Annotated in this window: 109 protein-coding genes, 3 tRNA genes and 1 pseudogene (1 of these 113 running past the window's edge); 39 read left to right on the top strand and 74 right to left on the bottom strand. The window is 67.7% G+C overall.

The genetic code is table 11. The annotated features are described in order from the left end of the window. Positions 1-583, bottom strand: a pseudogene (locus tag AC0IYU_RS12050) (DUF2339 domain-containing protein); the annotation flags it as partial. A gap of 108 nt (positions 584-691) precedes the next feature. After that, positions 692-3,121, bottom strand: coding sequence for a UvrD-helicase domain-containing protein (locus AC0IYU_RS12045; RefSeq protein ID WP_435493532.1), 2,430 nt, complete (start codon positions 3,119-3,121; stop codon positions 692-694). A gap of 206 nt (positions 3,122-3,327) precedes the next feature. On the opposite strand from AC0IYU_RS12045, the gene AC0IYU_RS12040 reads away from it, so the two are divergent. Beyond that, positions 3,328-4,305: a GMP reductase gene (locus AC0IYU_RS12040; RefSeq protein ID WP_472116849.1), complete on the top strand. Its 978-nt coding sequence runs from the start codon at positions 3,328-3,330 to the stop codon at positions 4,303-4,305. 25 nt (positions 4,306-4,330) lie between these two features. Here the strand turns inward: AC0IYU_RS12040 and AC0IYU_RS12035 are convergent, their stop codons facing one another. Continuing rightward, positions 4,331-5,197 (bottom strand): alpha/beta hydrolase, encoded by an 867-nt coding sequence (locus tag AC0IYU_RS12035; protein ID WP_472116846.1) that lies wholly within the window; start codon positions 5,195-5,197, stop codon positions 4,331-4,333. Positions 5,198-5,288: 91 nt separating this feature from the next. Between AC0IYU_RS12035 and AC0IYU_RS12030 the strand changes: the two genes are divergently transcribed. Then, positions 5,289-5,364: transfer RNA gene (locus tag AC0IYU_RS12030), tRNA-Ala, on the top strand. A 51-nt stretch (positions 5,365-5,415) separates the two neighbouring features. Here AC0IYU_RS12030 and AC0IYU_RS12025 read toward each other — a convergent pair. After that, on the bottom strand, positions 5,416-6,123 hold the full coding sequence (locus tag AC0IYU_RS12025) for an SDR family NAD(P)-dependent oxidoreductase (protein ID WP_472116843.1): 708 nt from the start codon (positions 6,121-6,123) through the stop codon (positions 5,416-5,418). Positions 6,124-6,271: 148 nt separating this feature from the next. Here AC0IYU_RS12025 and AC0IYU_RS12020 point away from each other — a divergent pair. Then, positions 6,272-6,347: transfer RNA gene (locus AC0IYU_RS12020), tRNA-Lys, on the top strand. Positions 6,348-6,402: 55 nt separating this feature from the next. Here AC0IYU_RS12020 and AC0IYU_RS12015 read toward each other — a convergent pair. Then, entirely contained in the window at positions 6,403-6,819 is a 417-nt protein-coding gene (locus AC0IYU_RS12015; protein ID WP_472116839.1) for a hypothetical protein, read from the bottom strand. Between the two features lie 119 nt (positions 6,820-6,938). On the opposite strand from AC0IYU_RS12015, the gene AC0IYU_RS12010 reads away from it, so the two are divergent. After that, the gene (locus AC0IYU_RS12010; RefSeq protein WP_435483164.1) at positions 6,939-7,115 is read left to right on the top strand and encodes a hypothetical protein; all 177 of its coding nucleotides are present in this window, start codon (positions 6,939-6,941) and stop codon (positions 7,113-7,115) included. A gap of 97 nt (positions 7,116-7,212) precedes the next feature. Here the strand turns inward: AC0IYU_RS12010 and AC0IYU_RS12005 are convergent, their stop codons facing one another. From AC0IYU_RS12005 to AC0IYU_RS11995, 3 genes are all read right to left on the bottom strand, one after another. Continuing rightward, complete coding sequence (locus tag AC0IYU_RS12005; protein ID WP_472116836.1) at positions 7,213-7,776, bottom strand: HNH endonuclease; 564 nt, start codon at positions 7,774-7,776, stop codon at positions 7,213-7,215. A gap of 71 nt (positions 7,777-7,847) precedes the next feature. After that, positions 7,848-8,036, bottom strand: a complete 189-nt coding sequence (locus AC0IYU_RS12000) for a short-chain dehydrogenase (RefSeq protein ID WP_472116833.1) — start codon at positions 8,034-8,036, stop codon at positions 7,848-7,850. Positions 8,037-8,076: 40 nt separating this feature from the next. Beyond that, positions 8,077-8,153 (bottom strand) — tRNA-Arg (locus AC0IYU_RS11995). A gap of 639 nt (positions 8,154-8,792) precedes the next feature. Between AC0IYU_RS11995 and AC0IYU_RS11990 the strand changes: the two genes are divergently transcribed. Then, positions 8,793-9,143, top strand: coding sequence for a helix-turn-helix domain-containing protein (locus tag AC0IYU_RS11990; RefSeq protein ID WP_472116830.1), 351 nt, complete (start codon positions 8,793-8,795; stop codon positions 9,141-9,143). An 8-nt stretch (positions 9,144-9,151) separates the two neighbouring features. Here the strand turns inward: AC0IYU_RS11990 and AC0IYU_RS11985 are convergent, their stop codons facing one another. From AC0IYU_RS11985 to AC0IYU_RS11880, 22 genes are all read right to left on the bottom strand, one after another. Beyond that, positions 9,152-9,613, bottom strand: coding sequence for an acyl-CoA thioesterase (locus tag AC0IYU_RS11985; protein ID WP_472116827.1), 462 nt, complete (start codon positions 9,611-9,613; stop codon positions 9,152-9,154). Positions 9,614-9,615: 2 nt separating this feature from the next. After that, positions 9,616-10,146 (bottom strand): MarR family winged helix-turn-helix transcriptional regulator, encoded by a 531-nt coding sequence (locus tag AC0IYU_RS11980; protein ID WP_435435374.1) that lies wholly within the window; start codon positions 10,144-10,146, stop codon positions 9,616-9,618. Next, a complete protein-coding gene (locus tag AC0IYU_RS11975; protein WP_472116824.1) occupies positions 10,143-10,919 on the bottom strand; it encodes an SDR family NAD(P)-dependent oxidoreductase in 777 nt (258 codons plus the stop codon). Before AC0IYU_RS11975 ends, AC0IYU_RS11980 begins: the two co-directional genes overlap by 4 nt. 73 nt (positions 10,920-10,992) lie before the next feature. Further along, positions 10,993-12,591 carry an ATP-dependent acyl-CoA ligase gene (locus AC0IYU_RS11970; RefSeq protein WP_472116821.1) on the bottom strand — a complete coding sequence of 533 codons (1,599 nt, stop codon included), beginning with the start codon at positions 12,589-12,591 and terminating at the stop codon, positions 10,993-10,995. Further along, positions 12,581-13,312: an ABC transporter ATP-binding protein gene (locus AC0IYU_RS11965; RefSeq protein WP_435483157.1), complete on the bottom strand. Its 732-nt coding sequence runs from the start codon at positions 13,310-13,312 to the stop codon at positions 12,581-12,583. The genes AC0IYU_RS11970 and AC0IYU_RS11965 overlap by 11 nt, the downstream gene beginning before the upstream one ends. Before the next feature lie 82 nt (positions 13,313-13,394). Continuing rightward, complete coding sequence (locus tag AC0IYU_RS11960; protein ID WP_472116818.1) at positions 13,395-15,182, bottom strand: branched-chain amino acid ABC transporter ATP-binding protein/permease; 1,788 nt, start codon at positions 15,180-15,182, stop codon at positions 13,395-13,397. After that, complete coding sequence (locus AC0IYU_RS11955) at positions 15,179-16,234, bottom strand: branched-chain amino acid ABC transporter permease (protein WP_435435370.1); 1,056 nt, start codon at positions 16,232-16,234, stop codon at positions 15,179-15,181. The genes AC0IYU_RS11960 and AC0IYU_RS11955 overlap by 4 nt, the downstream gene beginning before the upstream one ends. Positions 16,235-16,268: 34 nt before the next feature. Next, the gene (locus tag AC0IYU_RS11950) at positions 16,269-17,432 is read right to left on the bottom strand and encodes an ABC transporter substrate-binding protein (protein ID WP_472116815.1); all 1,164 of its coding nucleotides are present in this window, start codon (positions 17,430-17,432) and stop codon (positions 16,269-16,271) included. 40 nt (positions 17,433-17,472) lie between these two features. Continuing rightward, positions 17,473-17,937, bottom strand: coding sequence for an aromatic-ring-hydroxylating dioxygenase subunit beta (locus AC0IYU_RS11945; RefSeq protein ID WP_472116812.1), 465 nt, complete (start codon positions 17,935-17,937; stop codon positions 17,473-17,475). Beyond that, complete coding sequence (locus AC0IYU_RS11940) at positions 17,934-19,259, bottom strand: aromatic ring-hydroxylating dioxygenase subunit alpha (RefSeq protein WP_472116810.1); 1,326 nt, start codon at positions 19,257-19,259, stop codon at positions 17,934-17,936. Before AC0IYU_RS11940 ends, AC0IYU_RS11945 begins: the two co-directional genes overlap by 4 nt. Positions 19,260-19,287: 28 nt before the next feature. Next, positions 19,288-20,433: an ABC transporter substrate-binding protein gene (locus AC0IYU_RS11935; protein ID WP_472116807.1), complete on the bottom strand. Its 1,146-nt coding sequence runs from the start codon at positions 20,431-20,433 to the stop codon at positions 19,288-19,290. A gap of 38 nt (positions 20,434-20,471) precedes the next feature. Then, positions 20,472-21,638 (bottom strand): ABC transporter substrate-binding protein, encoded by a 1,167-nt coding sequence (locus tag AC0IYU_RS11930; RefSeq protein WP_472116803.1) that lies wholly within the window; start codon positions 21,636-21,638, stop codon positions 20,472-20,474. 52 nt (positions 21,639-21,690) lie between these two features. Continuing rightward, entirely contained in the window at positions 21,691-22,419 is a 729-nt protein-coding gene (locus tag AC0IYU_RS11925) for an SDR family oxidoreductase (protein WP_472116800.1), read from the bottom strand. Continuing rightward, complete coding sequence (locus tag AC0IYU_RS11920; protein WP_472116797.1) at positions 22,416-23,228, bottom strand: cyclase family protein; 813 nt, start codon at positions 23,226-23,228, stop codon at positions 22,416-22,418. The genes AC0IYU_RS11925 and AC0IYU_RS11920 overlap by 4 nt, the downstream gene beginning before the upstream one ends. Before the next feature lie 14 nt (positions 23,229-23,242). Continuing rightward, on the bottom strand, positions 23,243-24,526 hold the full coding sequence (locus tag AC0IYU_RS11915) for an SDR family NAD(P)-dependent oxidoreductase (RefSeq protein WP_472116794.1): 1,284 nt from the start codon (positions 24,524-24,526) through the stop codon (positions 23,243-23,245). Continuing rightward, positions 24,523-25,695 (bottom strand): thiolase family protein, encoded by a 1,173-nt coding sequence (locus AC0IYU_RS11910; RefSeq protein WP_435483148.1) that lies wholly within the window; start codon positions 25,693-25,695, stop codon positions 24,523-24,525. The genes AC0IYU_RS11915 and AC0IYU_RS11910 overlap by 4 nt, the downstream gene beginning before the upstream one ends. Then, the gene (locus AC0IYU_RS11905) at positions 25,692-27,326 is read right to left on the bottom strand and encodes an AMP-binding protein (protein WP_435483147.1); all 1,635 of its coding nucleotides are present in this window, start codon (positions 27,324-27,326) and stop codon (positions 25,692-25,694) included. Before AC0IYU_RS11905 ends, AC0IYU_RS11910 begins: the two co-directional genes overlap by 4 nt. A gap of 8 nt (positions 27,327-27,334) precedes the next feature. After that, positions 27,335-27,823, bottom strand: a complete 489-nt coding sequence (locus AC0IYU_RS11900) for an aromatic-ring-hydroxylating dioxygenase subunit beta (protein ID WP_435483146.1) — start codon at positions 27,821-27,823, stop codon at positions 27,335-27,337. Then, the gene (locus AC0IYU_RS11895; protein WP_472116791.1) at positions 27,823-29,136 is read right to left on the bottom strand and encodes an aromatic ring-hydroxylating dioxygenase subunit alpha; all 1,314 of its coding nucleotides are present in this window, start codon (positions 29,134-29,136) and stop codon (positions 27,823-27,825) included. Before AC0IYU_RS11895 ends, AC0IYU_RS11900 begins: the two co-directional genes overlap by 1 nt. A gap of 20 nt (positions 29,137-29,156) precedes the next feature. Further along, on the bottom strand, positions 29,157-30,149 hold the full coding sequence (locus AC0IYU_RS11890) for a PDR/VanB family oxidoreductase (protein ID WP_472116788.1): 993 nt from the start codon (positions 30,147-30,149) through the stop codon (positions 29,157-29,159). A 14-nt stretch (positions 30,150-30,163) separates the two neighbouring features. Next, on the bottom strand, positions 30,164-31,672 hold the full coding sequence (locus AC0IYU_RS11885) for an indolepyruvate oxidoreductase subunit beta family protein (protein ID WP_472116785.1): 1,509 nt from the start codon (positions 31,670-31,672) through the stop codon (positions 30,164-30,166). A gap of 4 nt (positions 31,673-31,676) precedes the next feature. Continuing rightward, entirely contained in the window at positions 31,677-33,869 is a 2,193-nt protein-coding gene (locus AC0IYU_RS11880) for a thiamine pyrophosphate-dependent enzyme (protein ID WP_472116781.1), read from the bottom strand. Between the two features lie 144 nt (positions 33,870-34,013). On the opposite strand from AC0IYU_RS11880, the gene AC0IYU_RS11875 reads away from it, so the two are divergent. Then, entirely contained in the window at positions 34,014-34,487 is a 474-nt protein-coding gene (locus tag AC0IYU_RS11875) for a MarR family winged helix-turn-helix transcriptional regulator (RefSeq protein ID WP_435483141.1), read from the top strand. A 25-nt stretch (positions 34,488-34,512) separates the two neighbouring features. Here AC0IYU_RS11875 and AC0IYU_RS11870 read toward each other — a convergent pair whose 3' ends face one another. The 6 genes from AC0IYU_RS11870 to orn all read right to left on the bottom strand — a co-directional run bounded on the left by AC0IYU_RS11870 (position 34,513) and on the right by orn (position 41,266). Further along, a complete protein-coding gene (locus tag AC0IYU_RS11870; protein WP_472116778.1) occupies positions 34,513-35,397 on the bottom strand; it encodes a quinone oxidoreductase family protein in 885 nt (294 codons plus the stop codon). Further along, a complete protein-coding gene (locus AC0IYU_RS11865) occupies positions 35,394-36,191 on the bottom strand; it encodes an alpha/beta fold hydrolase (RefSeq protein WP_472116776.1) in 798 nt (265 codons plus the stop codon). Before AC0IYU_RS11865 ends, AC0IYU_RS11870 begins: the two co-directional genes overlap by 4 nt. Beyond that, entirely contained in the window at positions 36,188-37,192 is a 1,005-nt protein-coding gene (locus AC0IYU_RS11860) for a 3-hydroxybutyryl-CoA dehydrogenase (protein WP_472116773.1), read from the bottom strand. The genes AC0IYU_RS11865 and AC0IYU_RS11860 overlap by 4 nt, the downstream gene beginning before the upstream one ends. Next, on the bottom strand, positions 37,182-38,255 hold the full coding sequence (locus AC0IYU_RS11855) for an NAD/NADP octopine/nopaline dehydrogenase family protein (RefSeq protein ID WP_472116770.1): 1,074 nt from the start codon (positions 38,253-38,255) through the stop codon (positions 37,182-37,184). Before AC0IYU_RS11855 ends, AC0IYU_RS11860 begins: the two co-directional genes overlap by 11 nt. A gap of 210 nt (positions 38,256-38,465) precedes the next feature. Next, positions 38,466-40,403 carry a DEAD/DEAH box helicase gene (locus AC0IYU_RS11850; protein ID WP_472116767.1) on the bottom strand — a complete coding sequence of 646 codons (1,938 nt, stop codon included), beginning with the start codon at positions 40,401-40,403 and terminating at the stop codon, positions 38,466-38,468. 266 nt (positions 40,404-40,669) lie between these two features. Next, positions 40,670-41,266: an oligoribonuclease gene (orn, locus tag AC0IYU_RS11845; RefSeq protein WP_472116764.1), complete on the bottom strand. Its 597-nt coding sequence runs from the start codon at positions 41,264-41,266 to the stop codon at positions 40,670-40,672. 59 nt (positions 41,267-41,325) lie between these two features. Between orn and AC0IYU_RS11840 the strand changes: the two genes are divergently transcribed. From AC0IYU_RS11840 to rsgA, 3 genes are read left to right on the top strand one after another with little or no spacing between them, the layout of a single operon-like run. Next, the gene (locus AC0IYU_RS11840; protein WP_472116761.1) at positions 41,326-42,588 is read left to right on the top strand and encodes a M48 family metallopeptidase; all 1,263 of its coding nucleotides are present in this window, start codon (positions 41,326-41,328) and stop codon (positions 42,586-42,588) included. Between the two features lie 34 nt (positions 42,589-42,622). After that, positions 42,623-42,979, top strand: coding sequence for a 4a-hydroxytetrahydrobiopterin dehydratase (locus AC0IYU_RS11835; protein WP_472116759.1), 357 nt, complete (start codon positions 42,623-42,625; stop codon positions 42,977-42,979). 12 nt (positions 42,980-42,991) lie between these two features. Then, the gene (rsgA, locus tag AC0IYU_RS11830) at positions 42,992-43,948 is read left to right on the top strand and encodes a ribosome small subunit-dependent GTPase A (RefSeq protein WP_472116755.1); all 957 of its coding nucleotides are present in this window, start codon (positions 42,992-42,994) and stop codon (positions 43,946-43,948) included. A gap of 10 nt (positions 43,949-43,958) precedes the next feature. On the opposite strand, the gene AC0IYU_RS11825 is transcribed toward rsgA, so the two are convergent. The 8 genes from AC0IYU_RS11825 to rpsP all read right to left on the bottom strand — a co-directional run bounded on the left by AC0IYU_RS11825 (position 43,959) and on the right by rpsP (position 50,097). Next, on the bottom strand, positions 43,959-44,984 hold the full coding sequence (locus tag AC0IYU_RS11825; RefSeq protein WP_472116752.1) for a hypothetical protein: 1,026 nt from the start codon (positions 44,982-44,984) through the stop codon (positions 43,959-43,961). A gap of 14 nt (positions 44,985-44,998) precedes the next feature. Further along, positions 44,999-46,090 (bottom strand): histidinol-phosphate transaminase, encoded by a 1,092-nt coding sequence (hisC, locus tag AC0IYU_RS11820; RefSeq protein ID WP_472116749.1) that lies wholly within the window; start codon positions 46,088-46,090, stop codon positions 44,999-45,001. Between the two features lie 16 nt (positions 46,091-46,106). Further along, a complete protein-coding gene (locus AC0IYU_RS11815; RefSeq protein WP_435435342.1) occupies positions 46,107-47,108 on the bottom strand; it encodes a CobD/CbiB family protein in 1,002 nt (333 codons plus the stop codon). 52 nt (positions 47,109-47,160) lie between these two features. After that, positions 47,161-47,880: a CoA pyrophosphatase gene (locus AC0IYU_RS11810; RefSeq protein ID WP_435483129.1), complete on the bottom strand. Its 720-nt coding sequence runs from the start codon at positions 47,878-47,880 to the stop codon at positions 47,161-47,163. 132 nt (positions 47,881-48,012) lie between these two features. Further along, positions 48,013-48,390 carry a 50S ribosomal protein L19 gene (rplS, locus tag AC0IYU_RS11805; RefSeq protein WP_116908189.1) on the bottom strand — a complete coding sequence of 126 codons (378 nt, stop codon included), beginning with the start codon at positions 48,388-48,390 and terminating at the stop codon, positions 48,013-48,015. 110 nt (positions 48,391-48,500) lie between these two features. Beyond that, a complete protein-coding gene (gene trmD, locus AC0IYU_RS11800) occupies positions 48,501-49,247 on the bottom strand; it encodes a tRNA (guanosine(37)-N1)-methyltransferase TrmD (protein ID WP_472116746.1) in 747 nt (248 codons plus the stop codon). 15 nt (positions 49,248-49,262) lie between these two features. After that, positions 49,263-49,817: a ribosome maturation factor RimM gene (rimM, locus tag AC0IYU_RS11795; protein ID WP_472116742.1), complete on the bottom strand. Its 555-nt coding sequence runs from the start codon at positions 49,815-49,817 to the stop codon at positions 49,263-49,265. A 16-nt stretch (positions 49,818-49,833) separates the two neighbouring features. Then, positions 49,834-50,097 carry a 30S ribosomal protein S16 gene (gene rpsP / locus AC0IYU_RS11790; protein ID WP_093124286.1) on the bottom strand — a complete coding sequence of 88 codons (264 nt, stop codon included), beginning with the start codon at positions 50,095-50,097 and terminating at the stop codon, positions 49,834-49,836. 180 nt (positions 50,098-50,277) lie between these two features. Here rpsP and AC0IYU_RS11785 point away from each other — a divergent pair, with 180 nt between their 5' ends. After that, the gene (locus AC0IYU_RS11785; RefSeq protein WP_472116739.1) at positions 50,278-50,802 is read left to right on the top strand and encodes a GNAT family N-acetyltransferase; all 525 of its coding nucleotides are present in this window, start codon (positions 50,278-50,280) and stop codon (positions 50,800-50,802) included. A gap of 17 nt (positions 50,803-50,819) precedes the next feature. Then, positions 50,820-51,266: a TM2 domain-containing protein gene (locus AC0IYU_RS11780; RefSeq protein WP_472116736.1), complete on the top strand. Its 447-nt coding sequence runs from the start codon at positions 50,820-50,822 to the stop codon at positions 51,264-51,266. Positions 51,267-51,269: 3 nt separating this feature from the next. Here the strand turns inward: AC0IYU_RS11780 and AC0IYU_RS11775 are convergent, their stop codons facing one another. The 5 genes from AC0IYU_RS11775 to hda form a co-directional block, all read right to left on the bottom strand. After that, positions 51,270-52,280 (bottom strand): inorganic phosphate transporter, encoded by a 1,011-nt coding sequence (locus AC0IYU_RS11775; protein WP_472116733.1) that lies wholly within the window; start codon positions 52,278-52,280, stop codon positions 51,270-51,272. A gap of 14 nt (positions 52,281-52,294) precedes the next feature. Continuing rightward, the gene (locus AC0IYU_RS11770) at positions 52,295-52,939 is read right to left on the bottom strand and encodes a DUF47 domain-containing protein (protein ID WP_435435335.1); all 645 of its coding nucleotides are present in this window, start codon (positions 52,937-52,939) and stop codon (positions 52,295-52,297) included. Positions 52,940-53,257: 318 nt separating this feature from the next. Continuing rightward, the gene (folK, locus tag AC0IYU_RS11765; RefSeq protein ID WP_435483124.1) at positions 53,258-53,932 is read right to left on the bottom strand and encodes a 2-amino-4-hydroxy-6-hydroxymethyldihydropteridine diphosphokinase; all 675 of its coding nucleotides are present in this window, start codon (positions 53,930-53,932) and stop codon (positions 53,258-53,260) included. After that, the gene (gene pcnB / locus AC0IYU_RS11760; protein ID WP_472116730.1) at positions 53,929-55,554 is read right to left on the bottom strand and encodes a polynucleotide adenylyltransferase PcnB; all 1,626 of its coding nucleotides are present in this window, start codon (positions 55,552-55,554) and stop codon (positions 53,929-53,931) included. Before pcnB ends, folK begins: the two co-directional genes overlap by 4 nt. A gap of 17 nt (positions 55,555-55,571) precedes the next feature. Then, positions 55,572-56,258: a DnaA regulatory inactivator Hda gene (gene hda / locus AC0IYU_RS11755; protein ID WP_435435332.1), complete on the bottom strand. Its 687-nt coding sequence runs from the start codon at positions 56,256-56,258 to the stop codon at positions 55,572-55,574. A gap of 160 nt (positions 56,259-56,418) precedes the next feature. Between hda and purM the strand changes: the two genes are divergently transcribed. From purM to AC0IYU_RS11730, 5 genes are all read left to right on the top strand, one after another. After that, complete coding sequence (gene purM, locus AC0IYU_RS11750) at positions 56,419-57,459, top strand: phosphoribosylformylglycinamidine cyclo-ligase (protein ID WP_472116728.1); 1,041 nt, start codon at positions 56,419-56,421, stop codon at positions 57,457-57,459. Positions 57,460-57,508: 49 nt separating this feature from the next. After that, positions 57,509-58,609: an AI-2E family transporter gene (locus AC0IYU_RS11745; protein WP_435483121.1), complete on the top strand. Its 1,101-nt coding sequence runs from the start codon at positions 57,509-57,511 to the stop codon at positions 58,607-58,609. 119 nt (positions 58,610-58,728) lie between these two features. Further along, on the top strand, positions 58,729-59,289 hold the full coding sequence (locus tag AC0IYU_RS11740; RefSeq protein ID WP_472116725.1) for an isochorismatase family protein: 561 nt from the start codon (positions 58,729-58,731) through the stop codon (positions 59,287-59,289). Beyond that, positions 59,286-59,918, top strand: coding sequence for a DJ-1/PfpI family protein (locus tag AC0IYU_RS11735; protein ID WP_472116722.1), 633 nt, complete (start codon positions 59,286-59,288; stop codon positions 59,916-59,918). The genes AC0IYU_RS11740 and AC0IYU_RS11735 overlap by 4 nt, the downstream gene beginning before the upstream one ends. Next, entirely contained in the window at positions 59,882-60,883 is a 1,002-nt protein-coding gene (locus AC0IYU_RS11730; RefSeq protein WP_472116719.1) for a GlxA family transcriptional regulator, read from the top strand. The genes AC0IYU_RS11735 and AC0IYU_RS11730 overlap by 37 nt, the downstream gene beginning before the upstream one ends. A gap of 48 nt (positions 60,884-60,931) precedes the next feature. On the opposite strand, the gene AC0IYU_RS11725 is transcribed toward AC0IYU_RS11730, so the two are convergent. From AC0IYU_RS11725 to murJ, 5 genes are all read right to left on the bottom strand, one after another. Next, on the bottom strand, positions 60,932-62,224 hold the full coding sequence (locus AC0IYU_RS11725; protein ID WP_472116717.1) for an RNA polymerase sigma factor: 1,293 nt from the start codon (positions 62,222-62,224) through the stop codon (positions 60,932-60,934). A gap of 28 nt (positions 62,225-62,252) precedes the next feature. Further along, positions 62,253-62,684: a YciI family protein gene (locus tag AC0IYU_RS11720; protein ID WP_422087763.1), complete on the bottom strand. Its 432-nt coding sequence runs from the start codon at positions 62,682-62,684 to the stop codon at positions 62,253-62,255. Positions 62,685-62,826: 142 nt separating this feature from the next. Beyond that, on the bottom strand, positions 62,827-63,255 hold the full coding sequence (locus AC0IYU_RS11715; RefSeq protein ID WP_472116714.1) for a bleomycin resistance protein: 429 nt from the start codon (positions 63,253-63,255) through the stop codon (positions 62,827-62,829). Further along, positions 63,255-64,106, bottom strand: coding sequence for a SirB1 family protein (locus tag AC0IYU_RS11710; protein ID WP_472116711.1), 852 nt, complete (start codon positions 64,104-64,106; stop codon positions 63,255-63,257). Before AC0IYU_RS11710 ends, AC0IYU_RS11715 begins: the two co-directional genes overlap by 1 nt. 74 nt (positions 64,107-64,180) lie before the next feature. Further along, on the bottom strand, positions 64,181-65,734 hold the full coding sequence (gene murJ, locus AC0IYU_RS11705; protein WP_472116708.1) for a murein biosynthesis integral membrane protein MurJ: 1,554 nt from the start codon (positions 65,732-65,734) through the stop codon (positions 64,181-64,183). 128 nt (positions 65,735-65,862) lie between these two features. Here murJ and rpsT point away from each other — a divergent pair, with 128 nt between their 5' ends. After that, positions 65,863-66,180, top strand: a complete 318-nt coding sequence (rpsT, locus tag AC0IYU_RS11700) for a 30S ribosomal protein S20 (RefSeq protein ID WP_409166639.1) — start codon at positions 65,863-65,865, stop codon at positions 66,178-66,180. A 96-nt stretch (positions 66,181-66,276) separates the two neighbouring features. Here the strand turns inward: rpsT and AC0IYU_RS11695 are convergent, their stop codons facing one another. Continuing rightward, positions 66,277-66,687, bottom strand: a complete 411-nt coding sequence (locus AC0IYU_RS11695) for a DUF3579 domain-containing protein (RefSeq protein ID WP_472116705.1) — start codon at positions 66,685-66,687, stop codon at positions 66,277-66,279. 161 nt (positions 66,688-66,848) lie between these two features. Between AC0IYU_RS11695 and AC0IYU_RS11690 the strand changes: the two genes are divergently transcribed. The 8 genes from AC0IYU_RS11690 (at position 66,849) to AC0IYU_RS11655 (ending at position 74,104) form a co-directional block, all read left to right on the top strand. Beyond that, the gene (locus AC0IYU_RS11690) at positions 66,849-68,057 is read left to right on the top strand and encodes an acetylornithine/succinylornithine family transaminase (protein WP_472116702.1); all 1,209 of its coding nucleotides are present in this window, start codon (positions 66,849-66,851) and stop codon (positions 68,055-68,057) included. After that, complete coding sequence (gene argF, locus AC0IYU_RS11685) at positions 68,054-68,998, top strand: ornithine carbamoyltransferase (protein WP_472116699.1); 945 nt, start codon at positions 68,054-68,056, stop codon at positions 68,996-68,998. The genes AC0IYU_RS11690 and argF overlap by 4 nt, the downstream gene beginning before the upstream one ends. 20 nt (positions 68,999-69,018) lie before the next feature. Then, the gene (locus tag AC0IYU_RS11680; RefSeq protein ID WP_472116696.1) at positions 69,019-69,333 is read left to right on the top strand and encodes a YkgJ family cysteine cluster protein; all 315 of its coding nucleotides are present in this window, start codon (positions 69,019-69,021) and stop codon (positions 69,331-69,333) included. A 74-nt stretch (positions 69,334-69,407) separates the two neighbouring features. Further along, positions 69,408-70,058: an arylformamidase gene (gene kynB, locus AC0IYU_RS11675; protein WP_472116694.1), complete on the top strand. Its 651-nt coding sequence runs from the start codon at positions 69,408-69,410 to the stop codon at positions 70,056-70,058. 10 nt (positions 70,059-70,068) lie between these two features. Further along, positions 70,069-71,379 (top strand): kynureninase, encoded by a 1,311-nt coding sequence (kynU, locus tag AC0IYU_RS11670; RefSeq protein ID WP_472116692.1) that lies wholly within the window; start codon positions 70,069-70,071, stop codon positions 71,377-71,379. 16 nt (positions 71,380-71,395) lie between these two features. Beyond that, positions 71,396-71,890: a hypothetical protein gene (locus AC0IYU_RS11665; protein WP_472116690.1), complete on the top strand. Its 495-nt coding sequence runs from the start codon at positions 71,396-71,398 to the stop codon at positions 71,888-71,890. A gap of 20 nt (positions 71,891-71,910) precedes the next feature. Continuing rightward, on the top strand, positions 71,911-72,759 hold the full coding sequence (gene kynA / locus AC0IYU_RS11660; RefSeq protein ID WP_472116689.1) for a tryptophan 2,3-dioxygenase: 849 nt from the start codon (positions 71,911-71,913) through the stop codon (positions 72,757-72,759). Positions 72,760-72,853: 94 nt separating this feature from the next. Next, positions 72,854-74,104: an SMI1/KNR4 family protein gene (locus AC0IYU_RS11655; protein ID WP_472116687.1), complete on the top strand. Its 1,251-nt coding sequence runs from the start codon at positions 72,854-72,856 to the stop codon at positions 74,102-74,104. A gap of 56 nt (positions 74,105-74,160) precedes the next feature. Here the strand turns inward: AC0IYU_RS11655 and AC0IYU_RS11650 are convergent, their stop codons facing one another. The 10 genes from AC0IYU_RS11650 to AC0IYU_RS11605 form a co-directional block, all read right to left on the bottom strand. Then, positions 74,161-75,345, bottom strand: coding sequence for an FAD-dependent monooxygenase (locus AC0IYU_RS11650; RefSeq protein ID WP_472116684.1), 1,185 nt, complete (start codon positions 75,343-75,345; stop codon positions 74,161-74,163). A gap of 5 nt (positions 75,346-75,350) precedes the next feature. Further along, the gene (locus AC0IYU_RS11645; RefSeq protein WP_472116681.1) at positions 75,351-75,653 is read right to left on the bottom strand and encodes a DUF6587 family protein; all 303 of its coding nucleotides are present in this window, start codon (positions 75,651-75,653) and stop codon (positions 75,351-75,353) included. A 28-nt stretch (positions 75,654-75,681) separates the two neighbouring features. Further along, on the bottom strand, positions 75,682-77,577 hold the full coding sequence (gene feoB, locus AC0IYU_RS11640) for a ferrous iron transporter B (RefSeq protein ID WP_472116678.1): 1,896 nt from the start codon (positions 77,575-77,577) through the stop codon (positions 75,682-75,684). After that, positions 77,570-77,869 (bottom strand): FeoA family protein, encoded by a 300-nt coding sequence (locus tag AC0IYU_RS11635; protein ID WP_472116675.1) that lies wholly within the window; start codon positions 77,867-77,869, stop codon positions 77,570-77,572. Before AC0IYU_RS11635 ends, feoB begins: the two co-directional genes overlap by 8 nt. A gap of 206 nt (positions 77,870-78,075) precedes the next feature. Continuing rightward, positions 78,076-78,912, bottom strand: coding sequence for an iron uptake system protein EfeO (gene efeO, locus AC0IYU_RS11630; RefSeq protein WP_472116672.1), 837 nt, complete (start codon positions 78,910-78,912; stop codon positions 78,076-78,078). A gap of 58 nt (positions 78,913-78,970) precedes the next feature. Further along, entirely contained in the window at positions 78,971-80,290 is a 1,320-nt protein-coding gene (gene efeB / locus AC0IYU_RS11625) for an iron uptake transporter deferrochelatase/peroxidase subunit (protein WP_472116670.1), read from the bottom strand. Positions 80,291-80,322: 32 nt separating this feature from the next. Further along, the gene (gene efeO / locus AC0IYU_RS11620) at positions 80,323-81,507 is read right to left on the bottom strand and encodes an iron uptake system protein EfeO (protein WP_472116667.1); all 1,185 of its coding nucleotides are present in this window, start codon (positions 81,505-81,507) and stop codon (positions 80,323-80,325) included. A gap of 9 nt (positions 81,508-81,516) precedes the next feature. Beyond that, the gene (gene efeU / locus AC0IYU_RS11615; RefSeq protein ID WP_472116664.1) at positions 81,517-82,353 is read right to left on the bottom strand and encodes an iron uptake transporter permease EfeU; all 837 of its coding nucleotides are present in this window, start codon (positions 82,351-82,353) and stop codon (positions 81,517-81,519) included. 172 nt (positions 82,354-82,525) lie between these two features. After that, a complete protein-coding gene (locus AC0IYU_RS11610; RefSeq protein WP_435435305.1) occupies positions 82,526-82,987 on the bottom strand; it encodes a metallophosphoesterase family protein in 462 nt (153 codons plus the stop codon). A 12-nt stretch (positions 82,988-82,999) separates the two neighbouring features. Beyond that, entirely contained in the window at positions 83,000-85,867 is a 2,868-nt protein-coding gene (locus tag AC0IYU_RS11605) for an aconitate hydratase (protein ID WP_472116662.1), read from the bottom strand. 200 nt (positions 85,868-86,067) lie between these two features. On the opposite strand from AC0IYU_RS11605, the gene AC0IYU_RS11600 reads away from it, so the two are divergent. Beyond that, entirely contained in the window at positions 86,068-86,913 is an 846-nt protein-coding gene (locus AC0IYU_RS11600; RefSeq protein WP_472116659.1) for a helix-turn-helix domain-containing protein, read from the top strand. Here AC0IYU_RS11600 and AC0IYU_RS11595 read toward each other — a convergent pair. The 4 genes from AC0IYU_RS11595 to AC0IYU_RS11580 form a co-directional block, all read right to left on the bottom strand. Next, positions 86,819-89,068, bottom strand: a complete 2,250-nt coding sequence (locus tag AC0IYU_RS11595; protein ID WP_472116656.1) for an acyl-CoA dehydrogenase — start codon at positions 89,066-89,068, stop codon at positions 86,819-86,821. The two genes, AC0IYU_RS11600 and AC0IYU_RS11595, sit on opposite strands and share 95 nt — an antisense overlap. A gap of 107 nt (positions 89,069-89,175) precedes the next feature. Further along, on the bottom strand, positions 89,176-89,802 hold the full coding sequence (locus AC0IYU_RS11590) for a hypothetical protein (RefSeq protein ID WP_472116653.1): 627 nt from the start codon (positions 89,800-89,802) through the stop codon (positions 89,176-89,178). Then, positions 89,799-90,956, bottom strand: a complete 1,158-nt coding sequence (locus tag AC0IYU_RS11585) for a DUF2827 domain-containing protein (RefSeq protein ID WP_472116650.1) — start codon at positions 90,954-90,956, stop codon at positions 89,799-89,801. Before AC0IYU_RS11585 ends, AC0IYU_RS11590 begins: the two co-directional genes overlap by 4 nt. Further along, entirely contained in the window at positions 90,953-92,101 is a 1,149-nt protein-coding gene (locus tag AC0IYU_RS11580) for a DUF2827 domain-containing protein (RefSeq protein ID WP_472116648.1), read from the bottom strand. The genes AC0IYU_RS11585 and AC0IYU_RS11580 overlap by 4 nt, the downstream gene beginning before the upstream one ends. Between AC0IYU_RS11580 and AC0IYU_RS11575 the strand changes: the two genes are divergently transcribed. The 3 genes from AC0IYU_RS11575 to AC0IYU_RS11565 are packed head-to-tail and all read left to right on the top strand — an operon-like array spanning position 92,088 to position 94,394. Further along, positions 92,088-92,366: a hypothetical protein gene (locus tag AC0IYU_RS11575; protein ID WP_472116646.1), complete on the top strand. Its 279-nt coding sequence runs from the start codon at positions 92,088-92,090 to the stop codon at positions 92,364-92,366. The two genes, AC0IYU_RS11580 and AC0IYU_RS11575, sit on opposite strands and share 14 nt — an antisense overlap. Positions 92,367-92,384: 18 nt before the next feature. Continuing rightward, the gene (locus tag AC0IYU_RS11570; protein WP_472116643.1) at positions 92,385-93,521 is read left to right on the top strand and encodes a DUF2827 domain-containing protein; all 1,137 of its coding nucleotides are present in this window, start codon (positions 92,385-92,387) and stop codon (positions 93,519-93,521) included. Positions 93,522-93,533: 12 nt separating this feature from the next. Continuing rightward, positions 93,534-94,394 carry a hypothetical protein gene (locus tag AC0IYU_RS11565; RefSeq protein WP_472116640.1) on the top strand — a complete coding sequence of 287 codons (861 nt, stop codon included), beginning with the start codon at positions 93,534-93,536 and terminating at the stop codon, positions 94,392-94,394. 75 nt (positions 94,395-94,469) lie between these two features. On the opposite strand, the gene AC0IYU_RS11560 is transcribed toward AC0IYU_RS11565, so the two are convergent. From AC0IYU_RS11560 to AC0IYU_RS11540, 5 genes are all read right to left on the bottom strand, one after another. Beyond that, positions 94,470-97,055, bottom strand: coding sequence for a bifunctional aconitate hydratase 2/2-methylisocitrate dehydratase (locus AC0IYU_RS11560; protein WP_472116638.1), 2,586 nt, complete (start codon positions 97,053-97,055; stop codon positions 94,470-94,472). A gap of 92 nt (positions 97,056-97,147) precedes the next feature. Then, a complete protein-coding gene (locus AC0IYU_RS11555) occupies positions 97,148-97,711 on the bottom strand; it encodes a hypothetical protein (RefSeq protein ID WP_472116635.1) in 564 nt (187 codons plus the stop codon). A gap of 34 nt (positions 97,712-97,745) precedes the next feature. Then, entirely contained in the window at positions 97,746-98,744 is a 999-nt protein-coding gene (locus AC0IYU_RS11550; protein ID WP_472116632.1) for an HpcH/HpaI aldolase/citrate lyase family protein, read from the bottom strand. Then, positions 98,741-99,532 (bottom strand): trans-aconitate 2-methyltransferase, encoded by a 792-nt coding sequence (tam, locus tag AC0IYU_RS11545; RefSeq protein WP_472116629.1) that lies wholly within the window; start codon positions 99,530-99,532, stop codon positions 98,741-98,743. Before tam ends, AC0IYU_RS11550 begins: the two co-directional genes overlap by 4 nt. A gap of 14 nt (positions 99,533-99,546) precedes the next feature. After that, positions 99,547-100,533 carry a malate dehydrogenase gene (locus AC0IYU_RS11540; RefSeq protein ID WP_296780172.1) on the bottom strand — a complete coding sequence of 329 codons (987 nt, stop codon included), beginning with the start codon at positions 100,531-100,533 and terminating at the stop codon, positions 99,547-99,549. Positions 100,534-100,718: 185 nt separating this feature from the next. Between AC0IYU_RS11540 and AC0IYU_RS11535 the strand changes: the two genes are divergently transcribed. The 10 genes from AC0IYU_RS11535 to leuD all read left to right on the top strand — a co-directional run. Continuing rightward, positions 100,719-101,477: a GntR family transcriptional regulator gene (locus AC0IYU_RS11535; protein WP_472116627.1), complete on the top strand. Its 759-nt coding sequence runs from the start codon at positions 100,719-100,721 to the stop codon at positions 101,475-101,477. 235 nt (positions 101,478-101,712) lie between these two features. After that, a complete protein-coding gene (sdhC, locus tag AC0IYU_RS11530) occupies positions 101,713-102,159 on the top strand; it encodes a succinate dehydrogenase, cytochrome b556 subunit (RefSeq protein ID WP_435483081.1) in 447 nt (148 codons plus the stop codon). A 14-nt stretch (positions 102,160-102,173) separates the two neighbouring features. After that, a complete protein-coding gene (gene sdhD / locus AC0IYU_RS11525) occupies positions 102,174-102,539 on the top strand; it encodes a succinate dehydrogenase, hydrophobic membrane anchor protein (RefSeq protein ID WP_206177819.1) in 366 nt (121 codons plus the stop codon). Between the two features lie 15 nt (positions 102,540-102,554). Further along, positions 102,555-104,363, top strand: coding sequence for a succinate dehydrogenase flavoprotein subunit (gene sdhA, locus AC0IYU_RS11520; RefSeq protein ID WP_472116623.1), 1,809 nt, complete (start codon positions 102,555-102,557; stop codon positions 104,361-104,363). Between the two features lie 47 nt (positions 104,364-104,410). Then, positions 104,411-105,112 carry a succinate dehydrogenase iron-sulfur subunit gene (locus AC0IYU_RS11515; protein WP_435435287.1) on the top strand — a complete coding sequence of 234 codons (702 nt, stop codon included), beginning with the start codon at positions 104,411-104,413 and terminating at the stop codon, positions 105,110-105,112. Between the two features lie 29 nt (positions 105,113-105,141). Further along, entirely contained in the window at positions 105,142-105,456 is a 315-nt protein-coding gene (locus AC0IYU_RS11510) for an FAD assembly factor SdhE (RefSeq protein WP_435435286.1), read from the top strand. Positions 105,457-105,480: 24 nt separating this feature from the next. Further along, positions 105,481-106,791 (top strand): citrate synthase, encoded by a 1,311-nt coding sequence (gene gltA, locus AC0IYU_RS11505; RefSeq protein ID WP_435443190.1) that lies wholly within the window; start codon positions 105,481-105,483, stop codon positions 106,789-106,791. Between the two features lie 188 nt (positions 106,792-106,979). Then, positions 106,980-107,924, top strand: coding sequence for a LysR substrate-binding domain-containing protein (locus AC0IYU_RS11500; protein ID WP_435483078.1), 945 nt, complete (start codon positions 106,980-106,982; stop codon positions 107,922-107,924). 62 nt (positions 107,925-107,986) lie between these two features. Further along, positions 107,987-109,408: a 3-isopropylmalate dehydratase large subunit gene (leuC, locus tag AC0IYU_RS11495; protein WP_472116620.1), complete on the top strand. Its 1,422-nt coding sequence runs from the start codon at positions 107,987-107,989 to the stop codon at positions 109,406-109,408. 17 nt (positions 109,409-109,425) lie between these two features. After that, positions 109,426-109,600, top strand: the start of a protein-coding gene (gene leuD, locus AC0IYU_RS11490; protein WP_472116617.1) for a 3-isopropylmalate dehydratase small subunit. It continues 482 nt past the right edge of the window; only the first 175 of its 657 coding nucleotides appear in the window; the start codon lies at positions 109,426-109,428; its stop codon lies beyond the right edge, outside the window.

The following is a 109,600-nucleotide window of genomic DNA, read 5'->3' as shown; positions in this document are numbered from 1 at the left end:
GCGGGGGTGGGCGGCGAACCGGTGCCGGTGCCGGTGCGGCAACCGGTGGCTGGGCTGCCGGGACAGCAGGCGCGGGCGGCGTTGGCGCGGCGGCGGGCGCGGCGGGCGCCGCCTCCTCCTTGGCCACGACCACCGTGGCCTGCATCCGGGACAGGCGGGCTTGCGCGATCTCCGCGGCCCGGCCTTCGAGCGTGGCCACCGGGAGCGATGGCGCCTCGGCGAGCGGCGTGCGTGCCATCGACGTGGCGAGGTCACCGGAAGCGAGTTCGGGAATGACGGAGCCTTCAGGCTCGGCCTGCGCGCCCAGCGCCAGCCGGCGCTCGAGCGAAGCGACCCGCTGCTCCAGCTCCGACACGCGCTGCTGCAGCTTCAGCATGCCGCCCGCCGGGGCCGGCGTGGCGGCGACCGGCGCCGCCGTCGCGCCCGTGCGCTCAGCCTCGGTGCGATGCGGTTCCGCCTTGTTCTTCCTGCCGAACATCTGCGGCAGCACGAACGCGCCGACCACCGCGAGCACCAGCGCCACAGGCACCGACTGGAACAGCGCACCGATGAACAGGCCGGCAATGATGCCTATGAACCACATCCCTGACTCCCCTTGTTTGGCGAGTGCGGAGTGTACGGTGGTTCAGGGCAAAAAGTGCCGGTTACGCACGTCCTGTCTGCGTTGTTCGCTATAGCTTTAGTAGCAACCTCAGATCGGGGTGAGCTTGGCCACCGACAGCGCCAGCCACTTCACGCCATGCCGCGCGAACTTGACCTGCGCGCGCGCATCGTCGCCGGAGCCTTCCAGCGCGGTGACCGTGCCTTCGCCGAACTTGTTGTGGAACACCTGCATGCCCGAGCGCAGGCCGTGCGAGGGCGCGGTTTTCTGCGGCGGCACGGGCGGGCTGGCGAAGGTGTCCTTGTCGCGGCTGCTGCTCCCGCCGCCGTAGGCGTTGCCGCCGCCATAGGCCCCGGCCCCGCCGCGCGTGCTGCCGTAGCCGCCGCCGTAGCCGAAGGCCGAGGGCGCAAAGCCCTGGTTCTTGGGCGTGAGCCACTTCAGCGCGCCCTCGGGCAGTTCGTCGAAGAAGCGGCTCTTGACGTTGTAGCGCGTCTGGCCGTGCAGCATGCGCGTCTGCGAATGGCTCAGGTACAGGCGCTTGCGGGCGCGTGTGATCGCCACGTACATCAGGCGGCGCTCTTCCTCGAGGCTCTCGAAGTCGCTCATCGAGTTCTCGTGGGGAAACAGGCCCTCTTCCATGCCGGTGATGAACACGCAGTCGAACTCCAGGCCCTTGGCGGCGTGCACCGTCATGAGCTGCACCGCGTCCTGCCCGGCCTGCGCCTGGTTGTCGCCCGATTCGAGCGCGGCGTGGGTGAGGAAGGCGGCCAGCGGGCTCATCGTTTCGCCGGTCTCGGCGTCGGGGGCGAGCAGCTCGTCGACCACCGGGCGGGTCAGGTCGATGCCCTGGCTCACCGGCGACTGGCGCAGCTCGTCGCCCGGCAAGGCCACGGCGTCGCGCCCGAAGCCTTCCTGCGTCACGAAGCTTTCGGCCGCGTTCACCAGTTCGCCCAGATTCTCCAGGCGGTCGGCGCCTTCGCGGTCGGCCTTGTAGTGCTCGACCAGGCCGCTGTGGTCGAGCACCAGCTCGATGATCTCGCGCAGGCTCAAGCCCTGGGTCTGCTCGCGCAGCACGTCGATCTTGGCGACGAAGCCCGTGAGGTTCGAGCCCGCCTTGCCGCCGACCGCGCTGACCGCGTCGTGCAGCGAACGCCCGGCCGCGCGCGACGCGTCCTGCAGCGATTCGAGCGTGCGCGCACCGATGCCGCGCGGCGGGAAGTTGACGACGCGCAGGAAGCTGGTGTCGTCGTCCTTGTTCTCCATCAGGCGCAGGTAGGCCAGCGCATGCTTGATTTCGGCGCGCTCGAAGAAGCGCAGGCCGCCGTACACGCGGTACGGCACCGAGGCATTGAAGAGCGCCGTTTCGATCACCCGGCTCTGCGCGTTGCTGCGGTAGAGCACGGCCATTTCCTTGCGGTCGAAGCCGTCGCGCACGAGCTGGCGCATTTCCTCGACCATCCACTGCGCCTCGGCCAGGTCGGTGGGCGACTCGTACACGCGCACGGGCTCGCCGGGGCCCTGGTCGGTGCGCAGGTTCTTGCCCAGGCGCTTCTTGTTGTGGCTGATGAGTTCGTTGGCCGAGTCGAGGATGTTGCTGTAGCTGCGGTAGTTCTGCTCCAGCTTGATCTGGTGGCGCACGTCGAACTCGCGCACGAAGTCGGTCATGTTGCCCACGCGCGCGCCGCGAAAGGCGTAGATGCTCTGGTCGTCGTCGCCCACGGCGATCACGCTGTTCTGGCCCGGCGTGAACTGCCCGGCCACCGTGTTGCCCGCGAGCATCTTGATCCAGGCGTACTGCAGCCGATTGGTGTCCTGGAACTCGTCGATCAGGATGTGGCGAAAGCGCCGCTGGTAGTGCTCTCGCACCGGGTCGTTGTCGCGCAGCAGTTCGTAGCTGCGCAGCATGAGCTCGCCGAAGTCGACCACGCCTTCGCGCTGGCACTGCTCCTCGTACAAGCGATAGAGCTCGACCTTCTTGCGGTCGTCGTCGCTGCGCGCTTCGATCGCGTCGGGGCGCAGGCCGTCTTCCTTGGCGCCGGCGATGAACCATTGCGTCTGCTTGGCCGGAAAGCGCTCGTCGTCCACGTTGAACTGCTTCATCAGGCGCTTGATGGCCGAGAGCTGGTCCTGCGTGTCGAGGATCTGGAACGTGGACGGCAGGTTGGCCAGCTTCCAGTGCGCGCGCAGCAGGCGGTTGCACAGGCCGTGGAAGGTGCCGATCCACATGCCGCGCACATTGACGGGCAGGATCGCCGTCAGCCGCGTCATCATTTCCTTGGCCGCCTTGTTGGTGAAGGTCACGGCGAGGATGCCGCCGGCGGAGACCTGGCCGGTCTGCAGCAGCCACGCGATGCGAGTGGTGAGCACGCGCGTCTTGCCGGAGCCCGCGCCCGCCAGGATGAGCGCGTTGCCTTCGGGCAGCGTGACCGCGGCGAGTTGCTCCGCATTCAGGTTCTGGAGCAGCGGCATGTCCGAATGATTCGGGGAGTGGGCGTCAGCCGCGGGATCGTTAAACAACATGGTCCGATTGTAGAAACCACGGCGTATGCGGGTTATACGAAGAATCGGAAGACCCGCCTTCGGCAGACCGCGTAAACTCAATCACCGGGCCCAAGATTCTTGCGCCCGGTTTTTTGTGGGCGTCTTCCTGGCAAGGCGCACCGCGAAAACCGGCCGGACCAAGCGCTCTTTCGTTCCTTTCAACGATTCCTTTCAGGAGCCTGGTCATGCAGATTTTCGATTACGACAACATCCTTCTGCTCCCGCGCAAGTGCCGCGTGGAGAGCCGTTCCGAGTGCGACACCAGCGTGACGCTGGGCGAGCGCAGCTTCCGCCTGCCCGTGGTGCCGGCCAACATGAAGACGGTGGTCGACGAGTCGATCTGCCTGTGGCTGGCGCAGAACGGCTACTTCTATGTAATGCACCGCTTCGACCTCGACAACATGCAGTTCGTGAAAGACATGCAGGGCAAGGGTGTGTTCGCCTCCATCTCGCTGGGCGTGAAGAAGCCCGACTACGACACCGTCGACACGCTGGTGGCCGAGGGCCTGGTGCCCGAGTACGTCACCATCGACATCGCGCACGGCCATGCCGACAGCGTGAAGAACATGATCGGCTACCTGAAAGAAAAGCTGCCCAGGACCTTCGTCATTGCCGGCAACGTCGGCACGCCCGAAGCGGTGATCGACCTGGAGAACTGGGGCGCGGACGCGACCAAGGTCGGCATCGGCCCGGGCAAGGTCTGCATCACCAAGCTCAAGACCGGCTTCGGCACGGGCGGCTGGCAGCTGTCGGCGCTCAAGTGGTGCGCGCGCGTGGCGACCAAGCCGATCATTGCGGACGGCGGCATCCGCGACCACGGCGACATTGCCAAGAGCGTGCGCTTCGGCGCGTCGATGGTCATGATCGGCTCGCTGTTTGCCGGACATGAAGAATCGCCGGGCAAGACGGTCGAGGTCGACGGCGCGCTGTTCAAGGAGTACTACGGCTCGGCCAGCGACTTCAACAAGGGCGAGTACAAGCACGTCGAGGGCAAGCGCATCCTCGAACCCGTCAAGGGCAAGCTGGCCGACACGCTGGTCGAGATGGAGCAGGACGTGCAGAGCTCCATCAGCTATGCGGGCGGGCGCGCGCTGATGGACATCCGCAAGGTCAACTACGTCACGCTGGGTGGCGACAACGCGGGCGAACACCTGCTGATGTAAGCCCTGGGCCGCCCCGCGCCCGGGGTCAGGCTTCCAGCAGTTGCACCGCGTGTCGGTGCAGCGTGTGGGCCGGATCGGCCAGCGCGTCGACCACGCCGAAGTGGTCGAGCCCCGCAAGCACCTCGCACACCGGCACGGTGTTGCGGCCCCACGCGTCGCGGATCATCGCGTTGTGGCGAATGAACTCTTCGCTTTCCTTGCCGCCGACGGCGGCATAGAGCTGGCCGCGCTTCGGTGCCGGCCACAGCGCCGGGCTCGCGCGCAGGGCATCGGCGTCGGTGAGGTTCAGCGTGTGCTCCAGGAACGGCGTGCGCTGCAGCGGACGCAGGTCGTACAGGCCCGAGATCGACAGCGCATTGCGCACCAACTGCGCGGGCAGGTCGGGCGCGACGGCTTGCCAGTCGCACGCCAGCAGCGCCGCCGCCATGTGCCCGCCGGCGGAGTGGCCCGCGACCGTGATGCGCGAAGGGTCGCCGCCGTACGCCGCAATGTGGCGCCAGGTCCATTCGAGCGCGCGCACCATCTGCAGCAGGATGCTTGGCACCGTCACGGGCTGCCCGGGCGCACCCGGGCACAGCGCGTAGTTGGGTTGGACCACGCAGATGCCGCGGTCGTTGAACGCGGGCGCGATGAACGAGTGATCCTTCTTGTCCATGGCGCGCCAGTAGCCGCCGTGGATGAATACCAGCACCGGCGCGTCGGGCACCGGCGCGGGGAACACGTCGAGCGTCTCGTTGACGCCGTTGCCGTACGGCAGATCGATGCGCGCCGGGAGGCTGTCGCGCGCGGCGGCCGAATCGCGGGCCCAGCGCGCGAAGTACGCGGGGTGGTCCTTCACCCGTGCGAGGTTGTTGTACATGCCTTCCAGCCAGGCGGGGTCGAACGAGGCCATGCAGCGTTGTGCTCCGTGTTTCTAGAGGCGCGCATCTTGGCACGACGGTGCGTGCCAAGACTGCGGTTCTGCGTTAAATTCGCGTGGTGTCGGGGGGGTAGCTCAGCTGGGAGAGCGCCGCGTTCGCAATGCGGAGGTCGTGAGTTCGATCCTCATCCTCTCCACCAACCGATATGTAAAAGGCCCTGGCATCCGCCAGGGCCTTTTCCTTTTCAGGCTCAAGCGTCCAGCGCCAGGTGCTGCCCATGCAGCGCGGCCGCTGCGGGCGATGCCAGAAAACCGATGGTCTGCGCCGCGACCGAGGTCGAGACCCACTCCGCGGGGTTCGCATCGGGCATTGCCTGCCGGTTGGCCGGCGTGTCGAGCACGCTCGGCGCCACGCTGTTCACGTTGACGCCGTGCGGCGCCGCCTCGGCCGCCATGGCTTCCACCAGGCGCTGCAGTGCGCTCTTCGACGCGATGTACGCGGCCATGGCCGGCAGGCCGCGCGCCGCCACCTTCGCCGTCACCGCAATGACGCTGCCCGCGCGGCGCTCGATCATCGAGGGCAGCACCGCCTGCGTCACGGCCACGAACGACCATGCGTTGAGATTCATCATGCGGTCCCAGCTTGCGCGGGTGAGCGCATGCGTCGCTTCGCCCATCTCGAAGCCGCCCGCGATGTGAACGAGCGCATCGATGCGGCCGAAAGACGTGAGCACCTGCTGCGCGAGCCCGGCCATCTCTGGCGCCGAGGTCACGTCGCCCGCCAGCAGCAGGTGCTGCGAGTTGTCGAGGCCCGGAAAAACTTCGGCGAGCCGGCCTGCATGGTGATCGACCAACGCAAGGCGCGCGCCCTGCTCCAGGAAGTGCTGGGCCACGGCGCGGCCCAATGCGCCCGCGGCGCCGGTGATCAAGACATGGGGGGTGGTGCTTGCGTCGCTCATCGAAATTCTCCTGGTTGAACCTGCTCGAGGGCGGTGCCCCGCCGGTGATGACGAATCCTAACGGCGAGAGTGCAAATTTTTTGGACGCGCTCAAAAACTGGGATATACTCGTGGTCTTGCCAGATAGCAGCAAACGCTTTCTAAGCAAGGGCTCTTAGCTCAGTTGGTAGAGCAGCGGACTCTTAATCCGTAGGTCGAGTGTTCGAGTCACTCAGGGCCCACCAACCAACATCGCGGAAACGCTGAAAAGCCCGCTACCTCACCGGTAGCGGGCTTTTTTCATTGCGCCGCGCCCGGACGTGCGAGCCAGTCGTCGACACAGCGCGCAAGCAGATCACGGCGCTCGCTCACCTCCGCCATCAGGTACTGCCGCGCGTGCGTCTGCGCCAGATCGTTCGACAGGAACCACTGCTCCCGCTCGCGGCTGCCTTGCGCGGGCGGCGTGCCCCAGGCCGCGTTGCGGGCCCCGAGAAAAGCCTCGGTCACCGGCAAGCGTCCATCCGTCTTGCCGAGGGCCGACAGCACATCGCGCGGCCCGTCCAGCGCGACGCGAACTTTCACGATCTCGTCGTTCGCTTCGATGGCCGCGCCGAGGCCGCCCGACCGATGCACTTGCCAAAGCTGCGCGGCGGACGCATTGCGAACCCAGCTTTCGAGGGCACGCGTCAAGCTCTCGAGAATCGTTTGTTTGTTCATGCGTGAATCTTTCACAGTTTTCTGCCTGGCCGAAAAGCCAGAACCGGCGTTGACGTTCGAAGGCCACGGAATGAACGGGCCCGGCGTTATGAATCCAGGCGTGAGCTATATTTCCTCCCATGGAAAACGCGTCCGACATAGGCAAACCCACTGTACCCATCGACCTGATCGGGCCGGATCACTGGCCGCGCTCGAAGCGCGGCGGCGGCAAGGCAACCAAGTTGCTGCTCGCCGTGGTGGGCGGGATTGCAGCAGCAGGCGTGATCGCCTACCGCTTCTTCGGCGTGGGACGCTGACAACTTCCGCCTCTCTCTACCGCCAACGCAAGGAGCCCGCTGTCCAAAAGACAGCGGGCTCTTTTCATGTGCGCGAAGCGTCGTCACGACCACGCCCTCACTGCAGCCGCGAGCCCTTGGGAAGGCGCCTCGCAAGCCACTCGTGCACATCCGCGCGGATGTTCCGGCCTTCGAGCAGAAAGTTCTCGAAGCGGCTCGGCACATACGGCAGGTAGACCAGCGGCATGCCCGCCTCCTCCGGCGTGCGCGCAGCCTTGCGGTTGTTGCAGACCGCGCATGCGCTCACGAGGTTGGTCCAGGTCCAGGGGCCGCCGCGCGACTCCGGCCACACGTGTTCGCACTGCAGGTCGCGTTCGTGGAACACATCCGCGCAGTACGCGCAGGTGTGGCGGTCGCGTCGCAGCCGCTTGCTCTTGGTGACACTCGGAACCACGTCGAACAGGTTGATCTTCGAGGCACCGCGCAACGCGATGATGGGCGCCACCTCGATGCGCGACTGCGCACCGCGTGCCACATTGAAGCCGCCGCGCAGCGTGGCCAGCGGCAGGCCGCCGTCTTCCCACGCGACGGAGTCGGTGGCGTAGTGCAACACCGCCTGCTCCAGCGAGATCCAGGCCTGCGGCGTGCCCTGAATGTCGAGTTGCAGGACGTGAGATTGCATGGGTCGCCTCCTTCAAGGGCGATGGTTGTGAAGTTGAAAAATGAATGAAAGACAACGAGGGACGAGGCGCGCTACCACTCGCCCGATGCACGCACGCGTTGATCGAGGTCGAGCCCGTCGCGCTGCAATTCACCGCCCTGCGCCTCGCGCTGCGCACCCGTCACGATGCCGAAGCGCCGGACCAGGGCGAGCACCACGCGCCTGCGCGGCTGTGCCGGGCGCACGGTGATCATCCGGATCGGGGTGTTTCGCTTGCGCATGATGGTTCTCCTTGGGTGCGTGACAGCAAACAGTAAAAAGTGGCCCCACGTGCACGACTCGAACGTGCAACCCCTTGCTTCGTAGGCAAGTGCTCTGATCCATTGAGCTAACGCGGGTCTGAAAAACACTGCGGTGCTTTCCATTTCGGTTGTGTCCTCACGCGACGGACAGCGCGCTGGGCGCTGCCCCGTACGACGTCGCTGCACAGGAGTGATCAATTCCTGCACATCCCGCCAGACCGTCTACGCGGTGGGCCCTGGCGGTGTGGTGAAGGCACACCCGAAATGGCCAACAAAAAGGCCCGGAACCTTTCGGTGTCCGGGCCTCTGCATGAGAGAGCTTGGAAGGTATGCGCCTATGCGCAACCTCCACCCGGTAGCACCTGATCCTCGTTTTTTTCGACGCGCAGGCTGGCTGCGGCTGTCGCGGAATAAACGTGGCTCTGGTGCTGATTCGGTCGGACCAACGGCATGCCGTCGAAACCACCGCACGCCCAGACGCGCACGAGCGATCGGCCCGAGGCGGGTCGAATGCTGGTGAGGTGCAATGCGGTGTTCACGATGGGTCCTGGGTCAAAAAATCGCCGCTGGCGGCTGTCAAGGGTGGGAAAGATGGTACGGCTTGTGCCGCGAGTGAAGGCAACTGTAAATAGTGTTTACGGGGGCGTCAACAACCCGGACAATCTTTTCTTGTCTTGTTGTTGTTTTTGAACAGTGCCCAATATCACCGTCGCGCGCCGTTGCAATGCCCTCGCGTTGCATCGCCGCTTTCTCGAAGAGGCCGTGGCCGCCGGCCTGCCGGCCAAGGGCCTGGACCAGGCGTTCGCCAGGAAGATCGAAATCTCTCCCAGCATGTGGAGCCAGATCAAGAGTGCCCGCCCCATCGGCGACAACCTCGCACGGCAGATCGAAAGGCACTGCAACGTGGAGATCGGCTGGCTCGACAAGGAAGACCGTCCCTCCGAGGTGCCCGACGCGGCAGAAGAGCGCTTCATTGCGTCTGCGCGCGAGGCCTGGCGCACGGCCAATGCCAAGGGCAAGAAGGAGTTGAGCGGCTGGCTGAAGAAGCGCGCGCTGGACGCTGCCGGCAACCCGCCGGCGCCCTGACCGGCCGCTCAGCCCGGCGCAGGCGCGTTGCGCAGGATGGCCGTGCGCATGTCGTCCGGAATGGCGACCGAGCGGTGCGTCTCGAGCGACGTGGTCACGATCACCTGCGTCATCTGCATGCGCACCTCGCCGGTCTGCGCGCCGAAGCAGCGCACCGCCAGCGTCATCGAGCGCGAGCCCAGCCGCTGCACGCAAAGGCCGAGCACCACCTGGTCGCCCATGCGGCTCACGGCGCGGAAATCGACGTCGAGCTTCACGGTCGGCAGGCCGATGCGGCGCTGCGCCACCAGCCCGTGGTAGCTGAGCCCCAGGCCTTCATTGACCCAGTCCTCGACCAGCCCGTTGAGCATCACGAAGTACTGCGGATAGAAGACGATGCCCGCCGGGTCGCAATCGGAAAAGCGGATCAGCCGCGGACGGCGGAACTCGCCGCTCGCGACCGTCAGGTCGACATGGCTGGCTTCGCCCATGGTCAGCCTTCTTCGCCTGCGGGCTCGCCGCGCATCACATGCACGCGCAGCAACCCGAGCTGCGTGTGCATCTGCTTGACCGTCTTCATGTCGAGCCCCGAGAACATCTCGAGGATCCATTGCTCGTGCTCGCTGGCCATGGTCTCGAAGGTGCGACGGCCCGCGGGCGTGAGGCTCACGATCCACGCGCGACGGTCGTCGGGGCTGGGCGCGCGCGCCACCATGCCTTCGCGCTCCAGCTCGTCCGTCAGGCCCGTGACGTTGCCGCCGGTCACCATCAGGTAGCGCGACAGCACGCGCATCTTCAGGCCGTCCTTGTATCGGTAGAGCTGCGCCATGTAGTCGAAGCGCGCAAGCGAAATTCCGAAGCGCTCGCGCAGGCGGCGGCGGATTTCGGCCTCGATCTGCGTGGTGCTGGCCAGCATGCGCAGCCAGAGCTTGAGCATCGCGTGGTCTTCGTGACCGGCGCGCCCCTCGTGCCCCAGCTCTTCGGCATCGCTCAGCACCGCATGCGAGGCGTCGTTGCGTGTCATGTCACCTCCCCCCCTGAAACCGAGATCGACTGCCCGGTGACCGATGCGGCGCCCGCGCCGCACAGCCAGCGCACGGTATCGGCCACTTCCGAAGGCTGCACGATGCGCTTCTGCGGGTTGACGCTCGAGAATTCCGCCAGCGCATCGGCTTCGCTGCGGCCGGTCTTGCCGACCACGTTGGCCACGCTGTTGCGCAGGATGTCGGTGTCGGTGTAGCCCGGGCACACGGCGTTCACCGTGATGCCCTTGCGTGCCACCTCCAGCGCCAGCGAACGCGTGAGCCCGACCACGCCGTGCTTGGCCGCGGTATAGGCAGCCACGTAGGCGTAACCCTTCTGCCCCGCCGTGCTGGCGATGTTGACGATGCGGCCCCAGCCGGTGTCGAGCATGTCGGGCAGCGCGGCCTGCGCGCACAGGAAGCTGCCCGTGAGGTTGACCGACAGCATGCGTTGCCAGAGCTCGAACGAGGTCTTGAGGAACGGCGCGCTCTCGGCCGCGCCCGCGTTGTTCACCAGAACGGCAATGGGGCCGCGCGCGGCGCGGGCTTCGGCGAAAGCCGCCTGCACCGCCTCCGGGTTCGCCACGTCGGCCGTGGCCACGCCGTGCCCGCTGCCCGCGAGCGTGTCGGCCACGCGCTGCAGTGCCTCGCGGTCGCGGCCCAGCAGTGTCAGAACAGCGCCCTCGGCGGCCAGGGTGCGGGCGATTTCGGCGCCGATGCCGCGCGCAGCGCCCGTGACGAGTGCGTGGCGGCCAGTCAGTGAATTTGAGTGCATGCCTGAATGTTTTAGTTCTGAATCATTTTAGCGGCATGCGTCGGCCCGTGCTGTGAGCGCATGAAACGCTTCCTCAGCTGCGCTGGCCCCGCGCGGGGCGGCCGTCCCAGGTCTGGGGACCCACGCCGCGCTCGCGCAGCTTGAACTTCTGCACCTTGCCGTTTTCTGTGCGCGGCAGGTCGGCCAGCAGGTCGATGTAGCGCGGCACGGCGAAGTACGGCAGGCGGCCTTCGCAGAAGCGTGCGACTTCGACGAGGTCGATCGTCGCGCCCTCGCGCGCCACCAGCGCGGCCATCACCTCGTCCTCGGCCAGTTCGGAGCGCACCGGGTACACCGCGCACGAAGCCACCCCCGGATGGCTCAGCAGCACCTGCTCCACCTCGAACGACGAAATGTTCTCGCCGCGCCGGCGGATCGCGTCCTTGATGCGGTCGACGAAACGAAACGCGCCGTCGGCATCGCGCACCACGCGGTCGCCGGTATGGAACCAGAGGTTGCGCCAGGCCTCGACCGTCTTCCCGGGCATGTTGAAGTAGCCGCTCGCGAAGGCGTAGGGCTCGTCGGCGCGCAGCAGCAGTTCGCCGGCCTCGCCGGGCGGCAGCGCCGCATCGTCTTCATCGGCCACGCGCGCCTGGAAGCCCGTGCGCAGCCAGCCCATGACACCGCCGCGCGGCGAATCGGGCGCGGTGGCGATGGCGAAATTGGTCTCGGTCGAGCCGTAGCCTTCAAGCAGCGCCACGCCCGTGCGCGCCTTGAATGCGGCGCTGGCGGCAGCAGGCACGCCTGGCCCGAGCCCGATGCGCACACGGTGGTCCCGTTCGCCCTCCCCTTCGGGTTGCGCGAGCAGGATGGGCACCATCGCGCCCAGCAGGTAGACCACGGTCGCGCCGCTGGCGCGCATCGACGGCCAGAAGCCCGATGCAGAGAAGCGCGACTCGAACACCACCTCGGCACCCGTCAGCGCCGCCTGTGCGAAGGTGTTCAGCGCGTTGATGTGGAACAGCGGGAGCGTGGTGCACAGCACGTCGTCGGCGCCCACGCCGAGCACTTCCGCGCTGTTCACGCCCCACCAGAAATACTGCGCGTGCGGACATATCACGCCCTTGGCCGGTCCGGTGGTGCCGGAGGTGTACAGGATGGCCAGCGGATCGCCGGGCTGCACCGGCGCCGGTGCAATGGGCTCGGCGCCTTCGGGGTACGGCACCACACGCACGCCGACAGGCGCCGGCCATGGCGCCGCCTGCGCCTCGCCGACCACCCAGATCTCGCGCAACGCGGTGCGCCCGAGGTCGGCCGTGGCGAGCCGCTCCAGAAAGGCCGCCTCGATCACCAGCAGCCTCGCCTCGCTGTTGGCGAGGAAGTATTCGATCTGCGGCCCCATCGATGCCGAGTTGATGGGCACCACGGACGCGCCCAGCCAGCCCGCGCCCAGGAAGCTCTCGAGAAACTCGATGCGGTTGCCGCACATCACCGCCACGCGGTCGCCGCGCGCCACGCCTGCTAGCGCCAAGGCCCCGGCGCGAACGGCTGCTGCCTGCGCCGCATCGCGGTGCGCCCAGGCGCGCCCCGCGATCCGCAGCAGCGCGCGCGACCCGAACAGCCCGGCCTGGCGCTGCAGCATGGCCGGCAGCGTGCGTTGCGCGGGCGGCACGGCGCGCGGGTCACTCGTCATCGTGCGTGCCTCCGCCCAGGTACGTCGCCTGCACCCGCGGGTCGCTCGCCAGTTCGGCCGAAGCGCCCGAGAGCGCGATCTCGCCCGTCTCGAGCACATAGCCCTGGTCGGAGCTTTCGAGCGCGGCGCGCGCATTCTGCTCGACCAGCAGGATCGACACACCGTCCTCGCGCAGCTTGCGCACGATGGTCAGGATGTCGCGCACGATCAGCGGCGCCAGGCCCAGGCTGGGCTCGTCGAGCATCAGCAGGCGCGGCGCCGACATCAGCGCGCGTCCCACCGCCAGCATCTGCCGCTCGCCGCCCGAGAGCGTGTCGGCGCGCTGCGAGCGGCGCTCGGCCAGCCGCGGAAAGCGGTCGTACACCGACTGCAGCCGCTTCTTCATCGCGTCGCCGCGCAGCCGCTTGGCATAGGCGCCGAGCTGCAGGTTGTCGAGCACGGTGAGCTCGCCGAACAGCTCGCGCTTCTCGGGCACCAGGCACAGGCCGCGCTCCACGCGCGCCTCCACGTCCAGCCCCTGCAGGTCTTCGCCTTCGAAGCGCAGCGTGCCCTTGCAGGGCAGCAGGCCCATGGCCGCGGCCAGCAGCGTGGTCTTGCCCGCGCCGTTCGGGCCGATCACCGAGATGATCTGCCCGTGCTGCAGGTCGAGCGACACACCGCGCACCGCCTCCACCTGTCCATAAGACACATGCAGATCGCCAATCTCCAGCATCGCGGTCATTTCGCTACCCCCAGGCTTGTCACTTCGTGTACTTCTCCTGCCCCCTGAAGGGGGCCCGCGCCTTCGGGCGGCCGTGCGGCGCTCATACAACACTCCCCAGGTACGCGGCCTGCACGCGCTCGTCGGCGCGCACCGCCGACGGCACGCCCTCCACGAGCTTGGAGCCGAAGTTCATCACCACCAGCCGGTCCACCAGTTTCATCACGAAGTCCATGTCGTGTTCGACGATCAGGATGGTCACACCCTCCTCGCGCAGCTTGCGCAGCAGGTCGCCGAGCGCCATCTTTTCCTTGCGGCGCAGGCCGGCCGCGGGCTCGTCGAGCACCAGCAGCACCGGGTCGGCGGCCAGCGCGCGCGCAATCTCCAGGATGCGCTGCGTGCCCAGCGGCAGGCTGCCCGCGAGTTCGTGCGCGCGGTCGCCCAGCCCGATGCGGTCGAGCTGGCGTTGCGCCTCCTGCAGGATCTGGCTTTCTTCCGCGCGGTCCAGCCGCAGCCCCGCCTTCAGGATGCCCGAGCGCGTGCGCGAATGCGCGCCCAGCGCCACGTTGTCGAGCAGGCTCATGCGCGGGCGCAGCTTCACGTGCTGGAAGGTGCGCGCCAGGCCCAGCCGCGCCACCTGCCGCTGCGGCATGCCGGCGATGTCGTGGTCCAGGAAGCGCACCTGGCCGGCGCTCATCGGCAGCGTGCAGGTCAGCAGGTTGAACATGGTCGACTTGCCCGCGCCGTTCGGCCCGATCAGCCCGACGATCTCCCCGGCCTTCACGTCGAAGCTCACGTCGTTCACCGCCACCAGTCCGCCGAAGCGCTTGACCGCGCCGTTCACCGACAGCACCTGCGAGCCGCGCTCGGGCAGCATGCGGTGCGCCAGCGGAGCGACCGGCGCCGCGTCATGGCGCGACGGCCCCTGCACGGCGCCGCGCCGATGCGTCCACCTGCGCAGCAGGCCCATCACGCCGCCGCGCGCGAAGTGCAGCAGCAGGATAAAAAGCGCCGCGAAGGCCACCGCCTCCAGCTGGCCGGCGCGCTGCGTGAGCATCGGCAGCACGTCCTGCAGGCCGTTCTTCAGCACCAGCACCAGTGCCGCGCCCACCAGCGCCCCGGCCAGTTGGCCGAGCCCGCCGGCCACCGCCATCAGCAGGTACTCGATGCTGGCGCGCACGTCGAAGGGCGAGGGGCTCACGAAGCGGTTCATGTGCGCATAGAGCCAGCCCGCCAGCCCCGCGAACAGCGCGGCCGTGACGAACAACGACAGCCGCACACGGTACGCATCCGCACCCACGCTCGCCAGCAGCGTGGCGCCGCCGCGCAAGCCGCGAATCGCGCGGCCCGGCCGCGACTGCAGCAGGTTGTGGCTGAACAGGCAGGCCAGCCCGACGATCACCCAGATCAGGTAGTACATCGCGCGCGGCTCTGCCAGCGACCAGCCCGCCACCTGCAGCGCCGGAATGTTCGACAGGCCCGTGTGGCGCCCGAGCGCATCGACGTTGCCGAACAGCATGGCGATCGACAGGCCCCACGCGATGGTGCTCAGCGGCAGGAAGTGCCCGCCGAGGCGCAGCGTGAGCATGCCGATGGCCAGCGCCGACGCTCCCGTGAGCAGCAGTGCGAACAGCAGCCCGATCCACGGCGACATGCCCTGCGTGGTCGTGAGCCAGGCCGTGGCGTACGCGGCAATGCCCACGAAGGCCGCCTGCCCGAACGAGGTGGCGCCGCCCACGCCCGTGAGCAGCACCAGGCCCAGCGCCACCAGCGCGCCGATGCCGATGTCGTTGAGCAGCGAGACCGTGAAGCTGCCCGCCACCGCCGGCACCAGTGCCAGCACGGCGACCACCGCGGCGATCCACGCCATGCGTTTGCGGTTCGTGTTCATTGGTCCACCTCGTCTTCTTCCTCTTCGGCGTGCGCGGCCATGAAGGAGCGCAGCATGAGCACCGGAATCAGCAGGCTGAACACGATCACGTCTTTCAGCGCACCGCTCCAGAACGAGGCAAAGCTTTCCACCACGCCGACCGCGAGCGCGCCCACGGCCGTCATCGGGTAGCTCACCAGCCCGCCGATGATCGCGGCCACGAAAGCCTTCAGGCCGATGATGAAACCGGAGTCGTAGTACATGGTCGTCACCGGCGCGATCAGCACGCCGATGAGCCCCGCCAGCAACGAGGCGCAGCCATAGGCCAGCAGCGCCGTGCGCACCGGCCGGATGCCGACCAGCCGCGCGCCCACCCGGTTCACGGCCGTGGCGCGCAGCGCCTTGCCGGCCACCGTGCGCTCGAACACCAGGAAGAACAGGCCGCTCAGCACGATGGCCGCACCCACCATCAGCACCACCTGGCCGCTGACCGTGAAGCCGTCGCCCAGCGTGAACACGGCGCTGGTGAGCGGCGTGGTGCGCGAGCCTTCGGGCCCGAAGAACAGCAGGCCCAGGCCCGACAGCAGGAAATGCAGCGCCAGCGACACGATCAGCAGCACCAGCACCGACGCATCGGCGATCGGCTGGAACACCACCCGCGCCAGCAGCGGCGCGATCGGCACCACCAGCAACACTGCCACCGCGATGTGCACCGCCACCGGCACGCCGGGCCGCGCGGCCAGCCATGCGAGCACGCACGGAATGGCCGGCAGCACGCCCCACATCAGCACCGCCTTGGGAATGCGCGCGGCCTCGCCACGCCGCAGCAGGCTGCCGATTTCGGTGGCCAGCGCCAGCGCGGCCAGCACGGCCACCATGCCGATGGTCGGCGGCACGCGGCCGGTCTCGAAGGCCGCCAGCGACAGGGCCGCGAAGGCCGCGATGTCGCCGAACGGCACGAACACCACCCGCGTGACGGAGAAGATGAGCACCAGCCCCAGGCCGGCCAGCAGGTAGACGGCGCCGTTGGCCAGGCCGTCGGTGAGAAGAATGAGGGCCACGTCCCATGTCATCGCGCGGCCCTCCCGAAGAACGAAGGCGTGCGGTTCAAGGTGCGAGCTTCCATTGGCCGTTGTCGAGCTTGACGATCACCCGGGCGCGTTCGTCCACGCCGTAGAGGCTGCCGGGCTTGAAGGTGTACACGCCGTGCGTGCCCACCACTTCCTTGGTGCTGAAGATGGCGTCGCGCAGCGCCACGCGGAACTCGGGCGTTCCCGGCTCGGCCTTCTTCATGGCGCGCGAGGCCGCATCGGCGAACACCAGCCAGCCGTCGAACGAGTAGGCCGAGAAGGCGTCGCTGGTCGGTGCGTTGTTGACCTTCTGGAACACCGCGCGGAACTCGGTCGCGATCTTCTTGGTCGGGTAGCCTTCGGGCAACTGCTCGGCCACGATCACCGGGCCGGTGGGCATCAGCGCGTTCTGGCCGGCGGCGCCGACCACGCGCACGAAGTCGGGGTTGATCAGCCCGTGCTGGCCGTACACCCCGCCCTTGAAACCGCGCTCCTGCAGCGCCAGGAACGGCAGCGCACCGGGCGTGCCGGCGCCGCCGGTCATCACCGCGTCGGGGCGCAGCGCCACGATCTTGAGCACCTGGCCCGTCACCGAGGCGTCGGCGCGCGCATAGCGCTCGTTGCTCACCACCTTGATGCCGGCGCCGGGCGCGGCCTTCATGAGCGCGTCGTACACCAGGTCGCCCCAGGCGTCGGTGAAGCCGATGTAGCCCACCGTCTTCACGTTGTTGCGCTTCATGCGCTCGACCACCGCGTCGATCATCAGCTGCGTGGGCTGCGCGACCGTCATGACCCACGGGTTCTCCGCGGGGTCGAGCAGGATGGGCGTGAGGCCGATCATCGGCGTCTTCGCGTCGCGGCCCACCTGCGCCATCGCGATGGCGGCAGGCACGCCCGAGGTGCCCATGAGCACGTCGACCTTTTCTTCTTCGACCAGCTTGCGCGCGTTGCGTCCGGCCGTGGTCGGGTCGGAGCCGTCGTCCAGCACGATGAGCTGCACCTTGCGGCCGTTGATCTCGGGCTTGTAGGCCAACGCCGCCTGCATGCCCTTGGCATAGGGCACGCCCAGCGAGGAGTTCGGCCCCGACAGCGACACGCTGAGGCCGACCTTCAGGTCGGCCGCCAGCGCGCTCGCAACACCACAGGCGGTCAGCGCCGCGGCGAGTGCGCCGCGTGTCAAGGTCTGCAACAGGCTCTTCATGTCGTAGCTCCGGTGAGGATGGTAGGAATGGACAGGTAACTCAGATGAACAACTGGATGGCCGGCAGCGCGCGCGCCGCGTTGAGCAGGTCGACGCGCTTCTCGCGGATGCGCCAGCCGGCGGGCGTGCGAACCAGGTGGTGGCGGGCGGTGCCGCTCAGCAACACCTGGTCTTCGCCGCGTGCCTCGACGTAGAGGAAAGGCGTGCGCAGCCGCACCTCGTCTGCACTCTCGTGCTCGATGCGCGAGGGTTGCAGCACATGCTGGCTGTGGCTGGCCGGATGCTGCGAATGCGCGCGCGGGTTCTTCAGCCGTTCCACGCGCAGCTGCAGCAGCAACCGGTCTTCGTAGGCGAGCGAGTTGTGCGAGAACGGATCGGCCTGCGCCGCGCCGAGCAGCGGCACCCAGTAGTGGCCGTCTTCGGCGAACAGGGCCAGCCATTCGTCCAGGCGCCGCTCGTCGAGCAGGGCCGCCTCGTGGGCGACGACGTCGCGCGGATCGTTCATGGCGCAGCCTCCACGCCCGCCGCCATCGACTGGGCCCAGGCGCGGAACTGGTTGCGCATGAGCAGCTCGTTCGTGCCGTTGGTGGTGATCGTCGGTTGCGTGAGCTCGGCCGCATCGAAGTTGCGGTGCAGGCTCACCCATTCGTTGCCGCCGGCGCGCAGGCCCTGCTGGATGCTCTCGAACAGGTGCACGTCGTCGTGCGCCACCACCGACATGGGCGAGAACACGAGGCGGTTGTAGCTCATGGCGCGCTCGAACAGCAGCGCGGGCGCGCCGGCCGCCCTGAAGCTCCAGGCCTCGATCAGTGTGCGGTTGGCCGCCAGCGGCCGTATCACGCGGATGGCCTGAGGCGAACCCTTGACCGACAGGCTGGGGTAGAAGACCGAGTTCTGCGGCGAGCGCTGCAGGATCTCGGTGGCGCGCGCCTCGCCGTGCGCGGCGCGCATCGCGGCCTCGTACTCGGGCAGTTGCGCATAGTTGGAGTGGATGCTGAAGTTCACCCCCAGCACGCTGTGACCGTTGGCGAACACGCGCCCACCCATCTTGTCGAAGAATTCGTAGCCCGAGCCGAAGGGCAATATCTGCTCCATCGCCATCGGCTTGGGGTCGGTGGGCGCATGGCCTTCCCACAGTGCCTCGGCCGCCTTGGTGGCCGACTCGTGCGTGGACATCGGGTGCACCGTGTCGTTGATGTTCTCCAGGTACATCTTCCAGTTGCAATGCACGATGTTGCGCAGCACGCCGCCGCCCACGGCAAGCTTGCCTTCGGGCGAGCGGTCGACCATGTTGTCGATCGCGCCCAGCACCTCGCCGAAATAGTCCTCGAAAGCGGGGCCGGTGTCGGACAGCCGCACGAAGACGAAGTCGCGGTACACCTTCACATGCTTCACCACCGACAGCCCCTGCCCTGATTCACAGGCCTTGAGCTGCGTGGCCTCGTAGCCGTTCTTCAGCGGCACGCCGAGCGGAGCGCCGTCGAGCTTGTAGGTCCACGCGTGGTACGGGCAGCGGAAGAACCGGCCGGTGTTGCCGCTTTCGTCCGTGACCAGTTGCGTGCCCTTGTGGGCGCAGCGGTTGTAGAGCACATGCACCGCGCCGTCGGGCTGTCGCGCCATGAGCAGCGGCCTTCCTGCGATGTCCTGCGTGACGAAGTCGCCAGGCTCGGGCACCTGGCTCGCATGGCCGAGAAAGACCCAGGTGTTGGCGAACAGCCGCTCCTGTTCCAGCGCGAAGATCTCCTCGCTGAGGTACAGGTCGCGGTGGACACGGTCGTCCCGAACCAGCGCCGCGACAAGATCGGGGCGATTGCGGTAGGTGGTCATGGCGGTGTGCTCGGTGACTGGACGACGACTACGGCACCAGCTTCCACTGGCCCTTGGTCATCTGCACGATGACCACGCCGCGCTGGTCGGATCCGTAGCGATCGTCCGGCTTGAAGGTGTAGACACCGTGCGTGCCCACCAGCTCCTTGGTGCTCACGATCGCGTCGCGCAGCGCCGTGCGGTACTGCGGCGTGCCCGGCTCGCCCTTGCTGCGCGACGCGGCATCGGCCAGCAGCAGGTAGGCGTCGTAGGTGTACGACGAGAAGGCGTCCGTCGGCACTGCGCCGTTGACCTTCTGGTAGGCGTTGCGAAAGCCCATCGACACCTTCTTGATCGGGTTGCTGTCGGGCAGCTGGTCGGCCACCAGCACCGGGCCGCTGGGCACCTGCAGGCCTTCGATGGAGGCACCGCCCACGCGCACGAAGTCGGCGTTGATGAGGCCGTGCGTGCCGTAGATCTTTCCCTTGTAGCCGCGCTCGGCCAGCGCAAGGTACGGCAGCGCGCCGGGCGTGCCCGAGTTGCCGGCGAACACCGCGTCGGGCCGTGTCGCGACGATCTTCAGCACCTGCCCGGCCACCGACGAATCGCTGCGCGCATAGCGCTCGTTGGACACCACCTTGATGCCGGCGGCGTCGGCGCTCTTCACGAGCGAGTCGTAGGCCAGGTCGCCCAGCGCGTCGGAAAAGCCGATGAAGGCCACGGTCTTCACGCCCGACTTCTTCATGCGGTCGACCACCCCCGCGACCATGAGCGGGAACGGTTGCGACACCGTGACCGTCCATGCGCCTTCGGGGCCGGCGATGGTCACCGGCGTGGGCGAGATCAGCGGCGTGTTCAGCTCGCGGGCCACCGCGGCGATGGCCATGGCGCCGGGCACGCCCGAGGTGCCGATGAGCACGTCGACCTTGTCCTCGGTCACCAGCTTGCGCGCATTGCGCCCGGCGGTGGTGGGGTCGGAGGCGTCGTCGAGCACGATCAGCTGCACCTTGCGCCCGGCAATCTCGGGGTGCTCCGCAATCGCTGCGCGAATGCCCTTTTCATAGGGAATGCCGAGCGCGGCCACCGGGCCCGACAGCGAGCTGATGAAGCCGATCTTCAGGTCGGCCGCCAGGGCCTGCGAACTTGCCAGCGCAAGCACCGTGGCGCCGAGGATGTGGGTGAGTTTGTTCTTCATCTCAGGTTTCCGTGGTGTTTGTCATGCCGGGCTGGTGCTCAGGGCACCAGCTTCCACTGACCCTTTTCGAGCTTCACGACAACCCGCGAGCGGTCGTCCGAGCCATAGCGGTCCGTCGGCTTGAAGTTGTAGACCGAGTGCGTGCCGACCAGCTCCTTGGTGCTCACGATGGCATCGCGCATGGCCAGGCGGAACTGCGGCGTGCCCGGCTCCGTCTTGGTGGCCAGGGCGCGTTGCGCGGCGTCGAGGCAGATCAGCCAGGCATCGAAGCTGTAGGCCGAGAAGGTGTCGGTGGGCGCCGCGCCGTTGGCCTTCTGGTAGGCGGCGCGAAAGTCCATCGAGATCTTCTTCATCGGGTTGGCGTCGGGCAACTGCTCGGCCACCACCACCGGGCCCGTGGGCGCCAGCAGGCCTTCGACCGACGGACCGCCCACGCGGATGAAGTCGGGGTTGATCAGCGAATGCATGCCGTAGATCTTTCCCTTGTAGCCGCGCTCGGTCAGCGCCAGGTACGGCAGCGCGCCGGGCGTGCCCGACGCGCCGGTGATCACCGCGTCGGGCTTCAGCGCCACGATCTTCAGCACCTGGCCGGCCACCGACGAATCGCTGCGCGCGTAGCGCTCGTTCGACACCACCTTGATGCCGGCCGAGGGCGTGGCCTTCATCAGCGCGTCGTACACCAGGTCGCCCCACGCATCGGAGTAGCCGATGTAGGCCACCGTCTTCACGCCGGCCTGCTTCATCTTCTCGACCATCGCGCCCATCATCAGCGGCGCGGGTTGCGGCAGCGTCACCATCCACGCGCCCTCCTCGCCGGCCAGGTCGGCGTTGGCGATGGAGATCAGCGGCGTCTTCATTTCACGCGCCACCCCGGCAATGGCCAGCGAACCGGGCGCACCGGCGGTGCCGATGATGACGTCGACCTTGTCCTCCTCGATCAGCTTGCGCGCATTGCGAGCGGCCGTGGACGGATCCGATGCATCGTCGAGCTGGATCACCTGCACCTTGCGCCCGCCCACCTCCGACTTGTAGGCCAGCGCGGCCTTCATGCCCTTGTCGTACGGAATGCCGAGCGACGACACCGGTCCCGACATCGACGTGATGAAGCCGACCTTCAGGTCGGCGGCCCACGCGCCCGCGGCGCTCAACGCGCCGAGGCCCGCGGCAATGGCCGCGAGTGTGCGAATTCGGTTCAGGACTTTCATGGCGATGCTCCAGAGTGGTTTGGATGAACGTGAGGAAAGCAACAAAAAGAGGTCAGAGCGCCAGGCTGCCGACGCTGGTGCCGCCGCAGACATACAGCACCTGCCCGGTGACGAAACTGTTGTCGGCGTCGGCAAAGAAACGCACGGCGCGTGCCACGTCGGCCGATTCGCCCAGGCGCCTGACGGGCACCGAAGCGGCGAGCGCGCGTTCCTTCTCGCTGCCGGCCTCGACCACGTCGTAGAACATGTCCGTGCGAATGGGCCCCGGGGCCACCACGTTCACGGTGATGCCGTCAGCCGCGAGCTCCAGCGCCCAGGTGCGGGCCATGCCGAGCATGCCGGCCTTGGTGGCCGAGTAGCTGGTGCGCGTGGCCAGGCCGAGCGCGGCGCGCGACGACAGCAGCACCACGCGACCGAAACCTTGTGCGCGCATGGCGGGCAATGCGCCTTGCACGAGCTGCACGGCGCAGCCCAGGTGCAGATCGACCAGCATGTCGAGGTCGTCGAGCTTCACGTCGGGCAACAGGGCCGCACGGATCACGCCGGCGTTGTGCACGATGGTGGTCGGCGCAAACCGCGCGACCAGGTCGCGCACGGCTTCGCCGGTGGCGGCGCGGTCGCTCAGGTCGACCTCCATGCTGTGCAGCTTTGGATGGTCGATCTCGGCCTTGCGGCGCGCGAGCGAAATCACCTCGTAGCCCTGCGCGAGCAGGTCTTCGCAGATGGCCTTGCCGATGCCGGCGCTGCCGCCGGTGACGGCCGCGACCTTCGGTGCGCTCATGCCGACGCTCCCACCAGGGCCAGCACGCGCAGTGGGCTCCCGCTGCCCTTCTCGATCTTCAACGGCGGGCAGATCAGCACCGCGCCGGCGGGCGGCAGCAGGTCGAGGTTGCTCAGGCACTGCAGCCCGTAGCGCCCCGCGCCGTGCATGTAGTAGTGGCACGGATACGGCGGCCGCAGGTGATAGCCCTGGCCCGCGTCGGTGCCGATGGCCTCCGAGCCGAAGCCCAGCACGTCGCGCTGCTCCACCAGGAAGCGCACAGCCTCGGTGCTCGGCCCCGGCGTGTGCTGGCCGGTCTCGTCGAAGTTCTGGTACGCCTCGGGGTCGCTGCGCTTGGACCAGTCGGTGCGCATCAGGACCCACGCGCCCTTCGGGATGCGGCCGTGCGCCGCCTCGTAGGCCTCGATGTCCTCGAGCGTCAGCAGGTAGTCGGGGTCGTCCTTGACTTGCGGCGAGCAGTCGATCACGCAGGCCGGTGCCACGAAGTTCTGCACGGGAATGGTGTCGACCGAGTTGTTCGGCAGGTCGCGGCCCGAGATCCAGTGGATGGGCGCATCGAAGTGCGTACCCGTGTGCTCGCCGCAGGAAAAGTTGTTCCAGTACCAGCCCGGGCCGCGCTCGTCGTACTTCGACACTTCCTCGATGCGGAAAGGCCAGCATTGGCCCATCTCGGGCGGCAGCGCAATCTGCGGGAACTCGGGCGTGAGCGTCTGTGTGAGGTCGATCACGCGGATGCGGCCGCTGGCCATCGCGGTCACGAGGCCGCCGAGAATTTCTGCCGCGGACATCAGTTCGGTGGTTGTCGTCATCGTGTGTTCCTGTCTCAGCCGCCTGCGGCCAGCTCGCGTTCGAGCACCTTGGGGTTGTCGCGCCAGCGCTCCAGCCATTCCTGCGCCACGTCGCCCGGGTAGATGTCCTCGACACCATCGCGCAGCGCCTTGACGATGGCATTGGCCAATGCCGTGGGTGCGAGCTTGGGCGGCGGCGTGTGCTGGTTCCATTCGTCGTCGATGGGCCCCGGGAACACGTTGATCACGCGGATGCCGGCCGGCCGCATCTCCGCGCGCAGGCATTGCGCGAGCGAATGCGCCGCCGCCTTCGAGGCGCTGAAGGTGCCGTGCGGCGGAAAGTTGCTGAGCGCGTAGATCGACAGCAGGTTGACCCAGGCCGTTGCACCCGTCGTGCCATCGGCAGAGCGGCCCTTGAGCGCGGGGCCGAACTCCTGCGCCAGGCGCAGCAGGCCGAAGTAGTTGATGTCCATCTCGGCCTTGGCCACGTCGGTGCCACGGCGCGCGCCGATGCCGAAGGTGCGGTGCACCTCGGCGTTGTTGATCACGATGTCGACCTTGCCGCCGATGGAGCCCGCAAGCTCCGTCACCTGGCGGCCATTGGTCAGGTCCAGCGGCACCAGCGTGACCTGCGGCAGCGCGGAGATGTCGTCCAGCCCGTCGCCCATCTTCTTCCAGGGCTCGGCATGGCCGACCCAGACGATGTCTGCGCCAGCCTTCACCAGCGCGCGCACGATGGCCTGGCCGGTCTCGGTCTTGCCGTCGGTCACCAGCGCCTTGCGGAACTTGGGGTCGCTGGTCATCTCGCGCAGCATCTTGTCGTCGGCCATGTGGGGACTCCCTTCATTCGGAAAACCAATGAGAACGGCCTGGCCGGAGCGGTCGAGCCGGGCGCCGACACGGACGCGCGGAAGCGCGTCCCCGTCTGAATGCCCGCAGGTGGGCGCATCGCCCACCTCGCCGTGCAGGTGGACCATGAGCGTGGGGCCTGCATCGAGGTGCACCAGCCCCAGCCGCCAGGGCAGCCGCTCGCGAAAGAACAGGTCGTTGCTGTGGTGCAGCGTGGTGCTGCCGAGCAGTTCGCCCTCGCCGCTCTGCGCACGCCAGCGCAGGGCGGCCGACAGGCACTTGTGGCAGACCTCGCGCGGCGGGTACTGCACCGTGCCGCAGTCCTCGCAGGTCTGCAGTTCGAAGCGGCCCTCGGCGGCAGCCGCCGTGAGGCCGAGCGCCACGCGGCCGCGCGCGCCGGGCGGCAGGTTCATCTGCCGGGTGCGCAGCACCGGGTTCTTGCGCGGGGGGCGCATCAGGGGCATGGTCATGCGGCTCTCCCGAGGATGACGGCGCCTGTGCACAGGCAGCGGTCGTAGGTCACCATGCCGAAGCCGGCGACCAGGCCCAGTTGGGCATCGGGCACCGAACGCGGCCCAGCTTCATCTGTCAATTGGCGGATCGCCTCGACCATGCCGAGGAAGCCTCCGGCCGCGCCCGCTTGGCCAGCGGACAGCTGCCCGCCGCTGGTGTTGTTCGGAAAGCTGCCGTCGAAGGTCATGGTGTGCGACTGCACGAAGGCCGGGCCCTCGCCCTTCTCGCAGAAGCCCAGGTCCTCGAACTGCATCATTGCGATGACGGGGTAGTCGTCGTAGGTCTGCACGAAGTCCAGCGCGGTAGGGGGCACACCAGCCTGCGCGTACAGGTCGTCGCGGTCCTTGCGCCAGCCGCCCTGCACCATCACCGGGTCTTCGGCATAGGCGTTGTGGCGTTCGATGGCGCCGCGGATCACCACGTGCGCCAGGCCCAGGTCGCGTGCGCGCTCCTCGCTCATCACCAGGAAGGCCTCGGCACCGGCGCAGGGCATCACGCAGTCGAACAGGTGGATCGGGTCGGAGATGGGGCGCGCCGCCATGTACTCGTCGAGGGTCAGCGCCTTCTTGAACATCGCGTTCGGGTTGCCGAGCGCGTTGGTGCGCTGGTCCACGCAGATGCGGCCGAAGTCTTCGCGCCGCGCGCCGTAGATCCGCATGTAGTTGGCGGTGATGAACGCGAAGATCGAGTTCGGCCCGCCCGAGCCGTAGGGGTAGCTCGCGTCACGCGCAAAGTTGCTGAAGCTGCCCAGCGTCTGGCGGAAGGAGTCGACATGGTTGGTGTCCGCGCCCACGCAGGCCACGATGTCGGCATCGCCCGCCTGCACGGCGCGCGCGGCGCGGCGCAGGCACATCACGCCCGACGCACCGCCTGTGGGCACGTGGTCGAGCCAGCGCGGCGACAGGCCCAGGTGCTGCGTGACGCCCACGGCCGTGTCGGGCGCGAGCGAGAAGCTGCTGAGGCACAGGCCGTCGATCTGTTCCTTCGGCACGCCGCTGGCTTCGACCAGCGCCTGCACGGCCTGCCCGATGAACCAGTGCGCGGTGCGCGTGGAATAGCGCACGTAGGGCACGGTGACGGGCACCGCGACCGCGACGCCTTCGTAGGAGAGCCGGCGTGCCGTCATGCGTGCCCTGCCTGTCTTTTCTTCATGGCGCGCGTGTCGATGCAGTGGCCCTGCCCCGGCAGCGACTGCGCCATTTCGCGCAGCTGGCCGCGCTGGATCTTCTGCGACGGCGTGAGCGGCAGCGCGTCCACGAAGGCCACATAGCCGGGCGCCTTGTAGTAGGCCAACTGGTCCAGCGCATGTTGAACGATGCTGGCCGCGGTTTGCGCGGGCTGCGAGGCGTCCGCGTCTTCGCGCATCACGATGCAGGCCAGCACCTCGTCGCCGCGCACCGCATCGGGCGTGGCGGCCACGGCCGAGGTCTTCACGGCCGGGTGCTGGTTGAGCACGCTCTCGACCTCGACGGCCGAGATGTTCTCGCCGCTGCGGCGGATCACGTTCTTCTTGCGGTCGACGAAGAAGAAGTTACCCTCGGCATCGCGGCGCACCAGGTCGCCGGTGTGGAACCAGCCGTCGGCCCAGGCTTCGCGCGTGGCCTCCTCGTCCTTCAGGTAGCCGGAGAAGAAGTAGCGCTTCGGGTCGTTGCCGGCCGAGCGCACCAGCAGTTCGCCCGGTGCATCGACGCCGACTTCGCCGCCGTCCTCGCCCACGAGGCGGATCTCGACGAAGTCTTCCTGCCGCCCGAAGCAGCTGGTGCCCACCAGGCGCGGCTCGCGGTTGGCCATGATGCAGGCGGCTGCGCCGGTCTCGGTCATGGCCCAGGCTTCGACCAGCGGGAAGCCGAAGCGCGCTTCGAAAGGTGCGTGGTTCTTGCGGTCCACGCCGGCGCCGAAGCCCCAGCGAATCGCATGGTCGCGGTCGGCCGCCGACGCGGGCGCCGACAGCAGCATGGCCGGCATCACGCCCAGGTAATGCACGATGGTGGCGCCGCTCTCCTTGGCGCTGGCCAGCCAAGTCTTCGGATGGAAGCGGTCGAGTTGCACCAGGCAGCCGCCCGCCACCAGCACCACCATGGTGGAAAACGCCATCGCGTTCATGTGGTTGAGCGGCAGCGGCGTGATGACACGCTCGGCGTCGGGGCGAATGCCGCACACGCCGTCCAGCGCGGCATACCACTCGCCGGCACGCAGGAAGTAGGCGTTGGCGAGGATGCAGCCCTTGGGCCGGCCCGTGGTGCCCGAGGTGTAGAGCAGGCCGCACTCAGTATCGGCGCCCACGGGCTCATGGGCACGCGGTGCGGGTGTCTTCGCGCTCGGCACCGCATCGTCGGGGCCCATCGTCTCGAAGGCCACGCCCGCCAGCGCCGCCGCGGCGCGCAGGTCGGCCGCGCGGCCCGGCAGCGTCACGGCCAGGCCGATTTCGCTGTGCCCGATCAGGTAGACCAGTTCGGCCGAGCGCATGTCGGCGTTGATGGGCACCACGCTCGCGCCCAGTGCGTTCAGCGCGAGCCAGTGGAAGATGAAGGCGGGCCTGTTCTCCAGCAGCAGGCCGACGCGGTGGCCGTGGCCGTAGCCGGCCTGGGCATAGGCCGCGCGCAGGCGCTCGACCTCTGCCGCCGCCTCGCCCCAGCGGATCGCGCCGGGCGCGATGCCATAGGCGGCTGCGGTCACCGATTCGGTGAACAGGAACTCGGCCTGCGGCGTGCGCCTGGCAGTCGCTGTGAAGACCTGGTGGACGGTGTCGTGTGCCATCTCGTCCTTCAGATGAAAAGCTGCACGGCCGGCAGGGCCGCGTCGCAGTTGAGCAGGTTCACGCGCTTGAGCGTCATGCGCAGCGCGCCATCGTGCACGGTGAGGTGGTGATAGAAGGTGCCCACGTAGAACTGCAGCTCGTCGCCCTGCGACTCGGTGTAGTGGAACTCGGTGCGCACCACGAAACGGTTGGCCTCGGTGTCGAACTGTTCGACCACCGGCACTTGCAGCAGGTGGTGGCAGCGGCTGGGCGGCTGCTGCGAGAAGGCGCGCGGGCTCTTGAGGCGCTCGATGCGCAGATCGCGCAGCAGCTTGTCCTCGTAGAGGTGCGAGGTGTGGTTCAGGCCGTCCTCCTGGTCGGGCACCAGCGGAATCCAGTAGAAGGCGTCGTCGGTGAAGAGCGCGTTCCAGTCTTCGTAGCGGCGCGTGTCGAGCAGGTGCGCTTCGTTCACGACGAAGTCGATCAGGTCCTGGCGGGTGACGTCGGTGCCGGCCATTACATGGTCTCCGTCATGCGCTGGACCCAGCTGCGATATTGGTTGCGCATCGGCAGCTCGTTGGTGCCGCCCGTGGTGATCTCGCCGCCCTTCAGCTCCGAAGGGTGGTAGTCGCGGTGCAGGCTCACCCACTCGTTGCCGCTCGCGTGCAGCCCGGCCTGCATGCCGCGGTAGGCCTGCAGGTCGTCGTGCCCCACCACCGAGAATGGCGAATTGATGAGCCGGTTGTACATGGTGGTGCGCTGCAGCAGCTCGGGCGGCGCGCCCTTGAGGCGGAAGGTCCAGCTCTCGATCAGCGTCTTGTCGGCCGAGATCGGCTTCACCACGCGAATGGCCTGGATCGCGCCCTTGATCGTGAGGTTCGGGTAGTACACCGTGTTGTGCCGCGCCATGCCGAGGATCTGCGCCGTCTTCTCTTCGCCGTAGCGCGCCTTCATGGCCTCGTCGTACGCGGGAATCGCCTTGTACTTGCTGTGGATGCTGAAGTGCACGCCCGTGAAGCTGTGGCCGTTGTCGTAGGTGCGGATGCCCATGTCCTCGAAGAACTTGTAGTCCGACATGAAGGGCGCGAACTGTTCCACCGCCATGGGCTTGGGCGCGTCTTCGGGCTTGTCGGCCCACATCCGCTTGGCGGTGCCGGCCGAGGACTCGTGCGCCACCATCGGGTGCATGGTGTCGTTGAGGTTCTCCACGAACATCTTCCAGTTGCACTGGTGCATGAAGCGCAGGCAGCCGCCCGCGATTTCGAGTTCGCCTTCGGGCGAGCGGTCGGCCATGTTGTCGATAGAGCTCAGCGAGTCGCCGAAGTAGTCGTCGAAGCCGGGGCCCGCGTCGTTGATCTTCACGAAGATGAAGCCGCGGTGGCTGCGCACGTGCTTCAGCGTGGTGAGGCCCTTGCCCGACTCGCATTCGTGCAGCTGCGTGTGCTCGTAGCCGGTCTTCAGCGGAATCGCCAGCGGCGCGCCGTCGGTCTTGAAGGTCCAGGCGTGGTACGGGCAGCGAAAGAACTTGCCGGTGTTGCCGCAGGGCCCGTTCACCAGCCGCGAGCCCTTGTGGGCGCAGCGGTTCATCATGGCGCGCACGCTGCCGTCCGTATGGCGCACGATGATGAGCGGGCGGCCCGCGATCTCGTTGCTGATCCAGTCGCCCGCCTTCGGCAGCTGGCTCTCGTGGCCCACATAGTTCCAGGTGTTGGCGAAGAAGTGTTCCTGCTCCAGCTCGAACAGTTCCTGGCTGGTGTACAGGTCGCGGTGCACGCGGTCGTGCTGCACCAGGGCGCGCACGGCATCGGGGTTGTCTCGGTACGAAGTCATGGGTGGAGTTGCTCCTTGCTTCAGAGGTCGAGCACCAGCCGCTCGCCCTTGGCGCGCGAGATGCAGATCTGCATGACGGTGCCCTCGGCCTTCTCGCGGGCGGTGAGCACGTAGTCGCGGTGGTCGATCTCGCCTTCGATCACGGGCACGGCGCACACGCCGCATTCGCCGCGCTTGCAGTCGAACATGGGGTCGCAGCCGTTCTCGATGAGGCAGTCGAGGATGCTCTGGTCGGCTCCCACGGTGAACCGACGGCCCGACTGGGCGAGCTCGACCTCGAAGGGATGGTCGCCCGCTTCGGCGACCGGCTCGGTGAACAGCTCGAAATGCACACGGTCATGGTCCCAGCCGCGCGCCTGCGTGCGGGCAAGCACGGCGCCGAGCATGACCTTGGGGCCGCACACGTAGAGGCGGTCGCCGGCCGGCACGCCGTCGAGCAGCGCATCGATGTCCAGCGGCGCACCGGCTTCGGCGTCGGCATGCACGCGCAGGTCGTCGCCCAGCAGCGCCTGCAGTTCCGGCAGGAAGGCCATGAGGTCGCGGCTGCGGCCGGCGTAGTGCATGCGCACGGGGGCCTCTTCGGCGCGGCGGCGCGCGGCCATGGTCGCGAGCGGCGTCACGCCGATGCCGCCGGCCACCAGCACGGTGTCGCCCGGGCCGGTGTGCAGGGGAAAGTCGTTCTTCGGTGCTTCGACGGCGAGCATGTCGCCTTCTTTCAGCCGTTCGTGCATGAAGCGCGAGCCGCCGCGGCCTTCGGCTTCCTTGCGCACGGCGATCACGTACTCGGTCGGCGCGTTGGTGGCGTTGCGTGCGGTGGCGAAGTTGACGAGCGAGTAGTGGCGCCAGTCGGCCTTGCCGTCAGGCAGCGACACCTGCACGCGGATGTGGGAGCCAGCCGCAAAACCCGGCAACGGGCGGTCGTCTTCCGCGCGCAGGCGCAGCATGCGGATCAGCGGATTGAGTTCGCGTACTTCGGTAACGCGAAGCTGGAGCGTGGCGGTGGGAGCGGTCATCGCGCGTTGTCTCTTCAGGCCAGTGCGTGCTGCGCCAATGCAGCCTGCAGCTTGTGACCGTGTTCGTCGGCCAGCGCCGCGTCGCGCAGCTCGCGCAGCGTGGCCGGTGCCAACCCCGCGCCGGCGCGCTCGAAGGCGCGCATGACGGTGTCGTAGTTGCGAATGCCGCGCTCGTGCGTGTCGCTGTAGCCCTTGACCAGGCGCTGGCACTGGGCCAGCTCCACGGCAAGCTCAGGGTTGCGCTGCGCGGTGGCGGCGATGCGCTGCAGCCATTCCTCGATGCGGCGGTTTTCCTCGGCGTAGCGCATGGTGGACAGGCGCCAGCGCTTGCAGGCCGCCACGGCGCGCAGCATCAGGTAGCCGCGCAGCGAGCTGGTCTGGATCACGCGGCCATGCTGCGTGAACCGCTCGACGAGCTTCTTGGGCAGCGTCGATTGCATGAGCCAGCGGCCGATGCCGCCGGGCAGCGTCTCGCAGATCTCCTGCAGGCGCGGGTGCATGTATTCGTTGATGGCGAGCACCTGCCCGGGCTGCACGCGCGCCTCGCCGCGCACGCGCTCGAAGCGGGTCGCCCGGGTCTTCAGGGCCGCGACGCGGGCCGTGTCTTCGTAGGACATCCACAGCGCCAGGTGGCGTGCGGTTTCGCGCAGCAGGCGGTGGTCGGCCTGGGCCGGCAGCGCCGCGATGGCGGCCGAGCGGTCGAGGTACAGGCTGGCATAGGCCACGTCCTGGTAGTCGATGAGGCGGCGCACGCCTTCGAGCAGAAAGTCTTGCGCCTGCGCCGGAAAGTCGCGCTGCACCCGCTCCACCAGCGCGCGCACGGCAGGGTGGCGCGGTTGCGGCGTGGGCGTGGCGAACGGGGCTTCCACCGCCGGCTCGCCATCGTCGCCGCCCTGCGCGCGAGTGAACGCCGCACCGAAGGCCTTGAGGCTGGGCTTGACGCCCACGCCGCCGCGCTCGACGGTGGCCTCGAACTGCGCGCGGCTGAACGGCAGCACGCCCGAGCCCGCGAGCGCACCGAAGAGCACGGCGCTGATCACGCTGCCCGAGGCTTCGGCTGCTTTTTCCATGTCGAAGCGGATGAAGCGCTTGGCGGCCTTGGCCGTGTGGGCAAGCAACTGGGTGCTGTCGACGCGGCCATCGCCCAGCGCGCTCTTCTCCGCAATGGAGAAGACGCGGTGCGTCGATGCGATCAGCGTGGTGCGGTCGTGGGTGACGAGTCCGCGCTGCACCGCGCGGCCCGCTTCCATGAGCTCCGATGCAAGCACCACGTCGACATCGCCCGGCAGGGGCATCAGCGCCAGCACGGGCCTGCCGCCGTCCGCGTCGGCCTGCGCCGTGGGGTACAGCTCGACGTAGTAGATGGTCGCGCCGGTGCGCTGCGCCACGCCCGGCACCGAGGTGGTCTGGGCCACGTAGCCGTTGGCCTCGCCCATGTCGACGATCCAGTCGGCGAGCACGCCGCCGCCTTCCCCGCCCATGGCGAGGATGGCGATCTTGATGGGTTGGGCCTTGGTCGTCATCGCTTCAGAAGGCATAGGTTTCGCGGCGGCGCGCGTCGCCGCGCTGCAGCCAGCCGATGACGGCGGCGCGCACGCGTTCGCGCAGCACGTCCCAGCGGTTGGGGTTGCTCACGATCTGCGCCTTGTAGAACGACGGGCACAGCACCGCAGCATGCGACACCTCGCCGCACACGCCGCAGCCCACGCAGCTGTCGAGCACGGTGGCCACCGGGTCGGTGCGCAGCGGATCGGGGTTGGGCTTGATGGAGAGCGACGGGCATCCCGACAGGCGGATGCACGAGTGGTCGCCGGTGCAGGTGTCCGAATCGACGCCGAACTTCTCGCGCACCATGCGCTTGCCGTCCGCGATGGCCTTGCGCACCAGCGGCTTCTCGCGGCGCTGCTTGTTGAGCATGCACTCCGACTGGGCGATGAGCACCTTGGGGCCCCGGGTCTTGGTGGTGAGGGCGTCTTTCAGCGCGTCGCGCATGCCGGCCACGTCGTAGGTGCGGCGCAGCGTCTTCACCCACTCCACGCCCACGCCGCGCACGGCGCGCTCGATCGCGTGGCCGGTGCTGCGCGTCTTGTTGACGGCATGCGACGACAGGATGTCCTGACCGCCGGTGGCCGAGGTGTAGTTGTTGTCGACGACGATGGTGAGGTTGTCGCTCTTGTTGAAGACCGCATTCGCCACGCCGCTGGTGAGGCCGTTGTGCCAGAAGCCGCCGTCGCCCATCATCGAGATCGCACGTTTGCCGGCCGGTGCATTGAGCGCCGAAGCACCCGCGCCGCCCAGGCCGTAGCCCATGGTGGTGTTGCCGATGTTGAAGGGCGGCAGGATGGAGAACAGGTGGCAGCCGATGTCGGCGCTCACGTGGTGCGCGCCGAGTTCGCGCTCCACCAGCTTCATCGCGCTGAAGATCGGGCGCTCGGGGCAGCCGGTGCAAAAGCCCGGAGGGCGGGCATGCACGACTTCGCCGAGCGCGGTGGAAGGCACGGCCGGCTCCGGCGCGGCATCGACGCCGATGGCGGCCACCTCCTTGAGCGGAATCACCTTGCGCACCGCAACCGGCACGGGCAGCGGTGCCAGGCGGTCGTAGCGCTCGCAGAAGGTGCGCGCGCCCTTGAGCAGTTCGGACGATGTGTACTCGCCGGCCACGGGCAGCATGTCCTTGCCGTGCAGCGCGGTGGTCGAACCGGCCTGGCGCAGGATGGTCGCGAGGTTCTGCTCGACGAAGTTGGGCTGGCCCTCTTCCACGATCATCACCGCGCGCTTGCCTTCGCAGAAGCGGATGACTTCGCTCTCGATGACGGGGTACGCCACGTTCATCACGTAGAGCGGCACCTTGGTGTTGCCGTACACGTCGGCGAGGTCGAGCCGCTCCAATGCGCGCAGCAGCGTGTTGTAGCTGCCGCCCTGCACGATGATGCCGATGTCGTCGGCGTCCTCGGAGAAGAACTCGTTGAGCTTGCGCTCCTCGATGAAGCGCACGGCGGCAGGCCAGCGGTCCTTGATCTTCTCCTGTTCATGCACGAAGCTCGCGGGCGGCAGCACGATGCGGCTCACGTCGCGCTGCGGGTTCTCCAGCGCCTCCTGCAGCGTGAACTTGGCGCGCTTGTTGTCGCCGGCGATGAAGTGACCGTGTACGTGGCAGGCGCGGATGCGCAGCTGCAGCATCACCGGCGTATTGCTGGCCTCCGAAAGATCGAAGCCCTGCTTCACCGCATCGACGATGCTCGGCAGGTTGGGACGCGGGTCGAGCAGCCAGATCTGCGACTTCATGGCGAACGCATGGCTGCGCTCCTGCATGATCGACGAGCCCTCGCCGTAGTCCTCGCCCACGATGATGAGCGCGCCGCCGGTCACGCCGCCGGAGGCCAGGTTGGCCAGCGCGTCGGACGCCACGTTGGTGCCCACGGTGGCCTTGAAGGTGACTGCGCCGCGCAGCGGGTAGTTGACGGAAGCGGCGAGCGTGGCGGCGGCGGTGGCCTCGCTGGCGCTGTTCTCGAAGCGGATGCCCTGCTCCGCGAGGATGTCCTGCGCATCGGCCAGCACGTCCATCAGGTGCGAGATGGGCGCGCCCTGGTAGCCGGCCACATAAGACACTCCGGACTCCAGCAAGGCCTTGGTGACGGCCAGAATGCCCTCGCCGCGAAACACATCACCACCGGAAAGCCGCAGTTTCTTGACTTCTTCGACGAACGAACGCTCAGCCATTTGGGTCCTTGTTGTCTATCGTGGGACGATGCGCTTCAGCTGCCACATCATGCTTTCTATAATGTTGACAAATGAATGTATCCACAATCATGAATTACCCTAGACATGCAAACAGCGTGCCCGCCTCATGCACCGGGTGCGTTCATGGCTGAGCCGGCGGCACCGCATCGCTTCGTCGATGACTACCTGCCCGCGCTGCTGGCGCAGGCCAGCCAGCTGATTTCCTCGGAGTTCCACGAGGTGGCGCGGCAGCAGGGCTTCTCCATCTCGGAGTGGCGCGTGATGGCCTCGCTCGCGGGGAGCGACGCGGTCAGCATCGGCCAGCTTGCGCAGGTGACGGTGACCAAGCAGCCCACGGTCACGCGGTTGCTGGACCGCATGGAAGCGCGCGGACAGGTGGAGCGCCTGCCCCATGAAAGTGATCGCCGCATCACGCTGGTGCGCATTACGCGCAAGGGCCTGAAGGCGGTGGAACACCTGATGGAACTCGCACGCGAGCATGAGCGGCGCGTGCTCGAACCCTTCGGCTTGCGGCGCGCCGAAGAGCTCAAGCAGACCCTGCGGCAGATGATCGACCTGCACGTGCATGTGCCGGTGGGGGAGCCGGAGGAAGACTGACCCTGCGTCCCCGTGGCCCGCTCGCTCAGAGGCGAGGCACGAGGACTGCACGGCCGCGGTGGCCGCGCTGCGCGATCCAGTCGAGCGCAAGGGCCGCATCGGCGAGCGCGAAGGGTTGCACGGCCAGGTGCAGTCGCCCGTCGGCCAGCCTTGCCAGCAGCTCGGGCGCGGCGGCACGGCCCGCCGCTTCACGCCGAAACATGTTGAGCGGCAACAGCGCCACATCGCGTTGCAAAAAGTGCGAGATGTCGAGTTGCAGCGTCGGGCCGGCGGTGTAGCCGACCAGCACCGCACGCCCGCCAGCGCGCACGGCGGGCAAGACCTTCGCGAGCACATCGCCGCCTACCGTGTCGATCAGCAGGTCGGCGCTGGCAGCCGCGGACGGCTCGGCGTTCGGATCGATGGCCGTCGCCGTGCAGCCGGCGTCGCGTGCGAGCTGCATCACGAGCGAGCCGACGGCACCGCTCGCACCGGTCACCAGCACCTGCTCACCGGCCTGCAGCTTCGCGACCTCGTGCAGCGCGACCCACGCCGACGTGCAGGGCGAAAAGAATGCGGCGCCCAATGGCATCGGCACGTCGTCAGGCAGCACGCCGAGCGCTTCATCGGGCGCGTCGACCAGCTCGCTCCAGGTGCCGTCGAACAGCGTGCCCAGTCCGCTGCCGCGCAGCCACACGCGCTGGCCGGTGGCGTACTGCCCGCTCGCGATGACGACGCCCGCCGCCTCCACACCCGGCGTGTAGGGCAGCGGTGGATGGCGCAGGAAGCTGCCGCGCCACACGGTGCGGTCGATGTGCCCGACCGTCGCGGCCTCCATGCGCACCAGGGTGCGGCCGGGCCGCGCCACCGGGTCGGCAACGTCTTCCAGCACGGGCACGGCGTCGAAGCCGTGGATGCGCACGGCCTTCATGGCAAGGTCTCCAGAAACTCGAGCACGGTGCGCGCGAAGGCCTCGGGCATCTGGTCGGGCAAGGGCACCATGCCGCCTTCGATGTCGGCGATGCGCGCATGCGGCAGGTGGTGCTGCAGTTCTTGCGCATGCGGCGCGGCGAACGGGTCTTCGGTAGCGCGCACGATGAGCGCGGGCTGCGTGACATGGCCGATGCGGTCTTCCATGCGGTACGACGCAACGGCACGGTGCCCGTCTTCCACGCGCTCGACCTTCAACGCGTCGCGCACGAAGGCTTCGAGCAGGTCGGGCCGGCCCGGCGGATAGAAGCCCTGGCGCTTCTGCCACAGCGCGGCGAGGTGCGAGCCGTCTTCGCTGGGCTCGACTTCGTCGATGGGCGGGCGCTGTGCCCGCGCGCGGCGAAAGGCTTCGTCGGTGTACGGCGTCGAAGACAGCACGAGGCTGCGCACGCGATCGGGGAAAGCCGCTGAAAGCTCGACGGCCACGACACCGCCTGTGTGATGCCCCACGACATCCACCTGCGAGATGTTCAGCACGTCGAGCAGCTCGCAGGCCACGCGCGCCCATTGCGCGATGCTCGCGGGCACGCCGCCATCTGCGGAATCGCCGAAGCCGGCGGTGTCCATCGCGATGGCGCGGCGCCGCGCGCCGATCAGCGGCAGCACCGCGCGGTACTCGGCCCAGCTGCGCGGCGACTGGTGCAGCAGCAGCACCGCCGGCGCCTGCGGATCGCCGCACGCCGCGTAGTGCACCTGCCCCACCGACAGGTCGGCGAAAGCGCGGCGAATGTTCATGACAGCGTCTCGTCGGCGGGTGCGCGCCACAGGCCCGCATGCCGCAATTCACCGAGCGTGCGCGAAAGCACGTCGCGCCGGTAGGCGGCGATGTCGCGGCCGGCGTAGTCGTAGAAGCCGCTGCCGCTCTTCAGGCCGAGCCGCCCTTCGTCGACCATGCGTGCGACGATGGCCGGCGCGGTGTAGCGGCCCTTGTCGAGCGACACCGACATCTCGCGGCTGGCGTGGTGCAGGATGTCGCAGCCGCCGAAGTCGATGAACTCGACCACGCCGAGCGCGGCGAAGCGAAGGCCCAGGCCGTAGCGCGTGGCCTTGTCGATTTCCTCGGCGGTGGCGGCGCCCTCCTCGATCATTCGCGCGGCCTCGTTCATCACCAGCGCCTGCAAGCGCGGCACGATGTAGCCGGGCGAGGCGCCGCAGACCACGGGGAGCTTGCCGATGGCCTCCATCAGCGCCTTGGTGCGCGCGAGCACGGCGGGGTCGGTGCCGGGGTGGCAGCTCAGTTCGACCACGGGAATCACATAGGCCGGATTGAGCCAGTGCATGTTGAGGAAGCGCTCCGGCAGCCGCACCAACGCGGCCAGCTGCGTCACGAGGATGCTGCTGGTGGTGGAGGTGAGGATGGCATCGTCGCGGCAGTGGCGGTTGATGTGCTCGAACGCCTCGCGCTTGGCTTCGATGGTCTCGGGCACGCCTTCGAACACGAGCTCGGCCGCGGCGAGCGCTTGCGGCGCGGCGGCTGCGTCGACGAAATCCACGCGCGCGGCGATGCGCTCGACCTGCGATGCATCGATCACGCCGAGCTGCGCCAGGCCCAACAGGCTGGCCTCGATTTCGGCCTTCGCCTCGTCGCGCAGGCGCTGCCACGCATCGCCGCTGCGCTGGCGCAGGTCGATCAGCGAGATGCGGTGCCCCGCATATGCGAACGCGATGGCGATGCCGCGCCCCATGCGGCCCGCGCCGACCGCGGCGAAACGGGGCAGCGCGGCGTCATTCGCCATCGTGCAGCCTCTGGCGCAGTTGCGACGCGCTCAGGTCGGCGAGGCCCAGGCTTTCGAAGGTGCGCGGGCCGCGTCGCAGGTCGCGGCCGAGAAAGCCGCCGACGATGGCCAGCAGGCCGTGCGCGATGGGCGCGTCGACGCCGGCATGGCGCGCAGCCGATGCGAGAAATGCCAGGCCGAGCTCGGTGTCTTCCGTGATGTAGCGGTGCGTGTGCAGGTCGATGTTCTCGCGCCAGTCGCCCGACTTCACGAGCTGCTTGTGCGCGTCGCCGTACATCCACCGGTCGTTGTCGTAGTGGTCGGCCAGCGGATAGTGCGGCGCGCCCTGGCCGAAGGCTTCCCGCACCGCGATGCGCTCCTGGTCGAGGCGGTCGGTCACGTCGCGCACGGCGCGCTGGGTGCCTTCGTTGTGGATGTCCCAGCGCTCGAAGTGCTGCAGCGGCGCGGCGTTCATCACCATCAGCGGCGGGTGGATGACGGGGCCGGCATTCATGAGCGCGCCCGACAGTGCGTCGCCGCAGCCGTGCACGGCCGGGTAGGCCTGGCGAATCACCTCGATGGCCTGCGCCTCCCTGCGCGCCGGATAGACGCCCGTGGGCAGCCGGATCGCGCGGATGGTGACGTTCACCTCGCGCTCGCCGTGCTTGCGCGCCAGGTAGGGCAAGGTGCCGGTCTCGGCCCAGGCGACGTCGGCGCGGCTGCCGGCCTCCTTGACGGTCTTCGCCATCACGTAGCTGCCGAAGGTGCCCGGCGGCAGGAACACGACCTGGCCGTCGACCAGGTGCGGCGCCATGGCGAGCGCGATGTCGTGCTGGGCAATGGCGGGCGTGGGAACGACGATGAGTTCGGCGCCTTTCAGAGCCGCGCCGATATCGGCGGTGGCCAGCGCGATGGGCACCTCGCGCACACCGTCGGCATCTTTCAGCGTGATGGCGCCGGCATGCACGAGCGGCGCGAGCGCCGCGGCATCGCGACGCCACAGGCGCACTTCGTGGCCGGTTTCAGACAGGTCAGCGGCGGCCGCATAGGCGCCATGACCACCCCCAAGAATCGCAATTTTCATGTCGAAAGTCGAAAAGCAGGTGTCGATGAACCGGTGGCCGCAGGACGGACCCGGGGAAGCAATGCGCTATTACATTACTTTTCATCGATTCAGGTGTCAATCAAAATTCGACTGCACCGGCCTGCTCGGAAACCCGAAATGAAAAAGCCCGCGTTCGTGAGAAGCGCGGGCTTTGGGGGGCGAAGCGGCTGTCAGGCCGTTCGCAGGGGATCAGCGCGTGGGCTTGAAGCTGCGCTTTTGCGCGTCACGGGGCACGAACACCTTGCCCGGGCCGCCATGGCCTGCGCCATTGCCGCGGGGAGCGAAGCCCTCGCGGGGTGCGAAGCCTTCACGCGGTGCGAAACCTTCGCGGGGAGCGAAGTCGCCACGGCCGCCATGGTTGCTGCCACCGCGCGGGGCGCTGTCGCCCCAACCCGGCTTGCGACCGAAGCCGCCGCCGTTGTTGCCGCCTTCGTCACGGCCGCCGCCGAAACCGGCGTTATGGCCGCCACCACCCTGGCCGCCGAAGCCGCCGCCACGGGGGGCCGGGGGACGCGAACCACGGTCGTTGAAGCCGCTGGCGCCTGCATAGTTGCCGCCGCCATTGCCGCCGCCGAAGCCGCCGCCATTGCCACGCGGAGCGCCGCCGAACTTGCGATCGCGCGACTGGTTGTCGCCACGGCCGCCGCGGTACTCGCCCATCGGCGGACGCGATTGCGGCATGCGCTGCTGCGGCTCCATGCCCGGCACCACTTCCGCCTTGAACTGCTGGCGGCTGTACTGCTCGATGTCCATGATCTTGCGGCGATCGCGGAACTCGGCGAAGGTGATGGCCAGGCCGTCGCGGCCTGCACGGCCGGTGCGGCCGATGCGGTGCGTATAGTCCTCGGCCTTCATCGGCAGGCCGAAGTTGAAGACGTGGGTGATGGTCGGCACGTCGATGCCGCGGGCAGCAACGTCGGTGGCCACCAGGATCTGGACCTGGCCTTGGCGCAGCGCCATCAGGCGGCGGTTGCGCAGGCCCTGGCTCAGGGCGCCATGCAGTGCCACGGCGCTGAAGCCGTCTTGCTGCAGGTCGGCGGCGAGGCCGTCGCACTCGACCTGCGTGCTCGCGAACACGATGGCCTGGTTGATGGTGGTGTCACGCAGCCAGTGGTCGAGCAGCTTGCGCTTGTGCTGGCTGTTGTCCGCCCAGTACAGCGACTGCTTGATGTTGGCGTGCTTTTCCTGCGGGCTGTCGATGGTGATGCGTTGCGGCTCGCGCATGACGCGCTGGGCCAGCTGCTGGATGCGCGGCGCGAAGGTGGCGCTGAACATCATGGTCTGCTGGCGCTCGATGGTGAGCTGGTTGACTTCGGCCAGGTCGTCGGAGAAGCCGAGGTCGAGCATGCGGTCGGCTTCGTCGACCACCAGGAACTTGACCTGGTCGAGCTTGAGCTGCGACGAGCGTTGCAGGTCGAGCAGACGGCCGGGGGTGGCAACCACGAGGTCGGCGTTCTGCAGCTTGGCGATCTGCAACTGGTAAGGCATGCCGCCCACCACGTTGGCAATGCGCAGGCCGCGGCAATGCTTGACCAGCTCGATGGCGTCGTGCGCGACCTGCTGCGCGAGTTCGCGCGTCGGGCACAGGATCAGGGCGCCAGGAGTGGCAGCCTTGAAATGACGGGTGTTGGTCGGGTCCTTGCGCTTGGGCTTCTTCGGCGCGGCTTCGCCGCGGGCGGCAGCTTCGGCGGCCAGGCGCTGGAACTCGGCCTTGGCTTCAGCTTCGGCTTCGGCCTGGCGCTTGAGCAGCGTGTGCAGCACGGGCAGCAGGAAGGCGGCGGTCTTGCCCGAACCGGTCTGGCTGGAGACCATCAGGTCGACGAAACGGGCCTTGCCGTCCTGGCCGGTTTCACCGCCCATGGCCAGCGGGATCACCTTGTCTTGCACGGTGGTGGGCTGGGTGAAGCCCAGGTCGGCCACGGCGGCGATCAGTTCAGGGGCGAGGCCCAGGCGGACAAAGCCGTTGGGCAGAGCGGGTTCTTCCACTGCGGCCACTTCGGGAGCGGCTGCGTCGAGCGCCTCGAGAATGGGGGCCTCGGACACGGTGTCCACCGGAGCGGTGAATTCGTTATGGGTAGAGGATTGCACAGGCGCGAATTCGCCCTGCGCTTCAAAAGCGTCGGTCATGAATATCAATCTCAAACGCGAGCGCTGCCGTAGGCGGCGCCCCGTTGGTGGTTAAAAACATCAACCATCCAACGACATTCAACTTCGGGCTGACGCCTGAGGCTGTGGCCCTTTTTGATCAGCGAATGCGATCGGGCGCGGTGTGCAAGATAGGGAGATGCAAGAGTCGCTGGCCGGGCTTGAAATACCTGCCTGATCAGCGAAGCCTGCGATTATGGCACGAACTCGGGGTTTTACCTAGTCCTTTGTCCGCTGACTTTGTTTAATCAGTCGGTCAGCTTCAGGAAAGTCTCGCGATAGTGCGCCAGTTCCTCGATGGACTCGTGCACGTCGGCCAGCGCGGTGTGCGCCTGCTGCTTCTTGAAGCTGCTGTAGGCGGTGGGCTTCCAGCGCTTGGCCAGCTCCTTGAGGGTGCTGACGTCGAGGTTGCGGTAGTGGAAGTACGCCTCCAGCTTGGGCATGTACTTGACCAGGAAGCGCCGGTCCTGACCGATGGTGTTGCCGCACATGGGCGAGCCGCTGCGCGGGATGTACTTGGCGATGAATTCCAGCAACTGCTGCTCGGCGGCGGCTTCGTCCAGCGTGGAGGCCTTCACCTTGTCGATCAGGCCGCTGCGGCCGTGGGTGCCCTTGTTCCAGGCGTCCATGGCGTCGAGCACGGCATCGCTCTGGTGAATGACCAGCACGGGACCGTCGATGCGGGGCGTGAGGTCGGGACCGGTCACGACCACGGCAATTTCGAGCAGGAACTCCTTGTCGGGGTCCAGTCCGCTCATTTCGCAGTCCAGCCAGACCAGGTTCAGGTCGCTCTTCTTCAGGGTGGGCACGGCGGCCGGGGGTGTCGGGGCGATGGATTCGGGCATCGCAGGATTGTCGTCGAAGGCCTGCGGCCCCAGATACCGGGGACTAAACTCGCCGCTCCATGTCCTATTCGCTCATCTTCACCATTGCCTTTGCGGTTGCGCTGGTTGCGGGGCTGCTCGTGAAGTTCTGGCTGGCCTCGCGGCAGGTGCGCCATGTGGCGCAGCACCGCGGCACGGTCCCGCCCGCCTTCGCGCAGACCATCACCCTCGCCGCCCACCAGAAGGCGGCCGACTACACCATCGCCAAGGCGCGCCTCGGCCTCATCGAGATGGCCTGGAGCGCAGCATTGCTGCTGGGCTGGACGCTTCTCGGGGGGCTCGACGTGCTCAACAAGCTGCTGCTCCTGTGGCTCGGCGGCGGCATGGTGCAGCAACTGGTGCTGCTGGGCGCCTTCGCCTTGATCGGCGGGCTGCTGGAGCTTCCTTTCACGCTCTGGCAGACCTTCCGGCTCGAGGAGCGCTTCGGCTTCAACAAGATGACCTGGAAGCTCTGGCTGGCCGACACGCTCAAGTCGACCTTGCTCGGCGCCGTGATCGGCCTGCCGATCGCCGCCCTGATCCTCTGGCTCATGGGTGCCGCTGGACAGCTCTGGTGGCTGTGGGCCTGGGGTGCGTGGATGGGCTTCAACCTGTTGCTGATGCTGATCTACCCGACCTTCATCGCCCCGCTGTTCAACAAGTTCAAGCCGCTGGACGATCCCACGCTGAAGGCGCGCGTCACGGCGCTCATGAAGCGCTGCGGCTTCGCGGCCAAGGGCCTGTTCGTGATGGACGGCAGCACGCGCAGCGCGCACGCCAATGCCTACTTCACCGGCTTCGGTGCCAGCAAGCGCGTGGTGTTCTACGACACGCTGCTGCGGCAGCTGAACGCCAGCGAGGTCGAAGCAGTGCTCGCCCACGAACTCGGCCACTTCAAGCACCGCCACATCGTCAAGCGGCTCGTTGCCATGTTCGCGCTGAGCCTGGCGGGCTTCGCGCTGCTGGGCTGGGTGTCGACGCAGGTATGGTTCTATGCCGGACTGGGCGTGCAACCCAACCTCACCGCACCCAACAATGCGTTGGCGCTGCTGCTGTTCATGCTGGCGGTGCCGGTGTTCGGCTTCTTCATTGCACCGCTGCCCGCCCGCCTGTCGCGCAAGCATGAGTTCGAAGCCGATGCCTATGCCGTGGCGCAGACCAGCGGCGCCGACCTGTCGGCCGCCCTGCTCAAGCTCTACCAGGACAACGCCTCGACGCTCACGCCGGACCCGCTGTTCGTGAGCTTCTACTACTCCCATCCGCCCGCCTCCGAGCGCCTTGCGCGCATGACGGCCTCGGCGTGATGCATCCACTTTTCATTTCTTCGCGAAGCCCCTCATGAGCAGCATGTTCAAGCCCAAAGACTGGAAGAACCTTCCCGCACGCAAAGCGCTGAGCGCCACCGAAATCGTGGCCGCCCTGGCGCGCCTCGACGGCTGGAAGCTCACCGGCGACGGCGCCGACGTCGCCATCGAAAAGACCTTCACCTTCGCCAACTACTTCGAAACCATCGCCTTCGTGAATGCGCTGGCCTTCGTGGCGCACACACAGGACCATCACCCCGACCTTTCGGTGCACTACAACCGCTGCGTGGTGCGCTTCAACACGCACGACGTGGGAGGCCTCTCAGCCACCGACTTCGACTGCGCGCGCCAGGCCGATGCGCTGGTCGCAAGCCCCGGTCCCGCCGCATGACGGACCGCGCACTTGGCTAAGTCGAGCAGCACCGCCGCTTCCGCAGCATCCGCTGCGAAGACGCTGAACGACGGTCTTGTTGTCGCCAGCCACGGCCGTCACTGCCTGGTCGAAACGCCCGCGGGCGAGCGCCTGATCTGCCACCCGCGCGGCAAGAAGAGCCAGGCCGTGGTCGGCGACCGCGTGCTCTGGCAGGCCAGCGAGGACGAAGGCACCATCGAGCAGGTGCTACCGCGGCGCAACCTGTTCTACCGGCAGGACGAGATCCGCACCAAGTCGTTCGCGGCCAACCTCGACCACGTGCTGATCCTGATCGCCGCCGAGCCGGAGTTCTCCGAGCATCAGTTGGCACGTGCGCTGATCGCGGCCCAGGCCGAGCGCATCACACCCATCATCGCGCTCAACAAGAGCGACCTGGTCGAGCCCTTCGCGCGCGCCTGGGCCAAGCTGGCGCCCTACCGGCGCATGCACCACGGCGTGCTGCCGCTGTCGCTGAAGGCATCGGGCGAGGCCGACTACGCCTCGCTGATGAAGCTGCTCGCGGGCAAGTGCACGCTGGTGCTGGGCCCTTCGGGCTCGGGCAAGAGCACGCTGACCAACCTGCTGGTGCCGGGCGCCACCGTGCTGACGCAGGAGATCTCGCAGGCGCTGAATTCGGGCAAGCACACGACCACGAGCACCACCTGGTACTGGATCGACGAAGCCCGCACCACAGGCCTGATCGATTCGCCGGGCTTCCAGGAATTCGGCCTGAACCACATCGAACCGATGCAACTTGCCGGCCTGATGCCCGACATCGCCGAACACATGGGCGACTGCAAGTTCTACAACTGCACCCACCTGCACGAGCCGGGCTGCGGCGTGATCGCCAACGTGGGGGCGGCCAACGAAACGGGCAACGGCATCAGCCCGAGCCGCTACAAGATCTACGGCGAGCTGTTCGCCGAGCTGAGCCAGAAGCGCTACTGAAGCGCCGGCGTCAGCCGAGCCAGACGCGGTAGGACTTCCAGGTCGGGTCGAAGGCAAGCTCCAGCGTCACGGGAAGGTCCATGTCCTCTTGCAGCGACTGCGCATGCGCGATCGCCGCAGCGGCATCGGCCACCTGGAAGTTGACGGTGCGTACACCCTCTTCCAGGACGACGTGCGTGCAGCAGCCCGTCTCGTGCGTCTGCAGCAGCGCGGTCAGCCGGTCTTCGTAGACGCGGGCCGCTTCCAGTTCTTCGCCCGATTCCACCGGGATCGCGGCCGACAGGTGGTGGCCCAGGTCCGCACGGCCCAGCAGCGCGGCGGCCGTGTCGTTGCGCATCACGACCATCTCGATCTCGCTGCCGTCCTCGGCTTCGCGCGTGGCGGTCAGGCCCGACCAGGCGTGCTCGCCCGTGGGAAACACACCGGTGTGGCCGAGTTCGTCGCGCCAGCAGGCGTCGAACACCGGCACGAAGTCGTCGAGCGACACGCCGTCGAAACCCGCGCTGTCGCCGGCGTCGGCATAGTCGACCGGGCCGACCTTCACCGCCGTGTCGTACTCGCCCAGGATGTGGTCGAGCATGATGAGGCTCATGTGGCGCGCGTGGTCCCGCATGTCCATGGGAATGGGCTTGGCGAAGCCGATCTCCAGCGCCACCAAGCCGTCGTAGGGCTCGTGCTTCACGAGAATGTCGGAACTCGCCAGCTCGAAGTCGCCCATGCGAATACCGAAGCCCTGGCCCGTGCGCTGACGGAAAGCCTCCACCTCGACCTGCGGCAACGCGGGGCTGCTCTGCACCAGCGCCATGACGTCGTCGAAGTCGTCCATCGAGCCATGGGCGGTTAGCACGAGCTTGAATGCGGGCGGCTCACCGGCCACCTCCGCGGCCAGGCGTGGAAAGAGGGGCTGCAGCAGTGCGTTCAACGCCGGCACCAGTTCGTGCCCGGGCAGGGTGCGAAGGCTGTCGAGCTGGACGCTCACCGCTTGCCAGAAGCTTGCGCAGGCCGCTGAGCGCGGGTCGGAGTCATGGGTCGGCATGGCCGGGAGTTCCTTCAAGAATGGGGGCCAAGAATATCCTGCAGTCGCTGCACCAGCGCGCCGCACTGCTCTCGGGTGCCGATGCTGATGCGCAGGTACTGCGCGATGCGCGCCTGCCTGAAATGCCGCACCAGCACGGCGCGCTCGCGCAGCAGTGCGGCGAGTTCAGCGGCGTCGCGCTGCGCATGGCGCGCAAAGACGAAGTTGGCTTGCGAGGGCAGCACCTCGAAACCCAGGTCTTCGAGCTGCAGACACAGCCCTTCGCGGGTGTCGACGATCTTGTCGCGCGTGCCGCGGAACCAGGCCTCGTCGTCGAGCGCGGCCACCGCGCCGGCCGAGGCCAGCCGGTCGATCGGGTAGGAGTTGAAGCTGTCCTTCACGCGCACCAGGGCGTCGATCAGGTGGGCCTGCCCGCAGGCGAAACCGACCCGAAGGCCCGCCAGCGAGTGCGCCTTGGAGAGCGTCTGCACCACCAGCAGGTTCGGATATTTGTCGATCAGCGGCAGCGCGCTTTCGCCGCCGAAGTCGATGTACGCCTCGTCCACCAGCACCACGCGCTCGGGGCAGGCCCGAAGCAGCTGCTCGATGCGCGACAGCGGCTGGCCGATGCCCGTCGGTGCGTTGGGGTTTGCGATGACGATGCCCGCGCAGCCTTCGCGGGCACGCGCCGCCAGGGCGTCGATGTCGATGCGCAGGCCGTCGTCCAACGGCTGCAGCGCGCAGTCGATGCCGTACAGCTGCGCATAGACCTTGTAGAAGCTGTAGCTCACATCGGGCATGAGCAGCGGCGCGGCCTGCTGGAAGAACGCGAAGAACGCGTGCGCGAGCACCTCGTCGGAGCCGTTGCCCGCGAACACCTGGTCGGCCTGCAGCCCATGCCGCCGCGCGACCGCTTCGCGCAAGGCGAGCGAGGTCGGGTCCGGGTAGCGCTCAAGCCCGTGCTCGGCCGCGCGCCGGATCGCCTCGATGGCCATCGGCGACGGCGGGTACGGGTTCTCGTTGGTGTTGAGCTTGACGAGGTTCTCGATGCGCGGCTGCTCTCCGGGCACGTAGGGCTCGAGCGCGCCGATGCGCGGGCTCCAGAAAGCCGGCACTGCGGTAGTCATGAAATTCTCCTGCGGCTCAGCCCAGCAGGCGAGCCAAGGTCAGCAAGGCCAGCAGCACCATCCACATGACGACCGAGCGCCAGACCAGGCCCACGACGCTGCGCAGGTGGCCAGGCTCGGGCTCTCGCCCAGGCGTGCTGCCGCTGTCGGTACGACGGCCGTCGGCCATTGATTCGCCGGCCTGGGCGCGCGACAGCGAATCGGCGACGGGAATCGGGCTCAGCGAGCCACCGCCCAGGCGCACGTTGACCGCGCCCGACGTCGCAGCGAGGATCACGCCGTCGTTTTCGTTGGGGAAGCGCTGCGCGTCGTTGCGCCAGCAGTCGATGGCTTCCTCGAAGCTGCCGACCACCGCGAAGCCCAGCGCGGTGATGCGCGCGGGGAGCCAGTCGATCGCGTGCCAGGCACGCCCCGCGGCCTCCTGCACCGCGACACTCGACGGTTGCACCGCGGCGCCGTTCTTGTGCGCCCAGTAGCGCGAGACGAACTCGCTCATGCGGTAGAACACCGCGCCGGCCGGCCCGAGTCCGATCGCCGCAATGACCGAGAACCACGCCAGCACGCCGAACACATGGCGGTGCGCGGCGATCACCGAATGCTCGATGACGTGGCGCACGATTTCGCTGCGCGGCAGGTCGGCCGCATCCACACCCTGCCAGTGCGCAAGCAGCGAGCGCGCGAGCGGCTCGTCGCCCTCGTCGAGCGCATCGCGGATGTCGGTGAAGTGATGACTGAACTGCCTGAAGCCCAGCGTGACGTAGAGCACCGCAATGCTCCACAGCACCGCGAAGGGCAGGCCGAGCGTGAGCACCAGCAGCCAGTGCACGCCCAGCGACAAGAGCGTGGGCACGAAGACCGCGAGCCCCCAGGCGATCCATCCGTGGTGCGGCTTGCCCGCGTCGAAGTTGCGGCTGGTCCAGCGTGTCCACGCCAGAACCCCGCCGTACACGGGATTGTGCGGGCCCAGCGGCCGCACCTGCTCGATCAGCAGCGCGCACAGGATGGCAAAAAAGCTCATCCTTCGATGATAGCGAGAGCGCCCGAAGATTCGGGCCCTGCGCGCAAGAGACTCAGGCGGCGAGGAAGCGGTAGAGATTGCGCAGCATGCCTGCGGTCGCGCCCCAGACGAAGCGCTCGTCGGGCCCGTCTTGGTAGGGCATCGAATACCACTCGCGCCGGCGGCCGTCCACCGCGCTCACCGAATGGCGGCGGTGGTTGGCAGGGTCCATCAACCAGGCCAGCGGCACCTCGAAGGCATGGGCCACTTCGTAGGGATTGATGGTGAGTTCGAAGTCGGGCTGCACCAGCGCGACAACCGGCGTCACGATGAAAGAAGTCACCGTGGTGTAGGTCGGAAGACTGCCGAGCACTTCGATGAACTGCGCCGACAGGCCGACCTCTTCCCATGCCTCGCGCAATGCGGCGGCGGAAATGTTGGCGTCTTCCGGGTCGACGCGGCCGCCCGGAAACGCCACCTGGCCCGAGTGGTTCGACAGGTGCGTGGTGCGCTCGGTGAGCAGCACGGTCGCGCCGTGGGGACGCTGCACGATCGGCACCAGCACGGCGGCCTGCGCGGGCGGGCGGTCGATCATGCGGGGCTCGCGCCTGAGCTCGGGCTCCCACACGGGCGGCGCGGCGAAGCGCGCGCGCAACGCCTGCGCCGTCAACTGGTCGGCCGCCACCGCGGGCAAGCCGTCGCTGCCGTCCACGAAGGGCGCCTCGCGCGGATCGAACTGCAGCAGCGTGGGCGGCACCACGGCATTGATGGGTTCGAGGGGAGCGGGTTGCATGGAAGCGACGGTGGAGGAGAAAGAGGTCAAGAGGCTTCGAGTAGAGCGTAAAAAAGCCAAGCTGTCTTTTCGTGCGGGGCACCAATGCAAAAAGCCGCCAGAGCGGCGGCTTTTCTTGCACGACAGGACTGCTTATTTGGCAGCGGCCGTCGACTTGCTCGGCAGCTTTTCCTTGATGCGTGCCGAACGACCGCTGCGCTCGCGCAGGTAGTACAGCTTGGCGCGGCGCACATCGCCGCGGCGCTTGACTTCGATGCCGGCGATCAGCGGGCTGTAGGTCTGGAACGTACGCTCCACGCCTTCGCCGCTGGAGATCTTGCGCACGGTGAAGCCGCTGTTGAGGCCACGGTTGCGCTTGGCGATCACGACGCCTTCGTAGGCCTGCACGCGCTTGCGGGTGCCTTCGACGACGCTCACGCTGACGATGACCGTGTCACCGGGCATGAAATCGGGAATGGTTTTGCCGAGGCGGGAAATTTCTTCCTGCTCGAGGGTCTGGATGAGGTTCATGATTTCCTGATAGTCGATCGTGTCGGGCTACACAAAGGGCGCCTGGGCTTTCATCGGATGAACCGGCGAAAAGTCCGGCGCGGCCGGGCAGAGGATCGGGGAGCCCGAGATTATAGCTTTTTTTTCAGCGCGGCCTCATCGGCCTTGGCAAGGCGTCCCGCCGCGCGGGCCGCGTCGATCAGTTCGGGGCGCCGTGCGGCCGTGATGGCCAGGCGCTGGTCGCGCCGCCACCGCTCGATCTGCACATGGTGGCCCGAAAGCAACGGCGCCGGCACGCCCTGCCCGTTCCATTGCTCGGGCCGGGTGTAGTGCGGGCAGTCGAGCAGGCCGTCGAGGGCGGGATTGAAGCTGTCCTGCACGTGGCTGGCTTCGTCGCCGAGCACTCCCGGCTGCAAACGCGCGACCGCATCGAGCAGCGCCATGGCCGCGATCTCTCCGCCGGAGAGAACGAAATCGCCGAGGCTGATCTGGTGCGTGACGCGCGTGTCGATGAAACGCTGGTCAATACCTTCATAGCGCCCGCAGACCAGCACCGCACCCTTGCTGGCCGACCAACGCTCGACCGATGCATGCCGCAACGCCTCGCCGATGGGAGAAAACAGCACGACGGGTGCTTCTGCGCCGCGGGCCGCGAGCGCCGCGTCGAGGCAAGCCGACAACGGCTGCGCCATCATGACCATGCCGGGGCCACCGCCGAACGGGCGGTCGTCCACACGCTTGTAGTTGCCAGGGGCGAAATCGCGCGGGTTCCACAGCACCACCTCGACTTGCTTCGACTCGTAGGCGCGGCGCGTCACGCCGCTGGCCATGAAAGGCGCGAACAGTTCGGGAAACAGCGTGAGGACGTCGAAGCGCATGCGCGCAGTCGCCGGTCAGTATTCGGGTTGCCAGTCGACCGTGATCAGGCGGCCGGGCAGGTCGACCTTGTCGACGAAGACGGAGACGAAGGGCACCATGCGCTCGACGGCCTTGCCGTCTTCTTCGGCGGCGAGCACCAGCGTGGTCTGCGGACCGGTAGCAAGCAGCTCGCGAACCTCGCCGAGCACGACGCCTTCGCGGTTGACCACCGACAGGCCGATCAGGTCGACCCAGTAGTACTCGTCGTCGCCGGCCGTTGGAAAGCTCGAACGCGACACGAACACGCGCGCGCCGCGCAGCGCTTCGGCCGCGTTGCGATCGGGCACATCGTCGGACGTGGCGACGATGCAGCTGGAATGTTCTTTGGCTTCGCGGATCGCGAGCCGGAAAGCGCCGCTCGCCGCAGCCCCGGGGGCCTGCAGGAACCAACGCTTGGAAGAAAAAAGCGCCTCGGGCTGGGCGCTGTGGGGCAGGACCTTGAACCAGCCCTTGATGCCCCATGCATCGGCGATGCGCCCTACTTCGATCGCGTCCGCCGGCAATTCGGCGGTTTCGAGTGCGGGCAACATCGCCGTGCGGGACGGCTTAGGCCGCCGCCTTGGGTGCTGCCGAAGCAGCTTGCTTGATGATGCGCAGAACGGTGGGCGAAGCTTGTGCGCCGACGCTCTTCCAGTAGGCCAGGCGGTCCTGGGCAATACGGATGCTTTCTTCGTTTTCCTTGGCGGTCGGGTTGTAGAAACCCAGACGCTCGATGAAACGGCCATCGCGGCGAACGCGCTTGTCCGACACGACGATGTTGAAGAACGGACGGCCTTTGGAGCCGCCGCGGGAAAGTCGAATGACGACCATGATTTATCCTTGGGTGGTCAGCAGGCCCTATGGATGAAGAAGAGGCCCGCTCACAATGTTCTTCCAGCGTCGAGACACGCGACATGGCCACCCGGCCAGCGACACGCTGAAAAGCCTGCGATTATAGCCCGACACGCGTTTTCTCCGAATTCCGGCCTCGCGCCACCTGTTTTCACCCGCATGCCCCTCACCATCCGCCCCAGCCGCGACGAAGACGTTGCAGCCGTCACGGCCATCTATGCCCACCACGTGCTGAACGGCACCGGCACCTTCGAAACAGAGCCTCCCTCCCCCACCGACATGGCCGCCCGTCGCGCCGACGTGCTGGGCAAGAAACTGCCGTACCTGGTTGCCGAAGAAAATGGCGAAGTGTTGGGTTTTGCCTACTGCAACTGGTTCAAGCCGCGCCCGGCCTACCGTTTTTCGGCCGAGGACTCGATCTACATGTCGGAGTCAGCGCGCGGCAAGGGTCTGGGCGCGAAGCTACTGGCGGCGCTGTCGCAAGCAGCCGAAGCCGCAGGCGTGCGCAAGCTGATCGCGGTGATCGGCGACTCGGCCAACGCCGGTTCCGTCGGGGTGCACCGCAGCCAGGGCTTCACCCACGTCGGCGTGCTGAAGGACTGCGGCTGGAAGTTCGGCGAATGGCGCGACGTGGTCCTGATGGAGAAGGTGCTCGGCGAAGGCAGCACCACCAAGCCCGAATGACTCTGAATGACACCGGAATGAAAAACAAGACCACCGCCGCCTGGCTCACCTTCCTTGGCGGCCCGCTGGGACTGCACCGCTTCTACCTGCGCGGCGTCGGCGACTGGCTTGGTTGGCTGCTGCCCATTCCCACGGCGCTGGGCGTCTACGGCATCGAACGCGTGCGCCTGTACGGCGTGGACGACGGCCTGAGCTGGGCGCTGATTCCGTTGCTGGGCTTCACCATCGCGGGCTGCGCGCTGGTGGCCATCGTCTACGGCCTGATGACACCCGAGAAGTGGAATGCGCGCTTCAACGCAAGCGCGCCGTCGGATGCCAAGCCGGGCCAGACCAACTGGTTCACCATCGGCGCGGTGGTGATGTCGCTGTTCTTCGGCAGCACGATCCTGATGGCCAGCATCGTGTTCAGCTTCCAGCGCTACTTCGAACACCAGATCGAAGAAGGCCGGAAGATTTCGCAATAGCGATCAGAACAGCTGGATGCTGATCCAGTAGGCAATCGCCGCCACGAAGGCCGACGCCGGGATCGTGAAGATCCACGCCCACACGATGTTCCCCGCCACGCCCCAGCGCACCGCGCTCGCGCGCTGCGTGGAGCCGACGCCGACGATGGCGCCCGTGATGGTGTGGGTGGTCGACACCGGAATGCCCAGCGCGGTGGCCAGGAACAGGGTCAGCGCCCCGCCCGTCTCGGCGCAGAAGCCGCCCACGGGCTTGAGCTTGGTGATCTTCTGGCCCATCGTCTTCACGATGCGCCAGCCGCCGAACATGGTGCCCAGCGCAATCGCGGTGTAGCAGCTCACGATGGTCCACAGCGGCGGCGCGGCGTCGCTGGCCGAGGCGTAGCCGGTGGCGATCAGCAGCATCCAGATGATGCCGATGGTCTTCTGCGCGTCGTTGCCGCCATGGCCCAGGCTGTAGGCGCCGGCCGAAACCAGCTGCAGCCGCCGGAACCAGCGGTCCACCCGCGACGGCGTGGCGCGCCTGAAGCCCCAGGCCACCGCGATCATCATCATCGAGCCCAGCAGGAAGCCCAGCAGCGGCGACACGAAGATGAAGGCCACCGTCTTCCAGATGCCCGAGGCCACCAGCCCGCTGGTGCCGGTCTTGGCGATCACCGCGCCCACGATGCCGCCGATGAGCGCGTGCGACGAGCTGCTCGGAATGCCGTAGTACCAGGTGACCAGGTTCCAGCTGATGGCACCGACGAGCGCACCGAACACCACATGCACGTCGACCACGCCGGGCTGGGCGATGCCCTTGCCCACCGTGGCCGCCACGCTCAGGTGGAAGATGAAGATCGCGATCAGGTTGAAAAATGCCGCGAACACCACGGCCTGCCCCGGCTTGAGCACGCCGGTGGAGACCACCGTCGCGATCGAATTCGCGGCGTCGTGGAATCCGTTCATGAAGTCGAACAGGATCGCCAGCGCGACCAGCACCATCACCACCCAGAGGGCGACCTGAACCGTTGCCATGCGTGGCTACCCGCTCAGGAGTTCTCGAGGACGATGCCCTCGATCACGTTGGCCACGTCCTCGCACTTGTCGGTGATCGTTTCCAGCAGCTCGTAGATCGCCTTGAGCTTGATCACCTCGCGCACATCGGGCTCCTCGCGGAACAGCTTGCTCATGGCGCTGCGCATCACGCGGTCGGCGTCCGATTCGAGGCGGTCGATTTCCTCGCAGGTCTTGAGCACCGCCTCGGCCACCGCCGGATCGGCGATCTTGCCGAGGAACTTGACGGCGTCCTTCAGGCGGTCGCAGCACTTCACGCTCAGGGCCGTGAGGCGCACGATCTCGTCGGTCATGTGGCGCACGTCGTACAGCGCCATGGTCTCGGCCGAGTCCTGGATCAGGTCGGCCACGTCGTCCATCGTGTTGATGAGCTTGTGGATCTGCTCGCGGTCGATGGGCGTGATGAAGGTCTTGTGGATCAGCCGGTTGACGTCGTGCGTCACGCGGTCGGCGGCGCGCTCCGCGTTGTCGACATCGCGGTTGTACTGCTCGCGCAGGTGCACGTCGTTGTAGTTGGCGACGAGTTGCTCGAAAGCCCTCGCCGCCTCGACGATGCGATCGGCGTGCTGGTTGAACATCTCGAAGAAATTGCCCTCGCGGGGCAGCAGCTTGCCGAACATGGAAACTCCTGGGGTGCGCCACAACCACAACGGTATGACGCCTTCATGAAAAACCGGCGAAGTTTAACGGGCATGACGGCCCGGCCCGCACGGACCGGCTTTTGAAGCGCTGCGCGCACGCCCCGCTGGCCTCGAATTCAGCCCTGCAAGCGCAGCACCGGCAAGTGCCAGCCGCCGTGGATGCCGCCCAGGCGCAGCGCCACGATCAGCAGCACGCCGGCCAGTCAAGCCCCCGCATGGCCGGCCGCCAATGCCCGCTGACCGCGAACACCGGTTGTTCCGGCGAGATCGAGTGCGTAAAGCAGCAGCGCCGCTGCGTCAGACGATGCGCTTGACCACCTGTCCCGTGACGCGTGCCAGCGCCGCGCGCGGCACCTTGTCGGGTGCGATTTCAGCCAGCGGCTTCAGCACGAAGGCGCGCTCGCGCATGCGGGGGTGCGGCAGGGTCAGCGTGGGCGTGTCCATCACCGAGTTGCCGTGCATCAGCAGATCGAGGTCGAGCGTGCGCGGTGCATTGGGAAAAGGCCGTTCGCGGCCGGCCTGCGTTTCCAGGCGCTGCAACGCCACGAGGAACTGCTCGGCATCCAGGCCGGTGCGCACGGCCACCACGGCGTTGACGAAATCGGGGCCTTCGGCATCCACCGGTTCGCTGCGGTAGAGCGACGAACGGGCCGTCACCTGGGTGCGCTGCAGCGCGCCGATGGCGGCCATGGCCGCCTTCACGGCCGCCTCGGCATCGCCCAGGTTGGCGCCGATGGCTACAAAGGCCTGCACGGTCGGGTAGTCCTCGCGCGGACCGCGCGGGCGGCTCGTGGGGGCGCGGGCGGGCGAGCGGCGCGCGGGCGGGCCGCTTCGGGCGCCGGCCGTCGGGGGCTTGCCCCCGGTGCTGCGCGGTGGCGCGGCCTTGGGGACCTTGCTCACCTTGCTTACCTTGGCAATGGCCTTGGCCGCGGGGCTCTTCCTGCCGCCGTCCGGCCGGTCCGGCGCGCTCATTCGCCAGCGGCGTGGCCGCCGCCCTCACCACCGCCGTCGCCACCGCCCGCGGGACGCGGCTTGCGGCGGCGCCGGCGCTTGCGCGGCGCGGCTGCTTCGCCGTCGGGGGGCACGGCACCGGCTTCGACTTCGACCTCTTCGTCCGAATCCGTCTCGACGCCCGGGGCCTGGCGCACCACAGGCTCGCTGCGCGGCTTGGGCGGCGGGTTCTCGCGCACCCGCACGCGCTGGCGCACCTTCTGGTCTTCGCGCACCTGCTCCAGCAGGTCCTGGCGGCGCACGTCGTCGGCGGTGCTGAACTCCTGCCACCACTCGGCAATGGCCTCGCTCACCTCGCCCACGTCGGCGCGCAGGCGCATGAAGTCGAAGGCCGCGCGAAAGCGCGCCTGCTCGACCAGGCTGTGGGGCGTGGAGCCGGTGCGCTTGTCGAAGCGCGGCTGCATCATCCAGATCTCGCGCATGTCGGCGGCCAGCTTGCCGCGGCCCGACACGTCGCCGATGCGCGAATTGAACACGTCGTCGATGGCGTCCTGCAGCGCCGGGAACGGCGGCTGGGGGCGCTGGCCGTGGCGGCCTTCCTGGCGCTGGGCCCAGCCGTCGCGCACGTCGGCCCACAGCACGCAGGCCAGCAGGAAGCTGGGCGCCACGGGCTTGCCCTCGCCCACGCGGCGGTCGGTGTCCTGCAGGGCGGCCTTCACGAAAGGCTGATCGGCGCGCTCCACCACCACGTCGAGCAGCGGGTAGATGCCCCGCGCCAGGCCGAGCTTGTTGAGCTGCTCGATGGTCGCGATGGCATGGCCGGTCTGCAACAGCTTGAGCATTTCGTCGAACAGGCGACTCTGCGGCACGTCGGCCAGCAGCTTGCTCGAATCGATCAGCGGCGCCGCCGTCTTGGCTTCCATCTTGAAGCCCAGCGCGGCGAGCTTGGCCGAGAAGCGGATGGCGCGAATGATGCGCACCGGGTCTTCACGGTAGCGCGTGGCCGGGTCGCCGATCATGCGCAGCGTGAGCTTCTGCGCGTCCTTGATGCCGTTGTGATAGTCGACCACCACCTGGTTGGCCGGGTCGTAGTACATGGCGTTCACGGTGAAGTCGCGGCGCGCCGCGTCTTCTTCCTGAGGGCCCCAGACGTTGTCGCGCAGCACACGGCCGCTGGCGTCCACGGCGTGCTTCATGCTCGCGAGTTCGCCTTTGCTGGTGCGCTCGTTGCCCGCCACCTGCTCGGCCGCGGTGTTGTCCATGTAGGCGCGGAAGGTCGAGACCTCGATCACCTCATGCTCGCGCCCGCGGCCGTACACCACGTGCACGATGCGAAAGCGCCGCCCGATGATGAAGGCACGGCGAAACAGCGACTTGACCTGCTCGGGCGTGGCGTTGGTGGCCACGTCGAAGTCCTTGGGGCGCAGCCCCAGCAGCAGGTCGCGCACCGCGCCGCCCACCACATAGGCCTCGTACCCCGCTTGCTGCAGCGTGGTGACCACGTTTTTCGCGCGTTCGTCGACCAGGGCCGGATCGATCCCGTGAACCTCCGCCGGCACCTCCTGGCGCTTGCCGAAGCGGCTCTTGCCCTGTGTGCCGCCGGCGGATTTGCCAAGCAGCTTGTCGATGAATTTCTTGATCATTGTTTGGTTGGAAGCTCTTATTCGTTCTCAAGCATGGAGCGGATCAGCGGAATGGTGATCGCGCGTTGGGTCTGCAGGGCATAGCCGTCGAGCTGCGTGAGCAGCTCCATCAGGCTGCCCAGGTCGCGGCTGAAGCGGTGCAGCATGTAGTCGAGCACGTCGTCGGACAGCATCACGCCGCGCGCATCGGCCGCCTGGCGCAGCACCGCGCGGCGTTCGCTTTCGCTGAGCACCTGCAGGTGGAACACATGGCCCCACCCCAGGCGGGTGCGCAGGTCCTCGCGCAGCGCCAGGTCGGCCGGCGGCAAGGCGCCGGCGGCCACCACGCCGCGCTGCAGGGTCTGGGCGTTGACGAACCAGTTGAAAGCCGCGTGCTGTTGCACGGCGGTGTAGAGGTGCACGTCGTCGAGCAGCACGGCGCCCCAGCGCTCGTCGAACTCGGGCGGCTCCAGCAGGCCGGCGTGCAGCCAGCCCACGCTGGCGCCCTGCTCCCTCAGTGCAACACGCACCGATTCGAGCAGATGGGTCTTGCCACTGCCGCCTTCGCCCCACAGGTAGGTCGGCACCGGCGAGTGCAGCGCAGGGCTGCCGGCGCCGCCCACCCACACTTGCAGGTGGCGCAGCGCCGCCTCGTTGGGGCCGGCAAAAAAGGCGTCGAAGCTGGGGCCCGTCGCAATGCCGATATCGAGCGCGAGCTGTTTCATCCCGGGAAGGTTCATGGAGGGGGCCACGAGGGCCCTTAAAATCGTGAGGAATTCTATCGGCCCGGCCAACATGGTTGCCGGCACCCTCTTCAGTTCCTCCTCTTCGCATACTTTCGCGTCCTTTCGCGGCCTTTCGCGCTCTTCCCGACCTCGACCATCTATGACCTCCCCTACGCCCACCCCGCTCAGCTACAAGGATGCCGGTGTCGATATCGACGCAGGCGACGCCCTGATCGACCGCATCAAGCCGCTGGCGAAGAAGACGCTGCGCGAAGGGGTGCTGGCCGGCATCGGCGGCTTCGGCGCCCTGTTCGAGGTGCCCAAGCGCTACAAGGAGCCGGTGCTGGTGAGCGGCACCGACGGCGTGGGCACCAAGCTCAAGCTGGCTTTCGAATGGAACATGCACGACACCGTCGGCATCGACCTGGTGGCCATGAGCGTGAACGACGTGCTGGTGCAGGGCGCCGAGCCCCTGTTCTTCCTGGACTATTTCGCCTGCGGCAAGCTGGACATCGACACGGCAGCCGCCGTGATCGGCGGCATCGCCCGCGGCTGCGAGCTCTCGGGCTGCGCCCTGATCGGCGGCGAAACCGCTGAAATGCCCGGCATGTACCCCGCCGGCGAGTACGACCTGGCGGGTTTCGCGGTCGGCGCGGTCGAAAAATCGAAAATCCTCACGGGCCAGAACGTCAAGCCCGGCGACGTGGTGCTGGGCCTGGCCTCGGCCGGCGTGCACTCCAACGGGTTCAGCCTGGTGCGCAAGGTGATCGAACGTGCCGGCGCCGACCTGCCCGCCACGCTGGACGGCAAGCCCTTCCGCGAAGCCGTGATGGCGCCCACCCGCCTGTATGTGAAGCCCGTGCTCGATGCGCTGGCCAAGCACCCGATCAAGGCGCTGGCCCACATCACCGGCGGCGGCCTGCTCGAGAACATTCCCCGCGTGCTGCCCGAAGGCATGGCCGCCCACCTGACAAAGGGCAGCTGGCCGCAGACCGAACTGTTCGCCTGGCTGCAGAAGGTGGCCGGCATCGACGACATCGAGATGAACCGCACCTTCAACAACGGCATCGGCATGGTGGTGGTGCTCGACGCGGCCGAAGCCGCCGCCTGCGCCGCCACGCTTCGCGCGGCCGGTGAATCGGTGCATGAAATCGGCGTGATCGCCGCGCGCGGCGAAGGCGCCGCGGTGGTCGTCGGCTGAACGCCGGCTGCTCCGTCCACAAGTCCTGAGCAGAGCACCGACACCCCGGATGGCCAAGAAGCCGCAACCCACCACCTCCGCCGCGATCCCGCCCCCCGCGGCCCCCGCCTACCGCCCCACCGCCTCGCGCGGCGTGATGGTCGCCAGCTACCTGCTGATGCTGGCGGCCCTGCTGCTGGTGATGTGGGAGCACCTGCTGCCGGGGCTGCTGTGCGTGTGCATCGGCTTCCTGGCGACGCGCTGGTTCGCGCGCGTGCTGACCGGCGGCCTGCTGCGCATGCCGGCACTCGCCAGGCGCGCCGACCGCACCCAGGGCTGGGCCAACGTGCTGGCCGTCATCCTGGTCCTGCTGGGCCCTATCGCCCTGGTCACGCTGCTGCTGTCGCAGGCGCGTGAATACATCGTCGACGCGCCCGACCAGTACCGCGAGCTGCTCGACTACACGGCGCGCACCGTGCTCGAGCTGCGCTCCAAGCTGCCGGTCGAAATCGCGGCCTACCTGCCGGAAGGCGCGGCCGAAATCCAGCGCGTGATCGCCAACTACCTGCGCGCGCAGGCCGGCTCGCTGGCCATGGCGGGCCGGGCCTGGCTGCACGGGCTGCTCTTTTCCTACGTGGGGCTGATCGTCGGCGCACTGGCCGCGGTGGCGCACGCGCCGCTGCGCCGCCGTCCGCTGGCCGAGCAGCTGCACCAGCGCGTGCAGACCTTCGGCGAGGCTTTCGGGCAGATCGTGGCGGCCCAGTTCTGGATCGCGGCCTTCAACACGCTGCTGACCGCCATCTTCCTGCTGTTCGTCATGCCGATGTGGGGCGCGCACCTGCCGTACACGCCGGCGCTGATCACCCTGACCTTCCTGGCCGGGCTGGTGCCCATCGTCGGCAACCTGGTGTGCAACTCGGTGATCACGCTGGTGGGCCTGTCGGTGTCGCCCGTCACCGCGCTGGCCTGCCTGATCTTCCTGATCGTGATCCACAAGGCCGAGTACGTCATCAACGCCAAGGTGGTGGGCGCGCGCACGCAGATGAGCGTGTGGGAGCTGCTGGCCGTGATGTTCGTGGCCGAGGCGGTGTTCGGGCCGGCGGGGCTGGTGGCGGCGCCGCTGTACTACGCGTACCTGAAGAAAGAACTCCAGGCGGCGGCGCTGGTCTGATCGACTCCCGGGCTGCAATGTCCGGATCTGATCGGTTCCGGTCCGTCTCCGAACGGACCATGGGCTGGTAACGCAGAAGAATAGGCGGCATCATCCACTCCGCCCCAGCGAGACCCGCCATGAAAACCTGTCTGATTGTGATCGACGTGCAGGAGTCGTTTCGCCAGCGCCCCTACTGGGACCTGCGCCTCGCGGCCCCCTACCTCGCCGAACAGAACGCGCTGATCGCCGGCTGCGCCGCTGCCGGCGTGCCGATCGTGCGGATCTTCCACACCGACGGGCCGGCCGACGCCGGCAACCCGTTCGCCGTCGAGTCGGGCCATGTGCGGCCCCTCGACGGCCTGGCGCCCTTCGAGGCCGCGGCCACCTTCACCAAGCGCCGCCACAGCGCGCTGGTCAATACCGGGCTGGACGTCTGGCTCACGCAGAACGGCATCGGCCGGCTGATCGTGAGCGGCATCCGCACCGAGCAGTGCTGCGAAACCACAGCGCGCCACGCCTCTGACCTGGGCTGGGAGGTCGACTACGTGACCGACGCCACGCTGACCTTCGACATGGTGCAGCCCGACGGCCGCCCGCTGCCGGCCGCCGACATCAAGGCCCGCACCGCCACCGTGCTGCAGGACCGCTTCGCCACCCTGTGCAGCGTGGCGCAGGCGCTGGAACGGGCCACGGCATGACGCCATTGCGCGTGCTCATCCTGGCCTTCGACGGCGTCGAGGCGCTGGACTTCGCCGGCCCCTTCGAGGTGTTCACCACCGCGAGCCGCGTCGCCCAGCGCCTGCAGCCCGGCAGTGCGGCGCCGTTCGACGTGGCCTCGGTCGCCGAGGCGGCCGCCGGCCAGCCCGTGCAGGCCCGGGCCGGCTTGCAGCTGCTGGCCAACCACACGCTGGCGAACAGCCCGCAGGCCGACGTGCTGGTCGTTCCCGGCGGCGTGGTCGATGCGCCCTTGTCCAGCCCCGGCACCCTGCGCTGGATCGCCGATCAGGCCGCCGGGGCGCAGGTCGTGGCCTCGGTCTGCACCGGCGCCTTCCTGCTGGCCGCCAGCGGCGTGGTGACCAACGACGCCGTCACCACGCACTGGGAAGACATCGCCGACCTGCGCGGGCAGTTCCCGGCGCTCGACGTGCGCGATGGCGTGCGCTGGGTCGACAACGGCCGCATCGTCAGCTCGGCGGGCATCAGCGCCGGCATCGACATGAGCCTGCACCTCGTGGCGCGGCTGGCCGGGCGCGAGCTGGCCGAGCGCACCGCGCGCCAGATGGACTACGCATGGAACCGCAACCCCGTCATCCAGCCATCCGCGTAGTCTTCGCGCTGCTGCCCGGCAGCCTCGTGCTCGACTGGGCGGGCCCGGCCGAGGCGCTGCGCATTGCCAACCAGCGGCTGCGCGCCATGGGCCAGCCCGAGCGCTTCGCGATCGAGTTCGCGAGCCCGCGGCCCACGTCCATCGGCTCGGTCGGCGTGGCGCTGGCCGGGCTGTCCCCGTTGCCGACCCAGTGGGACGGCCCCGGCTGGGTGGTGCTGGTCGGGCTGCCCGGCGACACCATCGCCATCGACAATCCCGAGGCGCAGGACCTGCTGCACTGGCTGCGCGGCCTGCGCTTCGGGCGCGGGCGGCTCGAGCTGGTGACCATCTGCGCCGGTGCGCTGCTCGCCGCGCATGCCGGCGCGCTCGCGGGCCGGCGCGCCACCACGCACCATCACCACCTGGCCGAGCTGCGCGCCGTGGAGCCGCGCTGCGACGTGGTGAGCAACCGCGTGTTCGTGATCGACCCGCCGCTGTACAGCAGCGCGGGCGTGACGACCGGCATCGACCTGGTGCTGCACCGCATCGCCGAACTCTGCGGCCAGGCGCTCGCGGCGCAGGTCGCGCAGACCATGGTGGTGGCGCTGCGCCGCGGCCCCGAAGACCCGGAGCTGTCGCCCTTTCTCGCCTACCGCAACCACCTGCATGCCGCGCTGCACCGCGTGCAGGACGCGGTCAGCGAACAGCCGCAGGCCGACTGGAACGTGCCGCGCATGGCCGAGGTGGCGCACACCTCGGCGCGGCATCTCACGCGGCTGTTCATGGAGCATGCAGGCGTCGCACCGCTGGCCTACCTGCGCAGGCTGCGTCTGGCGGTGGCGCAACTCGCGCTGGCCTCGGGCGCGAGCGTGACGCGGGCGGCGGAACAGTCGGGCTTCGGCTCCGACACGCAGTTGCGCCGCGCCTGGCACCAGTTCGGCTTGCCGGGCTCGCCCTCGGAGGCCGGCCAGGTTTTCAAGGCCTGAGTCACGGCCTGAGTCGCGGCCTGCGCAGGGGCACTCAGTGCCAGACCTTCACTCGGCGATGCAGGCACGCGCACGCGCCAGCAGCAACGCGCGCTCGCGCGTGTTGCGCGTGAGCGCGGCGGCGCGGTCGAACTCCTTGCGGGCCTCGTCGTGGCGGCCGAGCTTGAACAGCAGGTCGCCGCGCACCGCCGGCAGCAGGTGGTAGCCCTTGAGCGCGGGTTCGTCCATGAGCGCGTCGACCACCTCCAGCCCCGCCGCCGGCCCGAAGGCCATCGACAGCGCGACCGCCCGGTTGAGCTCGACGATGGGTGACGGCGCGAGTTCGGCCAGCGCGTCGTAGAGCGCGGCGATGCGCGCCCAGTCGGTTTCATCGGCGGCGCGCGCACGGCCGTGGCAGGCGGCAATGGCGGCCTGCAGGGCATAGGGGCCAAGCGCGCCGCCGAGCGATTCGGCGCGCGCGAGCGCGGCCAGGCCGCGGCGGATCAGCAGGTGGTCCCAGCGCGCGCGGTTCTGCTCGAGCAACAGCACCGGCTCACCCGAGGCGCCGACGCGCGCGGCGGTGCGCGAGGCCTGGATTTCCATGAGCGCGACGAGGCCGTGCACCTCCGCCTCCTTGGGCACCAGCTCGGCCAGGATGCGGCCAAGGCGCAGGGCTTCGTCGCACAGCGCAGGGCGCATCCAGTCGTCGCCGGCGGTGGCCGAATAGCCTTCGTTGAAGATCAGGTAGATCACTTCGAGCACCGAAGCGAGCCGGCCTTCCAGCGCGTGGCGGCGCGGCACCTCGAAAGGCACGCGCGCCTCGGCCAGCGTGCGCTTGGCGCGCACGATGCGCTGCGCCACGGTGGCCTCGGGCACCAGGAACGCGCGGGCGATCTCGTCGGTCGCGAGGCCGCCCATGAGACGCAGCGTGAGCGCCACGCGCGCCTCGGTCGACAGCACCGGGTGGCAGGCGGTGAACACCAGCCGCAGCAGGCCGTCGCCGATGTCGTCGTCCAGCGCCGAATCGACCGCGTCGGCGAAGTCGGCCCGCGCCATTTCGTGTTGCGCATCGAGCTCGCGGCCGATCTCGCCGGCCTTGTGCTCTGCCAGTTGCAGGTGGCGCAGGCGGTCGAGCGCGCGGCGCTTGGCCACGGCGGTGAGCCAGGCGGCCGGGTTGTCGGGTACGCCTTCGCCCGGCCACTGCTCGAGCGCCGAGACCAGCGCGTCCTGCGCCAGTTCTTCGGCCAGGCCCACGTCGCGCACCCTGCGCGCGACGGTGGCGATGATCTTCGCGGACTCCATGCGCCACACCGCCTCGACGGTGCGGCGGATGGCGTCTTCGCGGCCCTCTTCTGCGGTCACGGCGGCTCCCGCGATGCGCCGGGCGGTGTCAGCCGCCGGTCTTGCCGCGCGCCTCGGTCTCGGCGCGCAGGCGGTCTTCCTGGGCGAGCAGCTCGGGCGTCATCGAGTCACCGAAATCGGCGGCCTCGAACACCTGGCGGATCTCGATCTCGCCTTCCTGGAACGGGCTGCGCTTGATCCACTCGATGGCTTCTTCCTTCGACTTGACCTGGAACAGCCAGAAACCGGCCAGCAGTTCCTTGGTCTCGGCGAAGGGGCCGTCGATGACGGTGCGCTTGGTCGGGCCTTCGCAGCGCACGCGCGCGCCCTTGGAGCTGGGGTGCAGGCCCTCGCCGGCCAGCAGCACGCCGGCCTTGACCAGTTCTTCGTTGAACTTGCCCATGGCGGTGAGGATTTCGGTGCTGGGCATCACGCCCGCTTCGGAATCTGCATTGGCCTTGACCAGAATCATGAATCGCATGTCGTTTCTCCTGAAGTTGATGAGGCTGGGAGCCGCTGGAAACTGCCTGCTCCTGTTCACACGTCGGCCGAGCGGAAGCCGGATCGACACGACCGCATCGATCTGCTTGTAATTTTTTGCTTCCAGGGCCGAGAGAGGGCGCTCAGGCCAGGTAGCCGCAGAAGCGCAGCACATGCCCGTCGGGCTCGCGGATCGCGAATTCCCGCAGACCCCAAGGCTGCGACACAGGCGGCTCGATGACCGCGACGCCCCGCTTCACATAGACGGCGTGCAGGCCGTCGATGTCCTTGCCCACATGGATCACGATCTCGCCGCGCCAGGGCTTCGCGTCGCGCGCGTTGCATTGCCACAGCCGCAGGTAGACCGGGTCGCCGTAGCTGCGGTCGCCCTTTTTCACGCGGGCGTAGCTGGGCGGTTCTCCGGCGATGAAATCGAGCTCGAAGCCCAGCACGTCGCAAAACCAGCGCGCGGCGCGCGACACATCCGACACCGGCAGCACCGGCTGCACGCCATGGAATTCATGCAGGGTGCCCAGGTCGGGCGCCGGGCTCACACCGGCCTTGGCGTTCATCAGCTGGCCATTCGACGCAATGCGGCGACGCGCTCGGCGATCAGGTCGATGTCCAGCGCGTCTTCGGCCTTGGCCAGGTAGGCCTCCAGGTCGCGCACCGCCTGCGCGGTGTTGCCCTGCTCGGCATGGGCGATGCCGCGGTCGCGGTACTCGCCCCAGGCGCTGGGCAGCAGCACGACCAGGCGGTCCTGCACGGCGATGACGCGCTGCCAGTCTTCCTGCGCCTGGTGCACTTCCTTCAGGTTGCGCAGCATGCGAGCGATGATCTCGCGCGAGCTGGAGGGCTGCAGGTACAGGCCCAGCGGCACGTCGAAGTCGCCGACCAGCCCGTTGCTGCGCTTGTAGGGCTCCAGCCGCTCGCCCAGCTCCTCGCGCGAGAGCGACTTGCCGGTAAACGGGTCGATCACCACCTGCCCCTTGGGCAGCGTCACCTTCAGCATGAAGTGCCCCGGAAAGCCGACGCCGCGCGCCTGCAGGCCCAGGCCCTGCGCCAGCTCCATCCACAGCACGGCCAGCGAGATCGGAATGCCGCGGCGGGTGCGCAGCACGGCGTTCAGGTAGCTGTTGTCGGGGTCGTAGTAGTCGTTGACGTTGCCGCCGAAGTTCAGGTCGTTGAAGAAGAACTGGTTCAGGGCTCGCAGCCGGGCCAGCGGCGCGGCGTCGGGCGGCAGGCGGCGCTTGAGGCGGGCCAGGAGCTGGTCGACGTCGCCGAGCACCTGCTGCACGTCGAGCTCGGGGTACTCGTCCTGCGCGAGGCTGGCGGCGGCTTCGAGCAGCGGAAAGTGATCGTCGCTGCGCACCAGCGATTCGAAATACTCCAGTGCGGTGGGAAGCTGAAAGCTGAACGTCATGTGTCTTTGTAGAGGAGCCCGCCCGGAGCGTCAAGGCGGGGCGGATGCAGGGTGCCGTCGCCCTGCGGGCGCATTCAGCGGCGAAGGAAGCTGCGCAGCCGCACGCCCACCGCCGCCAGCACGGCGAAATAGAGCAGCGCGGCAGCAGCGATGAGCGCGGCGAGCAGGCCGATGCGCAGCAGCCGCTGCTCGCGCAGGCCGACCCAGTCGAAATGCTGCGAACCCCAGGCCAGCAGGGCCGCCAGCACCAGCGTGCCCACCAGCACCTGCAGCGCGAACTTGCCCCAGCCGGGCTCGGGCTTGTAGCTGCCGCGGCGCATCAGGCCGACCAGCAGCCAGGTCGCGTTGACCAGCGCGCCGATGGCAATCGTCAGGGTCAGCGCCGCGTGCTGGAGCACCGGCACCAAGAAGACATTGAGGACCTGGGTCAGGACGAGCACCCCCACGGCGATCAGCATCGGCGTGCGGGTGTCCTGCTTGGCGTAGTAACCCGGCGCCAGCACCTTCACGGCCACGATGCCGACCAGCCCGACGCCGTAGCCCATCAGCGCCAGCGTGGTGCGCCCGACGTCCTCGCCGGTGTAGGCGCCGTTGTGGAACAGCACGGCCACCAGCGGCTTGGCGAACAGCAGCAGCGCGACGGCGCAGGGGGCGGAGAGCATCACCACCAGGCGCAGGCCCCAGTCGAGCAGCGACGAATAGCGGGCGTCGTCCTTGGCGGCGCGCGCACCGGCCAGCTGCGGCATCAGCACCACGCCGAGCGCCACGCCGAGCATGGCGGTGGGGAACTCCATCAGCCGGTCGGCATTGGTCACCCAGGTCACGCTGCCCACGGCCAGGTGGGAGGCGATCTGCGTGTTGATGAGCAGCGAGATCTGCGCCACGCTCACGCCCAGCAGCGCAGGCAGCATCAGCTTGAGCACCTTGCGGGTCGTCGGGTCGGTCCAGGCGGTGCGCAGCGCCTTGAAGCTCGCGCCGATGCGCGGCATGAGCCCGAGCTTGCGCAGCGCAGGCACCTGCAGGGCCAGCTGCAGCACGCCGCCCACCAGCACACCCACGCACTGGGCATAGATCGGCTCGATGCCCCAGCGGCGGAACAGCGGCGCGCCGACCGAGATCGACAGGATCAGCGCGATGTTCAGCAGCACTGGCGACGCCGCCGGCACCGCGAACTTGCGCCAGGTGTTGAGAATGCCGCCCGCCAGCGCCACCAGCGACATGAAGCCGATGTACGGGAACATCCAGCGCGTCATGACCACGGCCGCGTCGAAGCCCGGCAGCCCGCTGGCCATGGCCCAGACCAGCAGCGGCGCCCCGGCCACGCCGGCCACGCACACGACCACCAGCGTCCATGTCAGCAGCGTGGCGACATGGTCGATCAGCTGCTGGGCGCCCTCTTCGCCGGCCTCGGTCTTGCGCGCGGCCAGCACCGGCACGAAGGCCTGGCTGAAGGCGCCTTCGCCGAACACCCGGCGAAACAGGTTGGGAATGCGGAAGGCGACGTTGAAGGCGTCGGTCAGCGCGCTGACGCCGAAAACCGAGGCGAACAGCACGTCCCGCACGAGGCCCGTGATCCGCGATGCGAGGGTCAGCAGGGAGACGGTGGAGGCGGATTTGAGCAGTGACACGGGGGCCGAGTGTAGGCCCCGCCCAAGGCCGTAACCGGCCGACACGAGGCCGGATTGGGCGAAACCGCCAACCCGGCCTATAATGGAGGGCTTTGCTGCATCATCCTCAGACACCTAAGGAATAAATCATGGCATCCGCCAAGCCCAAGAAAAAGAACCCGCGCCTCGCCTCCGGCCGCAAGCGCGTCCGCCAGGACACCAAGCTCAACGCTGCGAACACCTCGCTGCGCTCCAAATACCGTACCGCGGTCAAGAACGTCGAAAAGGCTGTTCTGGCCGGCGACAAGACCAAGGCAAGCGAACTGTTCGCGAAGGCCCAGAGCATCGTCGACACCGTCGCCGACAAGGGCATCTTCCACAAGAACAAGGCAGCCCGCGACAAGAGCCGCCTGTCGGCCAAGGTCAAGGCCCTCGCCCTCGCGCCTGAAAAGGCTGCAGCCGCCTGACACCTGTCAGGCAAGCCCGGACCGGAATTCTCCGGTCCGCCGTTTGATCGGGGTGCGCTGCAGCAAAGTGTAAAAAACCGCCTTCGGGCGGTTTTTTCATGGGCTGTCGGTCTTGGGCTGCTCGACGGGGATCACGGGCGCGACGGGGTCGGAGCGCACCACGGCGGCCACCGCGGTCTGCGCGGCCTTCGGCACGGCCGGTGCAGGGGGCGCCGGCGACACCTCGGACACCTGCAGGTCGTTGTCCCTGGCGAAGTTCACGCAGAAGTCCCAGGCCATGGGTTCGGCGTCGCGCAGGTCGCGGTTGACGATCACGCACTTCACGCCGTTGATCGAGGTCGGCACGCACCAGGGGGAATAGCTCAGGTAGCTGCCCGGAAAGGCACCGCCGGGGCGGAAGGAGCTCATGACACCGGCAAGGCGCTCGGCCCAATCGCTCGGGCGAAAGGTCCGGCCATCCTTGGTGATGCCCTGGATGAAGATTTCTTTGGCGGTGGGGGAAATCATCGTTGATTGAGGCGACCGGAACAGGTGCTGCGGTGCAGCAAGCGATTCTATCCGCGCCACTTTTTGCATCCTGAACATGGGGCATTGCTGTGATGCGCAATCCTCAACGAAGCCGTCAAATCGCGCGCCTAGAATTCGCGTTCCCTTTCTGGAGATACCGAATGAGCGCCACTGCCCAGCCCACCTCGCCCCACGTCATGAACACCTACGGTCGCCTGCCGATCGCGCTGTCGCACGGCCAGGGCTGCCGAGTCTGGGACACCGCGGGCAAGGCCTACATCGACGGCCTGGGCGGCATCGCCGTGAACACGCTGGGCCACAACCATCCCGAGCTGGTGCCCGCGCTGCACGACCAGCTGACCAAGCTGATCCACAGCTCCAACTACTACCACGTGCCCGGCCAGGAACAGCTCGCCGCCAAGCTGACCGAGCTTTCGGGCCTCACCAACGCCTTCTTCTGCTCCACCGGCCTCGAAGCCAACGAAGCCGCCCTGAAGCTGGCGCGCAAGTTCGGCCACGACAAGGGCATCGAGCGCCCCGAGATCGTGGTGTACGAAGCCGCCTTCCATGGCCGCAGCATCGCCACCCTGTCTGCCACCGGCAATCCCAAGGTACAAGCCGGCTTCGGCCCGCTGGTCGAGGGCTTCATCCGGGTGCCGCTGAACGACATCGAGGCACTGAAGAAGGCCACCGAAGGCAACCCCAACGTGGTCGCCGTGTTCTTCGAGACCATCCAGGGCGAAGGCGGCATCCACCCGATGCGCGTCGAGTACCTCAAGCAGGTGCGCGCCCTGTGCGACGAGCGCGACTGGCTCATGATGATCGACGAGGTGCAGTGCGGCATGGGCCGCACCGGCAAGTGGTTCGCCCACCAGTGGGCCGGCATCAAGCCCGACGTCATGCCGCTGGCCAAGGGCCTGGGCTCGGGCGTGCCGATCGGCGCCGTGGTGGCCGGCCCCAAGGCCGCCCACATCTTCGGCCCGGGCAACCACGGCACCACCTTCGGCGGCAACCCGCTGGCCATGCGCGCCGGGGTGGAAACCATCCGCATCATGGAAGAGCACAAGCTGCTCGAAAACGCCGCCACCGTGGGCGCCCACCTGAAGGCCGCGCTGGAACGCGAAATCGGCGAGCTGCCCGGCGTGACCGACATCCGCGGCCAGGGCCTGATGCTGGGCATCGAGCTCGACCGGCCCTGCGGCGTGATCCTGAACCGCGCCTGCGACGCCGGCCTGCTGCTGAGCGTGACGGCCGACAAGGTGATCCGGCTGGTGCCGCCGCTCATCCTGAGCATTGCCGAGGCCGACGAAATCGTCGCCATCCTCGCGCCCATCGTCAAAAACTTCCTGTCGGAGCCTGCCGCCCAATGACGACCGCCACGACATCAGCCACGCCTGCCGCCATCCGGCACTACCTGCAGTTCTCCGACCTCACGGCCGACGAGTACACCTACCTCTTCGACCGCATGGCGGTCATCAAGAAGAAGTTCAAGACCTACGAAAAACACCAGCCGCTGACCGACCGCACCCTGGCCATGATCTTCGAGAAGGCCAGCACGCGCACCCGCGTGAGCTTCGAGGCGGGCATGTACCAGCTGGGCGGCAGCGTGGTGCACCTGACCACCGGCGACAGCCAGCTGGGCCGCGCCGAGCCCATCGAGGACAGCGCCAAGGTCATCAGCCGCATGGTCGACATCGTGATGATCCGCACCTACGAGCAGACCAAGATCGACACCTTCGCGGCGCACTCGCGCGTGCCGGTCATCAACGGGCTGACCAACGAGTTCCACCCCTGCCAGATCCTGGCGGACATCTTCACGTACATCGAGCACCGCGGCTCCATCCAGGGCAAGACGGTGGCCTGGGTGGGCGACGGCAACAACATGGCCAACACCTGGCTGCAGGCGGCCGAGATCCTGGGCTTCACCGTGCACGTGAGCACGCCCAGCGGCTACGAGGTCGACCAGTCGATCGCGGGCATCCGCTCGGGCGACAGCTACAAGGTGTTCAAGGACCCGATGGAAGCCTGCCGCGGCGCGGACCTCGTCACCACCGACGTCTGGACCAGCATGGGCTACGAGGCCGAGAACGAGGCGCGCCGCAAGGCCTTCGCCGACTGGTGCGTCGACGAGGACATGATGCGCATCGCCCAGCCCGGCGCCCTGTTCATGCACTGCCTGCCCGCCCACCGCGGCGAAGAGGTGCAGGCCGAAGTCATCGACGGGCCGCAGTCGGTGGTGTGGGACGAGGCCGAGAACCGCCTGCACGCCCAGAAGGCGCTGATGGAGTTCCTGCTGCTCGGCAGGCTCTGAACGCCCGGAGCAGCCGCCGCATGTCCGATTGCCAGCAATGCGGCGCCTGCTGCGCCAGCTACCGCGTCGACTTCAGCGTGCACGAGCTCGACGACAACGGCGGCAAGGTGCCCTCCGGCCTGGCCGTCGACGTGAACGACGCCATCTGCCGCATGCGCGGTACCGACCACACGCCCATGCGCTGCGCCGCGCTCACCGGCAAGATCGGCCAGGCCGTGGGCTGCGGCATCTACCAATGGCGACCCAACCCCTGCCACGAGCTGCAGGCCGGCAGCGACGCCTGCGAGCGTGCACGCGCCCGGCACGGCCTGCCCGCGCTGTCTTCGTTGCACTGACCGGTTCAACTCGTCACGTGCTGTGTTGGAAATAACCGACACCACGACCCCTCGGCCGGCGCTAACTTCGCGCCATGGCTTCTTCACACTCGCAACGCATCTGGGACATTTCGCCGCCCGTGCATGAAGGCACGCCGGTCTTTCCCGGCGACACGCCCTACCAGCAGCGCTGGGCGGCGACCATTTCGCCGGGCTGCCCGGTGAACGTCAGCGAGATCAAGCTCTCGCCCCACGTCGGCGCGCATGCCGACGCACCGCTGCACTACGACCCCGAAGGCCAGACCATCGGCCACGTCGACCTCACGCCCTTCCTCGGCCCCTGCCGCGTGATCCACGCGATCGACAAGGGAGCGCTGGTCGAGTGGGAGCACATTGCCCACGCCGTGGACAGCCAGCTGCCGCCGCGCGTGCTGGTGCGCACCTACACCACCATGCCCGTGGGCCAGTGGGACCCGCAACTTGCGGCCTATGCGCCCGAGACGGTCGAGCGTCTCGCGGCCATGGGCGTGAAGCTCATCGGCATCGACACCGCCAGCATCGACCCGGCCGACAGCAAGACGCTGGAAAGCCACCAGCGCATCCGCCGCCTCGACCTGCGCGTGCTCGAGAACCTCGTGCTCGACGACGTGCCCGAGGGCGACTACGAACTCATCGCGCTGCCGCTGAAGCTGGTCAGCGCCGATGCCTCCCCCGTGCGCGCCGTGCTGCGCGAACTTTCCCGCTGAAACCTCCACCATGACGACCCTTGCAGACTGCCGCGCGCTCGACGCGCAAGACCCGCTGCGCGCCCTGCGCGCGCAATTCACCATCCCCGCCGACGTGCTCTACCTCGACGGCAATTCGCTCGGCGTGATGCCCGCGGCCGCGCCCGCGCGCATCGCCGAAGTGGTGACCCAGGAATGGGGCCAAGGCCTGATCCGCTCGTGGAACACCGCGAGCTGGTTCGACCTGCCGCAACGCCTGGGCGACAAGGTGGCCCGCGTGATCGGCGCCGCGCCCGGCGAGGTGGTGTGCACCGACAGCACCTCGGTCAACCTCTACAAGGTGCTGTTCGCCGCGCTGTCGCAGCAGAAGGAAAGCGGGCGCAAGCTGGTGGTGAGCGAGCGCAGCAACTTCCCGACCGACCTCTACATTGCCGAGTCGCTGTGCCGCGAGCGCGGCTTCACGCTGAAGCTGATCGACGCGAGCGAACTGCAAGGCCCGGACTCGGTGCTGACCGACGACGTGGCCGTGCTGATGCTGACGCACGTCAACTACCGCACCGGCGCGATGCACGACATGAAGGCCGTCACCGCCGCCGCGCATGCCGTGGGCGCGCTCACGGTATGGGACCTCGCGCACAGCGCGGGCGCCGTGCCCGTCGCGCTGAACGACAGCAATGCCGACTACGCGATCGGCTGCGGCTACAAGTACCTGAACGGCGGCCCCGGCGCACCGGCCTTCGCCTGGGTGAACACCAAGCATGCGGGCCAGTTCGAGCAGCCGTTGTCCGGCTGGTGGGGCCACGCGGCCCCCTTCGAGTTCACGCCGCACTACCGCCCTGCACCGGGCGTCGGCCGCTACCTGTGCGGCACGCAACCCATCATTGCGCTGGCCGGACTCGAATGCGGGCTCGACACCGTGCTGGCCGCCGAAGCCTTCAACGGCGCGAACGGCGCCACGGCGGCGCTGCGCACCAAATCGCTTGCGCTCACCGACCTGTTCATCGCACTGGTCGAAGAGCGCTGCGCCGGACAAGGCCTCTCGCTCGTCACGCCGCGCGACCACGCACAACGCGGCTCGCAGGTGTGTTTGAGCCGCAAGAACCCGGAAGATCCGCAAGGCGGCTCGGGCGCCTACGCCATCGTGCAGGCGCTGATCGCGCGCGGCGTGATCGGCGACTTCCGCGCCGGCGATTCGCAGATGCCCGACATCCTGCGCTTCGGCTTCACGCCGCTGTACATCGGCTTCGAGGATGTGTGGAACTCGGTCGAACACCTGGCACAGGTGCTCGAAACGGGCGAGTGGAAGCGCGAAGAATTCAACCGCAAGAACGCGGTCACCTGAGCCCTCGGCGCCTTTCATGAAACGCACGACACACCGGCTGCTCGCAGCACTTGCACCGCTCCTGCTGCTGGGCGCACCCGCGCTCGCGCAGCAGCCGAACTTCACCCTGCCGCAGCTCAAGGCCTTCGTCGCCCTCTCGCCCGATGCTTTCCGCCAGGAGATCAAGCGCCAGGGCTTCTCCTACCGGGACAAGACCGTGACCGAGGAGATCAGCATGATCGAGTACGAGAAATTCGTCGACGGCCAGACGACCAACCTCATGAAGTCCACCTACGTGGAGAGCCGCGCCGACGAGAACAGCGTGCAGCTGTCGCTGACCGACAAGGCGGCCTTCGACAAGCTCGTGAAGGAAGCACGCGAGACCGGCTATACGCCGGCCGAGAAGGGCCGCATCCCGGGCGGCGAGACCTACCAGCAGTTCAAGCGCAAGAGCGACGCCGTGCGCTTCGTCTATCCGAAGAAAGAGTCCGGCATGGGCCTGCCTTCCTACACCGCCGTGGTCTGGCGATGAGCCGCCAACAAGCACACATCATGCGCACCGACAAGACACCCGAGCACATCGTCCACGAAGAAAAGGCGCAACTGGACTTCAGCAAGTCCATGAGCTACGGCGACTACCTGCACCTGGACGAGATCCTCAACGCGCAGCATCCGCTCTCGCCCGCGCACGACGAGCTTCTGTTCATCGTTCAGCACCAGACCAGCGAGCTCTGGATGAAGCTCATGCTGCACGAGCTGCGCGCCGCCACCAAGTGCATCGCCGACGAAAGACTTGCCGACGCCTTCAAGATGCTCGCGCGCGTGAGCCGCATCATGGAACAGCTGGTGAGCGCATGGACCGTGCTGTCGACCATGACGCCGCCCGAGTACACCGCGATGCGTCCGTACCTGGCCAACTCCAGCGGCTTCCAGAGCGCGCAGTACCGCTGCATCGAGTTCGCGCTGGGCAACAAGAACGCCGCCATGCTCAAGCCGCACCAGCACCGCGCCGACCTGCTCGCGCAGGTCGAAGAGGCCTACCGCGCACCCTCGCTGTACGACGAGTCGCTGCGCCTGCTGGCGCGACACGGCGTGCCGGTGCCGGCCGACCGGCTGGAGCGCGACTGGACGCAGCCCTACGAATCGAGCGAGGGCGTCGAGGCCGCATGGCTCGCCGTGTACCGTGACCCGCATGCGCACTGGGACCTGTACCAGCTCGGCGAGAAGCTCACCGACCTCGAGGACGCCTTCCGCCTCTGGCGCTTCCGCCATGTGACCACCGTCGAGCGCGTGATCGGTTTCAAGCGCGGCACCGGCGGCACCGGCGGCGTGAGCTACCTGCGCAAGATGCTCGACGTGGTGCTGTTTCCGGAGATCTGGAAGATTCGCACCGATCTCTAGCCGGGTCGCGCCAACGCCCCTCATGAACCTGGGGTGGCACGGATTGCCCCGTCGAAGCAAAGCGCTACAGTTTTGCAAACAACGGAGACCCCGCATGAACGACACCCGGTTCACACCCGACGAGCTCTCCACCCTTCGCGAACACGGCATCGTGCTGTTCGCCAACCGCGTGATCTTCGACGCACAGCCGCCGATGACCGAGCTGCAGATCGACGCCGTGCAGGCGCAGTGCGCAGGCCCTGTTCCCGAAGCGCTGCGCGCGCTGTGGAAGACCACGGCGGGCGGCCGGCTCGACTACGACCTGTCGCTGGAGATGAACGGCAACCTCGAAGCCATCAGCTGGAGCGAACTGTTCTGGAACGGCAGCGACGGCTACCACGACCTGCAGGGCTGGATCGACCACGAGCTGGAACTCGCCGGGGAAGCCGCGCGGGACAACGGCACGCCGTGGAGCGGCAAGCTCACGCACCTGCCCTTTGGCGGCTTCGAGTACACCGACCGCATCTACGTGGTGGTGGAGCCGGGTGCCGAGCACGGTCAGGTGGTCGCCTGGAAGAAGGGCCTCCCACCCGCATGGACGCACGCGCTGCATGAAGACAGCGTGAACACCGTTGCCGCCGACGTGCATGGCGCCCTTGCAGCGCTGCACCTCGACGAAGACCCGCTGGCACCCACGAGCGACTATTTCTCCGGGCAGACGCTGCTCGAATACCTGGACGACCGGCACGAGGAACACGGGCTCGACCTCGACCTGATGGACCGGCTGGTGGCCTTCTACAGCCGCACCGTGGTCGACTGGCGCACGCCGCTGGCCGAGGGCACGCTGCGCCATCACCCCTCGCTGGCGCGCGCGGCCTTGAACCATGCCATCGGGACGGACGATGCCGAGCTGGTCGCCGAGCTTGCCGCCGCGGGCGTGGGCTTCGACGGGCCGCAGCAAGGCAGCGCGCTGGCCACCGATGTGGCCGTGGGACATGGCGCCTTTGCCGCAGCCGCCGCGCTGGTGCGTGCGGGCGCCCCGGTGGCGGCCGACGCATTGGGCAACATCGACGGGCAGATCTCGCCCGAGCTCACGAAGGCGTTGCTGGACAACGGCGCGGAGCCCAGCGTGGCGGCCATCGTGAAGTGCGCGGCCTGCGGTGCGCCAGCGAGCGCGCACCTCATCGCGGAGGCCTGTGCGGCAGCGGGCATCGACGTGCCGCCCGCTTTCATCGAGGACCGCGACGCGATGCTGCTCGACCTGGAAAGCACGCTCTCCAAAATGCAGGACGGCGCGTACGGCCACTACCTCGGGCAGGAGGGGATCGCGGAGCGCATCGAGCATCTTCAGACCTTCAGGCTCTGAGATCTTTAGCTCCGCTGTGCGTTGTGCGCGTGGTTCAGCGCGCGCTCGTCTTTGGCTCAGCCGCCGTACAGCCAGGGCTGGTCCAGCAGCTTCGCGCCCAGCAGGCGCATCGCCATGTCGCGCCCCAGGCGCACAGCCCCCGTGGCATGGAAGATCTCGCCATTGCGGCGGGCCCGCGCCTGTACCTGCGCGTTGCGCGCCCAGCGCGCCTCGGCATAGCGCGCGAACGCGGCCGGTACCTGGACCGCGTCACCGTCGCCGAGCGCATCGGCCAAGGCCACCGCGTCCTCGATCGCCATGCCCGCGCCCTGCGCGAGGTACGGGACCATCGGATGCGCCGCATCGCCCACCAGCGCCACGCGCTCGTTCGCCATGTCGGCGGCGCTCGTCATGGGCGCACGGTCGCCGAGCGACCATGCACGCCAGCCGGGCATCGCATCCAGCAAGGCCTGCAGGCCCGCGCAGCTGCGGCCCATGGCCTGCTTCAAGGCGGCGATGCTGCCGGACTGGTCCCAGTCGCGCGCATCGCCTGCGGGTGCCGATTCGGCGATCACCACCACGTTGAGCCATGCCCCGCCGCGCACCGGATACGCCACCGCATGCAGCCGCGGGCCGAGCCAGACATGGACCTGCGTGCGCCGCAACGCGGCGGGCAGGCGCGACTGCTCGGCCATGGCGCGCCATGCCGTGTGACCGGTGACGCGGGGCGGTTCGTCGGCCGATGGCGTGTCGAGCTGCCGGCGCACCATGCTCCACAGGCCGTCGGCCCCGACGATCGCCTCGCCTTCCCAGGCGCGGGCGTCGGTGCTCGACAGGCAGACGAGCTCGTCGCCGGTCTCGACCTGCTGGATGCGGGCAGAGGTGACCAGGGTGCCGTTGCCCCGTGCGCGCACGGCGTCGAGCAGCAGGCCGTGCAGGTCGGCGCGGTGCACGCAAAAGTAAGGCGCGCCGTAGCGCTGGCGCATGGTGTCCCCCAGCGGCATGCGGGCCAGCTCCGAGCCGCTGTCGGCGCTGTGGACCACGAGCGCATCGGGCTGCGCCGCGATGGCCGCGAGCCCCGTGCCGAGGTCGAGTTGCTGAAGGCGCCGCGTGGCGTTGGGGCCGAGCTGCACGCCGGCGCCGATTTCACCGAAGGCCGCAGCCTGCTCGAAGACGTCGGCGCGGTGATGCCGACGTGAAAGCGCCAGCGCAGTGGCCAGCCCCCCGATGCCGCCGCCGGCGACCAGGATGTGCGCGGGCATCGGTCTCAGCGGCTGTGCGTGGACGACTGCGCGCTGGGTGCGTGGGGGGTGGCCTGGCCGGCTTCCGGTTGCTTGACGGGGGTCTTGGGCGCACAGCTGCCGCAGCTGTCGCACGAGCCGCAGCCCGAGGTCTTGGCCAGCGAGGCGGCGAGCGCCCTGGCGCGCTCTTCGTCGACCCAGCCCGCGCGGTGCGTGCCGGCCGCAAGCTTCTGTGCGGCACCGCGCCGCCAGCCCGCGGGCATCCAGCGCCAGACCGCGTAGAACGCGGCCGCCGCGACGATCAATCCGACGATCAGTTGCTGTGCCATTTCTTGTTGAGCCCTTTCGCTGTCGGTTTTAACCTGCGCCGAGTGCCACCGCAACGCGGTAGGTGATGAAGCAGGCGGCGTAGGCCAGCGCGAACAGGTAGCCGGCCATGATCCACACGTACTTCCACGAACCCGTCTCGCGCTTCACGGCCGCCAGCGTCGAGATGCACTGCGGCGCGAACACGTACCAGACCAGCAGCGACAGCGCGGTCGCCAGCGACCAGCTGCCCGCGATCAGCGGCTCGAGCTGGCCCGCCACGTCGTCGCCGGTGGAAGACAGCGCGTACACCGTGCCCAGCGCCCCCACCGCCACCTCGCGCGCCGCCATGCCCGGCACCAGCGCGATCGAGATCTGCCAGTTGAAGCCGATGGGCGCGAAGATGTGCTCCAGCCCGCGCCCGATCATGCCGGCCAGGCTGTACTGGATGGCCGGCCCCGTCGCGCCTTCGGGCGGCGACGGAAAGGTCGACAGGAACCACAGCAGGATGGTCAGCGTGAGGATGATCGTGCCCACGCGCTGGATGAAGATCCAGGCCCGCTCGTACAGGCCCAGCGCCAGGTTGCGCGGGTTCGGCCAGCGGTAGGCAGGCAGCTCCATCAGCAGCGGCGAATGCGAGGTGTTGTCGCGGAAGCGCTTCATCACCCAGGCCACGGCCATGGCCGAGACAATGCCGAACACATACAGCGCAAACAGCACCACGCCCTGCAGGTTGAAGACGCCGCCCACGGTGCGCGCCGGAATGAAGGCCGCGATGAGCAGCGCATACACCGGCAACCGCGCCGAGCAGGTCATCAGCGGCGCGATCATGATGGTCGTGATGCGGTCGCGCCAGTTGCTGATGGTGCGCGTGGCCATCACGCCCGGAATGGCGCAGGCAAAGCTGGAGAGCAGCGGAATGAACGAGCGTCCCGACAGCCCCACGGTGCCCATCACGCGGTCGAGCAGGAAGGCCGCGCGCGGCAGGTAGCCCGAGTCTTCCAGCGCCAGGATGAACAGAAAAAGAATCAGGATCTGCGGCAGGAAGACGATGACGCCGCCCACGCCCGCGATCACGCCGTCGACCAGCAGGCTCTGCAGCATGCCTTCGGGCATGTGCGCCTTGAGCAGGCCCCCTAGCGCCTCGGTGCCGGCCTTGATGGCGTCCATCGGCACGTTGGCCCAGCTGAACACGGCCTGGAACATCAGGAACATGGTGACGGCCAGCACCAGCATGCCCCACACGGGATGCAGCACCACGCGGTCGATGCGGTCGCTGGTGGCCAGGCTGCCGACCGGCTCCCGCACCGCCAGGCCCAGAATGCGGCGCACCTCGCGCTGCGTGGCCAGCACGTCGTCGAGCCCCGGCGCCTGCCAGGGCTGCGGCGCGGCGGCGGCCACGGGCGTGTCGAGCGCTTCGAGCAGGCCCTTGGCGCCGCCGGTGTGCACGCCGACGGTCTCGATGACGGGTATGCCGAGTTCGCGCGACAGCACGGCGGTGTCGACCACGATGCCCTGCTTCCTGGCCATGTCGGTCATGTTGAGCGCCATCACCATCGGCAGGCCGAGCCGCCTGGCCTCGAGCACCAGCCGCAGGTTCAGCCGCAGGTTGGTGGCGTCGGTGACGCACACCAGCAGGTCGGGCAGGGCCTCCTTGCTCTGGCCGGTGACGACGTCGCGCGTGACGGCCTCGTCGGCGCTCAGCGCATTCAGGCTGTAGGCGCCCGGCAGGTCGAGCACGAACACGCGGCGGCCCGAGGCGGTGCGCAGCGTGCCTTCCTTGCGCTCGACCGTCACGCCGGCGTAGTTGGCCACCTTCTGGCGGCTGCCGGTCAGCAGGTTGAACAGCGCGGTCTTGCCGCAGTTGGGGTTGCCCAGCAAGGCGATGCGCCCCGGCTGCGCAGTGGCGGCGAGGCGACCCGGGCCCTGGATGACGGCTTCAACCATGGTTGGCGGCTCCCGGCGTGACATGGATCAGCGCGGCCTCGTGGCGGCGCAAGGCGAAGGTGGTGTGGCCCAGGCGGACCGCCAGCGGCTCGCGGCCCGGGATGCCGCTTGCGACGATGCGCACGGCTTCGCCGGGGACAAAGCCGATTTCGGTCAGGCGCAGCACGAGTTCACGGTCGTCCGCCCCCTCGGGGCGGGCCACGTCGAGCACGGTGGCCCACTGGTTGTTCGGAAGCTGGTCGAGGCGCAGGGCGGCGGAGGCCGGCACTGCGCCGAGGTCGTTGGTTTGCACGGTGAGAGGGCGCCAGGAATATCGGGCACGCCAGTAAGCAATACCCGGATGCTAGCAATTCTCAATCGCACAAACCTGACCAACCCCGCAAAAAAGGGGGCCGCAAGGCCAGAAACACCGAGGAACCGGCTTTGCCGGGCCTCTGGTGTTGCCCGCGCCAGGGGGTTGGAGAAGCAACATGAAGTGCGCGAAGCCTGGGGGCGAGCCTAGTTCAGCCCGAGCATGCCGCGCAGTTTCGAGAGGTCTTCCGCCAGGGTGTTGACCCGCCCGGCCAGCAGCTTGCGGTCGCGTTCGGTGAGCTTCGCGTAGGTTTCGAAGCCGCCGTCCGCCGTCCTGTACTTGGCCAGGGTGTCGAACACCACCTTGAAGTTGGCGTCGGTCTTGTCCGAGAAGGCCTTGTTTTCCTTCACCACCAGCGGGCGCAGCAGCTCGACGATCTTGAAGGCGCCCTCGAAGTTCGACTGGAAGTCCCACAGGTCGGTGTGGCTGTAGCGGTTCTCCTCGCCCGAAATCTTGGTGGCGGCCACCTCTTCCATCAGCACCGCGGCGCCGCCCACCACCTTCTCGGGCGGAAAGGTCAGCGCGAACAGGCGCTTCTGCAGCTCCAGCACGTCGGCCAGCAGCTTGTCGGCCACGGGGTTCAGCTCCTTGGTGCTCTTCTGCGTCCACAGTCCGTATTCGATGCGGTGGAAGCCGCCGAAGGCCGGGTCCTTCTCGGCCTTCTCGTGGTCGTCGGCGCGCGAGTCGATCGCCTTGTCGAGGTCGTTGAACAGTTCGGCCACGGGCTCGATGCGCTCGTAGCTCGTGCGCGTCGGCGCGTACAGCTTCTTCGCCTTCTCGATGTCGCCGGCCTTCACCGCGGCGGTGAAGGCGCGCACGTCCGTCGCCAGCTTGCGCACGTTCTCGGCCACGTAGATCTTGTAGTCGGAGATCGGTCCGACCAGCTCGAGCGGCGACACGGCGGCCTGTGCGCCCACGGCGTAGAGCCCGGCGAAACCGGCGACGAAAGTGGCGAGGAAGTGGCGGCGGAACTGCACGGTCATGGATCTCCTGAATGTTCGAGGTCGTGAAAAAAACTTGAGGGGCGGGAGCGAGTGACGCTCAGGCAGCCAGCAGCGAACGGCCCAGCCAGTCCTGCGCGTCCTGTACGCCCGGCAGCGTGAAGAAGAAGCCGCCGCCGATGGGCTTGATGTATTCCTCGAGCGGCTCGCCGTCCAGGCGCGTCTGCACGGCGATGAAGCCGTTCTCCAGGTTCGCTTGGTAGCAGATGAACAGCAGCCCCATTTCGAGCTGGCCCGACTTGGTGACGCCGTTCGAGTAGTTGAAGGGCCGGCGCAGCATGAGGTTCTTGTCCGAGGCCCTGGTGCGCGGGTTCGCCAGGCGGATGTGCGCGTCCATGGGGGTGCGCTTGCCTTCGGGGTCCCTGGTGTAGTCGGGCACGTCGTGCTCGGTCCTGCCGCCGTCCATCGGCGCGCCGGTGGGCTTCATGCGGCCCATGATGGCCTCCTGCTCCTGCAGCGGCGTGCGGTCCCAGCGCTCCACGAAGTTGCGGATGATGCGCACCGCCTGGTAGCTGCCGCCCACGGCCCAGGCCGGCTCGTCGCCGCCGGGCTGCACCCACACGATGCCGTCCATGAGTTTGTTGTCGGCCGAGTCGGGGTTGGCCGAACCGTCCCGAAAGCCGAGGAAGTTGCGCGCGCTCTCCGAAGGCTTGCCGGGCACGGCCGGAATCGGCGGCACGGTGCCTTCCTGCTTCCAGTGCAGCACCAGCAGGTCGGGCGTGTTCTTGATGATGTCGCGCAGCGCGTGGATGTTGGTGTCCGGCGTGTTGGCGCAGAACTGGATCGACAGGTCGCCGTGGCACAGCGCGGCGTCCAGCGCGTCGTTCGGGTGGCGCTGCATCTGGTTGAGGCGCACCGGCTTCTTCTTCGCGAGGCCGAAGCGTTCGTCGAACAGCGAGGTGCCGACCGATACCGTCACCGTCAGCCCGTCGGGCTGCACCACCGGCCCGAGGATGCCGGAGCCCGCGGGCGGCAGCTTGGGATCGGGGTCGGCCTGCGGGCCGCCCTGCGTGAGAAAGGCGATGCGCTCGGTCAGCGTGCGGAACAGGCGCTCCAGGTCGGCGCGGTTCTCGGCCAGCACGAAGAAGGAGGCAACCATGCCGGCCACCGGGCGCGGCGTGACGATGCCCGCCTGGTGCTTGCCGCGGAAGGGCACGCGGTCTTGCGTGTGGGTGCTTTCGGGCGCGTCGGTGACCTGGGCGCCGCTGTCGGGCGTGCCGGCTGCAGGGGCCGAGTGGGCCGAGTGGGCCGCGGCGGCCAGGCCTGCGAATGCCACGCCGGCGGCGCCGAGCATGCGGCGGCGGTGCGGGGAGGCGGGTTGCCCTTGGGGGGCGACGGTTGCGTTCTTCGACTTTTCCATGGGGGGTTCTTGCTTGCGGTCTCGCTTTCGACTCATTCCAGCCCGAGCGCGGCATTCACCTTGCCGAGTTCCTCGGCCAGCGCGCGCACGGGTTCGGCCAGTGCCTTTCTTTGCGCCTCGTCCAGCGGCGCAGCCTTGAAGCCCTCGCCTTCGCGGTACGGCGCCAGTGCGGCGTCGAAGGCCGCGAAGCGTTCGTCCACGCTCTTTTGCAGCGCGGGCGCGGCCTTCACCAGCAGCGGCTGAAGCAGTTCGGAGATCTTCTTCGTGCCTTCGCAGGTGCCCTGCAGGTTCACCAGCTCGGCATGGCCGTAGTGGTCTTCGCCGCCTGCAGGCAGGTTGTCGGCCACGCGGCGCAGCAGCTTCGACGCCGAACCGGCCAGCCGCTCGGGCGGCATGTTCAGCGCGCGCAGGCGCTCCTTCAGCACGCCGATGTCGGCCAGCAATTGCTCGACCACGGGCGCCAGCGACTTCACGTCGTTCTGGCTGTACAGCGCGTACTCGATGCGGTGGAAGCCGGAGAAGCCGGCATCGGCCTCGCGCTTCTCGAAATAGTCGGCGCGCGCGTTGATGCGCGTGTCCAGGTCGGCGAACAGCTCGGCCATCGGCTCGATGCGCTTGTAGGCCTGGTGCGCCGGCGCGTAGAGCGCCCTCGCCTGCGGCAGGTCGCCCGCCTTCACCGCGTCGGCCAGTGCGCGCACCGCGTCGTCGAGCGAGCCGGCTTCCAGCCGCAGGAACACCTGGTACTCGGCCAGCGCGCCCACGTAGTTGACCAGCGACGGCCGCGCCGCTTCTGCGTCGGACGCGGCCGAGGGCGTCACGCGCAGCTTGCCGCGCGGGTTGCTCAGGAGGCCGCAGGTGATGGCGAACTCGCCCGGCTGCAGCTTCACGGTCATGGTCTGCGAGAAGCCCGGCGCGATGTTCTCGCGCTCTTCCACCACCATCACGCCGTCGAGAATTTCCCATTCCAGCGCGCGGTTCGACTTGTTGACGATGGTGAAGGTGGTGCGCCCCGCGGGCACGGTGATCTCGCTGGGGTCGCAGGCGTTGTCCTGGATGGTGACGGTCACGGCGTTGTCGGCGGCCTTGGCCGGCGCCTTCCTGGCCTCGTTCGAGGCGTACCAGAAGGCGGCGAGGCCGGCCACGACCAGCAGGGCCGACGCGGCCACCGCCACGCGCATGAGGGTGGACGAAGGGGCTTTGGTTTCGGGAGAAGACATGACTGCGTTTCAGCCGGCCGCAGCCGCGCGTGGCGCCGCGGCCGGGGCCGGGCGCAGGAAGAAGAACAGGGCCACGGCCAGGAAGGCCAGGTAGACGACGACCTCGCCCACCACGGGCGCGGCCTGGTAGCCCAGCAGGCCTGAGAGCACGGCGCCCCCGGGGCTGTCCATGGGCAGCGTCGCGCTCATGTCGAACACCACCGCCTGCAGGTGGTTCCACACGCCGCCCTCGTGCAGCTTGCGCAGCACGCCGGCCAGCAAACCGGCCGCCACCAGAAGAATGAACAGGCCCGTGTAGCGGAAGAAGCGGCGCAGGTCGAGCCGCACGCCGCCCGAATACAGGCCCCAGCCGATCGCCACCGACACGGCGATGCCGGCCAGCGCGCCCACCGGGGCTTCCCAGCCGCTGCTCTGCTGGAACACGGCCAGCAGGAAGAACACCGACTCCAGCCCTTCGCGCGCCACGGCGAGAAACACCATGCCGATGAGCGCCCAGCCCTGCCCGTCCGCGCCCCGGGTGAGCGCCTTGTCGATGGAGGCCTGCAGCTCGCCCTTGATGGAGCGCGCGGCCTTGCGCATCCAGAACACCATCGAGGTCAGCATGACCACGGCGATGAGCCCGACCACGCCCTCGAACAGTTCCTGCTGCTTCTGCGGAAACTCCGCCGCCAGCAATTGCAGGCCCGCGCCCGCGAACAGAGACAGCGCGGTGGCCAGCAGCACGCCGACCCACACCGCGGGCATCAGCGCGCCGCGTCCGCTTTGCTTGAGGTAGCTGGCAACGATGCCGACGATCAGCGCGGCTTCGATGCCTTCGCGCAGCATGATGAGAAAGGGAATAAGCATCGGCTTCGGGATCCAGGGCAGAGAAAACCCTCCGGAGCCGGCACGTTCAGCAGCGCTTGGCGTTGGCTCCACGGAGGAGCGAACGAGGATAACCCATCAAATAAGATGCATTCTCATTTGTGGTCTTTGCTTGCCGAATGGCAATGATTGCCCGGCCTCGCGCACCGACCGCTCAGACGGCGAGTTCGACGATGCGCGCGCTGACGGCGTCGCCGTCGATCAAAAGCTCGGCCACCGCGATGGGCAAGGTGAAGCGGCGCGGCCCCGCGCTGCCCGGATTGACGTAGAGCACGCCGCCGCGCTCCTCGATCTTCGGCTTGTGCGAATGGCCCGAGACCACCACGCGCACGCCGGCGGCGGCCGGGTCGATGTCGAGTTGCGCAAGGTCATGAAGGGCATGAAGATGAACGCCGCCGAACGCCACCCGCTCGGTCTCGGCAATGCCCTCGGCCCACGGTTCGCGGTCGTTGTTGCCGCGCACCACGGTCAGCGGCGCCATGGCGCGCAGCGCGTCGAGGATGCCGGCGTTGCCGATGTCCCCGCCATGCACGATGAAGTCGCTGCCCCGCAGGGCTGCCACGGCCTGCGGGCGCAGCAGGCCGTGGGTGTCGGAGATGAGCCCTATCCGCAGCAAGGGATCAAGGCGTCAAGCCGACAGCAGCTGCCGCAGCACGAACGGCAGGATGCCCCCGTGCTTGTAGTAGTCGACCTCGATCGGCGTGTCGATGCGCAGGCGCACCGTCACCTCCTGGTGGGTGCCGTCGGGGCGGTGCACGACCAGCTTCACGTCCATCTGCGGCTTGAGCTCGCTGCCGATCACCACGTCGATCTTCTCGTCGCCCGTGAGGCCCAGCGTCTGCCACGAATCGGCGCCGCGGAACTGCAGCGGCAGCACGCCCATGCCGACCAGGTTGGCGCGGTGGATGCGCTCGAAGCTGCGCGCCACCACGGCCTTGATGCCCAGCAGCTGCGTGCCCTTGGCGGCCCAGTCGCGCGACGAGCCGGTGCCGTACTCCTCGCCGCCGAACACCACCGTGGGGGTGCCCTCTTCCATGTACTTCATGGCGGCGTCGTAGATGAACATCTTCTGGTTGCCGGGCTGGAACAGCGTGACACCGCCTTCCTCCTGCGTGCCGTTGGCGTCCGGCGGAATCATGAGGTTCTTGATGCGCACGTTGGCGAAGGTGCCGCGCATCATCACGTCATGGTTGCCGCGGCGCGAACCGTAGCTGTTGAAGTCGGCCTTGGGCACGCCGTGCGCCTTGAGCCAGATGCCCGCGGGGGAGCTGTCCTTGATGGAGCCGGCCGGCGAGATGTGGTCGGTGGTGATCGAGTCGCCGAACAGCGCCATGATGCGCGCGCTCTTGAAGCCCGCGTCGGACGCGTGCGGCTTCATCTTGAAGCCCTCGAAGAACGGCGGCTCGGCGATGTAGGTCGACTTGGGCCAGTCGTAGACCTGCCCGTCGGTGCCCTTGATGCTGCTCCAGAACTTGCCCGGATCGGTCTTGACCTTGTCGTAGTTCGCGCGGAACGACTTGGCATTCATGGCGTAGCGCAGGTTGTCGTCGATTTCCTTCGGCGTGGGCCAGATGTCGCCCAGGTACACGTCCTTGCCGTTCTTGCCCTTGCCCACGGGCTCGGTCATCAGGTCGGTCATCACATTGCCGGCAATGGCAAAGGCCACCACCAGCGGCGGCGAAGCCAGGAAGTTGGCCTTCAGGTTCGGGTGGATGCGCGCCTCGAAGTTGCGGTTGCCCGAGAGCACGGCCGCGCCGACGAGGTCGTTCTTGGTGATGGCCTCGTTGATCTCGGGCGTCAGGTCCCCGGCGTTGCCGATGCAGGTGGTGCAGCCGTAGCCGGCCAGGTAGAAGCCGAGCTTTTCCAGGTACGTGAGCAGGCCGGCCTTCTCCAGGTATTCGGTGACGATGCGCGAACCCGGCGCCAGCGAGGTCTTGATGTGCGGCTTGACCGTCAGGCCCGCCTCCACCGCCTTCTTGGCCAGCAGGCCGGCAGCCAGCATCACGCTCGGGTTCGAGGTGTTGGTGCACGAGGTGATGGCCGCGATCAGCACGTCGCCGTTGCCGATGGTGACCTGGCCCTTGGGGGCGCTCGGTGCGGTGGCGCTGGTGTGCGCGGCGGCCTTGGTCGAGCGGTTGGCCACCATCTCGACCACGTCGCGCGGCGAACCGGCGGGCGGCGCGGCGGCTTCGTCGTCGCTGCCCTGGGGCGCGGTGACCAGCGGGTAGCGCAGCTTGAGCTTGTCGGCCGGCTGGTTGAAGCCGTTGGCGTCGTTGGGCTTGCTGTAGAGCTCCGAGAACTTGGTGGCCAGGTGGCCCAGGTCGATGCGGTCCTGCGGGCGCTTGGGGCCGGCCAGGCTGGGCGACACGGTGCCCAGGTCGAGGCGCACGATCTTGGTGTAGTCGATGTCGCCGGGCGCAGGCATGCCGTACAGGCCCTGCGCCTTGTAGTAGGCGGCGAAGCGCTCGACCTCTTCCTTGGTGCGGCCGGTGCCTTCGAAGTACGCCACGGTCATGTCGTCGACCGGGAAGAAGCCCATGGTCGCGCCGTACTCGGGCGCCATGTTGCCGATGGTCGCGCGGTCGGGCACGGCAATGGACGCGGCACCGGGGCCGAAGAATTCGACGAACTTGCCCACCACCTTTTCAGCCCGCAGGATGGCCGTGACGAACAGCACCAGGTCGGTGGCGGTCACGCCTTCGCGCAGCTTGCCGGTGAGCTCGAAGCCCACCACGTCGGGCGTGAGCATGTAGACCGGCTGGCCCAGCATGGCCGCCTCGGCCTCGATGCCGCCCACGCCCCAGCCGACCACGCCCACGCCGTTGATCATGGTGGTGTGGCTGTCGGTGCCGACCAGCGAGTCGGGGTAGTAGGTGGGCACCTCGGCCTTGTCGTGCGGGCTCGTGTAGACGCCGCGTGCAAAGTACTCGAGGTTGACCTGGTGGACGATGCCGAAGCCCGGCGGCACGACACGGAAGGTGTCGAAGGCCTGCATGCCCCACTTCATGAACTGGTAGCGCTCGTTGTTGCGCTGGAACTCCAGCTTCATGTTGAGGTCGAGCGCCTTGGGCGTGCCGTAGTAGTCGACCATCACCGAGTGGTCGACCACCAGGTCCACCGGCACCAGCGGCTCGATGGTCTTGGGCGACTTGCCCAGCTTGGCGGCCACGCTGCGCATGGCAGCCAGGTCGGCCAGCAGCGGCACGCCGGTGAAGTCCTGCAGCACCACGCGGGTGACGACGAAGGGAATTTCGTCGGTGCGTTCCGCATTGGGGGCCCAGTGCGCCAGCTCTTCGACGTGCTTGGGCAAGACCTTCTGCCCGTCGCAGTTGCGCAGCACGGATTCGAGCACGATGCGAATGGAGACCGGCAGGCGCTCGATGGTCGGGTATTGCTTGGCCAGCTCCTTCAGGGACCAGTATTTGCCGGACTTGCCCGATGCTGTCTTGAAGGTCTTGAGGGTGGACGCAAAGGCGTGAGCCGGTGCTTTGGCCATAGGGAAACTCCTGTGTGTTCGTGGAAGCTCCCAAAGGATAGCGGGGATCAATGTCAGCTGTTGTAGTCAGGTAACTGAAGTCGCCCCGGCGGCGAAGCCGGTTCCACGGTGCCTTCCGAACGAACCGGGCCCCGTGGGCAGGACGTTCATGACCTGGGAGGTCATGGCGTCTGGCCGCCGCGGCGCCAGAATGCGGCTCCATGAGCACCCCCCGCCCCCATTCGTCCAAGGCCGTCCAGCCCGGCGCGCGCGACCCGTTCGGCGTGCACCTGCGGCACTGGCGCACCCACCGCCGCCTGAGCCAGCTCGACCTGGCGCAGGAGGCGGACGTGTCGACCCGGCACCTCAGCTACGTCGAAACCGGGCGCGCCGCGCCCAGCCGCGAGATGGTGCTGCGCCTGGCCGAGCGGCTGGACGTGCCGTTGCGCGAGCGCAATGCGCTGCTGGTGGCGGCCGGTTTCGCGCCCATGTACCGCCAGCGCTCGCTGGACGACCCGGCCATGGCGGCCGCGCGCCGCGCGGTCGACCTGGTGCTCAAGGGCCACGAGCCCTTCCCCGCGCTGGCGGTGGACCGCCACTGGAACCTGGTGGCGCACAACGCGCTGGTGCCGATGCTGATGGAAGGCGCCGCGCCCGAGTTGCTGCGCGCGCCCATCAACGTGCTGCGCCTGAGCCTGCACCCCGACGGCGTGGCACCGCGCATCGCCAACCTCGCGCAATGGCGCGCCCACCTCCTCGAGCGGCTGCAGCAGCAGATTGCCGCCACGGGCGACGCCGCGCTGCAGGCGTTGCACGACGAACTGGCGGCCTACCCCGCGCCCAGGGTGAGTCACGACGCGCCGGCCATCGACACGGCGCTGTCGGCCGTGGCGGTGCCGTTCCAGCTGGTCACGCCGAACGGGGTGCTGAGCTTCATCAGCACCATCACCATCTTCGGCACGCCGGTGGACGTCACATTGCAGGAACTGGCGGTGGAGTCGTTCTTTCCGGCGGACGAACGGACGGCGGCGGCACTGAGTGCACTGGCGTCGCAGCCGAACGGCTGAGTTCCGCACGCTGCCGCGCCGGACCCTCGAAGTCGTCCACCTGGATCACCTTGTCGGCCGCCTTCAGGTAGGCCAGCGCCAGCGCCGGGTCGGGCGCCGAGCGGGCCGCCGCTTCGAGCGAGTTCGTGCGGCGCAGCACCTTGTTGAGCGCGGCCGTCGTGTCGCCGAGTTGCGCACCCAGTTCCATCGCATGCATCAGGTCGCGCAGTCCGCCCGGGGCGGGCTGGCTGAGGTCGGGCGCCAGGCGTGCCATGGTGCGCGGGTTCTTGCGCAGCAGCTCGGCCAGTTCGAGCAGTTGCACATCGCGCAGCGGCGCCAGGTGCGCGGTGCCGCGCAGCACCAGCGCGCCCATCACGCGCCGGCCGGCCGTCGGCAGGTTGGCATACAGGTCGCGCAGGATCTTGCCGGCCTCGTCCAGCTGCAGGCGGATGGCGGCGCGCGCGAAAGGCAGCATCTCGGGCGCCGCGTCCACGCGGTAGCGCCAGATGCAGGAGCTGGCGAGGTAGAGGTGCGCCAGCACGTCGCCCAGCCGCGCGGACAGCAGCTCCATGCGCTTGAGCTTGCCGCCGAGCATGCCCATGGCCAGGTCGGCCGTGAACGCGTACTTGGCGCTCATGCGCGCCAGCAGCTTCGCTTCGTGCATCAGGTCTTCGGGCGGCTCGCCGAGCACCGGCGCGCCGAACAGGCTGTGCCACAGGTTCGCCGCCACGTGCTTGCCGTGCGCGATGAGCGCCTTGCCCAGCGCGGCCTCGTCATTGGCCTGCACCGCGGCCATTTCGTCGAGCACATGCGGGTGGCAGCGCACCGCGCCCTGCCCGAACACGATGAGCGCGCGCGTGAGGATGTTCGCGCCCTCCACCGTGATGGCGATCGGCGCCTGCCGGTACGACACGCCCAGCAGGTTCGAAGGGCCGGCGATGATGCCCTTGCCCCCAAGGATGTCCATGCCGTGGTTGACAGCGCGTCGCCCCGCCTCGGTCAGCTGCACCTTCAGGATGGCACTGGCCACGCTGGGTTGCTCGCCCTTGTCGAGCGCGGCGGCGGTGAAGCGCCGGGCGGCATCGGTTGCATAGAGCTCGGCGGACATCCGCGCGACAAGCCCCGCAATGGCATGGAACCTGCCCACCGGCATGCCGAACTGCTCGCGGATCTGGCCGTAGCCGTTGCTCACGTACAGCGCGGTCTGCTGCATCGCCGAGCCCAGCGCAGGCAGCGAAATGGCGCGGCCCGCGGCCAGGCACTCCATCAGCATGCGCCAGCCTTGCCCGACCTGCTTCTCGCCGCCGATGATCCATTCCATCGGCACGAACACCTGCCGGCCGCGGATGGGGCCGTTCATGAAGGCGCTGTCCATCGGACGGTGGCGCCGGCCGATCTCCATGCCTTCATGCGGCACGGGAATCAGCGCGCAGGTGATGCCGAGTTCGCGCTCGCCCTCGGGCCTGCTTTCGTCGACCGCATGGAAGGCCAGCCCCACGACCGTGGCGACCGGGGCGAGCGTGATGTAGCGCTTGTCGAAGTCGACCAGAAAGCCGCGCGTCATGCGCCCGTTGAACTCGCGCTCGACCACCACGCCGCGGTCGGGAATGGAGGCCGCGTCGGAGCCCGCATAGGGCGAGGTCAGGCCGAAGCACGGCAACTCCCGGCCGTCCGCCAGGCGCGGCAGGTAGTGGTCCTTCTGCGCGTCGGTGCCGTAGCGCAGCAGCAGCTCCGCGGGGCCCAGCGAGTTGGGCACCATCACCGTGACGGCGGTGGCCGTGTTGACGGTGGCGATGCGCGTGACCACGGTGGCATGCGCGAAATGGCTGAAGCCGAGCCCGCCGAAGTCTTCGGGAATGATCATTCCGAAGAAGCGCTTCTCCCGCAGGTAGCGCCACACTTCGGGCGGCAGGTCGCGGGCCTGGTCGATGGCGTGGTCGTCGAGCATGCGGCAGAGTTCGCGAACCTCGCGCTCCAGGAAGGCCTGCTCTCGGCCGGTGAGCTGGTTGGGTCCCATCTCGGCCAGCACGTCGAAGTCGGGAGTACCCGAGAAGAGCCGCCCTTCGAAACCGACGGTGCCGGCCTCGAGCGCCGCCCGCTCGGTGTCGCCCAGCGGCGGGAGCGCCTTGGAAAATGGCTGCATGGCCCATCGACCGATGAGTGTCGCCAGAAGCATGATGCGTCTCCTTCCGCGGCAAGGCGCGCGGATTGTCATCATTGTTCGGACTTGTTACCGCCCCCGCGGGCCGGTCAAGGACGTCCCTGCGTGTCGGACAGGCGCGATCAGCGCTTCCTGGGCATCTGCCCCGTCTGGGGGGCGGAAGGGGCCGCGGCGGCCGCGGCCGGCACCGTGCCGGGGTCTTTCCAGCCGTACTCCACATAGCGCCGGATGACCAGGCAGCCCGGCGGCGAGTCGATCAGCGAGACCGACGAAGTGGGCTCCCTGTCGTCGGTGTACACGGCGAAGTTGGGCAGCAGCCGGGTCATGCGGTAGCCGGCCAACTCCTGCTGCGCGACGCTCTCGCAGGTGAAGGGCGCCACCGAGATGCGCTCCGCCGACACGGTGCAGTTGCCGCTGTCGTCGGGAATCGCCGTGATCGACGCCGCCACGCCGGCGTTCGGGTACTGGATGCCGATGAGCGAGAACATCGGCCCCGCATCGGGGCGCCTGCGGTCCCAGTCGAGCAGCACGTCGTGGCCTCGGCTGCCCTGCACCGTGAGCGCGGACAACCGGGAGATGGCGGGCAGGCAGCGCTTGACACCCGCGCTGGTGGCGGCGCGCGTGAGCGTGTCCTGCGCCGCCGCCGGGGGCGCCTGCGGCACGAGCACGCCCTGCGCAAGCGCGGCGCCGGCGGCGACCCCAGCGAGAACGGCGGGCAGCAGCCGCTGCAATGTCTGGGTGGGCTTCATGGCGATCCTTGCGCGTACAGGTGCTCGATGGCCGCCGTGTAGGCGCGCACGTTCTCCTCGCCCTCGGGGGCCAGCGCGGCAATGAACCGGCGTGCGCGCTCGCGGTAGGCCGGCAGGTCGGCGTCGTGCTCGGCAAAGGCGCGCTGCAGCGCCCGACCGCCCTCTTCGCAGTCGAAGCCGTGGTAGCGGTAGCCGCAGCCGCCGATGAGGTGCGAGTTGTGGACCAGCGGGTAGCCGCCGTACAGGGCTTCGTAGAAGAGGTAGTTCTGCGCGTTCTCCCAGTGGTGCGCAAACACCGCATCGATCTTGCCGGGCATCACCTGGTACACCGGAAAGCGGCCCTCGAAGCTCGCCAGCCCGTGCTGCACGATGTCCAGGCTCTGCGCAAAACCGACGAACAGCGGCTTCTCCTTCAGGTGGAAGCTGTTGTAGACCCACATCTTTTCGATCAGCCGCGGCTGCGCGCGGTGCGCCGCCTCGCAGCCGAGCATGGGAATGAAGCTGGTCTTCACCAGGCAGATGTTGGGCTCGAAGATGGCCACGCGCCACTGCTGGCGTCCGGGCTCGTAGGCGAAGGCCGGGCCCTCGGGCGCACGGGCCATGGCACGCTCCAGCACCATCGGGCTCCACAGGTGCGGCATCAGCCGCACCGGCGCGCGGAAGGTGGCCTCGAAGTAGGGCTTGCACGAGCTTTCGTACTCGGGAATGGTCCAGACCTCGTCGTACGGCGCACCGGAGATCAGCAGGCCGTGCGGCTTGTCGAAGATCATGCGTTCGATGTCGATCACGTAGTCGTTGCCCACGCGCATCGAGACGATCTTGCCGCCCTTGCCGCGGAACGCCACCGACCATTCGCGCGCCAGCTGCGCGCTCATCTCGATCATGAGGTCGAGTTCCTGGGCGGCAGTGGCCATGTCGATGATGGGCACCGGCGAATCGGCCAGGAAGCCGGTGGCGTCCGCGGGGCCGCCGTCGCCGCCGCCGGCCACCAGCACGGCGCTTTGCACGCGCGGCGACCGCAGCAACAGCATCACGAGGAACAGGCAGTTCTGGTAGACGCCGTTCTCCCACAGGCTCTGCTCGCCCCTGCGGATGAAGATCGACACACCGACCTTGAGCCTGTCCGGCATGGCGGTGCGTGCCGTTTCGCTCATGCCGCGCTCGCTTTGTCGGCGCGGAACGCGGCATTGCCGCCCACGAGGTGCAGCAGGCGCTGCGCATAGCCGTCGACGTTCGCGGGGCTGAGCGGGTCGACCGACGCGAACACGCGCTGCGAGCGCGCGCGGTAGTCGTCGAGCTGCGCGTCGTGCGTGCGCACGGCCTGCAGCAATTGCCGCGCGCCGGCGGCGATGTCGAAGTCCGGGTACCGGTAGCCCGCGTCGCGCAGCCAGGGCGAGTTGTGCACCAGCGGGTAGTCGCCGTACAGCGCATCGAGGTAGCTGTAGTTCTGCTCGTTCTGCCACTGGTGCGAGACCACCGCGTCGGCGTGCTGCACCATGAAGCCTGCGAAGTCGTTGCGGCCGTGGAAGACCGCCTTGTGTGCGCGCACGAGGTCCAGCGAGTTCGCCAGGTACAGCATGGTCGGGTGGTCCTTGATGTGCAGGGTGTTGAGCACCTGCATCGACGCCACTGCGGCCGGCTCGGCCCGGTAGGCGCCGTCGCAGACCAGCATGGGGATGCTGCTGGACTTCACCACCGAGATGTTGGGCTCGAAGATCGCCACGCGGAACCCGGGCTGCGCGGGCGTGCGCGGCGTGTAGCCGAAGCGCCATCCCGCCGCCTCGACCTCGGCGATGCGCTGGGCCAGGAACTGGGGCGCCCAGAGGTAGGGCACTTCGAACACCGGGCAGCGGTGCAGCGTGCGCATCATGGGCGTGAAGACCTCGTCCTTGGGCAGCAGCCACACCTCGTCGCAGCGGTCGGGCCGGCTGAAGTGGCCCTTGTCGGTGAACACGATGGGCTCGGCCAGGGCCACGAAGGGCTGGCCTACGCAGTGGAAAACGACACGGCCGCCGCAGGCGCGGAAGTAGGAAAGCCATTGCACGTCGAGCGCACCGGCCATTTCGATGACCACGTCCAACGCGTCGGTCAGCTCCCGGGCGCGCGCTAGAGCCAGCCCCCTCGCGGCCAGGTCGACCTGGGGCGGCATGTTCGGCTGGTCGCCGGCGTCGACCAAGGTCACCGATTCGACGAATTCGATCTGCTGCAACAACTCGGCCAGGAACAGCACGTTCTGGCCCATGCCGTTTTCCCAGATGTTCTGGCCGGCGTGGGTGAGGACCGAAATGCCAATTCGCATGGTCGCGCAGTGTGTACCCAAAAAAGAGTCGCGCGCAATTCGGCAATGCATGCCGAGGATTCAGTTCGCCGATGGAAGCGGCAGCTCGTTCCGCCAATTTCTCCCGAAGAAACAGATTTCGTCCACCTGCTGCTGCGCCTACACTTTTGCAGGCGCGGACAGGCATTGCAGCTTGCAGATCCAAGAGTTCACCGGCTGCTGGGAAGTGAATTTCCACCGTTTCAATTCAAGCCGCGCCATCGCCGCCATCGCCGCCATCAATTAACAATTGCAAGGCAATGAGATGAATTCCGCAGCCAGGCTTCGAGTCGGCGTCACCATCGGCCTCCACCACGAAGCCGAAACCCTATGGAACAACGGCATCAAGCAAAACGCCGTGTTCCTGGCAGAAGCGCTGAAGCATTGCCCCGCTGTCGAGTCCGTGGTTCTGGTCAATACCACCGCAACCCCCATCACCCCCGCGCTGCCCTGGGACCAGGCACGCTGGCCCACCCTGGGCTTCGAATCGGCCAAGGACAGCGTGGACGTGCTGATCGAACTCGGCGGCCAGATCGATGCAGCGCAAACCGACCACCTCAAGCGCCGCGGTGCGCGGCTGGTGTCTTACTGCTGCGGTTTCGAGTACGTGCATGCGATGGAGTCGATGCTGTTCGACAGGCCCCTCTGGGGTTCCAAGCTCTTCGTGAACCAGCGCTACGACGACATCTGGATGGTTCCGCAGGTGGCGCACCTCAGCCAGCCCTACTTCGAGGTGCTGCGCCGTGCCCAGGCGCGCGCCGTGCCCTTCGTCTGGAGCCCGGTGTTCCTGGACGAACGCGCCCGCGCCCTGCCCGGCGCCGGGGTCTACCAGCCGCGCAGCGGCCCGCGCAGGCTCAGCGTCATGGAGCCCAACATCGACGTGGTGAAGTTCTGCCTCTACCCGGTGCTCATCGCCGAACTGGCGTATCGCGCGCGGCCCGAGGCCATCGAACGGCTGCAGGTCACCAACACCGAGCGCATGGCCACAGGCAACATGGAATTCATCTCGCTGATGAACCAGCTCGACCTGGTGCGCCAGCACAAGGCCGTGTTCCTGGGCCGGCACGAGACGCCCGTTTTCCTGGCGCAGAACACCGACATCGTGGTCTCGCACCAGTGGGAGAACCCGCTCAACTACTTCTACCTGGAAACCTGCTGGCAGGGCTATGCGCTGGTGCACAACGCACACCTGTGCGGAGACCTCGGCTACTACTACGCCGACAACGACGTGGCCGGGGGCTGCGCGCGCCTGCTCGAAGCCATCGACACGCACGATGCGCAGGCCCCGGCCTATCGCGAACGCCAGCGCGGCCTGATCGCACGCTACCTGCCCGGCAACCCGGCAGCCACCGAGGTCTACAACGCCCTGCTGCTCGCCCTCTTGCAGCACCCCGCCCGATAACCGGACCTGTTCATGCTTGAACCCGCCGCGCTCGCCCAGTTCTTTCCCGTGATCGTCACGCCGAGCCACGACGGCAAGTTCTTCCAGAACTACGTCGTATCGATGATGAACTTCGCCATCGAGGCCGAGCGCGTCGGCATGCGCCTGCAGGTGCTCTTTCACCAGGGCGAAAGCCTGGTGACCCGGGCGCGCAACAACTGCGTGGCGCAGTTCCTGGCCAACCCGCACTGGACCCATCTGTTCTGGATCGACGCCGACATCGGGTTCTCGGCGCAGGCAGCGTTCCGGCTGCTGCTGGCCGACTACGACATCGCCGCCGGCGTGTACCCGCTGAAGCGGGAAAACTGGCCCGCCGAGGGCGTGGCCGCGGGCACCACGCGCCAGCGGTTCGAAGCCACGTTCACGCGCTACACGGTCAATGCAAAGGCGTCGGAGACCAGCGCGAAGGTCGAGCTCGACGTGCAGCCCGACGGCTTCATGAAGATGACCGAGGCGCCTACCGGCTTCATGGCCATCAAGCGCGGCGTGTTCGAACGGCTCATGGCGAGCTACCCCGACCTGCGCTACGTGCCCGACGGCATCGGCGACGCCGACCTGGGCCTGCACTACCGCTTCTTCGACGTCATGGTCGATCCGCAGACGCGGCGCTACCTCTCGGAAGACTATGGGTTCTGCCGCCTGTGGTCGGCGCTGGGCGAGTCGGTGTACATCGATGCCAACTCGAACCTGACGCACCAGGGCGCCAAGCTCTACGGGGGCGACTTCGCCAGCTCCCTGGTGACCTCGCTGCCGCACGCGGTGGGCGGGCCTGTCGGGGCCGCCATGGTGCTCAAGGGCCAGGAATACCTGCAGTCCAACGCGCCGCCTGCCTGAGAGGCCCCACAGGACGGCGCCCATGAAAAAAGCCCCGCAGAGCGGGGCTTCTTCTTGGCAAAGGCGCCGGGCGGATCAGCAGGCCGCTGCGGTTTCGCTCACCTTGTAGTCGTCGATCTTGTCGAAGTTCAGGTACTGGTAGATCTGCGCGCTGGAGGCATCGAGCACGCCCGTGGCGGCCATGTACTCTTCCCTGGTCGGGATGCGGCCCAGGCGCGAGCAGATGGCAGCCAGCTCGGCCGAGCCGAGGTACACGTTGGTGTTCTTGCCCAGGCGATTGGGGAAGTTGCGCGTGCTGGTCGACATCACCGTGGCACCTTCGCGCACCTGCGCCTGGTTGCCCATGCACAGCGAGCAGCCCGGCATTTCGGTGCGGGCACCGGCATTGCCGAACACGCCGTAGTGGCCTTCCTCGGTGAGTTGCTGCGCGTCCATCTTGGTGGGCGGCGCGATCCACAGCTTGACCGGGATGTCGCGCTTGCCTTCGAGCAGCTTGGAGGCTGCGCGGAAGTGGCCGATGTTGGTCATGCACGAGCCGATGAACACTTCGTCGATCACGGCACCGGCCACATCGCTCAGCGTCTTCACGTCGTCGGGGTCGTTCGGGCAGGCCACGATCGGTTCGTGGATCTCGGCCAGGTCGATCTCGATGACGGCGGCGTACTCGGCGTCGGCATCGCCCTGGAGCAGCTGCTGGTCGGCCAGCCAGGCTTCCTGGGCGGCGATGCGGCGTGCGAGCGTGCGTGCGTCGGCGTAGCCTTCGGCAATCATCCACTTCATCAGCGTGATGTTGCTGTTGATGTACTCGGCGATCGGCTCCTTGTTCAGGTGCACCGTGCAACCGGCGGCCGAGCGTTCGGCCGAAGCATCGCTCAGTTCGAAGGCTTGTTCCACCTTCAGGTCGGGCAGGCCTTCGATCTCGAGGATGCGGCCCGAGAAGATGTTCTTCTTGCCTTGCTTGGCCACGGTCAGCAGGCCCGCCTTGATGGCGTACAGCGGAATGGCGTTGACCAGGTCGCGCAGCGTCACGCCGGGCTGCATCTTGCCCTTGAAACGCACGAGCACCGATTCAGGCATGTCCAGCGGCATCACGCCGGTAGCGGCCGCAAACGCCACGAGGCCCGAGCCGGCCGGGAAGCTGATGCCGATGGGGAAACGGGTGTGGCTGTCGCCGCCGGTGCCCACGGTGTCGGGCGTCAGCAGGCGGTTGAGCCACGAATGGATCACGCCGTCGCCCGGGCGCAGCGACACGCCGCCGCGGTTGGCCATGAACTCGGGGAGTTCGTGGTGCATCTTGACGTCGACCTTCTTGGGGTATGCCGCCGTGTGGCAGAACGACTGCATCACGAGGTCGGCCGAGAAGCCCAGGCAGGCCAGGTCCTTCAGTTCGTCGCGCGTCATCGGGCCGGTGGTGTCCTGCGAGCCGACCGAGGTCATCTTGGGTTCGCAATACGTGCCCGGGCGAACGCCCTGGCCCTCGGGCAGGCCGCAGGCGCGACCGACCATCTTCTGTGCGAGCGAAAAGCCCTTCTTGGTGTCGACCGGGCTGGTCGGCAGGCGGAACAGGGTCGACACGGGCAGGCCCAGCGCCTCGCGCGCCTTGGTGGTGAGGCCGCGGCCGATGATCAGCGGAATGCGGCCGCCGGCGCGCACTTCGTCGAACAGCACGTCGCTCTTGACGGTGAATTCGGCGATGACCTTGCCATCCTTCAGCGCCTTGCCTTCGTAGGGGCGCAGTTCGACCACGTCACCCATGTTCATCTGCGTGACGTCGAGCTCGATGGGCAGTGCGCCCGAGTCTTCCATGGTGTTGTAGAAGATGGGAGCGATCTTGCCGCCGAGGCAGACGCCGCCGAAGCGCTTGTTGGGTACGAAGGGAATGTCTTCGCCGGTGAACCACAGCACCGAGTTGGTGGCGCTCTTGCGCGACGAACCCGTGCCGACCACGTCGCCGGCGTAGGCCACGAGGTGGCCGCGCGCGCGCAGGTCTTCGATGAACTTCACCGGGCCGCGCTTGCCGTCTTCTTCAGGGACGATGCCGGGGCGCGCGTTCTTGTGCATCGCCAGGGCGTGCATCGGGATGTCGGGACGCGTGGTGGCGTCGGGGGCGGGCGACAGGTCGTCGGTGTTGATTTCGCCGGCCACCTTGAAGATGCTGACGGTGATGCTCTGCGGCACTTCGGGGCGGCTGGTGAACCACTCGGCGTCGGCCCAGCTTTGCAACACGCCCTTGGCGTGCACGTTGCCCTTGTCGGCCTTTTCCTTGACGTCGTGGAACTGGTCGAACATCAACAGGGTTTTCTTCAGGCCTTCTGCTGCCACGGCGCCGACTTCGGCGTCGTCGAGCAGGTCGATCATGGGGCTGATGTTGTAGCCGCCGAGCATGGTGCCGAGCAATTCAGTGGCGCGGGCGCGCGAAATGAACTCGCTCTTCTCGGTGCCGTGGGCCACGGCCGCGAGGTAGCTCGCCTTGACCTTGGCGGCGTCGTCGACGCCGGCGGGCACGCGATGGGTGAGCAGATCGAGCAGGAAGGCGCCGTCCTTGGCGTTCGCGCTCTTGAGGAGCTCGATGGCTTCAGAGGTCTGCTTCGCGCTCAAGGGCAGCGGCGGGATACCGAGCGCGGCGCGTTCGGCAACATGGTCAACGTAGGCTTGCAACATCTTTTTTTCTCCGGAAACTGGTCTGACGGGCGAGCGAGGCGGCCCCAGCGGTCAAGCAAGAGCCGCGCCGCACCCCGTTTTGGTCGGTACGCTTACTTCGCGCCGTCCGCACCTTCGAAAAGGGCCTTCGGCGGGTTCTTCTTCATTTCGGCGGCGAACGCGACTTGCGCGTCGGTCTGGCATTCATCGGCAATGCGCAGGCCGGCCTTCTGGTTCATCAGCATCGACTTGTTGCCCAGCTGCAGCCACATGGCGCCGGCACGCGGGTCTTCGAGGCGGATGGCACCGGTGCGGCTTTCGACCGGGTGCATGCGGAACTTCTGGCCCTTGGTGGTGATGTTGAAGAAGCCGGGCTTCTTCTCGTCGGGCGTCACGGTCACGTCGGCGCCGAGTTCGCACTGGGCCTTGCCGATGGACACGCGCTGGGCGACGGCCAGGTCGGCGTCGGTGAGCACGATGTTGGTCTCGTCGGCGATGGGGGTGACTTCCTCGACAGCCTTGGCTGCCTTGCGGGTGACCTGGCGCTTGGGAGGCGCCTTCTTGGCGTCGGCCTTTGCGGTCTTGGCGGCAGGCTTTGCGGCCGGGGTGGCGGTCTGGGCCATGGCGGCGAACGGCAATGCCAGGGCGACAGCGGCGATCAGGGCAATTTTCTTCATGTGTGGGTTTCCTTGAGGCTGGGTTTGGATGGTTTCAGGAGGCCGCGAATGCAAACCAGGCTTTCGCCTCGGAGGGCAATGCGCGCCCTGTTGCGTGGGCGCGCGTCAGAACTTGCCAGAAATGGCGATAACTCGCGCGGTCGTGCAATGTGCCATCAATTTGTGTCGGCGCCCAATCCGCCGCTGCCGCCTTTACAAGGATTTTTGTGGCAATTTGAATCTGAGCCTCGTCGGGCGCGAAAGCCTCGAGGATCGGGCGGATCTGGTTGGGGTGGATGCTCCACATGCGCGTGTAGCCGAATTCGGTCGCCGCCCTGCGGGCCGCGGTGCGCATGGCATCGGAGTCGTTGAACTCGGTGACCACGCAGTGCGACGGCACCTTGCCCCAGGCATGCGCGGCCGACGCGATGGCCAGCTTGGCGCGCACCACCAGCGGGTGGCTGAACTGCCCCGCCGCGCCCATGCCGTCGGCCGGAATGGCGCCGGCGTGGGCCGACACGAAATCCATCAGGCCGAAGCTCAGCGACTGCACGCGCGGGTGGGCGGCGATGTCGAAGGCGTTGTGAACGGCCAGCGGCGATTCGATGAGCACGTGCAGCGGCAGCGTGCCGGCATCGGCCGCATCGAGCGCCGCGACGGCCTGCAACACGTCGGCCACCGACTCGACCTTCGGCACCATCAGGTGGCTCAGGCGCTCGGCGGCACGGCCCGCGATGGTGATCACGTCGCCGACGAATGCCGGGTGGTCGACCGGGTGCACGCGCACGCCGACACGCATGCCGGGCGCGGCGGCCAGCGCCAGTTCGGTGACGAGCGCGGCATGCTCTGCCTCGCCGCCCACGGGGGCGCCGTCTTCGCAGTCGAGGGTGACGTCGAACACGCAGGCGCCGAACTCCTGGGCCATCTCGGCCTGGAGCGCGAGGCTCTTCCTCATGCGCGCCTCGACGCCGCTGTAGTGGTCGCACACGGGCAGCGTCACCGCGCCGGCCTGCGCACCGAGCAGCACCTGGGCGGGATGGACTGCGTTCGTCATGCCTTGTCGCCCTTTTGCGCCACGATGAACATCCGCGGAAAGGCAAGCAGCCGCTTGCCGTCGGCCCGTGCCGGGTAGGCCTCGTCCACGCGGCGCAGGTACTCGGCCAGGTAGCTGGCCTGCAGGTCTGCCGGCAAGCGGTCGACGAAGGGCTTCAGCCCCGTGCCGCGCACCCATTCGACGATGGATGCGGCATCGGCCATGCGGTGCTGGTAGATGGTGTGCCATACGTCCACGTGGGCCGCGCGCGGCGCCAGCAGGTCGTAGTAGCCACCCAGGTCGAGCAACAGGGTGCGCAGCCGGTCGGCATCGCCGATGGCCTCGGCCCAGGGGGCTTCGGCGGCCACCGCGCGCATCAGCCGGTGCGTGGGCTCCTGGCGGTTGTCGGGCATCTGGATGGCGAGCACGCCACCCGGGGCCAGCGCGTCGAACAGGCGCGGGATCAGCATTGAGTGATCGGGCACCCATTGCAGGGACGCGTTGGCGTAAATGAGATCGGGCGCTTCTTCCTTGGAACGCGGCGCCCAGGTCGCGATATCGCTCAACTCGAAGGTCGCCTGCGGCAGCCGCTCGCGCGCGCTGGCCAGCATGGCCTCGGAGTTGTCGGTCCCGACGGCTTGCGCCGCCGGGAACCGCCTGACCAGCAGCTCGGTGGAATTGCCCGGTCCGCAGCCGAGGTCGACCACGCGGGCCGCCCCGGTGAGCGGCACCCGCGCCAGGAGTTCCTGTGCGGGCCGGGTGCGCTCGTCCTCGTAGCGACGGTAGAGCGCGGGATTCCAGTCGAGCATGCGGTCGGATTCGCTCAGATCAGGTGAGCGACGCCGGCTTGCTCGCCTTGCAGCTCTTCCAGCGTCTTGTTGATGCGTTCCTGGCTGAATGCGTCGATCTCGAGGCCTTCGACCAGCTTGTACTCACCGTTTTCGCAGGTGACGGGGAAGCCGAACATGGTGTCCTTCGGGATGCCGTACTGGCCGTCCGACGGGATGCCCATGGTGACCCACTTGCCGTTGGTGCCCAGGGCCCAGTCGCGCATGTGGTCGATGGCGGCGTTGGCAGCCGAAGCAGCCGACGACAGGCCGCGTGCTTCGATGATGGCCGCGCCGCGCTTGCCGACGGTCGGCAGGAACGTGTTGGCGTTCCATTCCTGGTCGTTGATCATCTTGGCGACGCTTTCGCCGTTGATGGTGGCGAAGCGGTAGTCGGCGTACATCGTGGGCGAGTGGTTGCCCCACACGGTGAGCTTCTCGATGTCGGCCACGGCCTTGCCGGTCTTGGCGGCGATCTGGCTGGCGGCACGGTTGTGGTCCAGGCGCAGCATGGCGGTGAAGTTCTTGCGCGGCAGGTCGGGCGCGCTCTTCATGGCGATGTAGGCGTTGGTGTTGGCCGGGTTGCCGACAACCAGCACCTTGACGTTGCGGCTGGCGACGGCGTTCAGGGCCTTGCCTTGCGCGGTGAAGATGGCGCCGTTGACGGCCAGCAGCTCGGCGCGTTCCATGCCGGGGCCGCGGGGGCGCGAACCGACCAAGAGGGCGTAGTCGGCGTCCTTGAAGGCGGTCATCGGGTCGCCGTGGGCTTCCATGCCGGCCAGCAGCGGGAAGGCGCAGTCGTCGAGCTCCATCATCACGCCCTTGAGCGCCTTCTGGGCCTTCTCGTCGGGGATTTCGAGCAGTTGCAGGATGACCGGCTGGTCTTTGCCGAGCATTTCGCCGGAAGCGATACGGAACAACAGGGCGTAACCGATTTGACCGGCGGCGCCGGTGACGGCAACGCGAACGGGCTTTTTGCTCATGGGAAGACTCCAGAAGGTAATGAAAACGGTGTTGGCGCTCTCGTGGGGCGCCAGGGGTCCTGCGGGACGAAATACCTTCCCGCAGCGCGAGACCCGCAATATTTTAAGCCGATTCAATGAGGGCCGTCTTATGTCTTATATAAGATATCCTCCACGGGCCCGCAAAGGCGCACCCCACCGCTGCCATGAACACGCCCACCACCCTCGACGAGCCCACGACGCCGTCCTTCAGCCCGCTCTACCAGCAGATCAAGACATTGATCCTGCAGAGCCTGCAGGCGGGCGAGTGGAAGCCGGGCGAGCCCATCCCGAGCGAGATGGACCTGGCGGCGCGCTACCGCGTGAGCCAGGGCACCGTGCGCAAGGCCATCGACGAACTCGCTGCCGAAAACCTGGTGGTGCGCCGCCAGGGCAAGGGCACCTTCGTCGCCACCCATGCCGAACAGCACGTGCAGTACCGGTTCCTGAAGCTCGTGCCCGACGCGGGCGACCCGAGCACCGAAGGCCCCGCCGTGCGCACCATCGTCGACTGCAAGCGCCTGCGCGCCTCGGCCGACGTGGCGCGCGCCCTGGGCCTGCGAACCGGCGATGCGGTGCTGCAGGTGCGCCGCGTGCTGGCCTACGGCGGCGTGCCGACCATCCTCGAAGACCTCTGGCTGCCCGGCACGCCCTTCAAGGGCCTTACCGCGGAGCGGTTGCGCGCCTGGCCTGGCCCCATGTACGCGCTGTTCGAGACCGAATTCGGCGTGCGCATGGTGCGCGCGGAAGAAAGAATTCGCGCCGTGCTGCCCGACGCCGAGCAGGCGCAACTGCTCGACGTGCCCGCGCAGATGCCCCTGCTGAGCGTGGAACGCGTCGCACACACCTACCATGACATGCCGATGGAGCTGCGCCGCGGGCTCTATCGCACCGACACGCACCACTACAGGAACCAGCTGGGCTGAGCCGATGCAGAAGAAGAAAGACGGAATCCGCCACGCCGACTTGCGCACACAAGCTGTGCAGCGTGCTACGAAGTCAATAGCATCCGACTGCAACGGTGCGCTGACTTGGGCGCGTCCGCTGTCCGATGGTGCATTGCAATAGAATTTTGCGTTGTTTGCATTTCCGCATAAGAAACAAAAGCGTTCGCTCTCAGAACAAGCCAACAAGTCTCCAAGCCACGAAAGCACTTCCCCCATGACAGAGCTTGCAACTCCCCCCAGGCCGCCGCGCCGCGAATTCCGCAACATCAACGCCTTCACCGATCTCAGGACCTACCGGCTCCCGCCGGCCGGCATCGTGTCGATCCTGCACCGCGTCAGCGGCGTGATCATGTTCCTGCTGCTGCCGTTCATCATCTGGATGTTCGACACCTCGCTGTCATCCGACTACTCGTTCGCCAGGTTCAAGGGCGCATTCAACGCAGGCATCGGTTTCGCTCCGGGGTGGTTCTTCAAGCTGGTTGCGCTGGCACTCATCTGGGCCTACCTGCATCACTTCATCGCCGGGCTGCGCCACCTCTGGATGGACGTGAGCCACGCCGCGGTCACCAAGGAATTCGGTCACAGCTCCGCCCTGGTCACGCTGTCCCTGAGCATCCTGCTCACCGTGGTGCTCGGCGCCAAGTTGTTCGGCCTGTACTGAGAAGGAGTCACCCCATGTCTGTGAACTACGGCTCCAAGCGCATCGTCGTCGGCGCGCACTACGGTTTGCGCGACTGGCTCAGCCAGCGCATCACGGGCGGCCTGATGGCGCTCTTCACGATCATCCTGCTCGCGCAACTGATCTTCACCCGCGGCCCCATCGGCTACGACCTGTGGGCCGGCATCTTCGCCGCCCAGTGGATGAAGGTGCTGACCTTCTCCGTCATCGTCGCCCTGCTCTATCACGTGTGGGTCGGCATGCGCGACGTGTGGATGGACTACGTCCAGCCCGTCGGCATCCGTCTCGTGCTGCAAATCTTCACGATCGTCTGGCTGGTCGGTTGTGCGGGTTGGGCCATTCAAGTGCTCTGGAAGATCTGACCTGACATCCCCACCATGACCTATACAAAAGAACAAATCACCAAGCGCAAGTTCGACGTCGTGATCGTCGGTGCCGGCGGCTCCGGCATGCGCGCCTCGCTGCAGCTCGCACGCGCCGGCCTCAACGTGGCCGTGCTGTCCAAGGTGTTCCCCACCCGTTCGCACACCGTCGCTGCACAAGGCGGCGTGGGCGCATCGCTGGGCAACATGAGCGAGGACAACTGGCACTACCACTTCTACGACACGATCAAGGGTTCCGACTGGCTCGGCGACCAGGACGCGATCGAGTTCATGTGCCGTGAGGCCCCGAAGGTCGTGTACGAGCTCGAACACTTCGGCATGCCGTTCGACCGCAACCCCGACGGCACCATCTACCAGCGTCCGTTCGGCGGCCACACGGCCAACTACGGCGAGAAGCCCGTGCAACGCGCCTGCGCCGCGGCCGACCGCACCGGCCACGCGATGCTGCACACGCTCTACCAGAAGAACGTCGAAGCACGCACGCAGTTCTTCGTCGAATGGATGGCGCTCGACCTCATCCGCGACGACGACGGCGACGTGGTCGGCGTGACCGCGCTCGAAATGGAAACCGGCGACCTGCACATCCTGCAGGCCAAGACCGTGCTGCTGGCGACCGGCGGCGCAGGCCGCATCTTCGGTGCGTCCACCAATGCATTCATCAACACCGGCGACGGCCTGGGCATGGCGGCCCGCTCGGGCATTCCGCTGCAGGACATGGAGTTCTGGCAGTTCCACCCCACCGGCGTGGCCGGCGCGGGCGTGCTGCTGACCGAAGGCTGCCGCGGCGAAGGTGCCATCCTGCTGAACAGCAACGGCGAACGCTTCATGGAGCGCTACGCCCCCACCCTGAAGGACCTGGCACCGCGCGACTTCGTGTCGCGCTCGATGGACCAGGAAATCAAGGAAGGTCGCGGCTGCGGTCCCAACAAGGACTACATCCACATGAAGCTGGACCACCTCGGCGCCGACACCATCCACAAGCGGCTGCCGTCGGTCTACGAGATCGGCATCAACTTCGCGAACGTCGACGTCACCAAGGAGCCGATCCCGGTGGTGCCCACCATCCACTACCAGATGGGCGGCATTCCGACCAACATCAACGGCCAGGTCGTCATCCAGCAGGGTGAAGACAACAGCGCCGTGGTGAACGGCCTCTACGCCGTGGGCGAATGCTCCTGCGTGAGCGTGCACGGCGCCAACCGCCTGGGCACCAACTCGCTGCTGGACCTGCTGGTGTTCGGCCGCGCGGCGGGCAACCACATCGTCCAGTTCAACGACAAGCTCAAGGAACACAAGGCGCTGCCGGCCAACGCCGCCGACCGCACGCTGCAACGCCTGAACGAGCTCGAAAACAGCACCGACGGCGAATACGCGCAGGACGTGGCGGGCGAGATCCGCGCCGTCATGCAGCAGCACGCCGCCGTGTTCCGCAAGCAGTCCTCGATGGACGAAGGCGTGGTCAAGATCGCCGCCGTGCGCGAGCGCGTCAAGGCGATCGGCCTGAAGGACAAGTCCAAGGTGTTCAACACCGCGCGCATCGAAGCACTGGAAGTCGACAACCTGATCGAAGTGGCGCAGGCCACCATGGTCTCGGCGGCCGCCCGCAAGGAGTGCCGCGGCGCCCACACAGTGGAAGACTACGAGCGTCCCTCGGACGATCCGGTCGCGCCGCTGGGCCGCGACGACGCCAACTGGATGAAGCACACGCTCTGGTACAGCCAGGGCAACCGCCTCTCGTACAAGCCGGTCAAGCTGCAGCCACTCACCGTGGCCTCGGTTCCCCCGAAGGTCCGCACGTTCTAAGCCACGGCTAACCGTCAGCCAAGTAAAAGCATCACAAGGTCACCACGATGAAGCGCACATTCCAGATCTACCGCTACGACCCGGACAAGGACGCCAAGCCTTACATGCAGACCATCGAGGTCGAACTCGACGGCCACGAACGCATGCTGCTCGACGCGCTCATGAAGCTCAAGGCGCAGGACCCGACGCTGTCGTTCCGCCGCTCGTGCCGTGAAGGCGTCTGCGGTTCCGACGCGATGAACATCAACGGCAAGAACGGTCTGGCCTGCCTGACCAACATGAACACGCTCAAGGGCACCGTCGTGCTCAAGCCGCTGCCGGGCCTGCCCGTCATTCGCGACCTGATCGTGGACATGACGCAGTTCTTCAAGCAGTACAACTCGATCAAGCCGTACCTGCAGAACGACAGCGTGCCGCCCGAGAAGGAGCGCCTGCAGTCGCCCGAAGAGCGCGAAGAGCTCGACGGCCTGTACGAGTGCATCCTGTGCGCGAGCTGCTCCACGAGCTGCCCGAGCTTCTGGTGGAACCCCGACAAGTTCGTGGGCCCGGCCGGCCTGCTGCAGGCCTACCGCTTCATCGCCGACAGCCGCGACGAAGCCACCGCCGAGCGCCTGGACAACCTGGAAGACCCGTACCGCCTGTTCCGCTGCCACACGATCATGAACTGCGTGGACGTGTGCCCGAAGAACCTGAATCCGACCAAGGCCATCGGCAAGATCAAGGAATTGATGGTGCGCCGCGCCATCTAAGCCCTGACTCATTGCCTAGAGACGCCACCATGCAAACCGCCGCCGACTCCGACCAGCCGCTCAGCGAACGTGCGCTGAGCAAGCTGAAATGGCGCTGCCGGCGCGGACTGCTCGAGAACGACCTGTTCATCGCCCGCTTCTTCGAGCGGCACGAATCCCACATGACCAACGGTCAGGCGGGAGCGATGGAGACACTGATGGACCTGTCGGACAACGACCTCCTCGACCTCCTTCTCCGTAGAAAGGAGCCCGAGCCCGAATGGGCCGGGGCCGAGGTGGTCGCATTGCTGCAGCTGATGCGCACCGACGGCGCGCAGCGCCCCGCCATCTCTCCTTCGTCCTGAATCCACCTCTGAAAGTAAACCGAAATGAAAGCATCCGATACCAAGGCCACGCTGTCGTTCAGCAATGGCGGCGACAGCGTCGACCTGCCGATCTACAAGGGCACCGTGGGCCCCGACGTGATCGACATCCGCAAGCTGTACGCACAGACCGGCATGTTCACGTACGACCCGGGCTTCATGTCGACCGCGGCCTGCCAGTCGGCCATCACGTACATCGACGGCGACAAGGGCGAGCTGCTGTACCGCGGCTACCCCATCGAGCAGCTCGCGACCAACTGCGACTTCCTCGAGACCTGTCACCTGCTGCTGTACGGTGAACTGCCGGACCAGGCCAAGAAGGAAGACTTCACCAAGGTCGTGACGAACCACACCATGGTGAACGAGCAGATGCAATTCTTCCTGCGCGGCTTCCGCCGTGATGCCCACCCGATGGCCATCATGACCGGCCTCGTGGGTGCCCTGTCGGCCTTCTATCACGACAGCACGGACATCAACAATCCCGAGCACCGCGAGATCGCCGCGATCCGCCTGATCGCGAAGATGCCCACGCTGGTGGCCATGGCGTACAAGTACACGATCGGCCAGCCGTACATGTACCCGAAGAACGACCTGAGCTATGCAGGCAACTTCCTGCACATGATGTTCGCCACGCCGTGCGAAGAGTACAAGGTGAACCCGGTGCTCGAGCGCGCGCTCGACCGCATCTTCATCCTGCACGCGGACCACGAGCAGAACGCCTCGACCTCCACGGTGCGCCTGTGCGGCTCGTCGGGCACGAACCCCTTCGCGGCCATCGCGGCCGGCGTGGCCTGCCTCTGGGGCCCTGCCCACGGCGGCGCCAACGAAGCGGCGCTGAACATGCTCTACGACATCCAGAAGGAAGGCGGCGTCGAGAAGATCGGCGAGTTCATCAAGAAGGTCAAGGACAAGAACTCGAACGTCAAGCTGATGGGCTTCGGCCACCGCGTGTACAAGAACTACGACCCGCGCGCCAAGCTGATGCAGGAAACCTGCAACGAAGTGCTGACCGAGCTGGGCCTGGAACAAGACCCGCTGTTCAAGCTCGCCAAGGAACTGGAAAAGATCGCCCTGGAAGACGAGTACTTCGTGTCGCGCAAGCTGTACCCGAACGTCGACTTCTACTCGGGCATCGTGCAGCGCGCCATCGGCATCCCGGTGCCGCTGTTCACCGCGATCTTCGCGCTGGCCCGCACGGTCGGCTGGATCGCCCAGCTGAACGAGATGATCGGCGACCCCGAGTACAAGATCGGCCGCCCGCGCCAGCTGTTCGAAGGCTCGCCCAAGCGTGATGTGAAGCCGATCTCGGCCCGCTGATCGATTCGCGAACCTTTCGCACCCCCAAAAAGCTGCCTCCGGGCAGCTTTTTTATTGCCCGTTCGGCAGGTCCCTCTTCGCCAGCGGGCAGCAATGCCATCTCAGATCACGATGGCAATGACATGAAAACAGTAAGAAAATAGCCAGCTCATCGCCAGACGCGATGCCCAAGCCCTGATCCAGCCCCCATGAGCACGTCCGAACGCAACTTTGCCCGCCGCATCGACCTCACGTCGCTGCAGCTGTTCGTGGCCGTGTGCGAGCTGGGCAGCATCGGCCGCGCGGCGGAGCGCGAGTTCATTGCGGCGTCGGCCATCAGCAAGCGGCTGTCGGACCTCGAGGCCACGCTGGGCACCACGCTGCTCTACCGCCATGCGCGCGGCGTCGACCTGACACCGGCCGGCGAAAGCCTGCTGCACCATGCGCGCTCGGTGCTCTACAGCCTGGAGAAGATGCAGGGCGAACTCAGCGAATACGCGGACGGCGTGCGCGGCCACGTGCGGGTGCACGCGAACATCTCGGCCATCGTGCAGTTCCTGCCGGAGGACCTGGGCGTGTTCACACGGGCGCACGAGGCCATCAAGATCGACCTGGAAGAGCACCTCAGCAGCGAGGTGATCCGCGCGGTGCAGGAGGGCGCGGCCGACCTCGGCGTGTGCCACGTGGCCGGCGGCGCGGGCGAGCTGCAGAGCCTGTCGTACCGGCACGACCGCCTCGCGCTGATCGTGCCCACAGGCCATGTGCTGGCCGCGCAGGGCGCGATCGACTTCATCGACTCGCTGGCCTTCGACCACGTCGGCCTGCACACCAACAGCTCGATCTACGTCGCGATGCACGAGGCCGCGCTGAACGCGGGCCGCAGCGTCAAGCTGCGCATCCACGTCACCGGCCTGGACGCCATGTGCCGGATGATCGAGAACGGCCTGGGCATCGGCGTGATGCCGCAGCGCGCCTTCGAACTCATGCGCAACGGCATCGGCCGCGGCCTCGTGAGCGTGGCACTCAATGACGCCTGGGCCGCGCGCGAAATCCGTCTGGTCGCCCGCGACTTCTCCACGCTGCCGGTGGCGGCGCGCTCGCTGGTGAACCACCTGCACGCCGCGGCGGACGGCACGGAACAACTTGCGGCTTGAAACCAATTCGAAGCCGCACAGACAAGACAATCCATTTCCCCACGAAAGACAAAGAGACCGACATGGCACGCACGCTCTACGACAAGATCTGGGACGAACACGTCGTCCACACCGAGGAAGACGGCACCGCGATCCTCTACATCGACCGCCACCTGGTGCACGAAGTGACCAGCCCGCAGGCCTTCGAAGGCCTGCGCGAAGCCGGCCGCAAGCTGTGGCGCATCAGCTCGGTCGTGGCCACCGCCGACCACAACACGCCGACCACCGGCTGGGAGCGCGGCTATGCGGGCATCGCCGATCCGACCAGCAAGGAACAGGTCACCACGCTGGACAACAACATCGCGGAATTCGGCGCCGCCGCGTTCTTTCCGTTCCTGAGCAAGCGCCAGGGCATCGTGCACGTGATCGGTCCCGAGAGCGGCGCGACGCTGCCGGGCATGACGGTGGTGTGCGGCGACTCGCACACCTCCACGCACGGCGCGTTCGGCGCGCTGGCGCACGGCATCGGCACCAGCGAGGTCGAGCACGTGATGGCCACGCAGACGCTGCTGGGCAAGAAGGCCAGGAACATGCTCGTGAAGGTCGAGGGCAAGCTGCCCCTGGGCTGCACGGCGAAAGACATCGTGCTGGCCATCATCGGCAAGATCGGCACGGCCGGCGGCACGGGCTACACCATCGAGTTCGCAGGCTCGGCCATTCGCGACCTGAGCATGGAAGGCCGCATGACGGTCTGCAACATGGCCATCGAGGCGGGCGCGCGCGCAGGCCTCGTGGCGGTGGACGAAAAGACCATCAGCTACGTCAAGGGCCGCCCGCTCGCGCCCACCGGCGTGGAATGGGAGCAGGCAGCCGCCTACTGGCGCACGCTGCAGTCGGACCCGGGCGCGAGCTTCGACGCCGTGGTCGAGCTCGACGCCACGCAGATCCCGCCGCAAGTGACCTGGGGCACCTCGCCCGAAATGGTGGTCGACATCAACGGGCGCGTGCCCGATCCGGACAAGGAAAAGGACGCCAGCAAGCGCGGCGCCATCGAGCGCGCGCTGGTCTACATGGGCCTGGAACCCAACAAGGCCATGAACGACATCTTCATCGACAAGGTGTTCATCGGCTCGTGCACCAATAGCCGCATCGAGGACATGCGCGAAGCCGCAGCCGTGGTGAAGAAGCTCGGCCAGAAGGTGGCGAAGAACGTGAAGCTCGCGATGGTCGTGCCCGGCTCGGGCATGGTGAAGGAACAGGCCGAGCGCGAAGGCCTCGACGTGATCTTCAAGGCCGCGGGCTTCGAATGGCGCGAGCCCGGCTGCTCGATGTGCCTGGCGATGAACGCCGACCGCCTGGAGCCTGGCGAGCGCTGCGCCTCCACCAGCAACCGCAACTTCGAAGGCCGCCAGGGCGCCGGCGGGCGCACCCATCTCGTGAGCCCGGCCATGGCCGCCGCCGCCGCGGTGCACGGCCACTTCGTCGACGTCCGTACGTTCGCCTGAACACACAAGAGATTCACATGCAGAAATTCACCGTGCACAAGGGCCTCGTGGCCCCGATGGACCGCGAGAACGTCGACACCGACGCAATCATTCCGAAGCAGTTCCTGAAATCGATCAAGAAGACCGGCTTCGGCGTGAACCTGTTCGACGAATGGCGTTACCTCGACGCCGGCTTTCCGGGCCAGGACCCGG

The sequence above is a fragment of the Variovorax sp. AC103 genome, from assembly GCF_979254005.1.
Note: the sequence above shows the minus strand (reverse complement) of the source record. Positions and strands in the feature narration are given on the sequence as shown.

What these genes read in the sequence shown, in the direction of transcription:
- AC0IYU_RS12000 (WP_472116833.1), bottom strand. Translation starts at nt 8,036, where the DNA reads ATGCGCAAGCGAAACACCCCGATCCGGATGATCACCGTGCGCCCGGCA.
- AC0IYU_RS11890 (WP_472116788.1), bottom strand. Translation starts at nt 30,149, where the DNA reads ATGACCGCTCCCACCGCCACGCTCCAGCTTCGCGTTACCGAAGTACGC.
- AC0IYU_RS11710 (WP_472116711.1), bottom strand. Translation starts at nt 64,106, where the DNA reads ATGACGTTCAGCTTTCAGCTTCCCACCGCACTGGAGTATTTCGAATCG.
- AC0IYU_RS11600 (WP_472116659.1), top strand. Translation starts at nt 86,068, where the DNA reads ATGAGCACCCCCCGCCCCCATTCGTCCAAGGCCGTCCAGCCCGGCGCG.
- AC0IYU_RS11535 (WP_472116627.1), top strand. Translation starts at nt 100,719, where the DNA reads ATGAACACGCCCACCACCCTCGACGAGCCCACGACGCCGTCCTTCAGC.
- rpsT (WP_409166639.1), top strand. Translation starts at nt 65,863, where the DNA reads ATGGCATCCGCCAAGCCCAAGAAAAAGAACCCGCGCCTCGCCTCCGGC.
- AC0IYU_RS11540 (WP_296780172.1), bottom strand. Translation starts at nt 100,533, where the DNA reads ATGAGCAAAAAGCCCGTTCGCGTTGCCGTCACCGGCGCCGCCGGTCAA.
- sdhD (WP_206177819.1), top strand. Translation starts at nt 102,174, where the DNA reads ATGTCTGTGAACTACGGCTCCAAGCGCATCGTCGTCGGCGCGCACTAC.
- leuC (WP_472116620.1), top strand. Translation starts at nt 107,987, where the DNA reads ATGGCACGCACGCTCTACGACAAGATCTGGGACGAACACGTCGTCCAC.
- AC0IYU_RS11880 (WP_472116781.1), bottom strand. Translation starts at nt 33,869, where the DNA reads ATGGCTGAGCGTTCGTTCGTCGAAGAAGTCAAGAAACTGCGGCTTTCC.
- AC0IYU_RS11595 (WP_472116656.1), bottom strand. Translation starts at nt 89,068, where the DNA reads ATGCTTCTGGCGACACTCATCGGTCGATGGGCCATGCAGCCATTTTCC.
- AC0IYU_RS11810 (WP_435483129.1), bottom strand. Translation starts at nt 47,880, where the DNA reads ATGCAACCCGCTCCCCTCGAACCCATCAATGCCGTGGTGCCGCCCACG.
- rimM (WP_472116742.1), bottom strand. Translation starts at nt 49,817, where the DNA reads ATGTTGCCCGCACTCGAAACCGCCGAATTGCCGGCGGACGCGATCGAA.
- AC0IYU_RS11515 (WP_435435287.1), top strand. Translation starts at nt 104,411, where the DNA reads ATGAAGCGCACATTCCAGATCTACCGCTACGACCCGGACAAGGACGCC.
- AC0IYU_RS11970 (WP_472116821.1), bottom strand. Translation starts at nt 12,591, where the DNA reads ATGACGAGTGACCCGCGCGCCGTGCCGCCCGCGCAACGCACGCTGCCG.
- AC0IYU_RS11870 (WP_472116778.1), bottom strand. Translation starts at nt 35,397, where the DNA reads ATGAAGGCCGTGCGCATCCACGGCTTCGACGCCGTGCCCGTGCTGGAA.
- AC0IYU_RS11975 (WP_472116824.1), bottom strand. Translation starts at nt 10,919, where the DNA reads ATGCACTCAAATTCACTGACTGGCCGCCACGCACTCGTCACGGGCGCT.
- AC0IYU_RS11735 (WP_472116722.1), top strand. Translation starts at nt 59,286, where the DNA reads ATGACGCCATTGCGCGTGCTCATCCTGGCCTTCGACGGCGTCGAGGCG.
- AC0IYU_RS11775 (WP_472116733.1), bottom strand. Translation starts at nt 52,280, where the DNA reads ATGGCAACGGTTCAGGTCGCCCTCTGGGTGGTGATGGTGCTGGTCGCG.
- kynA (WP_472116689.1), top strand. Translation starts at nt 71,911, where the DNA reads ATGCGCACCGACAAGACACCCGAGCACATCGTCCACGAAGAAAAGGCG.
- AC0IYU_RS11925 (WP_472116800.1), bottom strand. Translation starts at nt 22,419, where the DNA reads ATGAGCGCACCGAAGGTCGCGGCCGTCACCGGCGGCAGCGCCGGCATC.
- AC0IYU_RS11770 (WP_435435335.1), bottom strand. Translation starts at nt 52,939, where the DNA reads ATGTTCGGCAAGCTGCTGCCCCGCGAGGGCAATTTCTTCGAGATGTTC.
- pcnB (WP_472116730.1), bottom strand. Translation starts at nt 55,554, where the DNA reads ATGATCAAGAAATTCATCGACAAGCTGCTTGGCAAATCCGCCGGCGGC.
- efeO (WP_472116672.1), bottom strand. Translation starts at nt 78,912, where the DNA reads ATGACCGTGCAGTTCCGCCGCCACTTCCTCGCCACTTTCGTCGCCGGT.
- AC0IYU_RS11835 (WP_472116759.1), top strand. Translation starts at nt 42,623, where the DNA reads ATGAGCAGCATGTTCAAGCCCAAAGACTGGAAGAACCTTCCCGCACGC.
- AC0IYU_RS12040 (WP_472116849.1), top strand. Translation starts at nt 3,328, where the DNA reads ATGCAGATTTTCGATTACGACAACATCCTTCTGCTCCCGCGCAAGTGC.
- AC0IYU_RS12010 (WP_435483164.1), top strand. Translation starts at nt 6,939, where the DNA reads ATGGAAAACGCGTCCGACATAGGCAAACCCACTGTACCCATCGACCTG.
- AC0IYU_RS11695 (WP_472116705.1), bottom strand. Translation starts at nt 66,687, where the DNA reads ATGATTTCCCCCACCGCCAAAGAAATCTTCATCCAGGGCATCACCAAG.
- AC0IYU_RS11815 (WP_435435342.1), bottom strand. Translation starts at nt 47,108, where the DNA reads ATGAGCTTTTTTGCCATCCTGTGCGCGCTGCTGATCGAGCAGGTGCGG.
- AC0IYU_RS11575 (WP_472116646.1), top strand. Translation starts at nt 92,088, where the DNA reads ATGCCAATTCGCATGGTCGCGCAGTGTGTACCCAAAAAAGAGTCGCGC.
- AC0IYU_RS11690 (WP_472116702.1), top strand. Translation starts at nt 66,849, where the DNA reads ATGAGCGCCACTGCCCAGCCCACCTCGCCCCACGTCATGAACACCTAC.
- AC0IYU_RS11510 (WP_435435286.1), top strand. Translation starts at nt 105,142, where the DNA reads ATGCAAACCGCCGCCGACTCCGACCAGCCGCTCAGCGAACGTGCGCTG.
- AC0IYU_RS11745 (WP_435483121.1), top strand. Translation starts at nt 57,509, where the DNA reads ATGGCCAAGAAGCCGCAACCCACCACCTCCGCCGCGATCCCGCCCCCC.
- AC0IYU_RS11885 (WP_472116785.1), bottom strand. Translation starts at nt 31,672, where the DNA reads ATGACGACCAAGGCCCAACCCATCAAGATCGCCATCCTCGCCATGGGC.
- AC0IYU_RS11950 (WP_472116815.1), bottom strand. Translation starts at nt 17,432, where the DNA reads ATGAAGAGCCTGTTGCAGACCTTGACACGCGGCGCACTCGCCGCGGCG.
- AC0IYU_RS12045 (WP_435493532.1), bottom strand. Translation starts at nt 3,121, where the DNA reads ATGTTGTTTAACGATCCCGCGGCTGACGCCCACTCCCCGAATCATTCG.
- AC0IYU_RS11960 (WP_472116818.1), bottom strand. Translation starts at nt 15,182, where the DNA reads ATGAACACGAACCGCAAACGCATGGCGTGGATCGCCGCGGTGGTCGCC.
- argF (WP_472116699.1), top strand. Translation starts at nt 68,054, where the DNA reads ATGACGACCGCCACGACATCAGCCACGCCTGCCGCCATCCGGCACTAC.
- efeU (WP_472116664.1), bottom strand. Translation starts at nt 82,353, where the DNA reads ATGCTTATTCCCTTTCTCATCATGCTGCGCGAAGGCATCGAAGCCGCG.
- hda (WP_435435332.1), bottom strand. Translation starts at nt 56,258, where the DNA reads ATGAAACAGCTCGCGCTCGATATCGGCATTGCGACGGGCCCCAGCTTC.
- AC0IYU_RS11730 (WP_472116719.1), top strand. Translation starts at nt 59,882, where the DNA reads ATGGAACCGCAACCCCGTCATCCAGCCATCCGCGTAGTCTTCGCGCTG.
- AC0IYU_RS11915 (WP_472116794.1), bottom strand. Translation starts at nt 24,526, where the DNA reads ATGACCATGCCCCTGATGCGCCCCCCGCGCAAGAACCCGGTGCTGCGC.
- rpsP (WP_093124286.1), bottom strand. Translation starts at nt 50,097, where the DNA reads ATGGTCGTCATTCGACTTTCCCGCGGCGGCTCCAAAGGCCGTCCGTTC.
- sdhA (WP_472116623.1), top strand. Translation starts at nt 102,555, where the DNA reads ATGACCTATACAAAAGAACAAATCACCAAGCGCAAGTTCGACGTCGTG.
- AC0IYU_RS11840 (WP_472116761.1), top strand. Translation starts at nt 41,326, where the DNA reads ATGTCCTATTCGCTCATCTTCACCATTGCCTTTGCGGTTGCGCTGGTT.
- AC0IYU_RS11900 (WP_435483146.1), bottom strand. Translation starts at nt 27,823, where the DNA reads ATGGCCGGCACCGACGTCACCCGCCAGGACCTGATCGACTTCGTCGTG.
- AC0IYU_RS11715 (WP_472116714.1), bottom strand. Translation starts at nt 63,255, where the DNA reads ATGAACGCCAAGGCCGGTGTGAGCCCGGCGCCCGACCTGGGCACCCTG.
- tam (WP_472116629.1), bottom strand. Translation starts at nt 99,532, where the DNA reads ATGCTCGACTGGAATCCCGCGCTCTACCGTCGCTACGAGGACGAGCGC.
- AC0IYU_RS11785 (WP_472116739.1), top strand. Translation starts at nt 50,278, where the DNA reads ATGCCCCTCACCATCCGCCCCAGCCGCGACGAAGACGTTGCAGCCGTC.
- AC0IYU_RS11560 (WP_472116638.1), bottom strand. Translation starts at nt 97,055, where the DNA reads ATGTTGCAAGCCTACGTTGACCATGTTGCCGAACGCGCCGCGCTCGGT.
- AC0IYU_RS11955 (WP_435435370.1), bottom strand. Translation starts at nt 16,234, where the DNA reads ATGACATGGGACGTGGCCCTCATTCTTCTCACCGACGGCCTGGCCAAC.
- AC0IYU_RS11875 (WP_435483141.1), top strand. Translation starts at nt 34,014, where the DNA reads ATGGCTGAGCCGGCGGCACCGCATCGCTTCGTCGATGACTACCTGCCC.
- AC0IYU_RS11605 (WP_472116662.1), bottom strand. Translation starts at nt 85,867, where the DNA reads ATGGCCAAAGCACCGGCTCACGCCTTTGCGTCCACCCTCAAGACCTTC.
- AC0IYU_RS11920 (WP_472116797.1), bottom strand. Translation starts at nt 23,228, where the DNA reads ATGACGACAACCACCGAACTGATGTCCGCGGCAGAAATTCTCGGCGGC.
- AC0IYU_RS12025 (WP_472116843.1), bottom strand. Translation starts at nt 6,123, where the DNA reads ATGAGCGACGCAAGCACCACCCCCCATGTCTTGATCACCGGCGCCGCG.
- trmD (WP_472116746.1), bottom strand. Translation starts at nt 49,247, where the DNA reads ATGCGCTTCGACGTCCTCACGCTGTTTCCCGAACTGTTCGCGCCTTTC.
- orn (WP_472116764.1), bottom strand. Translation starts at nt 41,266, where the DNA reads ATGCCCGAATCCATCGCCCCGACACCCCCGGCCGCCGTGCCCACCCTG.
- AC0IYU_RS11985 (WP_472116827.1), bottom strand. Translation starts at nt 9,613, where the DNA reads ATGGGCGAAGCCAGCCATGTCGACCTGACGGTCGCGAGCGGCGAGTTC.
- AC0IYU_RS11680 (WP_472116696.1), top strand. Translation starts at nt 69,019, where the DNA reads ATGTCCGATTGCCAGCAATGCGGCGCCTGCTGCGCCAGCTACCGCGTC.
- AC0IYU_RS11550 (WP_472116632.1), bottom strand. Translation starts at nt 98,744, where the DNA reads ATGACGAACGCAGTCCATCCCGCCCAGGTGCTGCTCGGTGCGCAGGCC.
- AC0IYU_RS11585 (WP_472116650.1), bottom strand. Translation starts at nt 90,956, where the DNA reads ATGAGCGAAACGGCACGCACCGCCATGCCGGACAGGCTCAAGGTCGGT.
- AC0IYU_RS11720 (WP_422087763.1), bottom strand. Translation starts at nt 62,684, where the DNA reads ATGCGATTCATGATTCTGGTCAAGGCCAATGCAGATTCCGAAGCGGGC.
- efeB (WP_472116670.1), bottom strand. Translation starts at nt 80,290, where the DNA reads ATGGAAAAGTCGAAGAACGCAACCGTCGCCCCCCAAGGGCAACCCGCC.
- AC0IYU_RS11910 (WP_435483148.1), bottom strand. Translation starts at nt 25,695, where the DNA reads ATGACGGCACGCCGGCTCTCCTACGAAGGCGTCGCGGTCGCGGTGCCC.
- AC0IYU_RS12015 (WP_472116839.1), bottom strand. Translation starts at nt 6,819, where the DNA reads ATGAACAAACAAACGATTCTCGAGAGCTTGACGCGTGCCCTCGAAAGC.
- AC0IYU_RS11570 (WP_472116643.1), top strand. Translation starts at nt 92,385, where the DNA reads ATGAATTCCGCAGCCAGGCTTCGAGTCGGCGTCACCATCGGCCTCCAC.
- AC0IYU_RS11935 (WP_472116807.1), bottom strand. Translation starts at nt 20,433, where the DNA reads ATGAAGAACAAACTCACCCACATCCTCGGCGCCACGGTGCTTGCGCTG.
- efeO (WP_472116667.1), bottom strand. Translation starts at nt 81,507, where the DNA reads ATGTCTTCTCCCGAAACCAAAGCCCCTTCGTCCACCCTCATGCGCGTG.
- AC0IYU_RS11930 (WP_472116803.1), bottom strand. Translation starts at nt 21,638, where the DNA reads ATGAAAGTCCTGAACCGAATTCGCACACTCGCGGCCATTGCCGCGGGC.
- folK (WP_435483124.1), bottom strand. Translation starts at nt 53,932, where the DNA reads ATGAGCGCGCCGGACCGGCCGGACGGCGGCAGGAAGAGCCCCGCGGCC.
- AC0IYU_RS11860 (WP_472116773.1), bottom strand. Translation starts at nt 37,192, where the DNA reads ATGGCGAATGACGCCGCGCTGCCCCGTTTCGCCGCGGTCGGCGCGGGC.
- AC0IYU_RS11500 (WP_435483078.1), top strand. Translation starts at nt 106,980, where the DNA reads ATGAGCACGTCCGAACGCAACTTTGCCCGCCGCATCGACCTCACGTCG.
- AC0IYU_RS11780 (WP_472116736.1), top strand. Translation starts at nt 50,820, where the DNA reads ATGAAAAACAAGACCACCGCCGCCTGGCTCACCTTCCTTGGCGGCCCG.
- AC0IYU_RS11850 (WP_472116767.1), bottom strand. Translation starts at nt 40,403, where the DNA reads ATGACCGACGCTTTTGAAGCGCAGGGCGAATTCGCGCCTGTGCAATCC.
- AC0IYU_RS11565 (WP_472116640.1), top strand. Translation starts at nt 93,534, where the DNA reads ATGCTTGAACCCGCCGCGCTCGCCCAGTTCTTTCCCGTGATCGTCACG.
- AC0IYU_RS11825 (WP_472116752.1), bottom strand. Translation starts at nt 44,984, where the DNA reads ATGCCGACCCATGACTCCGACCCGCGCTCAGCGGCCTGCGCAAGCTTC.
- AC0IYU_RS11740 (WP_472116725.1), top strand. Translation starts at nt 58,729, where the DNA reads ATGAAAACCTGTCTGATTGTGATCGACGTGCAGGAGTCGTTTCGCCAG.
- AC0IYU_RS11590 (WP_472116653.1), bottom strand. Translation starts at nt 89,802, where the DNA reads ATGAAGCCCACCCAGACATTGCAGCGGCTGCTGCCCGCCGTTCTCGCT.
- purM (WP_472116728.1), top strand. Translation starts at nt 56,419, where the DNA reads ATGACCTCCCCTACGCCCACCCCGCTCAGCTACAAGGATGCCGGTGTC.
- AC0IYU_RS11940 (WP_472116810.1), bottom strand. Translation starts at nt 19,259, where the DNA reads ATGACCACCTACCGCAATCGCCCCGATCTTGTCGCGGCGCTGGTTCGG.
- gltA (WP_435443190.1), top strand. Translation starts at nt 105,481, where the DNA reads ATGAAAGCATCCGATACCAAGGCCACGCTGTCGTTCAGCAATGGCGGC.
- kynU (WP_472116692.1), top strand. Translation starts at nt 70,069, where the DNA reads ATGACGACCCTTGCAGACTGCCGCGCGCTCGACGCGCAAGACCCGCTG.
- AC0IYU_RS11865 (WP_472116776.1), bottom strand. Translation starts at nt 36,191, where the DNA reads ATGAACATTCGCCGCGCTTTCGCCGACCTGTCGGTGGGGCAGGTGCAC.
- AC0IYU_RS12035 (WP_472116846.1), bottom strand. Translation starts at nt 5,197, where the DNA reads ATGGCCTCGTTCGACCCCGCCTGGCTGGAAGGCATGTACAACAACCTC.
- AC0IYU_RS12005 (WP_472116836.1), bottom strand. Translation starts at nt 7,776, where the DNA reads ATGCAATCTCACGTCCTGCAACTCGACATTCAGGGCACGCCGCAGGCC.
- AC0IYU_RS11965 (WP_435483157.1), bottom strand. Translation starts at nt 13,312, where the DNA reads ATGACCGCGATGCTGGAGATTGGCGATCTGCATGTGTCTTATGGACAG.
- AC0IYU_RS11655 (WP_472116687.1), top strand. Translation starts at nt 72,854, where the DNA reads ATGAACGACACCCGGTTCACACCCGACGAGCTCTCCACCCTTCGCGAA.
- kynB (WP_472116694.1), top strand. Translation starts at nt 69,408, where the DNA reads ATGGCTTCTTCACACTCGCAACGCATCTGGGACATTTCGCCGCCCGTG.
- AC0IYU_RS11645 (WP_472116681.1), bottom strand. Translation starts at nt 75,653, where the DNA reads ATGGCACAGCAACTGATCGTCGGATTGATCGTCGCGGCGGCCGCGTTC.
- rplS (WP_116908189.1), bottom strand. Translation starts at nt 48,390, where the DNA reads ATGAACCTCATCCAGACCCTCGAGCAGGAAGAAATTTCCCGCCTCGGC.
- AC0IYU_RS11905 (WP_435483147.1), bottom strand. Translation starts at nt 27,326, where the DNA reads ATGGCACACGACACCGTCCACCAGGTCTTCACAGCGACTGCCAGGCGC.
- AC0IYU_RS11895 (WP_472116791.1), bottom strand. Translation starts at nt 29,136, where the DNA reads ATGACTTCGTACCGAGACAACCCCGATGCCGTGCGCGCCCTGGTGCAG.
- AC0IYU_RS11945 (WP_472116812.1), bottom strand. Translation starts at nt 17,937, where the DNA reads ATGAACGATCCGCGCGACGTCGTCGCCCACGAGGCGGCCCTGCTCGAC.
- feoB (WP_472116678.1), bottom strand. Translation starts at nt 77,577, where the DNA reads ATGGTTGAAGCCGTCATCCAGGGCCCGGGTCGCCTCGCCGCCACTGCG.
- AC0IYU_RS11665 (WP_472116690.1), top strand. Translation starts at nt 71,396, where the DNA reads ATGAAACGCACGACACACCGGCTGCTCGCAGCACTTGCACCGCTCCTG.
- sdhC (WP_435483081.1), top strand. Translation starts at nt 101,713, where the DNA reads ATGACAGAGCTTGCAACTCCCCCCAGGCCGCCGCGCCGCGAATTCCGC.
- AC0IYU_RS11555 (WP_472116635.1), bottom strand. Translation starts at nt 97,711, where the DNA reads ATGAAGAAAATTGCCCTGATCGCCGCTGTCGCCCTGGCATTGCCGTTC.
- AC0IYU_RS11855 (WP_472116770.1), bottom strand. Translation starts at nt 38,255, where the DNA reads ATGAAAATTGCGATTCTTGGGGGTGGTCATGGCGCCTATGCGGCCGCC.
- hisC (WP_472116749.1), bottom strand. Translation starts at nt 46,090, where the DNA reads ATGACTACCGCAGTGCCGGCTTTCTGGAGCCCGCGCATCGGCGCGCTC.
- AC0IYU_RS11650 (WP_472116684.1), bottom strand. Translation starts at nt 75,345, where the DNA reads ATGCCCGCGCACATCCTGGTCGCCGGCGGCGGCATCGGGGGGCTGGCC.
- AC0IYU_RS11580 (WP_472116648.1), bottom strand. Translation starts at nt 92,101, where the DNA reads ATGCGAATTGGCATTTCGGTCCTCACCCACGCCGGCCAGAACATCTGG.
- AC0IYU_RS11980 (WP_435435374.1), bottom strand. Translation starts at nt 10,146, where the DNA reads ATGACACGCAACGACGCCTCGCATGCGGTGCTGAGCGATGCCGAAGAG.